At 53.7% G+C, this 114,564-nt stretch carries 102 protein-coding genes (2 of these 102 cut by a window edge); 52 read left to right on the top strand and 50 right to left on the bottom strand.

Annotated features, from left to right (window positions below; all coding sequences use genetic code 11):
• Window positions 1-232, top strand: partial view of a hypothetical protein gene (locus FOE74_RS07280; protein WP_149097928.1) — the 3' portion only. It extends 812 nt beyond the left edge of the window; only the last 232 of its 1,044 coding nucleotides appear in the window; its start codon lies beyond the left edge, outside the window; the stop codon is at window positions 230-232.
• Between the two features lie 95 nt (window positions 233-327).
• Here the strand turns inward: FOE74_RS07280 and FOE74_RS07275 are convergent, their stop codons facing one another.
• The 5 genes from FOE74_RS07275 to lon form a co-directional block, all read right to left on the bottom strand.
• Window positions 328-1,119, bottom strand: coding sequence for a S1/P1 nuclease (locus tag FOE74_RS07275; protein WP_149097927.1), 792 nt, complete (start codon window positions 1,117-1,119; stop codon window positions 328-330).
• Between the two features lie 113 nt (window positions 1,120-1,232).
• On the bottom strand, window positions 1,233-1,961 hold the full coding sequence (locus FOE74_RS07270; RefSeq protein WP_149097926.1) for an SDR family NAD(P)-dependent oxidoreductase: 729 nt from the start codon (window positions 1,959-1,961) through the stop codon (window positions 1,233-1,235).
• Between the two features lie 755 nt (window positions 1,962-2,716).
• The gene (gene hslU / locus FOE74_RS07265) at window positions 2,717-4,126 is read right to left on the bottom strand and encodes an ATP-dependent protease ATPase subunit HslU (protein WP_149097925.1); all 1,410 of its coding nucleotides are present in this window, start codon (window positions 4,124-4,126) and stop codon (window positions 2,717-2,719) included.
• A gap of 354 nt (window positions 4,127-4,480) precedes the next feature.
• Entirely contained in the window at window positions 4,481-5,527 is a 1,047-nt protein-coding gene (gene porQ, locus FOE74_RS07260; RefSeq protein ID WP_149097924.1) for a type IX secretion system protein PorQ, read from the bottom strand.
• Between the two features lie 24 nt (window positions 5,528-5,551).
• Window positions 5,552-8,050: an endopeptidase La gene (lon, locus tag FOE74_RS07255; RefSeq protein WP_149097923.1), complete on the bottom strand. Its 2,499-nt coding sequence runs from the start codon at window positions 8,048-8,050 to the stop codon at window positions 5,552-5,554.
• Between the two features lie 241 nt (window positions 8,051-8,291).
• On the opposite strand from lon, the gene FOE74_RS07250 reads away from it, so the two are divergent.
• On the top strand, window positions 8,292-10,238 hold the full coding sequence (locus tag FOE74_RS07250; RefSeq protein ID WP_225840718.1) for an OmpA family protein: 1,947 nt from the start codon (window positions 8,292-8,294) through the stop codon (window positions 10,236-10,238).
• 627 nt (window positions 10,239-10,865) lie between these two features.
• On the opposite strand, the gene FOE74_RS07245 is transcribed toward FOE74_RS07250, so the two are convergent.
• The 6 genes from FOE74_RS07245 to FOE74_RS07220 form a co-directional block, all read right to left on the bottom strand.
• Window positions 10,866-11,696: a hypothetical protein gene (locus FOE74_RS07245; RefSeq protein ID WP_225840717.1), complete on the bottom strand. Its 831-nt coding sequence runs from the start codon at window positions 11,694-11,696 to the stop codon at window positions 10,866-10,868.
• A 299-nt stretch (window positions 11,697-11,995) separates the two neighbouring features.
• Window positions 11,996-12,511: a DUF6702 family protein gene (locus FOE74_RS07240; protein ID WP_149097921.1), complete on the bottom strand. Its 516-nt coding sequence runs from the start codon at window positions 12,509-12,511 to the stop codon at window positions 11,996-11,998.
• A 98-nt stretch (window positions 12,512-12,609) separates the two neighbouring features.
• Entirely contained in the window at window positions 12,610-13,923 is a 1,314-nt protein-coding gene (gene rseP / locus FOE74_RS07235; protein WP_149097920.1) for an RIP metalloprotease RseP, read from the bottom strand.
• A gap of 89 nt (window positions 13,924-14,012) precedes the next feature.
• Complete coding sequence (locus tag FOE74_RS07230) at window positions 14,013-15,167, bottom strand: 1-deoxy-D-xylulose-5-phosphate reductoisomerase (protein WP_149097919.1); 1,155 nt, start codon at window positions 15,165-15,167, stop codon at window positions 14,013-14,015.
• Window positions 15,168-15,352: 185 nt separating this feature from the next.
• On the bottom strand, window positions 15,353-16,636 hold the full coding sequence (locus FOE74_RS07225) for a hemolysin family protein (RefSeq protein WP_149097918.1): 1,284 nt from the start codon (window positions 16,634-16,636) through the stop codon (window positions 15,353-15,355).
• A 24-nt stretch (window positions 16,637-16,660) separates the two neighbouring features.
• The gene (locus FOE74_RS07220; protein WP_149097917.1) at window positions 16,661-18,160 is read right to left on the bottom strand and encodes a GH3 auxin-responsive promoter family protein; all 1,500 of its coding nucleotides are present in this window, start codon (window positions 18,158-18,160) and stop codon (window positions 16,661-16,663) included.
• A 408-nt stretch (window positions 18,161-18,568) separates the two neighbouring features.
• Here FOE74_RS07220 and FOE74_RS07215 point away from each other — a divergent pair, with 408 nt between their 5' ends.
• Window positions 18,569-19,003, top strand: a complete 435-nt coding sequence (locus tag FOE74_RS07215; RefSeq protein WP_149097916.1) for an OsmC family peroxiredoxin — start codon at window positions 18,569-18,571, stop codon at window positions 19,001-19,003.
• 62 nt (window positions 19,004-19,065) lie between these two features.
• On the top strand, window positions 19,066-19,563 hold the full coding sequence (locus FOE74_RS07210) for a hypothetical protein (RefSeq protein WP_149097915.1): 498 nt from the start codon (window positions 19,066-19,068) through the stop codon (window positions 19,561-19,563).
• 102 nt (window positions 19,564-19,665) lie between these two features.
• Here FOE74_RS07210 and FOE74_RS07205 read toward each other — a convergent pair whose 3' ends face one another.
• The 5 genes from FOE74_RS07205 to FOE74_RS07185 all read right to left on the bottom strand — a co-directional run bounded on the left by FOE74_RS07205 (window position 19,666) and on the right by FOE74_RS07185 (window position 24,696).
• Window positions 19,666-20,304 (bottom strand): peroxiredoxin, encoded by a 639-nt coding sequence (locus FOE74_RS07205; RefSeq protein WP_149097914.1) that lies wholly within the window; start codon window positions 20,302-20,304, stop codon window positions 19,666-19,668.
• Between the two features lie 611 nt (window positions 20,305-20,915).
• A complete protein-coding gene (locus tag FOE74_RS07200) occupies window positions 20,916-21,365 on the bottom strand; it encodes an RrF2 family transcriptional regulator (RefSeq protein WP_149097913.1) in 450 nt (149 codons plus the stop codon).
• A gap of 23 nt (window positions 21,366-21,388) precedes the next feature.
• On the bottom strand, window positions 21,389-22,813 hold the full coding sequence (dnaA, locus tag FOE74_RS07195) for a chromosomal replication initiator protein DnaA (protein WP_149097912.1): 1,425 nt from the start codon (window positions 22,811-22,813) through the stop codon (window positions 21,389-21,391).
• A gap of 96 nt (window positions 22,814-22,909) precedes the next feature.
• Window positions 22,910-23,845: a bifunctional metallophosphatase/5'-nucleotidase gene (locus FOE74_RS07190; RefSeq protein WP_149097911.1), complete on the bottom strand. Its 936-nt coding sequence runs from the start codon at window positions 23,843-23,845 to the stop codon at window positions 22,910-22,912.
• 83 nt (window positions 23,846-23,928) lie between these two features.
• Window positions 23,929-24,696 (bottom strand): 5'-nucleotidase C-terminal domain-containing protein, encoded by a 768-nt coding sequence (locus FOE74_RS07185; protein ID WP_225840716.1) that lies wholly within the window; start codon window positions 24,694-24,696, stop codon window positions 23,929-23,931.
• Window positions 24,697-25,303: 607 nt separating this feature from the next.
• On the opposite strand from FOE74_RS07185, the gene FOE74_RS07180 reads away from it, so the two are divergent.
• The 3 genes from FOE74_RS07180 (at window position 25,304) to FOE74_RS07170 (ending at window position 27,265) form a co-directional block, all read left to right on the top strand.
• Window positions 25,304-25,567: a hypothetical protein gene (locus FOE74_RS07180; protein ID WP_149097910.1), complete on the top strand. Its 264-nt coding sequence runs from the start codon at window positions 25,304-25,306 to the stop codon at window positions 25,565-25,567.
• A 222-nt stretch (window positions 25,568-25,789) separates the two neighbouring features.
• Window positions 25,790-26,743: a citrulline utilization hydrolase CtlX gene (ctlX, locus tag FOE74_RS07175; RefSeq protein WP_149097909.1), complete on the top strand. Its 954-nt coding sequence runs from the start codon at window positions 25,790-25,792 to the stop codon at window positions 26,741-26,743.
• A 132-nt stretch (window positions 26,744-26,875) separates the two neighbouring features.
• The gene (locus FOE74_RS07170) at window positions 26,876-27,265 is read left to right on the top strand and encodes a YkvA family protein (protein WP_149097908.1); all 390 of its coding nucleotides are present in this window, start codon (window positions 26,876-26,878) and stop codon (window positions 27,263-27,265) included.
• On the opposite strand, the gene FOE74_RS07165 is transcribed toward FOE74_RS07170, so the two are convergent.
• On the bottom strand, window positions 27,262-28,011 hold the full coding sequence (locus tag FOE74_RS07165; RefSeq protein WP_149097907.1) for a DUF72 domain-containing protein: 750 nt from the start codon (window positions 28,009-28,011) through the stop codon (window positions 27,262-27,264). The genes FOE74_RS07170 and FOE74_RS07165 overlap by 4 nt on opposite strands.
• Before the next feature lie 739 nt (window positions 28,012-28,750).
• Between FOE74_RS07165 and FOE74_RS07160 the strand changes: the two genes are divergently transcribed.
• From FOE74_RS07160 to meaB, 7 genes are all read left to right on the top strand, one after another.
• Complete coding sequence (locus FOE74_RS07160; protein ID WP_149097906.1) at window positions 28,751-30,586, top strand: methylmalonyl-CoA mutase family protein; 1,836 nt, start codon at window positions 28,751-28,753, stop codon at window positions 30,584-30,586.
• A 179-nt stretch (window positions 30,587-30,765) separates the two neighbouring features.
• Window positions 30,766-31,164, top strand: a complete 399-nt coding sequence (locus FOE74_RS07155) for a YybH family protein (RefSeq protein WP_149097905.1) — start codon at window positions 30,766-30,768, stop codon at window positions 31,162-31,164.
• Between the two features lie 344 nt (window positions 31,165-31,508).
• Window positions 31,509-33,641: a methylmalonyl-CoA mutase gene (gene scpA / locus FOE74_RS07150; RefSeq protein ID WP_149097904.1), complete on the top strand. Its 2,133-nt coding sequence runs from the start codon at window positions 31,509-31,511 to the stop codon at window positions 33,639-33,641.
• Window positions 33,642-33,829: 188 nt separating this feature from the next.
• Window positions 33,830-34,507, top strand: coding sequence for a hypothetical protein (locus FOE74_RS07145; protein ID WP_149097903.1), 678 nt, complete (start codon window positions 33,830-33,832; stop codon window positions 34,505-34,507).
• A gap of 220 nt (window positions 34,508-34,727) precedes the next feature.
• Window positions 34,728-37,295 (top strand): zinc-dependent metalloprotease, encoded by a 2,568-nt coding sequence (locus FOE74_RS07140; protein ID WP_149097902.1) that lies wholly within the window; start codon window positions 34,728-34,730, stop codon window positions 37,293-37,295.
• A gap of 330 nt (window positions 37,296-37,625) precedes the next feature.
• Complete coding sequence (locus FOE74_RS07135; protein WP_225840715.1) at window positions 37,626-38,807, top strand: YncE family protein; 1,182 nt, start codon at window positions 37,626-37,628, stop codon at window positions 38,805-38,807.
• A 500-nt stretch (window positions 38,808-39,307) separates the two neighbouring features.
• Window positions 39,308-40,291: a methylmalonyl Co-A mutase-associated GTPase MeaB gene (meaB, locus tag FOE74_RS07130; RefSeq protein WP_149097900.1), complete on the top strand. Its 984-nt coding sequence runs from the start codon at window positions 39,308-39,310 to the stop codon at window positions 40,289-40,291.
• A gap of 234 nt (window positions 40,292-40,525) precedes the next feature.
• Here the strand turns inward: meaB and xerD are convergent, their stop codons facing one another.
• Window positions 40,526-41,425 (bottom strand): site-specific tyrosine recombinase XerD, encoded by a 900-nt coding sequence (gene xerD / locus FOE74_RS07125; protein WP_149097899.1) that lies wholly within the window; start codon window positions 41,423-41,425, stop codon window positions 40,526-40,528.
• A 149-nt stretch (window positions 41,426-41,574) separates the two neighbouring features.
• Here xerD and FOE74_RS07120 point away from each other — a divergent pair, with 149 nt between their 5' ends.
• The 6 genes from FOE74_RS07120 to FOE74_RS07095 all read left to right on the top strand — a co-directional run bounded on the left by FOE74_RS07120 (window position 41,575) and on the right by FOE74_RS07095 (window position 46,708).
• Window positions 41,575-42,033, top strand: coding sequence for a type II 3-dehydroquinate dehydratase (locus FOE74_RS07120; RefSeq protein WP_149097898.1), 459 nt, complete (start codon window positions 41,575-41,577; stop codon window positions 42,031-42,033).
• 166 nt (window positions 42,034-42,199) lie between these two features.
• Window positions 42,200-43,261: an aminotransferase class V-fold PLP-dependent enzyme gene (locus FOE74_RS07115; RefSeq protein ID WP_149097897.1), complete on the top strand. Its 1,062-nt coding sequence runs from the start codon at window positions 42,200-42,202 to the stop codon at window positions 43,259-43,261.
• A gap of 43 nt (window positions 43,262-43,304) precedes the next feature.
• A complete protein-coding gene (locus tag FOE74_RS07110; protein WP_149097896.1) occupies window positions 43,305-43,877 on the top strand; it encodes a MarC family protein in 573 nt (190 codons plus the stop codon).
• 266 nt (window positions 43,878-44,143) lie between these two features.
• Window positions 44,144-44,968, top strand: coding sequence for a carboxypeptidase-like regulatory domain-containing protein (locus FOE74_RS07105; RefSeq protein ID WP_188686475.1), 825 nt, complete (start codon window positions 44,144-44,146; stop codon window positions 44,966-44,968).
• A gap of 344 nt (window positions 44,969-45,312) precedes the next feature.
• Window positions 45,313-45,774, top strand: a complete 462-nt coding sequence (gene rnhA, locus FOE74_RS07100) for a ribonuclease HI (RefSeq protein WP_149097894.1) — start codon at window positions 45,313-45,315, stop codon at window positions 45,772-45,774.
• Between the two features lie 220 nt (window positions 45,775-45,994).
• Window positions 45,995-46,708, top strand: a complete 714-nt coding sequence (locus FOE74_RS07095) for a tRNA1(Val) (adenine(37)-N6)-methyltransferase (RefSeq protein ID WP_225840714.1) — start codon at window positions 45,995-45,997, stop codon at window positions 46,706-46,708.
• A gap of 91 nt (window positions 46,709-46,799) precedes the next feature.
• Here the strand turns inward: FOE74_RS07095 and FOE74_RS07090 are convergent, their stop codons facing one another.
• Window positions 46,800-48,173: a saccharopine dehydrogenase family protein gene (locus tag FOE74_RS07090; RefSeq protein ID WP_149097893.1), complete on the bottom strand. Its 1,374-nt coding sequence runs from the start codon at window positions 48,171-48,173 to the stop codon at window positions 46,800-46,802.
• A gap of 131 nt (window positions 48,174-48,304) precedes the next feature.
• On the opposite strand from FOE74_RS07090, the gene cdd reads away from it, so the two are divergent.
• Together cdd and FOE74_RS07080 are read left to right on the top strand one after the other, a co-directional pair.
• On the top strand, window positions 48,305-48,790 hold the full coding sequence (gene cdd, locus FOE74_RS07085) for a cytidine deaminase (protein WP_149097892.1): 486 nt from the start codon (window positions 48,305-48,307) through the stop codon (window positions 48,788-48,790).
• Between the two features lies 1 nt (window position 48,791).
• A complete protein-coding gene (locus FOE74_RS07080; RefSeq protein ID WP_149097891.1) occupies window positions 48,792-49,448 on the top strand; it encodes an alpha/beta hydrolase in 657 nt (218 codons plus the stop codon).
• Between the two features lie 252 nt (window positions 49,449-49,700).
• On the opposite strand, the gene FOE74_RS07075 is transcribed toward FOE74_RS07080, so the two are convergent.
• From FOE74_RS07075 to FOE74_RS07055, 5 genes are all read right to left on the bottom strand, one after another.
• Window positions 49,701-50,093: a VOC family protein gene (locus tag FOE74_RS07075; RefSeq protein WP_149097890.1), complete on the bottom strand. Its 393-nt coding sequence runs from the start codon at window positions 50,091-50,093 to the stop codon at window positions 49,701-49,703.
• 136 nt (window positions 50,094-50,229) lie between these two features.
• The gene (locus FOE74_RS07070; protein WP_149097889.1) at window positions 50,230-50,985 is read right to left on the bottom strand and encodes an SDR family NAD(P)-dependent oxidoreductase; all 756 of its coding nucleotides are present in this window, start codon (window positions 50,983-50,985) and stop codon (window positions 50,230-50,232) included.
• 7 nt (window positions 50,986-50,992) lie between these two features.
• The gene (porT, locus tag FOE74_RS07065; RefSeq protein WP_149097888.1) at window positions 50,993-51,751 is read right to left on the bottom strand and encodes a type IX secretion/gliding motility protein PorT/SprT; all 759 of its coding nucleotides are present in this window, start codon (window positions 51,749-51,751) and stop codon (window positions 50,993-50,995) included.
• Entirely contained in the window at window positions 51,700-52,422 is a 723-nt protein-coding gene (gene ubiE / locus FOE74_RS07060; protein WP_149097887.1) for a bifunctional demethylmenaquinone methyltransferase/2-methoxy-6-polyprenyl-1,4-benzoquinol methylase UbiE, read from the bottom strand. The genes porT and ubiE overlap by 52 nt, the downstream gene beginning before the upstream one ends.
• Window positions 52,423-52,572: 150 nt before the next feature.
• On the bottom strand, window positions 52,573-54,516 hold the full coding sequence (locus FOE74_RS07055; RefSeq protein WP_149097886.1) for an OmpA family protein: 1,944 nt from the start codon (window positions 54,514-54,516) through the stop codon (window positions 52,573-52,575).
• Between the two features lie 385 nt (window positions 54,517-54,901).
• Here FOE74_RS07055 and yihA point away from each other — a divergent pair, with 385 nt between their 5' ends.
• The 3 genes from yihA to FOE74_RS07040 are packed head-to-tail and all read left to right on the top strand — an operon-like array spanning window position 54,902 to window position 56,435.
• On the top strand, window positions 54,902-55,510 hold the full coding sequence (gene yihA / locus FOE74_RS07050; protein WP_149097885.1) for a ribosome biogenesis GTP-binding protein YihA/YsxC: 609 nt from the start codon (window positions 54,902-54,904) through the stop codon (window positions 55,508-55,510).
• A gap of 37 nt (window positions 55,511-55,547) precedes the next feature.
• Window positions 55,548-55,949, top strand: coding sequence for an energy transducer TonB (locus FOE74_RS07045; protein ID WP_149097884.1), 402 nt, complete (start codon window positions 55,548-55,550; stop codon window positions 55,947-55,949).
• A 27-nt stretch (window positions 55,950-55,976) separates the two neighbouring features.
• Complete coding sequence (locus FOE74_RS07040; RefSeq protein WP_149097883.1) at window positions 55,977-56,435, top strand: DUF5606 family protein; 459 nt, start codon at window positions 55,977-55,979, stop codon at window positions 56,433-56,435.
• A 93-nt stretch (window positions 56,436-56,528) separates the two neighbouring features.
• Here the strand turns inward: FOE74_RS07040 and fbp are convergent, their stop codons facing one another.
• Window positions 56,529-57,560: a class 1 fructose-bisphosphatase gene (gene fbp / locus FOE74_RS07035; protein WP_149097882.1), complete on the bottom strand. Its 1,032-nt coding sequence runs from the start codon at window positions 57,558-57,560 to the stop codon at window positions 56,529-56,531.
• A 122-nt stretch (window positions 57,561-57,682) separates the two neighbouring features.
• Between fbp and FOE74_RS07030 the strand changes: the two genes are divergently transcribed.
• The 5 genes from FOE74_RS07030 to FOE74_RS07010 all read left to right on the top strand — a co-directional run bounded on the left by FOE74_RS07030 (window position 57,683) and on the right by FOE74_RS07010 (window position 63,138).
• A complete protein-coding gene (locus FOE74_RS07030; RefSeq protein ID WP_149097881.1) occupies window positions 57,683-58,963 on the top strand; it encodes an aspartate kinase in 1,281 nt (426 codons plus the stop codon).
• Between the two features lie 337 nt (window positions 58,964-59,300).
• Window positions 59,301-59,930 carry a peroxiredoxin gene (locus FOE74_RS07025; protein WP_149097880.1) on the top strand — a complete coding sequence of 210 codons (630 nt, stop codon included), beginning with the start codon at window positions 59,301-59,303 and terminating at the stop codon, window positions 59,928-59,930.
• Between the two features lie 289 nt (window positions 59,931-60,219).
• On the top strand, window positions 60,220-61,476 hold the full coding sequence (locus tag FOE74_RS07020; RefSeq protein WP_149097879.1) for a 3-deoxy-D-manno-octulosonic acid transferase: 1,257 nt from the start codon (window positions 60,220-60,222) through the stop codon (window positions 61,474-61,476).
• Complete coding sequence (rsgA, locus tag FOE74_RS07015; protein ID WP_149097878.1) at window positions 61,473-62,396, top strand: ribosome small subunit-dependent GTPase A; 924 nt, start codon at window positions 61,473-61,475, stop codon at window positions 62,394-62,396. The genes FOE74_RS07020 and rsgA overlap by 4 nt, the downstream gene beginning before the upstream one ends.
• A 283-nt stretch (window positions 62,397-62,679) precedes the next feature.
• Window positions 62,680-63,138 (top strand): peptidylprolyl isomerase, encoded by a 459-nt coding sequence (locus FOE74_RS07010; RefSeq protein ID WP_149097877.1) that lies wholly within the window; start codon window positions 62,680-62,682, stop codon window positions 63,136-63,138.
• Between the two features lie 168 nt (window positions 63,139-63,306).
• Here the strand turns inward: FOE74_RS07010 and FOE74_RS07005 are convergent, their stop codons facing one another.
• Both FOE74_RS07005 and FOE74_RS07000 read right to left on the bottom strand, forming a co-directional pair.
• The gene (locus tag FOE74_RS07005) at window positions 63,307-64,041 is read right to left on the bottom strand and encodes a hypothetical protein (RefSeq protein ID WP_149097876.1); all 735 of its coding nucleotides are present in this window, start codon (window positions 64,039-64,041) and stop codon (window positions 63,307-63,309) included.
• 131 nt (window positions 64,042-64,172) lie between these two features.
• On the bottom strand, window positions 64,173-65,708 hold the full coding sequence (locus FOE74_RS07000; protein ID WP_149097875.1) for a sigma 54-interacting transcriptional regulator: 1,536 nt from the start codon (window positions 65,706-65,708) through the stop codon (window positions 64,173-64,175).
• Between the two features lie 159 nt (window positions 65,709-65,867).
• On the opposite strand from FOE74_RS07000, the gene FOE74_RS06995 reads away from it, so the two are divergent.
• Window positions 65,868-66,056: a hypothetical protein gene (locus FOE74_RS06995; RefSeq protein ID WP_149097874.1), complete on the top strand. Its 189-nt coding sequence runs from the start codon at window positions 65,868-65,870 to the stop codon at window positions 66,054-66,056.
• 458 nt (window positions 66,057-66,514) lie between these two features.
• Here the strand turns inward: FOE74_RS06995 and FOE74_RS06990 are convergent, their stop codons facing one another.
• On the bottom strand, window positions 66,515-67,615 hold the full coding sequence (locus FOE74_RS06990) for a vWA domain-containing protein (protein ID WP_149097873.1): 1,101 nt from the start codon (window positions 67,613-67,615) through the stop codon (window positions 66,515-66,517).
• A 257-nt stretch (window positions 67,616-67,872) separates the two neighbouring features.
• On the opposite strand from FOE74_RS06990, the gene FOE74_RS06985 reads away from it, so the two are divergent.
• Window positions 67,873-68,160, top strand: coding sequence for a DUF427 domain-containing protein (locus FOE74_RS06985; RefSeq protein ID WP_149097872.1), 288 nt, complete (start codon window positions 67,873-67,875; stop codon window positions 68,158-68,160).
• Window positions 68,161-68,476: 316 nt separating this feature from the next.
• Here FOE74_RS06985 and FOE74_RS06980 read toward each other — a convergent pair whose 3' ends face one another.
• On the bottom strand, window positions 68,477-69,460 hold the full coding sequence (locus FOE74_RS06980; RefSeq protein WP_188686471.1) for an acyl-ACP desaturase: 984 nt from the start codon (window positions 69,458-69,460) through the stop codon (window positions 68,477-68,479).
• A 204-nt stretch (window positions 69,461-69,664) separates the two neighbouring features.
• Between FOE74_RS06980 and FOE74_RS06975 the strand changes: the two genes are divergently transcribed.
• Both FOE74_RS06975 and FOE74_RS06970 read left to right on the top strand, forming a co-directional pair.
• Complete coding sequence (locus tag FOE74_RS06975; RefSeq protein WP_188686468.1) at window positions 69,665-70,435, top strand: class I SAM-dependent methyltransferase; 771 nt, start codon at window positions 69,665-69,667, stop codon at window positions 70,433-70,435.
• A gap of 124 nt (window positions 70,436-70,559) precedes the next feature.
• Window positions 70,560-71,855, top strand: coding sequence for a N,N-dimethylformamidase beta subunit family domain-containing protein (locus FOE74_RS06970; protein ID WP_192576595.1), 1,296 nt, complete (start codon window positions 70,560-70,562; stop codon window positions 71,853-71,855).
• Here the strand turns inward: FOE74_RS06970 and FOE74_RS06965 are convergent.
• The 5 genes from FOE74_RS06965 to FOE74_RS06945 all read right to left on the bottom strand — a co-directional run bounded on the left by FOE74_RS06965 (window position 71,809) and on the right by FOE74_RS06945 (window position 76,883).
• Window positions 71,809-72,777, bottom strand: coding sequence for a glycosyltransferase family 2 protein (locus FOE74_RS06965; RefSeq protein ID WP_149097869.1), 969 nt, complete (start codon window positions 72,775-72,777; stop codon window positions 71,809-71,811). The genes FOE74_RS06970 and FOE74_RS06965 overlap by 47 nt on opposite strands.
• Window positions 72,774-74,051 (bottom strand): O-antigen translocase, encoded by a 1,278-nt coding sequence (locus FOE74_RS06960; protein WP_149097868.1) that lies wholly within the window; start codon window positions 74,049-74,051, stop codon window positions 72,774-72,776. Before FOE74_RS06960 ends, FOE74_RS06965 begins: the two co-directional genes overlap by 4 nt.
• 129 nt (window positions 74,052-74,180) lie before the next feature.
• Complete coding sequence (locus FOE74_RS06955; protein WP_225840713.1) at window positions 74,181-75,305, bottom strand: DegT/DnrJ/EryC1/StrS family aminotransferase; 1,125 nt, start codon at window positions 75,303-75,305, stop codon at window positions 74,181-74,183.
• 197 nt (window positions 75,306-75,502) lie between these two features.
• Window positions 75,503-76,477: a peptidoglycan bridge formation glycyltransferase FemA/FemB family protein gene (locus FOE74_RS06950; RefSeq protein ID WP_149097867.1), complete on the bottom strand. Its 975-nt coding sequence runs from the start codon at window positions 76,475-76,477 to the stop codon at window positions 75,503-75,505.
• Window positions 76,478-76,481: 4 nt separating this feature from the next.
• Window positions 76,482-76,883 carry a sugar 3,4-ketoisomerase gene (locus FOE74_RS06945; protein ID WP_149097866.1) on the bottom strand — a complete coding sequence of 134 codons (402 nt, stop codon included), beginning with the start codon at window positions 76,881-76,883 and terminating at the stop codon, window positions 76,482-76,484.
• 160 nt (window positions 76,884-77,043) lie between these two features.
• Between FOE74_RS06945 and FOE74_RS06940 the strand changes: the two genes are divergently transcribed.
• Both FOE74_RS06940 and corA read left to right on the top strand, forming a co-directional pair.
• Entirely contained in the window at window positions 77,044-77,640 is a 597-nt protein-coding gene (locus FOE74_RS06940) for an IMPACT family protein (RefSeq protein ID WP_149097865.1), read from the top strand.
• 129 nt (window positions 77,641-77,769) lie between these two features.
• Window positions 77,770-78,888, top strand: a complete 1,119-nt coding sequence (gene corA, locus FOE74_RS06935; RefSeq protein ID WP_149097864.1) for a magnesium/cobalt transporter CorA — start codon at window positions 77,770-77,772, stop codon at window positions 78,886-78,888.
• A 222-nt stretch (window positions 78,889-79,110) separates the two neighbouring features.
• On the opposite strand, the gene FOE74_RS06930 is transcribed toward corA, so the two are convergent.
• The 6 genes from FOE74_RS06930 to FOE74_RS06905 all read right to left on the bottom strand — a co-directional run bounded on the left by FOE74_RS06930 (window position 79,111) and on the right by FOE74_RS06905 (window position 88,411).
• Window positions 79,111-80,559 (bottom strand): TolC family protein, encoded by a 1,449-nt coding sequence (locus FOE74_RS06930; protein WP_149097863.1) that lies wholly within the window; start codon window positions 80,557-80,559, stop codon window positions 79,111-79,113.
• Window positions 80,556-81,932: an HlyD family secretion protein gene (locus tag FOE74_RS06925; RefSeq protein ID WP_149097862.1), complete on the bottom strand. Its 1,377-nt coding sequence runs from the start codon at window positions 81,930-81,932 to the stop codon at window positions 80,556-80,558. The genes FOE74_RS06930 and FOE74_RS06925 overlap by 4 nt, the downstream gene beginning before the upstream one ends.
• Before the next feature lie 3 nt (window positions 81,933-81,935).
• Window positions 81,936-83,660, bottom strand: a complete 1,725-nt coding sequence (locus tag FOE74_RS06920) for a peptidase domain-containing ABC transporter (protein ID WP_149097861.1) — start codon at window positions 83,658-83,660, stop codon at window positions 81,936-81,938.
• Between the two features lie 5 nt (window positions 83,661-83,665).
• Complete coding sequence (locus FOE74_RS06915) at window positions 83,666-84,370, bottom strand: TetR/AcrR family transcriptional regulator (protein ID WP_149097860.1); 705 nt, start codon at window positions 84,368-84,370, stop codon at window positions 83,666-83,668.
• A gap of 502 nt (window positions 84,371-84,872) precedes the next feature.
• Window positions 84,873-85,466: a YceI family protein gene (locus FOE74_RS06910; RefSeq protein WP_149097859.1), complete on the bottom strand. Its 594-nt coding sequence runs from the start codon at window positions 85,464-85,466 to the stop codon at window positions 84,873-84,875.
• Between the two features lie 239 nt (window positions 85,467-85,705).
• Window positions 85,706-88,411 (bottom strand): hypothetical protein, encoded by a 2,706-nt coding sequence (locus FOE74_RS06905; RefSeq protein WP_149097858.1) that lies wholly within the window; start codon window positions 88,409-88,411, stop codon window positions 85,706-85,708.
• Window positions 88,412-88,644: 233 nt separating this feature from the next.
• On the opposite strand from FOE74_RS06905, the gene dtd reads away from it, so the two are divergent.
• The 4 genes from dtd to FOE74_RS06885 all read left to right on the top strand — a co-directional run bounded on the left by dtd (window position 88,645) and on the right by FOE74_RS06885 (window position 90,279).
• Window positions 88,645-89,097 (top strand): D-aminoacyl-tRNA deacylase, encoded by a 453-nt coding sequence (dtd, locus tag FOE74_RS06900; RefSeq protein WP_149097857.1) that lies wholly within the window; start codon window positions 88,645-88,647, stop codon window positions 89,095-89,097.
• A gap of 94 nt (window positions 89,098-89,191) precedes the next feature.
• On the top strand, window positions 89,192-89,419 hold the full coding sequence (locus FOE74_RS06895; protein ID WP_149097856.1) for a UPF0175 family protein: 228 nt from the start codon (window positions 89,192-89,194) through the stop codon (window positions 89,417-89,419).
• Window positions 89,412-89,867: a DUF3368 domain-containing protein gene (locus FOE74_RS06890; RefSeq protein WP_149097855.1), complete on the top strand. Its 456-nt coding sequence runs from the start codon at window positions 89,412-89,414 to the stop codon at window positions 89,865-89,867. Before FOE74_RS06895 ends, FOE74_RS06890 begins: the two co-directional genes overlap by 8 nt.
• Before the next feature lie 85 nt (window positions 89,868-89,952).
• Entirely contained in the window at window positions 89,953-90,279 is a 327-nt protein-coding gene (locus tag FOE74_RS06885; RefSeq protein ID WP_149097854.1) for a nucleotide pyrophosphohydrolase, read from the top strand.
• A 134-nt stretch (window positions 90,280-90,413) separates the two neighbouring features.
• Here FOE74_RS06885 and FOE74_RS06880 read toward each other — a convergent pair whose 3' ends face one another.
• Window positions 90,414-91,121, bottom strand: coding sequence for a 2-phosphosulfolactate phosphatase (locus FOE74_RS06880; protein WP_149097853.1), 708 nt, complete (start codon window positions 91,119-91,121; stop codon window positions 90,414-90,416).
• 260 nt (window positions 91,122-91,381) lie between these two features.
• A complete protein-coding gene (gene gcvT / locus FOE74_RS06875) occupies window positions 91,382-92,476 on the bottom strand; it encodes a glycine cleavage system aminomethyltransferase GcvT (RefSeq protein ID WP_149097852.1) in 1,095 nt (364 codons plus the stop codon).
• A gap of 361 nt (window positions 92,477-92,837) precedes the next feature.
• On the opposite strand from gcvT, the gene FOE74_RS06870 reads away from it, so the two are divergent.
• The 3 genes from FOE74_RS06870 (at window position 92,838) to FOE74_RS06860 (ending at window position 95,545) form a co-directional block, all read left to right on the top strand.
• Complete coding sequence (locus FOE74_RS06870) at window positions 92,838-93,452, top strand: TetR family transcriptional regulator (protein WP_149097851.1); 615 nt, start codon at window positions 92,838-92,840, stop codon at window positions 93,450-93,452.
• Between the two features lie 111 nt (window positions 93,453-93,563).
• Window positions 93,564-95,057 carry a sensor histidine kinase gene (locus tag FOE74_RS06865; RefSeq protein ID WP_149097850.1) on the top strand — a complete coding sequence of 498 codons (1,494 nt, stop codon included), beginning with the start codon at window positions 93,564-93,566 and terminating at the stop codon, window positions 95,055-95,057.
• Between the two features lie 44 nt (window positions 95,058-95,101).
• A complete protein-coding gene (locus tag FOE74_RS06860) occupies window positions 95,102-95,545 on the top strand; it encodes a response regulator (protein ID WP_149097849.1) in 444 nt (147 codons plus the stop codon).
• 119 nt (window positions 95,546-95,664) lie between these two features.
• Here the strand turns inward: FOE74_RS06860 and FOE74_RS06855 are convergent, their stop codons facing one another.
• Both FOE74_RS06855 and FOE74_RS06850 read right to left on the bottom strand, forming a co-directional pair.
• Entirely contained in the window at window positions 95,665-96,264 is a 600-nt protein-coding gene (locus tag FOE74_RS06855; protein ID WP_149097848.1) for a ribonuclease HII, read from the bottom strand.
• 123 nt (window positions 96,265-96,387) lie between these two features.
• Window positions 96,388-97,314 (bottom strand): DUF3667 domain-containing protein, encoded by a 927-nt coding sequence (locus tag FOE74_RS06850; RefSeq protein WP_149097847.1) that lies wholly within the window; start codon window positions 97,312-97,314, stop codon window positions 96,388-96,390.
• A gap of 294 nt (window positions 97,315-97,608) precedes the next feature.
• Here FOE74_RS06850 and FOE74_RS06845 point away from each other — a divergent pair, with 294 nt between their 5' ends.
• From FOE74_RS06845 to FOE74_RS06830, 4 genes are all read left to right on the top strand, one after another.
• Entirely contained in the window at window positions 97,609-97,917 is a 309-nt protein-coding gene (locus tag FOE74_RS06845; protein ID WP_149097846.1) for a DUF485 domain-containing protein, read from the top strand.
• Window positions 97,918-97,956: 39 nt separating this feature from the next.
• Entirely contained in the window at window positions 97,957-99,528 is a 1,572-nt protein-coding gene (locus FOE74_RS06840; protein ID WP_149097845.1) for a sodium:solute symporter family transporter, read from the top strand.
• An 824-nt stretch (window positions 99,529-100,352) separates the two neighbouring features.
• A complete protein-coding gene (acs, locus tag FOE74_RS06835) occupies window positions 100,353-102,251 on the top strand; it encodes an acetate--CoA ligase (RefSeq protein WP_149097844.1) in 1,899 nt (632 codons plus the stop codon).
• Window positions 102,252-102,345: 94 nt separating this feature from the next.
• Window positions 102,346-102,663, top strand: a complete 318-nt coding sequence (locus tag FOE74_RS06830) for a GNAT family N-acetyltransferase (RefSeq protein WP_308422685.1) — start codon at window positions 102,346-102,348, stop codon at window positions 102,661-102,663.
• Between the two features lie 159 nt (window positions 102,664-102,822).
• Here the strand turns inward: FOE74_RS06830 and FOE74_RS06825 are convergent, their stop codons facing one another.
• Window positions 102,823-103,122 carry a LysM peptidoglycan-binding domain-containing protein gene (locus FOE74_RS06825; protein WP_149097842.1) on the bottom strand — a complete coding sequence of 100 codons (300 nt, stop codon included), beginning with the start codon at window positions 103,120-103,122 and terminating at the stop codon, window positions 102,823-102,825.
• Between the two features lie 187 nt (window positions 103,123-103,309).
• Here FOE74_RS06825 and FOE74_RS06820 point away from each other — a divergent pair, with 187 nt between their 5' ends.
• The 4 genes from FOE74_RS06820 to FOE74_RS06805 all read left to right on the top strand — a co-directional run bounded on the left by FOE74_RS06820 (window position 103,310) and on the right by FOE74_RS06805 (window position 106,244).
• Complete coding sequence (locus tag FOE74_RS06820) at window positions 103,310-103,735, top strand: lipocalin-like domain-containing protein (RefSeq protein ID WP_149097841.1); 426 nt, start codon at window positions 103,310-103,312, stop codon at window positions 103,733-103,735.
• 166 nt (window positions 103,736-103,901) lie between these two features.
• Window positions 103,902-104,684, top strand: coding sequence for a class I SAM-dependent methyltransferase (locus tag FOE74_RS06815; protein ID WP_149097840.1), 783 nt, complete (start codon window positions 103,902-103,904; stop codon window positions 104,682-104,684).
• Between the two features lie 9 nt (window positions 104,685-104,693).
• Window positions 104,694-105,575, top strand: coding sequence for a UbiA family prenyltransferase (locus FOE74_RS06810; RefSeq protein ID WP_149097839.1), 882 nt, complete (start codon window positions 104,694-104,696; stop codon window positions 105,573-105,575).
• A gap of 60 nt (window positions 105,576-105,635) precedes the next feature.
• On the top strand, window positions 105,636-106,244 hold the full coding sequence (locus FOE74_RS06805) for a hypothetical protein (RefSeq protein WP_149097838.1): 609 nt from the start codon (window positions 105,636-105,638) through the stop codon (window positions 106,242-106,244).
• A gap of 279 nt (window positions 106,245-106,523) precedes the next feature.
• Here the strand turns inward: FOE74_RS06805 and rho are convergent, their stop codons facing one another.
• On the bottom strand, window positions 106,524-108,482 hold the full coding sequence (gene rho, locus FOE74_RS06800) for a transcription termination factor Rho (RefSeq protein ID WP_149097837.1): 1,959 nt from the start codon (window positions 108,480-108,482) through the stop codon (window positions 106,524-106,526).
• Between the two features lie 278 nt (window positions 108,483-108,760).
• Between rho and serS the strand changes: the two genes are divergently transcribed.
• A complete protein-coding gene (gene serS / locus FOE74_RS06795) occupies window positions 108,761-110,038 on the top strand; it encodes a serine--tRNA ligase (protein ID WP_149097836.1) in 1,278 nt (425 codons plus the stop codon).
• 716 nt (window positions 110,039-110,754) lie between these two features.
• On the opposite strand, the gene FOE74_RS21175 is transcribed toward serS, so the two are convergent.
• The 4 genes from FOE74_RS21175 to FOE74_RS06775 all read right to left on the bottom strand — a co-directional run.
• Complete coding sequence (locus tag FOE74_RS21175) at window positions 110,755-111,003, bottom strand: glutaredoxin family protein (protein ID WP_188686465.1); 249 nt, start codon at window positions 111,001-111,003, stop codon at window positions 110,755-110,757.
• Window positions 111,004-111,080: 77 nt separating this feature from the next.
• Window positions 111,081-112,100, bottom strand: a complete 1,020-nt coding sequence (locus FOE74_RS06785; protein WP_149097834.1) for a glycosyltransferase family 9 protein — start codon at window positions 112,098-112,100, stop codon at window positions 111,081-111,083.
• 318 nt (window positions 112,101-112,418) lie between these two features.
• Window positions 112,419-113,804: a M28 family peptidase gene (locus tag FOE74_RS06780; protein WP_149097833.1), complete on the bottom strand. Its 1,386-nt coding sequence runs from the start codon at window positions 113,802-113,804 to the stop codon at window positions 112,419-112,421.
• Window positions 113,805-114,323: 519 nt separating this feature from the next.
• Window positions 114,324-114,564, bottom strand: the final stretch of a protein-coding gene (locus tag FOE74_RS06775) for a DUF1028 domain-containing protein (RefSeq protein ID WP_149097832.1). 755 nt of this gene lie beyond the right edge of the window; 241 of the gene's 996 nt are visible here — the last part of the coding sequence; the start codon falls outside the window, past its right edge; its stop codon occupies window positions 114,324-114,326.

Genomic DNA, 114,564 nt, shown 5'->3' with positions numbered 1-114,564 from the left:
CATTGTGAAACTGGTGTCTGAGCACTACAAGCAGCGCCTGAAGCCTGAGAAACTCACCCTGGAAGACTACGAGAGCCAGGTGAAATACCAGTACCTGGAAGCCCTCTGGGAAATGGATCGCCTGCAGAAACAGTATGATGGCGAGACCGGCCACGGAACCAATACCTCGGCGCAGAGCCGCTGGGACAAGAAGATTGATGATGAACTGCGGGCCCTCAAAGTGAAACTCTGACGGGCCTTCTTCCTGCCCCACCACAAAAAACGGCGGACACTGTCTGGAAGTGTCCGCCGTTTTTGTGGCGTTTCTAAAAAAGAGCCTGAAAACCCTTATCCGAAGATCTCGTCCAGCACCCCGGCCAGGCGTACGCCGCCTTTCAGGAGCTGCTCGTTGAGGGTGTCAACGTAGTCAAAGTTGTACCGGTAGCTCAGCTTTTCCTCAGGCTTGCTGATACCTTTGTAGAGCTGCTGCGCAATTTGGTAGGATTCAAAGAACCATACCGGCGCCAGTTGGCTCTGCCATGTTTTCACCTGGCTTTTCGTGGTAAAGTTGATGGCCGTGGCATACTCGGTGTAGCTCAGTTGCTGGTATTCAATCAGCTGCGAATCCCAGACCCGGTGCAGGTTAGAAGGCTGGTTGAACCATTCCACCCTGATGCGGTTGCCACCCAAGTCCTCGGGCCGGCCCACGTGCATGGGTTGGTGCACATCCCCAATGAAGTGAATGAGCAGGCGCAGGTTCATCACCTGCTGGGCGTGCGGCAGGTCTTTCTTCTTCAGTTGCGCCACTAGGTAATTGATACGGGTGAAGGCATTGGTGGAGGTGTCCTGCTTCAGGTGGGCCTCTACGGCGCTCTGCGACAAGCCCTCTTTCAGGTTGATGTAGTGCCAGTTGCCCAGATAATCATACGCCGGGTCAGATTTGATGAAATCGGCCCAGTTACTGGCCATGGCCAGAGACTCGTTGCCCAGTATTTTCTTGATGTTTTTGCGGGTTTTGGAAGAAATGTGGCGGTCGGCTACTTCGCCCACAATGCGGTGCCCAATCATGCCCCAGCCCATGGACTGGAACGGCAGATACAGGAACAGGCTGAATAAGATGATTCTTTTGAAAAAGCGCATGGCTGTTGGTAGAATAGGTGGATGACGGAAGTGCAAAAGTAGGGCAAAAATCCGGGCTGCCCCACCCTTGCTCCCGTTTCCGGCGCTTTTCCCAGAAACTGCCTTTAAACCTTTTAGAAGTCCCGCACCGAACACACCACACCCCGGGCAATCTGGGGCTCGTTGATAAGCCGCAGGATTTTCTGGGCCGCCTCTTCGGGCGAAGCCAAGGCTCCCTGCGCTTTATAATCCCGGAACTGCTGCACGCTGCTGAACTGGTCAACATCGGCTTCCCTGATCTGTTCCTGCATGTCGGTGTCAATGATGCCGGGTGCCACTGAGAAGACCTTTATGCCTGTGTTCAGCTGATCCTGCTCCAGTTGCGCAGTTTGGGAAAGCATGTCCAGGGCGGCTTTGGAGGCGCAGTAGGCGGCCCAGCCATCTTTGGCTTTCTGCCCCGCCCCGGAACTGATGTTGACTATCATTTTCCCGCAGTTCTGGCGGTGCTGGTAGCTTTGCAGGAACAGGTTCATGAACATGGCCGGCACAATCACGTTCACGTCAAAGACGAACTCAAAATGCTCGTTCTTGCTCTGCCCCATGTAGCCAATCTCCCCGATCACCCCAGCGTTGTTCACCAGCACCAGGTTCTGGGCATCTTCAAAGGGCGCGAACACTTTGTGCAGGTTGTGCTCTACGCCGGCAATGTCTGAAAAGTCCAGTGGTTGGTGCCGGTAGCGGGCATGGGTGATGGTACTGTTGCGGGACACGCCCACCACGCAGTTCTGCTCGTCTTCTAACAATGCCTCCGCGAGGGCTTTTCCTAACCCCCGGCTGGCCCCGGTGATGATGTAGTAGTTCATTTTTTCTTAATTACGAATTAGGAATTGAGAATTAGGAATTGGAATGCTTGGAAACCATACCCCTTTCAGCATACGCAAAAGTAAGACTGGAGAGTTTGGTTTTGGCCTTTGGCAGAGACACTCGCAGGTCCTCCGGACACTCCGAGGTCTTTTGAGCAACGGTATTCGCGTTTAACCCACTTCTTTTAGCGCTTTTTAAGGGAATGCCCTGATAGAAGGCTAGACCATTCCTTTATCTTTTTCTGGCTTACCCCTCTCTCCCAGGATTCACTTGAAACCTAGAGCCACTTAAAGGTGCAAAGCATTGGAACCTGTCTGCCCAAGATCAAAAGCCTCTCTCAAAAGACCTCGGAGTGTCCGGAGGACCTGCGAGTGTCTTCGCCACCAGCCTTTTCCGCCTTGTTTTAAAATAAAAGTCTTTAAATAGACAGAGCCGCTGCCAAAAGGTAGCGGCTCTGTTGTTGTTGTTGTTGTTGTTGTTTATCATCCTGGAAGGATCTTGTGGGCGAACTAGAAAGGCCTTTCATTAACGCTACTACCGTTCGCTACCAAGATCCTTTCAGGATGACAAAGAGTGAGGGTTTAAAGGACAAGAGAAAAAGTACTGGAGAAAAGAATAACCAGAATGAAAAGGGATAACAAAAAAGAAATGGAAACGGTCAATGCTTTAGCTGGCGTACCAAAACAGACGGTCAGAAAAAACTAATTCCTAATTCCTAATTCCTAATTCCTAATTCCTAATTCCTAATTCCTAATTACAAAATGTATTGACTCAGGTCACGGTTTTTGACCATGTCACGGAGGCGTTCTTCTACCAGTTCTGGGGTGACCATGAGGTGGGCGTTGACCGGAATGGTGTCTGGCACGTCAAACAGGATGTCGTTGAGCAGGCGGCTCATGACCGTCTGCAGGCGGCGAGCCCCAATGTTCTCCACCTCGGCGTTTACCTCAAAGGAAATCTCGGCTAGCTTGTGGAGCGATTCATCGGTGAAGCTGAGTTCCACGCCTTCGGCCCGCAGCAACTCTTCATACTGCTTGGTGAGGGCGTTTTTAGGGTATTTCAGGATCTGGTAGAAATCATCTTTGCTCAGGCTCTGCAGCTCCACTCTGATGGGGAAACGGCCCTGTAATTCGGGGATCAGGTCTGATGGTTTGGCCACGTGAAACGCCCCGGCGGCGATGAACAGGATATGGTCGGTTTTGATGACGCCGTACTTGGTGTTCACGGTGCTGCCTTCCACAATGGGAAGCAGGTCGCGCTGCACCCCTTCGCGACTCACGTCTGGGCCACTGCCGCCTTTGCCACTGGCGCTGGCCACTTTGTCAATCTCGTCAATGAAGATGATGCCGGCGTTTTCAGCTTTCTGGATGGCCTCTTCCTTCACCTCGTCCATGTCAATGAGCTTGGCCGCCTCTTCTTCCAGGAGGATCTTGCGTGCCTCGGCAATGGTCACCTTGCGCTTCTTGGTTTTCTTGGGCATCATGTTCCCAATCATCTCCTGGATGCCTGCCATTTGCATTTCATCCATGCCTGGCCCCATGACGCCTACCCCGGAAGCTGGGTGCTGCGAGATCTTGATGTCGATCTTGCGGTCTTCCAGTTCGCCGTTCCTGATCTTCTCCCGGAAACGCTCGCGGGTGCGCTCGTTCAGTTCCTGGTCAGAATCGGGCATGTCTGAGGAAGTGGAAGCAGAACCCCCAAAGCCCAACATTCCATCACGACTGGCGGGTTGGTTGATGGGCGGGATGAGCGCGTCCAGGATCACTTCTTCCACCATCAAGGCAGCTTGCTGTTTCACGTCTTCCTTTTTGCGGGTTTTCACCATGTTCACGGCCTGTTCTACCAGGTCGCGCACCATGCTTTCCACATCGCGGCCCACGTAGCCCACCTCGGTGAACTTGGAGGCCTCCACCTTCACGAAGGGCGCGTCTGCAATGCTGGCCAAACGGCGGGCAATCTCGGTTTTACCTACGCCGGTGGCCCCGATCATGAGAATGTTGTTAGGAATGATCTCCTTCTGCATCTCAGGGTCTGCGTGCATGCGGCGCCAGCGGTTGCGCAAGGCAATGGCTACGTTCTTCTTGGCGTCTTGCTGCCCAATGATATATTTATCTAACTCGGCTACAATCTGGCGGGGGGTCAAATACTTGGTTGGATCTAACATTTTCTAATGACTGATTGAGTGAATGAGTGCTTGATTGAACCAAGGCTTCGCATTCTTTAAACTTAATTATCTTTCTAGTACAACGGCCTAAACCGTTTTCTTTATCTACACATTCTGGACGGACGCTCTTTTGCCTTAACGTCACAGGTTGAAAGTGGTTGGTAGCCAGACTGACTACAGACTTACAGAGCCTTGGCAATCTAAAGGGGTTTCTCGGCTACGGCGTTACAGTGTAACGCCGCTACGGGGTTAAATGTACCTGTTAGCTGCTGTTTAGGGCCTATTTCTATAAAACAGTCCCCAAACAGACCTCCCCACATCTTCAAATTTCCGAATCTCCCCATCTCCACATCATCAATCCAGCTTCTTTTTCAGGAAACGGTTCAAATCTGTGTTGAGGGTGAGGTAGTTGCTGGCCCCGGCTACGTGAAACTTGGCATAGGTGTACTCAAACCGGAACGCATGCACCTTGATGGAAGTACCCAGGGAGAAACCGGCCAAACCACCCGCGTTCTCCAGAGCCAGTTCTTTGCGCCGGAGGTGGTTATAACCGGCCCGCAACTGAAACCCGGGGCTCAGAAGGAATTCCCCGCCTACCACAAAATGGCGCGCCAATTTATCGCCGAAGGTTTTCTCTTCCTTTACCTCCACGTTGTTCTCGTCTAGGGTACCCGGCTGGTCAGGGTCTAGGTACACAATGTCAAAGCGCTGCAACTGGTGCGCCGTGAGCGACAACCGGAACGGCGCGTGCTCTGGTTTGTAGCTGGCTCCCAGCTGAATGTCCAGGGGCATGTCTTCGCGCTCCCCGTTGCCGTAGGGTTTGAGCATGACGCCCAGGTTCTTGATGGCCAGCCCCACCACCAGATCCCGCTCAGGGTGTTTGAAGGTGCCTCCCAGGTCTATCACCGTGGCAAGGGCTTGGTCACCGGCCAGGCTGGAGACGGCTATCTTGGCCGTGGCACCCAGGGTGAAGTGCTCCACGGTAGCCGCGTGCGACAGGGCAACGGCGTACTCCCGCACCTTAAAGCTGCCTTCCTCTACCCCGGCATCATTGGTTTGAGTGAAGGAACCGTAATCCAGGTACTGCACACCCAGGGCGTTGCGGCCCCATCGGTTGCTGTCAAAGGTGTAGTACAGGTTGTTCTGGCTCACATCTGCCAGGTAGTTGAGGTACGTGAGCCCCAGGTGCTGGTGGGTTTTGCCGTGCAGCAAGGCCGGGTTAGCCGAGGCCGCATTCACGTCTTCCAAACCTGAGGAGACGTTCACGCCGCCCAGCGCCGCCACCCGGGCATGGGTAGGCACATTCAGGAACCTAAAAGCGAAACGCCCTCCCAGTTGGGCAGTAGCCAGGTGCACAATGGCCACCAGCATAAAACCCAAGAGGAGAAGGCGTTTCTGCATTGTTTTCCTGTAAGTAGCCTATAATCAGCTTTCGGCCTGGGCGGGGGTAGCTTCTTCGCGCACCCGCAGTTCCAGGGGTTTCTTCACCTTCTCCGGCAATAGCGCAAACTCCAGCACCTCGTCCACGCGGTCCACGTAGTGGATGTTCAGCCCTTCAATGTAGTGCGCGGATATCTCGTTCACGTCTTTCCGGTTTTTCTGGCACAGGATCACGTCTTTGATGCCCGCGCGCTTGGCCGCCAGAATTTTCTCTTTGATGCCGCCTACCGGAAGCACTTTTCCACGCAGCGTGATCTCTCCGGTCATGGCCAAATGAGACCGCACCTTGCGTTGGGTGAATACCGAGGCAATGGAGGTGAAGATGGCAATACCGGCGCTGGGCCCGTCTTTGGGCACCGCCCCTTCGGGGAAGTGGATGTGCAGGTCATACTGGTCAAACAACCGGTAATCAATGCCCAGCTCATCGGCGCGGGCGCGCAGGTAGGAAACCGCCGTCATGGCAGATTCCTTCATCACGTCACCCAATTGGCCAGAAAGCGTCAGTTTGCCTTTGCCGCGGCTCAGCAGCGACTCAATGAACAGGATATCACCGCCCACGCTAGTCCAGGCCAGGCCCGTCACCACGCCGGCGGTCTCGTTGTCTTGGTAGAGTTCCTTGTCGAAGATCTCGGGGCCCAGAATGCGCACCACGTCCTTGGCTTCCAGTTTGGCGGGCCACTCTTCTTCCATGGCCTTGGATTTGGCAATGTTACGGACTACCGCGCCCAGCTTACGCTCCAGGTTCCTCACCCCAGACTCGCGGGTATAGTCTTCGATCACCTTCTGAATGGCACCCGTAGAGAAAGCGACATCCTTGGGTTGCAAGCCATGGTCGTCTTTCAGTTTGGTGATCAGGTGGCGCTTCGCGATCTCGGTTTTCTCTTCAATAGTATAGCCGGTCACCTCAATAATCTCCATGCGGTCGCGCAAGGCGGGATGAATGGTATCAAGGGCGTTGGCGGTGGCAATGAACAGGACTTTTGACAAGTCATACTCCACCTCCAGATAATTATCGGCGAAGGTGTGGTTCTGCTCAGGGTCCAGCACCTCTAAGAGCGCGCTGGATGGGTCACCCCGGAAATCAGAAGTCAACTTATCCACCTCATCCAGGATCATGACGGGGTTAGATGAGCCTACTTTCTTGATCTGGCTGATGATCCGGCCCGGCATGGCCCCCACATAAGTTTTGCGGTGGCCTCTGATTTCCGCCTCGTCGCGCACGCCGCCCAGGGCAATACGCACGTATTTGCGGCCCAAGGCTTTGGCTACAGAGCGACCCAATGAGGTTTTCCCCACGCCTGGAGGCCCGTAGAGACACAAGATAGGCGCTTTCATGTCGTTCTTCAGCTTGAGCACGGCCAGATACTCCAGAATGCGCTCCTTTACTTTCTCCAGCCCATAATGGTCGGCGTCCAGGATTTTCTTGGTGCGCTTCAGGTTGAAGTTGTCTTTTGTGTAGTCCTTCCAGGGAAGGTCTAGGAGAAACTCGCAGTAATTAACGGAGATAGGATATTCGGCGGCCTGCGGATTGAGGCGGCTAAGCTTGTCCAGTTCCTTGCTGAAGTGCTTGGCCACGGTTTCAGGCCACTTTTTCTTCAGGGCCGTAGCGCGCATCTTCTCTACTTCCTGCTCAGGGCCGTCCATGCCCAGCTCGTCTTGCAACACCTTGATCTGCTGGCGCAGGAAATAGTCGCGCTGCTGCTCATCAATATCCGTATGCACCTTGCTGTGGATTTCCTGCTTGATTTCCAGCATCTGGATCTCCCGCATCATGAGTTGCAGCAAGGTGGTGCCGCGCTCCACGCCATCGTTGATTTCCAGCAGTTTCTGCTTCTGGGCTACCTCGGCGTTGATGTTGGAAGACAGAAAGTGGGTCAGAAACGACGGACTGTCAATGTTGTCCAGCGCCACCTGGGCTTCCTGCGGAATCTCGGGGTTCAGTTTCAGGATCTTGGCGGCCGCCTCTTGCAGGGATTCTACCAGGGCCTTCACCTCTTTGCTGTTCTTCTTGGGGAACGTCTCTGGGCAATAGGAAACCTTGGCCACCATGAAGGGCTCTTCCTGGGTCACCTCCTCTATTTTGAAGCGGCTCTGGCCCTGGATGATGATGGTGGTATTGCCGTCTGGCAGCACCAGCATTTTCAGGATTTTGGCCATGGTGCCTACCTCATACAGATCTTCCAGCGAAGGATCCTCAGCCGACATGTTCTTTTGGGCTACCACCCCCACGGTTTTGTCGCCGCGGTAGGCTTTGCGCACCAGGCGCACAGATTTCTTCCGGCTTACCGTGATCGGGATCACCACCCCCGGAAACAGCACGGTGTTTCTGATGGGTAGAAGCGGTAAGGAATCGGGGTTATTCTTTTCAGCGCCCTCTGAGTCGTCTAGTTCTGAGGTGATAATGGAGATCAACTCGCCATTGCCATCGTCAGACAAATCGGACAACATGAGGTGCTGTAGTAAGTTCTCTTGGGTATAATTCATACGTCGTGTCTCTGAAGATGCCATTTTGACAGCTATCTTCCCGTCGGTTCTGTTGTTTGTCTTCAAGTTATATACTTGTCAAGTCCTGTGCCAATATATGGGTGAAAATCTATAGGCCAGGGCTAATTTTCACCCCAGAAAGAACTACATTTGGTACTGTATTCTGAAAAAATGCTTTTCAGGGGCCCTTTCTGTTATGTTGCGTACTGGATCTCTTCTATTTTTCCTGCTCTCTCTAGCTTTGAGTTTTTCCGCGGCAGGGCAAACCACTTCTCCCCTGCGGCTCAAACAACGCCTGGTCACCGATTCGCTGCGGAAAAAAGCCCCAGACGCGGAGGTGTTCCTGCACTTCCCCAACCTGAACCAGATTCCGTATTACTATCACAAGACCAAGTATGAGAACATCCTGAAACTAGAGCGGAAAAAGGCCTGGGACAAGGTGCTTCCCCTGCTGGCGGAGTACGTGGGCAACTTCGGGATTGACAATTTCCATAAAGATACAAAACTTCTCTGGCGTTTGGGGCAACTCTATGAACGCATGGGGCAACGGGAGAAAGCGGTGGCTTATTACCGCCTGGTGCTCAAACACCACCGCACCGACATCAAGCAGGTGCAGCAGTACTATGACTCGCTGGAAGCCAAAAACAAAGACCTCTACGTGCCCCTCAAGTACTACAATGAGCTGGTGGAGTACCGCAAATCTGTGAGCACGTTCAAACCGCCCCGTGGGGTGTACACCAACATGGGCGATGCCATCAACTCCAAGGCCGAAGACTACGGTCCGGCCGTGCATTCAGACGAGGAACTCTTCATTTACACTTCGCGCCGCAAAGGCGTGAAAGCCACCGGCACTGATGAGGACCTGTACTTCTCCCGAAACGAGAACGGCTTCTGGCAAGAGGGACAATCCTTTGATAAACCCATCAACAGCATTTACAACGAGGGCTCGGCCTGCCTCAGCCGCGACGGCAAAACCCTGTACTTTGCCCGCTGCGAAAGCCCCGACGGCCTGGGCAACTGCGACCTGTACTCCGCCACCCGCCTGGCCGATGGTTCCTGGGGCCAGATCAAAAACCTGGGTGCCAACGTGAACAGCCGGTCCTGGGATTCGCAACCTACCCTCTCGCCGCAGGAAGACACCCTGTACTTTGCCTCTGACCGCCTGGGCGGCTTCGGCATGAGCGATATCTATTTCACGCACAAGCAGAAAAACGGCCAGTGGGCCCCGGCGCAGAACCTAGGCCCTGTGATTAACACCCGTGAGAGCGAGGTTAGCCCGTATTTCCATCCCTTGTACCAGGTGCTGTACTTCAGTTCACGGGGGCAATTGTTGAACTTCGGGGATTTTGACATCTACAAGGCCTACCGTGTCAACGGCCGCTGGCAGGAACCGCGCAACATTGGCCCCTTGGTGAACGGCAAAGGCAGCGAGTACTACTTCACCATCAACGCCAATTCCACCAACCTGTACTACGCCCGCTCAGAGCCTACCGACCTCAAGAACCTGGATCTGTACTCGTTCCCGCTGCCCATGGAGGCGCACCCCCTGGCCGTGACCAAACTCACCGGCGTTTTAACCGACTCTGTGACAAACAAGCCCCTAAACGGCATCATCTCCATCATTGACCTGGACAATGGCATTGAGGTGGCTTCTAAGTACCTGCGCGAAGACGGTTCCTTTGACTTTGACCTCATTGACAACAGCCGCTACATGATGCTCATTCAGGGGCCTGATTTCTTCTCCATTGAGAACGAGATCAACCTGAAGGAAGACACGGTACTCAAAATCATGACCAGCCTCATAGACTACAGCATTCCGCTCATCTTCAAGAACCTGGAGTTTGACGAGGGCAAGGCCGAGATCAAAGAAGCCATGAAACCCACCTTAGACCGCATTGTGCTGTTTCTGGTAGACCACCCGCAACTGCGCCTCAGCATTGAAGGCCACACCGACAGCAGCGGCGACCCCAATGCCAACATAGAGCTTTCGCAGTGGCGAGCCCTTTCTATTCAGAAGTACCTGGAAGACAAAGGCAAATTGTCTCCTGGCCGCATTGATGCCGTGGGCAAAGGCAGCTCCGCCCCCATCAAACCAGAAGTCACCCTGGAAGACCGGGCCGTGAACCGCCGCGTGGAATTTAAACTCATCAGGCCCAAAGAAAACGCTACCGGCGGCGGGGATTGGTAAGCTTTCCTTGCCCTTTTGTAAAAACAGCCTGAAAACGCCAGCTTGCTTAAAAATGTAGTTTCCGTGCTGTAGGGGCAATTACTTGTGCAATCGTGAGACAAGGCAGTGCCTGGTCTCTACTACGCCAACCAACCATTTGAAAGAAGGCCAACACCTCCTACGCAACAACAGCCTTCGCCATCCTTCCCCACGCATCGCCTGTTCCAGCCTTTCGTCTGAGCGCCTAGCACTCGACCGCCCCTGAGCGCAGCGAGGCGGGTGGAGTAGAGGGCACAGCGCGAAGGCGGAAGGCGGGGCCTCGCGGCCGTGAGCGCTTACCATAAACTATGCAAAGAGCCGTGCATGGAACAACGCATCAAGCAGACAAGCTAAGGGAATAACATACGGCATTCCCTGATCTGTCAATGAGCGAAGAAGCGGCTGAAGTGGCGGTAAATTATATGGGAAAGCCTTAGCATCTGGAAACATGAGACAAGGCAGTGCCTTGTCTCTACAGATACAGAAGACCATAAAATGACAGATCGTTTAAAGGCTCTTTTGGGAAAAGAGCCTTTAAACGATTCCTATGATCTTATCCTTAACCGAGCCTCAGCATCACCTTCCTGAAAAAGGAAGCTGGGTTCGCTTTTAGAACTTGATGCTATTGTCTTTTTTGTTCCACTTAGGCAATGGCGGCAACGCCGGGGTTCTGTCTTCGGGGCGGGGAGCGTCTTTCTTCAATTTTTTGCCGCCTACGTTCACAATGAAACCTAAACTGAAAACAGAGTTGCCGGCTGTCATAAAATCACGGTTCTTGAGCCCGAAGTTGCTGCCGCTGGTGTATTGGAGCTGAATAGAGGGCGTGAGCGACATACGGGTGTAGAAGATGGGCTCAAAGAAGACGTTATCCTCGGTGGGTTGCTTGATGTCGTTCCGGAAGAAATCATCCATGGTGACGTAGCTCAACCGCAGGGCGGTGCCGTAGTTGAGGGTATGCTCGTTGCCAAACAGCTTCAACAGGCGTTTCTTCTTTGAGGAGTAGTTCACCTGCATGAAGTATTTGTTGAAAGTGGTTTCCTGGCGGTCATAGGTGGTGAGCCCCTCAGAAGATTTGTCTTTGTAGGTCCGGTCACTGCTGCCACGCCCCAGGCCAGCATACACTTCCAGAATGCGGTTCTGGTTAGGCCCGAAGGTGGTGAAGTAGCCGCCCCCTGCCTCCAGCAGATTGTGCCGGAAGTCTTTCTTGTCGGTGTTTTGGTTCATCATGGCCCCGCTTACCAATACCCCAATGTGGTCAGTGACGGCGTACGCCGAGTTGAAGGTGGCGTTCCCCTTCAAGGTGATGTGGCCACTGGTGCTTAACTCTCCCTTAGAGGTGAGCATGGGGGTATTGGGCACGTTGGGCATGTACACAGAGGAACAGCTGCTCACCCCAATCCCTAACATGATGCCAACTGCCCAGAGTACGCTTTTTCTCATAAAACAAACTTAAAAACTCAACTTAATCTGCCGCTGGATCTTTCTGCAAGGCGACTTTCCAGCAGGCAACCCTACTCTATCTTCAAGGCCTTTGCGCAAAACTGCGCGGTAATCGCCTGGGCTTGCCCTTGTTTTGGCCTTAAGCGGAAGCGTCCCTGCCAAGGCAGCCCGGCGCCTCCACCAGAAACAAAGGTACTTTCCCGGTTCTGATTGAGAAAGCAGTAGGCCTATTTTAACTTTTAAATTACCAGCTCAGGCCGCCGCCCCTAGCCCTGGGCCTTTTATTAACACCTTCTAAATTAAAAGGAAAGCACCTGCTGCGTTTCGCCGGTACGGCATAAGACCGAGCGTTTCTTGCCCGCCACCTCCAGGTTTAGGATATTGGTCTGGTCATTGAACACCTCGGTGAGAAGGGCGTTCTGCACCCAGACCTGACCAGCAGGGGCCTTGCCAGCCGGTATTTCAAGGTACAGCCAAATGGCATCGGCTTCTTCCTGGGCGCCAATGAACTTCTGCGGAGCCCTGGTTCCCTTCACCACGGATATAGCCAGATGGGCTTGCAGGTACTCGGCCATCAGTTTGTTCACGCGCTCAGACCGGTCTAGCCGCACGGTGGTTTTGTGGCGGCGGCTCAGGGCTTCCTCCAGGTCATCAGCGAACACCCTAACAGATAGTTCATAGGTCTGGTTTTTAGGGTTGTACCGGGCATCTGTGATGCTGGTATGGAAGTCATGCGCCCAGCTAACTGCCGGTAGCCCTACCCACAGCGCAGCCAGCAAGCACCACCCAAAAAAACCAACTGCTTGTTTCTTCATTGTTTTTTCACTTCTCCCCCAATAAACAGAGAAAGACGCAATTATCTTGCGTCTTCCCTGGCAATTTTTTATCAACAAAGTGTGGGCTGCGGTGCTTCCTAGTTGAACAACAGCTTGAAGAAGTCATTGAAGATAGCAAAGCCCATGAGGCCTAGCAACAGCACCATGCCTACCTTCTGGGCATTCTCTAAGAACTTGTCAGAGGGCTTGCGGCCCGAGATGATCTCATAGGTAAGGAACATCACGTGTCCGCCGTCCAGCGCCGGAATCGGCAGGAAGTTCATGAACGCCAGTACCATGGAAAGCATGGCGGTGATGGCCCAGAAATTCACCCAGGAGAAGTTACCACCAAAGATCTGCGCAATGCCAATAGGGCCGCTCAAGGCTTTGGATGGGGAAACCTCAGCCCGGAAGATCTTCGCGAAGCCTTTGATGTTGGTGGTGATCACGGAGAACGCTTTCTCAGCACCTACCGGGATTGCCGCCAGCAAACCGTATTCTCGCGTGGCCCGGGGCAGTAACAATTTAGGGTAGAAACCAAGGGTACCGTCTTCATCCACGGTGGCTTTCAAAGTCACAGGCTCACCGGCGCGGTCCACCTGCAGAGCGACGGTCTTGCCTTTGTGGGCTTGCAGGGTTTGCTGGAAATCATGGAAGAACTGCACCGGCTTGTCGCCTACCTGGGTAATGCGGTCACCGGGTTGCAGGCCGGCCGCAGAGGCCGGGCTCTTGGCTTTCACGGCTTCTACCGCAAACGGTTCACGGGCCATGATAAAGCCTACTTTGTTGCCATCGGCTAGTTTGTCAATGAGGTTAGAAGGCACGGGCACGTTCAATTGCTGGCCATTGCGCTCCACAGTGTAAGAACCGTTCTGGCCCAGCAACACGTCTGGGCTGTACACGTCCTGGAATTCCACCAGGGGTTTCCCGTTCACGGCCACGATCTTGTCGCCGTCGCGCAGGCCCATCTGCTCGCCTATCTCATTGGTCTCAATGCCGTATTGCACGTCTTTGGCCAATAAATAGCTCTCGCCGTACATATAAGTCAAAGCCGCGAAGATGAGGATACCGGTGATCACGTTGAAGATGATACCGCCCATCATGACAATCAGGCGCTGCCAGGCGGGCTTGGCCCGGAACTCCCAGGGCTCCGGTTCCTTGTTGAGGGAAGCCGTGTCCAGTGACTCATCTATCATGCCCGAGATCTTCACGAAACCACCTAAAGGGATCATGCCAATCATGTATTCGGTCTCTCCTACCTGCTTGCTCACCAGTTTGGGCGGGAACCCGATGGCGTATTTCTCTACGCGCATCCCAAACCATTTGGCCGTGAGCATGTGGCCTAATTCATGTATTCCTACTAAGATGGTCAGGCCCAGGATTAACTGGCCGGCCATTACTAATGCTTCCATTGAACGTGTTTATAGGGTCTTGCCCAGGGCGCGTACAAGAGGTACCTGGGGTTTGTACTTTTCAGATTGGTGTTGTTGGGTAAAAGGGATTACGCCTGCAGTAAGCTTAACGCTACCTGGCGCGCCTCCTGATCGGTTTGCACAAAGTCATCCAAAGAAGGCGCGGCAATATACGCAACTTTAGCGAGACAGTCAGAAATGAGGTCAGACATCTCCAAAAAGCCTATTTCCTCCCGCAGAAAGGCGGCCACCGCCACTTCATTGGCCGCGTTGAGCACGCAAGGGGCGTTCCCGCCCTGCTCCATGGCCGCGTACGCCAGCCCCAGATTCCGGAAGGTCTCCAGGTCAGGCTGCTCAAAGGTGAGTTGCGGGTAGTTCAGGAAGTTGAAGCGCGGAAAATCGGTTTTGAGTCTATGCGGATAATTCAAGGCGTACTGGATAGGCAACTTCATGTCTGGCAGGCCCATCTGGGCCTTCAGCGAACCGTCTTCGAACTGAACGAGCGAATGCACGATAGATTGTGGGTGCACCACTACTTCAATCTGGTCATTGCGCAGCCCGAACAGCCATTTGGCCTCCATCACCTCCAGCCCCTTGTTCATAAGCGAGGCCGAGTCAATGGTGATTTTGGCGCCCATTTCCCAATTAGGGTGCTTTAACGCCTGGGCCCGGGTCACGGTTTGCAGAAAGCCGCGGTCTTTCCCCCGGAACGGGCCACCCGAGGCGGTGAGCACGATCTTCTCAATGGGGTTGTGGAACTCGCCGGCCAGGCACTGGAAAATAGCGCTGTGCTCAGAGTCAACGGGATAGATGTTCACGCCTTTCTCCCGGGCTAGTTGGGTGATGAGTTGGCCAGCTACCACTAACGTTTCTTTGTTGGCTAGCGCGATGGCTTTACCGGCTTCAATGGCTTTGATGGTAGGTTGCAGGCCGGCATACCCTACCATGGCCGTGAGCACAATGTCCACGGTATCCATCTGCACCACCCCGTTCACGGCATTCATACCGGCGTACACCTTGATAGGGTGGGCGGCCAAGGCGTCACGCACGGGCTCATAGAGGTCTTCTCTGGTGATCACCACCGCGTTGGGCTGAAAGGCAATGGCCTGGGCAATGAGCAGGTCAGCGTTGGCATGGGCCGTGAGCACCTCTACCTCAAAGGCCTGCGGCTGGCTTTGGATCACTTCCAGCGCCTGCGTGCCAATAGAGCCCGTGGAGCCGAGAATGGCTACTCGTTTCTTCATGTAGTATAATCATTGCCTTTTTACAGGCTGTTTCTGCGAAATTAAGGGAAAAACAGGAGTTTGCCCGCAAATGATAATCGGGGTCTTTTGCCAGGCCAAGGGTGCAAGCCCAAATGACAGCTTCTCAGGTGCAGCTATGTCCCATTTTCGGGTGATTTCCCCAAAAACAGGCCTGAAACAACCTTCTACTTCAGGAGCACTTCTTTCAGGAGGAGTTTGTCAATCTTGCTGCCGTCCAGGTCCACCACCTCTACCTCCACGCCGTTGTACAGGAAGGTTTCACCGGTGGCGGGAATCCGGTTCAGGTGGTGCAGCACGAAGCCAGCCAGGGTCTCATACTCCGAGGGGTCTTTTTTGATGAACTCGCGTTTCAGTTTCCGGTTCAGTTCCCGGATGGGAATGGACCCGCTGACCAGGTAAGAATGGTCGGCGCGGGGCACAAAGAGGGTTTCCTGCTCTTCGTCCAGGTCAGGGATGTCACCTACAATGGCTTCCAGCAGGTCATGCAGGGTCACAATCCCTTCCACCGACCCAAACTCATCTACCACTATGCCCATGTAGACTTTGTGCTTTTTGAACAGGTTCAGCACCGTGTTGGCATACATGGTCTCGGGCACGAACAATGGCTCCTTGAGAATGGAGGTCAGGGGCATCCGCTCGTTCAGCAGGTTCTCATAGAAGTCTTTCGCGTTCAGAATACCCAGCACCTGGTCGGGTGCGCGGTCATACACCGGGAACTTGGAGTGGGCGCTGCGTTGGATTTTGGCGTTGATCTCCTCCGGGGTGTCTTGCAGGCTCACCCACTCTACCTCCATGCGGTGGGTTTTGAGGTGCTTGGCCTTCTGCGCGGCATAATGGAAGATATTCTGGTGCAGGTCCGTCTCTTCTTTGGCCAGAACGCCCTGACGGCCAGCGGTTTTGATGATCTGCCGCAGTTCCTCCTCAGACATCTTCTCTTCTTCGGGCTCTTTGATTCGCAGCAGCTTGATGACCACGTTGGTAGAGGCGGAGAGCAGCTTGACCAGCGGAAGGGTCAGTTTGGTGAAGATTTTGATAATGGGAGCTACAAACAGCGCAATGGCCTCACTGTTGCCCATGGCCAGCGTCTTAGGAATCAATTCCCCAATCACAATGGAGAAATAGGTGATTAGGCCAATAACAATCACAATGGACAAGGTTTGGGCATAAGGGGCCAGAAACGCCACCTGCTCCAGCACCACGCGCATGTCATCTGAGAGGGCGGCCCCGCCATAGGCACCCAACACCACCCCAATCAAGGTGATGCCCACCTGCACCGCCGACAGGAAATCCTCCGGCTCCTCCAGCAGGTCTAGCACTACCTGGGCGTTTTTATTCCCTTCCTGGGCTTTGCGCTTCATCCTGTCTTTCCTCACCGAGATGATGGAGATCTCTGACAGGGCGAAAAAGCCGTTCAACAAGGTAAGAATCACTAAAATCAATATTTCCATGGGTGGTTTGAAAAGGGAAAAGGCTTAAACCTGCAGGGCTTCCAGCAAGCCATTGGCCAGGGTACGATCATTGCTTAGCCGGGGCACTTTGTTCTGCCCCCCCAGCTTGCCCTGCCGTTTCATGTACTGCTGAAAGGCATTGGGCGGCAAGGGAGTCACCTTCAACGTGGCCAGGATGTTACCTGAGATAAGGTCATCATAATAGGTATTGCGTTTGCGCAGGTGCCAGTTTAGGGATTTGGCGAACCGTTCCAGGTCATGCGGCGGCGAGTCAAAGGCAATAAGCCATTCATGGTACGAAGGGCCGTTGCCCTGGTCTACGTAAGGCGCCACGGTGAACTCGGTCACGGCCACCTCCGGGAACTCGGCCATGGCATCTTGCAGGGCGCCTTCCACCTCCTCTCCTATCACGTGTTCCCCGAAGGCCGAGATAAAATGCTTCAGGCGGCCGCTCACCACTAGTTTATGCGGGAACAAGGACGTGAACTTGACGGTGTCGCCTATGGAATATCCCCACAACCCGGCGTTGCTGCTGATGATGAGGGCGTAATTGACGCCGGTCTTCACCTCGGCCAGCGTAAGGCGGCGCGGGTTGGGCTGGTAGAACTCCTCCACGGCAATGAATTCGTAGAAAATACCGCTGTCGGCGAGCAAGAGCAGGCTGGGGTCTTCCTGCCGGTTCTGGAACGCGAAAAAGCCCTCTGAGGCCGGAAACGTCTCTATGGAATCCACCTGGCGGCCAATGCTGTCCAGCAGCTTGGTTTTATAGGGGGCAAAGTTCACACCGCCGTACACAAACAGGTTAAAGTCTGGGAACACGTCTTTGATCTGCTTGCCCGTGCGCGACATGATCTTGTCAAAATACATCTGCACCCAGGGCGGAATGCCTGAGATGAGCGTCATGCGCTGGTCAATGGTCTCGTTCACAATGGCATCCAGCTTGGTTTCCCAGTCCTCAATGCAATTGGTTTGGTAACTGGGCAACTGGTTGGTGCGCAGGTAGCCCGGCACATGGTGGTTTACAATGCCCGACAGCCGACCGGTATGGATACCGGCCACTTCCTCCAAAACCGGACTACCGCTCAGGAAAATCAGTTTACCGTCTAGAAACTGAGACCGGCCCGTTTCCTGGATATAATTCAGGAGGGCGTTTTTGGCCCCGTTTATGTGATTGGGAATAGAAGCCTGGGTAATGGGAATGTACTTGGTGCCTGAGGTGGTGCCGGAGGTTTTAGCGAAATACAAGGGCAGGCCCGGCCAGAGCACATCGCGCTCCCCGGCCTTCAGGCGGTCAAAGTACGGGCGCAGCGCCTCGTAGTCGCGCACGGGTACGGCTTGCGCCAAATCCTGCGGGGTCTGCACGTCCTTGAAGTAATGGTCTTTCCCGAAAGCGGTGGAAGCCGCGGCACGGACGATAGACGCAAAAACCTGTTGCTGGGCCTGGGCGGGGTCTTCCATCCAACGTTGTTGGCGGGCCACTACCCAGGCGGCCATAGGTTTACTCAAGAGCGCTTTTATTCCCATGTAGTCAATATGCTTGTATCTGAATAAACGGAAGAATCTGCTTTTAATTCTAAAAAATTGCGGGGCTTCCTCTCTTTGAGAAGCTGTAAAGATAATAATCTTGCTGAAGTTCCTATTGGGCAGGACCAGATTAGGGGTTTGGGTGGCTTTTCAGGAAAAGGCCACCCAAACGGAAAAACCGCCTATAGGCATTTTAAAAGAGGTAACCATTTGAGTGCGCCGGCCTTCCCACTACGGGGCCCGTTGGATAACCGATAACAGATTAACCTGCCAAGTGCCTTCCCTTTGTAACCGCCTTAGAAGAACGGATTTGGGCTTTAGACAAGTCCTAAAACCATCTTCCGCCAAAACTTAATCTCCTAAAAAATAGTACCTTCTACTACACAAACCCATCAACCATCCAAAACTATGGCAAATAACACAGGTACAGGCATCTGGCAAGGTGGCCTGAAAGACGGAAAAGGAACTGTTTCCACCCAAAGCGGCACGCTAGACGCCCGCTACTCCTTTGGTACCCGCTTTGAGGAAGACGTGACCGGCACTAACCCTGAAGAACTGGTAGGCGCCGCCCACGCAGGCTGCTTCTCCATGTTCCTGAGCAGCCTGCTGGAGGGAGCCGGCAAAAAGGCGATCTCGGTGAGAACCCAGGCCAAGGTGCACCTGGGGCAAGACAACGGACCGTTCATCAAGAAGATTGATTTGACCACCGAGGTGGAGGCCCCGGGTCTGTCTGACGAGGAACTGCAGCAGCTGGCCCAGAAGGCCAAAGAGGGCTGCCCTATCTCCCGGGCCTTGGCCTCTGTACCGGAGATGACGCTCAAGGCGACGCTGAAAGGCGCCTAAGCTGGGGAAAGGCTTTAAACCAGTATTAAAATTTCACTATCTTTGCCGAATACTTTTATTGCATGAGATCATTGGCTAGGGTTGGGTTGCGGCCGTCACGTGACCACAAAATTTCCTTCGGGGTGCAGTTGGCTTTGGTGCTGCTGTGGATGACCTATGGGTTGTTTCTTATTTTCACGGAGCCTACCAACTCCGCTAACGACCGTCATTTCATCCATTACGTGTTCCTGATTCTGGCTTTTGGGTACCTGTTGTTCATCCTGGCCCAGAACACGGGCTTGTTCGGGACGCAGTCTTACCTGGAGATCACGCCGGCCTACGTGGTGGAAAAGCGGGGGCACTTCAAAAAGAAGACCGCCATTTACCTGCAAGATGTCACCGGCATTACCATCAACAACGGGTTGGCTAAATTCAGCATGCGCAACGGCAGCAAATGCCAGGTAAACCTGAAGTTGATCAGCAACCGCAAAAGCCAACGCCTGGTGAAGGAGAAAATACAGGAAATAGCCGATAAACACGCCATTCCGGTCACCGACCTGACAGCGACTCCAAAAAGATAAACGGTTTAAAAGCCATCAAACCAAAAAGGGCCCTTCTTTGCAGAAGGGCCCTTTTTGGTTTGATGGCTCGGGCAGATTTCCCGAACCAGGCAAAGATAATGCTTAGTTTAAGTTCGGCTGCGGCGTCATCTTCAGGTACGGCTTGATCACCCGGTGCCCTTTGGGGAATTTGGCTTCCAGTTCCTCGGCCTTCACAGAAGGCAGGATCACGCACTCCTGACCATTTTCCCAGTTGGCGGGCGTGGCCACGCTGTGATGGGCCGTCAACTGTAAAGAATCTATCACCCGCAGGATCTCCGCGAAATTACGCCCCGTAGACGCCGGATAGGTGAAGATCAGCTTTACTTTCTTGTCTGGGCCTATGATGAACACAGACCGCACCGTAAAGGTATCACTGGCATTAGGGTGGATCATGTCATACAGGTCAGACACTTGGCGGTCTGGGTCAGCAATGATGGGAAAATTCACCGTGGTGTTCTGCGTCTCATTGATGTCCTGGATCCAGCCGTGGTGGGAATCAATAGGGTCAACACTCAAGGCTGCCACTTTCACGTTGCGGCGGTCAAACTCATCTTTGATGCGGGCTACCGCCCCTAGCTCTGTGGTGCAGACCGGGGTATAGTCACTAGGGTGCGAAAATAGGACTGCCCAGCCTTCGCCAATCCACTCATGGAAATTGATGGTGCCTTCAGAGGTCTCTGCCGTGAAATCAGGGGCGATGTCGCCTAATCGTAATGCCATAATGTTTATTGCTTAAAATTGGAAAAGTAGGTGCCAAAGGACGTATGCTGCTCCACCATGAGAGGCATCTCTATAGCTGTTCAACTCTATAACTGCGAAAGAATCTCTATAGATGAAGTAGACAAATAAAGAAACCAATTGCGGTAAATCCAACCCCTCAGGAATATAATTAGCAAGTTGATAATAGAAAGTAGGTTTCGTCGCTAAGTTCCGCAGTTTCCCTGCTGTAGCCGCCAACGTGGTTTCCTTTTATGGCCTTCTTCTGGAAAACAAGGTTAAAATGGCTTGGTGGGCTGAAAAGGCAGATCTGCAGGTCTGATGAGTCCGTTAAGTCAGGCATTTACAAATGGTAGAGACCAGGCATTGCCTTGTCTCTTTTTTCTGCAGGGTCTCGTTTCATTCTGATGCCCCGGAACAAGCCTGCATTAGTGAAACCAAGCCCCAGCAGCACCTGGAACGGCAGAACCAATCCGCAATGCGTGAGAGACAAGGCAGTGCCTGGTCTCTACAGGGGAAAATTACAGATGGCAAACCACCCAGGATAGCCTATAAAAGAAAAGGCTGTTTTAACCTTAGTTTGGTTAAAACAGCCCTAAAATGAAAATAGGAACTTAGATCTGGTTGGCTTCCTCCTCTACCACCAGGGCGGTTACTTTGGAGAAATCAGCCAGAAAGGTGGTGTCCAGAATGTCACAGGTGGCATCGCGCACGCGCTTCATGAGCAGGCGTATCTCGCAGGTGGCCTCGTCTACGCACTCTTCGCACTTGCGGTAATAGAGGTGGCTCACGCAGTGCACTGGGGCCAGCGGGCCGTCTACCATCCTGATCACGTTGCCCACGGAGATCTGGGCCGGGTCTTTCACCAGGGTGTAGCCGCCGTTCTTGCCGCGGGTGCTTTGCACGATCTGCTGCACCTTGAGGTCTACCAGAATGGCTTCCAGGAATTTACGAGGGATTCGCTCTGCGGCGGCAATCTCAGAGATAAGCACCAGGCCGCGATCTTGCTGCTTCGCTAAATACAAAAGCGCTTTGAGGGCGTACTTGGCTTTTTTTGAAATCATAGGGTGTAAGAGAAAACGCGTTGTTAAACCGCCTTCACCTTGAACTTCTTCTGCAGCTCCTGAATAGAAGCCTTGAATTTCTTGTCGGTATCAATCAAGTCAGAGACCGTCTGTACCGAGTGGATCACGGTAGAATGGTCGCGGCCCCCAAAATGGTACCCGATTGATTTGAGAGAATGGCTGGTGTATTCTTTGGCGAAGTACATGGCCACCTGGCGGGCGGTCACAATCTCTTTCTTGCGGGTTTTGGCTTTGAGGGAGTCCAGGCTTACCTGGAAGTACTCCGCCACCGTTTTCTGGATAAAGTCAAGGTTCACCTCCGTCTCCACATCTTCAATGATGTGTTTCAGGGCGGCTTTGGCCAGTTCCAGGTCAATCTCTTTGCGGTTCAAGGAGGACTGCGCTATTAACGAAATCAACACCCCTTCCAGTTCCCGCACGTTGGTATCTACGCTGTAGGCTAGGTATTCAATCACGTTGTCAGGGATGTGGATCCCGTCGCTCTGCATCTTCTTCTGGATGATGGCCATACGGGTCTCAAAATCCGGGCTCTGCAAATCGGCAGTGAGGCCCCACTTGAAGCGGGACAGCAGGCGCTCCTCCAGGCCTTTCAGGTCACGGGGCGGACAGTCTGAGGTCATCACAATCTGCTTGCCGCTCTGGTGCAGGTGGTTGAAGATGTGGAAGAACATCTCCTGGGTTTTGTCTTTTCCGCTCAGGAACTGCACGTCATCAATGATGAGAATGTCTACCAGCAGGTAGAAATTGGCGAAATCCTGCACGCTGTTGGTCTTCACAGATTCAATGAACTGGTTCACGAATTTCTCAGAAGACACGTACAGCACGAACTTGTCTGGGTTATTGCCTTTGATGTGGTTACCGATGGCCTGCACCAGGTGGGTCTTGCCCAACCCTACGCCGCCATACACCATTAACGGGTTAAAGGAGGTAGTGCCTGGCTTGTTGGCCACCGCGTACCCCGCAGAACGGGCCAGGCGGTTGCAGTCGCCCTCTATGTAGTTCTCAAACGTGTAGCTCTGGTTCAGCTGCGAGTTGAAGAAGTGCCGGTCAATGGCTTTGGACTCAAACGGGTTCTTGAGGAAGCTGCGCTCAGGGCTGTAGGAGTTGGCCACGGCGGTAGGCACCTTCTTGGTAGGGATATTCACCGTTTGGGGCTTGCTGTGGTCATTGCCCTGGTCCACGATGATGGAGTATTCCAGGCGGCCTTCTGAGCCCAGTTCCTGGAACACCACTTTCTTGAGCAGGCCCACGTAATGCTCCTCCAGCCACTCATAGAAGAACTGGCTGGGTACCTGAATGGTCAGCACGTTGTTCGCCAATGACAAAGGCACGATTGGCTCGAACCACGTCTTGTAGCTCTGCTCTCCTATGTTGTCCTTGATAACCTGTAAACAGTTATGCCAGACGGTAGTACAGTCCTTTATCATTAACATCGCTTCTTCCAATCCGCCGTTATATTGAGTGTCAAATTCTTGAGGGGGTTACAAAAATGGAAAAAAACTCTTGAACAAAAAACTTGAACCTTATGAAATTCTGACACCCCCATTCAATGGCAGAACTGAGGCGGTGGTGGCGGTTTTTGTTTTCGATTTCCGGTCAAAGGAAAAGTCAATCCGGCCCAAATTGATGCCTGACCAGCCTACCTGGTTCACCAGGGTCTCATGGCCGCTGGCGTGGGTGATCTTTTCCGGCTCGTCCAGGAACGTATGCGTGTGGCCCCCAATGATCAGGTCCATGCCGCTCACTTGCGTTGCCAGTTTGCGGTCATCAATCCTCTCAGATTCGTACTTATACCCTAAGTGCGACAGGCAAATCACCAGATCGGCTTTCTCCTCTTCGCGCAGGGCTTTCACCATTTTCTGGGCGGTGGCCACGGGATCCAGATACTTTACCCCGGCGTAGTGGGTGTCGGCCACCAATCCCGCCAGCTGGATGCCCAACCCAAAGACCCCTACCCTCACACCTTCCTTCACAAATACCTTATAGGGCTTGAAGCGGTCTTTCAAGATAGAGCCTGAGAAGTCATAATTGGCAATCAGGAACGGGAAACTGGCGTGGGGCAATTGCTTCTGCAAGCCTTCCAGGCCGTTATCAAAGTCATGGTTGCCCAGCGTGGCGGCATCATACCCCATCTGGCTCATGAGTTTATACTCCAGCTCGCCGCCAAAGAAGTTGAAATAGGGCGTACCCTGCCAAATGTCTCCGGCGTCTAGCAACAGTACGTTAGGCTCCTGCGCCCTGATCTGCTTGACCAGCGTGGCCCGGCGGGCCATTCCGCCCAGGCCTCCGTTCTTGCGCCCGTCGTTGGGGAAGGGATCAATGCGGGAGTGCATGTCATTGGTGTGCAGAATGGTGAGTTTGATGGGGGTAGAAGCGCCAAAGGCCAGACTGGGCAGCCCCACCACCGCCAAACCTGCCGTTCCTGCTAAGGTACTCTTTATAAATTCCCTGCGTTTCATTTCTTTTCAAATTTGAAGATTTGAAGATGTGGAAATTGGGAGATAGTGAATTTTCAAATTTCCACATCTCCTAATCTCCAAATCTAAAGCACTTTCACCCGGCCGTCTTTCTCAGAGACCACGGGCAGGCCCTTGGCGGTGCGCTGTTTGATTTCGTTCATGATGGCATCACGGGCCAAAAGGCCAGTTTTCTCCGTTTTGAGGGCGTTTTTCAGGAAACCCATGTTATCGCCGCCGTTGGCCAGGTAATCTGAGATAGCCAGGGTATAGGTTTTGGCCAGGTCAAGGGGCTGGCCCCCGATGGTGATGTTCTCCACCTGCCCGTTGCGAAGCGTATAGGAGGCATTGGCCAGGGAGAGGATCTTGGTGCGGCCGGCAAAGGCGAACATTTCTTTCACGGTAGCCCCAGACAGGGTCAAGACCATCATCTCGTTTTCAAAGGGCATCATCTCAAACACGTCTCCTACGGTGATAGGTCCTTTGTCTAAGGGGTTGCGCAGCCCGCCGTTGGTCATGCCGCCCAGGTCAATGGGCTTGCCGTACACGGCCATGGTTTGGGTGCGGCTCAGGTCGGCCACGAAATTCCCCAGCGGCGACTCCCACTCTCCCTTCTCAAGGGCCGCCGGGGCCTGCCCTATCACCTCGTTCATGGTTTTGTCAACGCGGGTACGGTAGGGGGTGATCACTTCTTCCAGGGCGGGGTCGGGGGCCACCTGGGTGTTGACCGGGATATCCGTTTGGGAGGCCAGACGCGCGGTAGGCACCAATGCTTTTTGGCAACCCGCCAACATCAAAGCCACGCCTACGCCTAAGCCAAGAGCGCGGGTACGGAAGAAAGAAAATAAAGGCATGGGTAAATACTGATTTTACCAAAGATACGGGGGTTGATCTTAAAAAGCCAATCTGCCCTACAAGGCCAGCAAGCCATTTTAAGGCTCTTTTAAGACAAATGACAGCAAAGCAACAGCCCCTCCCTGCTTTATAACCTCTTGACTTTTAATACGTTTTTAAGTAAACTTGATTCCATTCAGGTTAAACCAGTACCCACCTATAGATCACGCGCGCAGACCCTAATGTCCCAAACCAACAGGAACCCATTTCTCATAGGCAACTCCTTCTCCCTGAGGCTTACCCGGCCGCTGAACGAGAAGCTGACCGCACCGACGCCCCTCGGCTGCAGAGAAAAAATGGACCTGTCCATGGAGCGTTTTCTGGACTGTTCCTTCACCTTTCCCAGAACGCGGTTGCCGCACTCTCCGCCGTAGGCTAGACCCGCGGCCCAGGTTCCCAAAGACACCAGATCGGCCTTTTCTTCGTTTCAACTTATACCATGTGGTACTTGTTTTCTTGCCCTGCCGCTCCCCTGGCCGGGCAAAAGACAGGGCTTCAAGGCTTTGCCCTATCCTTTAAAAGCAGGTTTCTGTTTTTAGATTTCAACCATCCTTAACCATCACCACCATGAGCACTTCTTATTTACAGTACAGTAAATTCATTCTTTTAAAAGTTAGTTTTGACGTAGTGCTTTTTGAAAAAGAGTTCCGGAAATGCCTCCGGTTATTGCCCATTCAAGAGATCAGGGAGCTGAAGCGGTGGTGCCGCGCTACGTTCCCTAAGAAATTCAGAGGCGTGATGAGCCGCTGCTTCCGGTACTTCTGGCGCAACCGCCCTGCTGCCACCCAGCGTAAAAAAGAGGCACTGGCCCCGCTGCAAGGAACCAAATAGAACCTTCTTGTTTAAAACCTTTTTAACCCTGTCCCCTTTCCTGTTCTGTGCGCAGACCAGGAAAGGGGATTATGTTTTCAGGGCCTTTTCAGGAAAACGGCCCTGAAAAGACGCCTACCGGTAAATGCAGGTATTCCCGCCCAAACCTGCTTTCCGGGGGCGGGGCTGTTTCCTGTTCTTTTAATTGCCGTATCTTGCAGCTACGAACCAAATGGCCTATCCATGCAAACTGAACATAAACTTCCTTCCTTTACCAATGTGCCTTTGGCTACCCAAGTCTTGCTGGTACGTCCGGCCAGTTTTGGGTCAAACCCCCAAACGGCCGCCACCAATGCCTTTCAGCAGGAAGTGCCGGCCGGCACCGAGGCCCAGGTGCAGCAAAGGGCGCTGGATGAATTCAACCAGTTCCTCCTGAAGCTTTGGGCTGCCCGCATAGACGCGGTGGTGCTGGATGACGTAACCGATCCTGCCACCCCAGACGCGGTTTTCCCCAACAACTGGATTTCCTTCCACCAGGGCGGCAAGGTGGTTTTATACCCCATGCTCTCCCCTACCCGCCGCCTGGAGCGCCGGCCTGAATTATTGGCCCAGTTGCAGGAAGAGCACGGCCTGCCTTTTACCGAGGTCATAGACCTTACTCCTTTTGAGGACGAAGGCAAGTTCCTGGAAGGCACCGGCAGCCTGGTCCTGGACCGCCAGCACAAAATCGCCTATGCCTGCCTCTCAGAACGCACCCACCGGGAGCCCCTGGAGGTTTTCTGCGAGAAGATGGGCTACCGCCCGATTATGTTCCATGCCGTTGATGCCAATGGATTGCCCATCTACCACACCAATGTGCTGCTCACCGTAGGCGCCGACTTCGCCTTGGTGTGCCTGGAGGCGATTCCCGATGAGGAAGAGCAAGGGTTCCTATTGGAAGCGCTGGCCGACACGGGCAAGGAAATCCTGGACTTAAGTCTGGCCCAGGTGAAAAAGATGGCTGGCAACATGCTCCAGATCCGGAACAAGGTGGGCGAGCCGGTGCTGGTCATGTCTGAGAAAGCCTACAAAGCCTTGCGCAAAGACCAGTTTGAGGAGCTGAACAGCCGCACCAAGATGGTACGCTCTGACCTGCGAACCATTGAAGCCCACGGCGGCGGAAGCGCCCGCTGCATGCTAGCCGAGATTTTTATTTAATTGTTGATTGTTCATTGTTGAATGTGTTTTGAACAATCAGCAATGAACAATCAACCATCTTATTTACAGTTCATTTCCTGAAAACGGGCCTAAAACGATTCTCCTTCCCCAGTGTAATGACGCTAAAAAGTCGTGTGGCAGAAACTGAAACAATGGGCAAAGCAACTTAAGGCAGACCTCCAGGCCTTGGCTTTGGCGGTGACCGATGCCCGGGTACCTTGGTACGCCAAAGTAATGGCCGGTATCACGGTGGCCTACGCCCTCAGCCCCATTGACCTTATCCCGGACTTCATCCCTGTTTTAGGCTATCTGGACGATCTTTTGCTGTTACCCATCGGTATTTACTTTTCCCTTAAGCTTATCCCGCCGGTACTGCTCCAGGAGTTCAGGGAACAGGTGGCGCTGAGGGGCAAGCAGAAATTACCCAGAAGCAAAACTGCCGCCGCCATTATCGTCCTGCTGTGGCTTCTGTTTCTTTGGTGGGCCGGGCAGTTGGTCTGGCGCTGGTATCAAAGCCGTTAAAGGTTCAGGATGACCTCCCTCAGCTTTTTGGCGTCTGAAGTAGCGTTTCCACCAATGGTGTTGTTGAAAAAGCACCAAACGGTTTTCTCGTCTAGAAGCCAGTCCTGGGCCATGTACCCGAACCGCTCCAGCTCCTCTTCTGGGTAAGCACCGCGGTAGAGCTGCTCGTGGCCGTGCAACCGCATGTACACCGTGTTGGTAGTGGCGGCGGCCAAGGCAGGCCAGCGCTTCCCGGCACTGATCACCACCAGAGAGATCTCAAATTCCTCCAGCAGTTCCAGCACCTCCTCGGTATGCCAGGACGCGTGCCGTACTTCCAGCGCGAACACCGTCTCCGGATACAGCTTTCTCAGGAGCGTAAAAAAATGTTTGGCAATCAACTCATTGTAATGGAAGGAACCAGGCAACTGCACCAACACCGGGCCCAGGCGGTCGCCCATGAGCAGGAAGCGGTCCATCCATTTTTTAAGCGGCTCTTCTACGTTCTGCAACCGGCTTTCATGCGTGATAGAGCGGTGCAGTTTGGGCGCGAACTTGAAATGCGCCGGGGTGGTTTCCAGCCACTTCAAGATGGTCTTCTCCATGGTGAAATGGTAGAAACTGCTGTTCACCTCGGTACAGTTGAAATGCTGGGCATAAAAGGGCAACATCTCCGCTGATTTGATGTCCTCGGGGTAAAAGATGCCGCGCCACGCGTAGCTGTAGCCGGAGGTTCCTATGTATAATTTGTCTTGTTCAAAGTCCATGTGGAGTAGAGACGCAGAATCTGGGTTTGGGTTTTGCCACGTGGAGCGTTCGCTTGGGGAAAAGACGCCTTTTACAGGCTACTTTCTTGAAGATCAGAAGACTTTGGTGGGTGTGAGGCAGGGCGGGGTTCCGTTATCTTCTACTTGCGCTGCCCGATTATGGGGAATGCCTTTTGCCGTTGCTGGCGTGGCGGCTGGTTGATGCGGTGCCCTTATGCTTTGCCTTTCCATAGCTACTCTCCGAGCGCTCACGGCCGCGGGGCCCCGTCTTCCCCTCTCGCACTGCCCTTTCGGCCTGAACTGTCTGTTTCTCTTAGTATGTGCCTATCTAGGGCCAAAAGCGAGGCGCGCTCGGGAAAGACTGGAACAGGGGAAAGTAGCATTGACGGTGAGGAGAACCCTGTAGAGACAACGGCACCGCCTTGTCTCTTTACGCATGCCTTGTCTTCACAGGTCTTGCCGGTTGCGTGGTTGAAGCTAGAGTGAGGCATTTTAGGGCTGTTTCCAGGGAATCAAGCCTGAAATGGAATTCAGGGAAATACCTCCGCCCTAAGAATGCCTCTCCCAACTGGTTTCACGGCCACTCTTCTGGTTCTTTCCTATTCAACGGTTGGCATATGTTCTTTTAGCGCCTCTTTTTGCAGAACCGGGCCTAAAACAGACAGCGCAAATCCCACGGCAGCCGTAGAACAGTTGGAGCAAAAAGTTATCTTTACCCCATTATACGCCTGCTATTTTTATGACAGACAAATCCTCAGAGGAGGCACTTTTCCCGGAGTTTGGGCCGGTAACGGCTGCGCAATGGACCGCCAGAGTAACCCAAGACCTCAAAGGCACTGATCCCGCCGACCTGCAGTGGCAGAGCTACGAGGGGATTTCCGTGGCCCCGTTTTATACAAGGGAAGACCTTCCGCAGAACCCGGCATTGGATACCCGGCCAGGGCAATCCCCTTTCGTGCGCACGGCCAAAACGCAGAAAAACCAATGGCTTAACCTGCAGGCCATCCACTCCACCAGCAAAGGGCACAAGGCGGTAGACAAGGCGGTTTCTGTTCTCACCCGCGGCGTAGACGGGATTCATTTCATTCTGGAGAATGGGTATGAGTTTGACTGTGATTACCTAATTGAGCATATTGATCTCACCCAGGTGCCGGTATCATACACGGTTTCCTCTGAGGCGGCCAATTTTCTGCACCACCTGGTGACCGGTCTTTACCGCAAAGGCCTGAGCTTAGGGCAGCTGAACGGGTTCCTGAAGTGCGCGCCTATCCTGTCGTCAGAGAGCTACAAGCTGCTGGACATGGACCACGTGAAACACCTGTTGGAACAGTCTCTGGACGCGGATAATTTCTACGCCCTCACCATCAACGGCTCGCACTTCAGCAACAAGGGTGCCACGCTGGTGCAGGAAATCGCCATCACGCTGGCTATTGCCGTGTGCTATACCAACGGAATACGGCACGAGGTGCTGCCCGAGGAGCGTATCTTCCGGAACATGCAGTTCCACCTCACGGCAGGCACCAACTACTTCTTTGAGATTGCCAAACTACGGGCCGTGCGGCTGCTGTGGGCGAAGGTGGTGGAAGCCTACGGTGCCCCGCAGGAAGCGGCGGGTGCACTCCGCATCCACGTTTCCACGTCCCGCTGGCACCAGGCCACCCTGGATCCGCATACCAACCTGCTGCGCCATACTACCCAGATGATGAGCGCCATCATCGGCGGAGCCGACTCCGTGGAGGTAGAGCCTTTTGACAGCACCTTCAAGGAAGACAACGCCTTCAGTGAGCGCATTGCCCGTAATATCCCCATCATCCTTAGAGAGGAAGCGTACCTGGACCAGGCCATTGACCCGGCGGCTGGTTCCTATTACCTGGAGTACCTCACCCAGCAGATCGCGGAGAAAGCCTGGGCGCTGTTTCAGGAAATTGAAGGCAAGGGTGGGTTCATTCCGGCCTCCAACGCGGGCTTTATCCAGGACCTGATCAAGGAAACCACAAACCAGAAGTTCAAAGATATTGCCAGCGGCAAAGAGGTAATACTGGGCACAAACAAATTCCCCAACCCCAACGAGCAGCACGAATTTGACCCGGAGAAACTGATCCAGAGCAAAAAATTTGACAATACCCGCGCTGCCTACTCCTATGAAGTGATGCGCCTGGCCACCGAGCTGCATTTCCGGAAGAAGAAGCGCCGTCCGCATGCGTTGGTGGTGCACATGGGAAAGGCCTTGCAGGAACATATACACGCCTCCTTCGCCCGCGAGTTTTTCACCTGTTCGGGCTTCACTACCCAGGTGCTGAAATTCGACAATGTTTCTGCGGCGCTGACGGGTGTGAAAGAACTGGACGTGCAGGTGATAGTGATGGCAGCCCCAGACCAGCAGTTCCAGGAGTTTGCGGAGGCCTTCGCCAAAGGGATGCGGGCCCAGCAGAAACAGGGACCAGCCCTGATCCTCGCCGATGACCCCATGAGCTTGAAAGATGAGCTCCGCGGGCACGGCTTTGACGAGTTCCTGTTCCAGGGCTGTGACACCAAAGAAATCATCACCCGCATTCAGGAACGGTTAGGCGCGTAGCGCCGAGTCTTGAGTTCTGGGTCTTGGGTTCTGAGTCTTGGGTTCCGAGTCTTGAGTTCTTAGTTGTGCATGTTCATTAATTTCCTGCTTTGGGGTTGTTTCTGGAAAAACAGCCCCAAAGCAGGAGGTCACAGGCCGAAGAAGCTTCCGCATCCAATTCCTACACACAAATTACACCAATGGAAAACACGCTTTCCGTAGCCGCTTCAGAAACGCCCCTAGAGGCCGCCAAAATAGGTTTGCAGGGCCAGGTAGATGCCTGGAATGCCGGAAACACGGAACAGGCCATGGACTTTTACTGGAATTCACCAGAGATGCTCTGGATCAGTAAGACGGGCGTAGAAAAAGGCTGGCAACCGGTCTGGGAGATGTTTCAGCAAGATTTCCAGGACCGCAGCACCATGGGGCAGTACTCCTATGAACCGCTGCACCTGGAAGCCCTGGGCAAAGAAGCCGCCCTGTACGTGATCCAATGGAAGATTGAGCTGGACGGCAAAAGACTCATGGGCGGCGTTTCTTCGCAGATCTGGAAGAAAATGGATGGCAAATGGGTGATTGCCTCGGAGCACGCCTCTTAGGGAGTCCTGAGTTCTGAGTCCTGAGTCCTGAGTCTTGAGTCTTGAGGCTTAGAATACGCCTCCCTTTCCTGTCATCCTGAAAGGATCTTGTGGGCGAACTAGAAAGGCAAGGACTATGGAACATCCTATTTCCATTGGGTTAAGGCAAAGAGGACTGATAGGGAATTGAAAATAAAGTCAATGAACCCGAAAGTGGGCTTTTTACCCACGACTACCTGAAATACAGTTCGCCCACAAGATCCTTTCAGGAGGACAACACAGAAAGGGAGCGAGAACTTTACACATGTTAAACAGGCAGATATCCCGTTACAAAATACTTGATTCCTGCTACTTGAAACGAACCCATGAAACCAGATTTCACCAAGATACCTTTCACGTTTTCGGCCTCTGTTGGCCAAAACGCGCCCAAAACGGAGCCCAAGGCCTGGAAAACGGCGGAGCGGCTGCCCCTGCAGAACTTCTACACCAAAGAAGACACGGCCGCCTTTGAGCACTTGGACTTCGCGGCTGGTCTGCCACCCTTCCTGCGCGGGCCGTACAGCACCATGTACGTGAAGAACCCCTGGACCATCCGGCAGTATGCCGGCTTCAGTACCGCCGAGGAATCCAACGCGTTTTACCGCCGGAATCTGGAAGCCGGGCAAAAAGGACTTTCCGTGGCCTTTGACCTGGCTACGCACCGGGGCTATGACTCAGACCACCCACGCGTGGTGGGCGACGTGGGCAAGGCGGGCGTGGCCATTGACTCCATTCTGGATATGAAGGTTCTGTTCGATCAGATTCCGCTGGACCAGATGAGCGTCTCCATGACCATGAACGGCGCGGTACTGCCCATTCTGGCCTTCTACATTGTGGCCGCCGAGGAGCAGGGCGTGAAACCGGAGCAGTTGAGCGGCACCATCCAGAACGACATCCTGAAGGAGTTCATGGTGCGCAACACCTACATTTATCCGCCGGAGCCCAGCATGAAGATCATCGCCGATATCTTCGCCTACACCTCGCGGCATATGCCCAAATTCAACTCCATCTCCATCAGTGGCTACCACATGCAGGAAGCCGGGGCCACGGCCGATCTGGAGTTGGCCTATACCCTGGCGGATGGCCTGGAATACGTGCGTACCGGCTTGGCCGCGGGCATGGACATTGACACCTTCGCGCCGCGCTTATCGTTTTTCTGGGCGATTGGCATGAACCACTTCATGGAGATTGCCAAGATGCGCGCCGCCCGTATGCTATGGGCCAAGCTCATCAAGCAGTTCAACCCCAAAAGCGACAAATCCCTGGCCCTGCGTACCCATTGCCAAACCTCTGGCTGGAGCCTCACCGAGCAAGACCCGTTCAACAACGTAGCCCGCACCACCGTGGAAGCTTTAGCCGCGGCTTTAGGTGGAACCCAGAGTCTGCATACCAACGCCTTGGACGAGGCTATTGCCTTGCCCACGGATTTTTCGGCGCGCATTGCCCGCAACACCCAGATTTACCTGCAGCAGGAAACGCACATCACTAAAACCGTAGACCCGTGGGGCGGCTCTTACTACGTGGAGGCCCTCACCCACCAACTCTCGCACCGCGCCTGGGACCTGATCCAGGAAGTGGAGCGCTTGGGCGGTATGGCCAAAGCCATTGAAACCGGGCTGCCCAAGATGCGCATTGAGGAAGCCGCCGCCCGCAAACAGGCCCGCATTGATGCCGGCAAAGACGTGATCGTGGGTGTGAACAAATTCCGGCCGGAGTCTGAGGAAAAACTGGAGATTCTGGACATTGACAACACCGCCGTGCGCGAATCGCAACTGGCGCGGCTGGCCCAGCTCCGCGAGAACCGCGATGAGGCCGCCGTGTTCGCCGCCATGGATGCACTCACCAATGCTGCCGAAACCGGCGAGGGCAACCTGTTGGAACTGGCCGTGCAAGCGGCCCGCGTGCGCTGCAGCTTGGGCGAAATTTCTTATGCGTTAGAAAAAGTTTACGGCCGCCATCGGGCCACCATCAGATCCATATCCGGCGTGTACAGTTCAGAGATATCAGACGACGAGAACTTCGGCAAGGCCCAGGCTTTAGCTGATCAGTTTGCCGCCCAGGAAGGCCGCAGACCCAGAATCATGGTCGCTAAAATGGGCCAGGACGGCCACGACCGCGGCTCCAAAGTCATCGCCACCTCTTTCGCCGACCTCGGGTTTGACGTAGACCTGGGCCCGCTCTTCCAAACCCCGGAAGAAGTAGCCCTGCAAGCCGCCGAGAACGACGTGCATGTGGTAGGCGTGAGCAGCCTGGCCGCCGGCCATAAAACCCTCATTCCTTCCTTGATTGCCGAACTTAAAAAATTAGGCCGCGACGACATCATGGTTATTGCCGGCGGCGTAATTCCTGCCCAGGATTACCAGTTCCTGTATGATGCCGGGGTTGCAGGCGTGTTTGGGCCAGGAACGGTCATTAGTGTTGCCGCGCAGGAGATTTTAGAGAAGTTGCTGAAGGGGTAAGGTTTAGAACCAACCATCAACATCATTATCAGGGCGCCTCATTTAGAAATAGGGCGTCCTGACTGTTTTTGGTTTATCTATTTTCACTATTTTCAAAGAGCAAACCTTAGGAGCCACCTTTTTTTAATGGTGTGAATTCCCTAAGCAGTATCTCTGAAGTAAGCTTTAATCCTAAAATTTACCTTTTTATGGAAGCCTTCACCCCAGATGTTATTGTCAGTCCCTCTAAACAAATGAGAGACATGGTATTTAGCGAGGAAGCTACGGCAGAAAGCCTCGTGAAGGTAACGGGCCTCCCGCCTGCCACCACTGACATTCGCTTTCAACTCACCGATGTCTATATCAAAAAGAAAAGAGAAATTGGCAAGGCTGAGGTTTATGTGCTGACGGTAATCGCAGATGACTCCTCCACGGAGCCGTTGCAGTTGGAGACAAGGGTTTTTGAACATGTCAAAAACAAAACCCATTTAAGCCTGGGTCCCAAAGGCGTGACTTGCTATCGGAACACCCCGGGTAAAATCCCCCATTTCCTGGACTATCGTATCATGGTCATGGAATTTGACGGAGGTGCCAGAGACATGGGAGCTGTTTTGGCAGAAGTACAGGGCAACCAGCAATTCCAAAGCTTCAAAAATTCTATTTCAGGGATAACTACCTTAGGCGCTCCGCAAATTGCCTTGATCACAGCAGCAACAGATTTTGCCCTTGCTTTGACTGCCAAGATATTAAAAGGCAACAAAGATGATCAGTTGTTTCTGGTGCAAGGCTCTTTTGATAATACATTTGATTCTTTGGGCGTAACCGAAGGACTCATCACGCAAGGCAATAAGTTCGCTGACATTACTTATCAGGTTCAAGCAGTGTAAGGCTTTTTCTCCCGTCATAATGGTACTTCACCTGCAGGTTCTATAATCAGGATCATCTTGTTCATGGCCTCTTTTCTCTAAACCAGCCCTAAAACCTCTCTCTCTGAATTTTTCTCACCTTTCTATTTCCCTACCTTTAAACCTTCCTGCTGTTAGTTTGTCTAACGCACATTCAAAGCACACCTTCCTAAACCCTTATTACAAACAAGCGAACACCTTTATGAAGAAATTCTTACTGACGCTGGGGCTGGTTTCCTCTTTTGCCGGGGTGACCATGGCCCAGACTCGTCCCACGCAGCCCGCTGATTCTACCCGCCGGGTAGCGGGAGCGGCCGGTATGGCAGGCACGGCCAACCAAAAAGCCAAACCAAAACCCTACGACCAGGTCATCACAGACAAAGCCCAATCCAAATCAGGCTTTTTCAAGACCCACAAAGTAGAAGACAAGTACTTCTTTGAACTAGCCGACTCCGTTTTAGGCCGCGAGATCCTGGTGGTGAACCGTATCTCCAAAGCCGGGGCCGAGGTTCGTTCTGCCTCTGGGTATGCCGGAGACCAGATCGGCAGCGCGGTGATCATGTTTGAGAAGGGGCCAGATGACCGTATTTTCATGCGGAAGATCTCCTATGCCACCTACAGCCCAGACAGCACCAAGTCTATGTACCAGGCCGTGCAGCGCTCCAACGTGCAGGCCATTGTGGCGGCGTTCAACGTGGCCGCCTTCAGCCCGGGCAACAAAGGCAGCGTGATTGATGTCACTGACTACATCAAAGGCGAAAATGAGATTTTCTCGTTCAGTTCAGCGGCGGGTAAAACCCGTTTCCGGTTAGGCAACTTCATCCCAGACCGCAGCTACATCCAGAACGTGCGCAGCTTCCCGCAGAACGTGGAAGTGACCACCGTGAAGACCTACGTGCTTACCCCGCCCACCACTGGTTTCGGGGCGTCACCGGCCGGAGCCGCGGGCAACTCTACCTTGAACGGTTCTTCTACCATTGAAGTGAACACCTCTATGGTGGTGCTGCCTAAGAAACCCATGCAGCCGCGTTATTTTGATCCGCGCGTAGGGTACTTCACTGTGGGCTATACTGACTTTGATGCCAACCCCCAGGGGGTGAAGGAAATCCAGATGGTGAAACGCTGGAGACTGGAGCCCAAAGAGAAAGACATGGCAAAGTACAAGCGCGGCGAACTGGTAGAGCCCAAAGAGCCCATCGTGTTCTACATTGACCCGGCTACGCCGAAGAAATGGGTGCCTTACCTGATTACTGGCGTAAACGACTGGCAGAAAGCGTTTGAGAAAGCCGGTTTCAAGAACGCCATCGTCGGCAAGGAAGCCCCTTCTGCCAAAGAGAATCCTAACTGGAGCCTGGATGATGCCCGTCACAGCGCCATCGTGTACAAGCCTTCTGAGATCTCCAACGCCAGTGGCCCCAGCATCTCAGATCCGCGCAGCGGCGAGATTATGGAAAGCCACATCAACTGGTACCACAACGTGATGAAACTGGTGCGCGACTGGTACATGATCCAGGCCTCGGCCACGGATCCACGCGCCCGCAAAATGGAGTTCCCAGATGAATTGATGGGTGATTTGATCCGCTTTGTGTCGTCGCATGAGGTAGGCCACACGCTGGGTCTGCGCCACAACTACGGTTCCAGCTCTACAGTGCCGGTGGAAAACCTGCGTAACAAGAAATGGGTGGAGCAGAACGGCCACACCCCGTCTATCATGGACTACGCCCGCTTCAACTACGTGGCCCAGCCAGAAGACAACATTTCCTCTAAAGGCATCTACCCTAGAATTGGGGACTATGACCTGTGGGCCATTGAGTGGGGCTACCGTCTGTTGCCTAACGCCAAGAACGCCGCTGCAGAGATGCCTATCCTGAACAAGATGACCATGGAGAAGTTGAAAAACCGTCGCAACTGGTTCGGGACCGAGATCAACCCCGACGATCCGAACTCCCAGAACGAGGACTTAGGCGACAACGCCATGAAAGCCAGCGAGTACGGCATCAAGAACCTGCAGCGCATCTTGGTCAAACTGCCAGAATGGACCCGTGAAGAGAACGAAGGCTATGACAACCTGCAGAACATGTACGGTCAGCTGACCGGCCAGTTCAACCGCTACATGGGCCACGTGGCCAAGAACATTGGCGGTATCTACGAGAACCCGAAGACCGTGGAGATGGAAGGCGTGGTGTACGAACGTACCCCGGCCGCTACCCAGAAAGAGGCCATGGCGTTCCTGGACAAGCAATTGTTCACTACTCCTACCTGGTTACTGGCGCCTAACGTGTTAAACAACATCGGCACCAACCCCATGATCGTGGTTTCCAGAAGCCAGCAGACCGTTTTGAACCGTCTTATCAGCAACAACACCCTTACCAAGCTGATTGCCGGCGAAGCCATGGATGGCGCCAAGGCCTACAAGGTTACCGACTTTTTCCAGGACATGAACAACTCCATCTTCCGGGAAGTGAAAAACAAGCAGGCCATTGACGTGTACCGCCGCAACCTGCAGAAGATCTACGTAGAGCAACTCATTGACCTGGTGAAGCCAGCCCCGGCACCAACCGGTGCCACCGCTCAAATGCCTGGCAGAGGCAACACCGCCCCTACCATGAACATTGCCCAGAGTGATGTGATCTCGGTAGCTAAAGCCGAACTGCGTAACATCAACAACCTGATCAAGGCCTCAGCGGCATCGCAGTCAGATTCACTGAGCAACTACCACTTGCTGGATCTCTCTGACCGCATCAACGAAGCCCTGAACCCTAGAGGATAATCTTCCAAGATTTTCATAGCCTAAAAAAGCGGTGCCCCACCAGGCGCCGCTTTTTTGCGTTACAGCCTATAGGATTTCCAAAAAAGGGCTGTTTCCAGGAAAACACACCTAAAACAAAGGAACAATATTTTAACCTCCTCCACGGTTTATAAAGAGCAGACCCCAGGTAAAAGCTCAGCCAACAGTATCTGTTCAGGAGAGCCTCACTTGGTAAAAATCTCACGTTGAAGGCTTTGCTTTCTCCGTAAACGCAGCTTGCTTCCTTGAGCGGGGCAAAACAAGCGACAACAGGTTTTTGGCGCAATCTTTGAAATGTTCTCTACAAATTGAATGGCTTACGTGACAATGAAGAACACGCTTAAATTTTTGCTTCTGCTTCCGCTGGGGCTTCTTTCCCTTATGGCATTGGCCCAGAAAGAAGCTACCACCTGGTACTTTGGGCACAACGCGGGTTTGTCCTTTGCAGACCCGGCCAACCCGCAGCCCCTCAAAGATGGGAATATGTTCAGTGAGGAAGGCTGCGCTGTTCTCTCAGACGCCTTGGGCAACCTGCTGTTTTACACCAACGGCATGCAGGTCTGGAACCGCAACAAGCAGATCATGGCCGGCGGCGATTCCCTCAAAGGCCATGAATCCTCTACCCAATCGGCAGTGATCTTACCAAAGCCGGGTTCGCAGCACCTGTATTACCTTTTCACCACCGATTTCCAGGGCCAGAGCCACGGCCTGCAGTACCACCTCATTGACTTAAGCCGCAACGGGGGCCTGGGCGAAGTAGTCTCCAAAAACAACCTCATTTTTGCACCCGTCACCGAGAAACTGACGGCCATCAAACACCGCAACGGCCGCGATTACTGGGTTATCACCCACCGGTGGAACAGCTCGGCGTTCTACGCCTACCTCATCAGTGCCGACGGCATCACCTTCAAACCCGTGGAAAGCCACCTGGGCAGCATCCACGCCGGTGACAACGGCGGCACCATCGGTTACATGAAAGCCTCGCCTACCGGCGATAAGCTGGCCGTAGCCACCTGGGCCACCGTGAACAAGATTGAGGTATTCGGGTTCAACAACGAGAACGGAAAACTGTCACTGGCGGTAGATCTAGGTAAGTTTGATGAAGCCTATGGGGTAGAATTTTCGCCGGATGGCACCAAACTGTACGGCGGTAAAAACGGCATTGCCGGAGGCGAAGCCCGTATCTTCCAGTTTGATCTGTCAGCGGGTACCAATGACGCCATCATCCACTCGGGCAAGCAGGTAGCCAAAAGCATCAGCCGCAAGATTGGCGCCCTCCAGCTAGGCCCCGACGGCCGCATCTATGTGGCCCGCAACAACAGCAACTGGCTAGGCGTGATCCGGAACCCCAACGCCCTGGGCCCTGCCTGCGACTACAAAGATAGCGGCATCAACCTGGGTACCCAGAAAAGCGCCCTCGGCCTGCCCAACTTCCCCGGTTTCTATTTTCAGAACCTGTCTCCTTCCACCACCTCGGCCCTTCCGCCAAAGTAGTAAGTTTGCTTTTTTACGCCTGAAACAAGAATATCACAGAGCATGCTCTTCAGGCAATAACCCGCATTCTGTCCTTTGGAAGCAGGGCCGATAATTTCTGAAAATATAGCTGGTTCAAGTTTCTAACTTGGACCTAAAATGAGCTGAAGTTGCAAGAATGGTAAGGAACTTCACCCCAGTTTAAACCTTCAAAGTAGAACTTAACGGCCCTACCCCTTTGGAGGGGAAGGGTATGACTACTTTAGCAGTTCAAGCCGTTGCAAGAGTTTTTGTAGAGGCAATCTCTTATGGTTGCCCTTGCGCTTAGCCGCGGGGATACGGTTGTTCAAGCAGCCTCGTCATCCCCCTACCCCCTTCAAAGGGGGACGGAATGCGTGCTCTGTAATTTGGGTTTGCACCTTACCTTTTCCTCAAAAAGAGCCTACTTTCCAGAAACCTCGGCAGAAGCCGGGACTAATTCCTGATTTTCGCGTACTTTTCTGAAAACAGCCCCAAAACGAGTGCCGAAACGATTGACCCCTGACGAGTACGCGGCCGGAGTGTTATCTGGGAACCGGGTACTCCTGAGCCGCGCCATCACTTTAGTGGAAAGTACCCTTCCTTCTGACCAAGTCCTGGCCCATGCGGTCATGGAACAGGTATTGCCGCACGTGGGTAAATCAGTGCGGGTGGGCATCACGGGCGTGCCAGGCGTGGGCAAGAGCACGTTTATTGAGGCATTTGGGAATTACCTGCTGGAACAGCACGGCAAGAAACTGGCGGTGCTGGCCATTGACCCTACCAGCCAGCGCACCGGCGGCTCCATCTTAGGCGACAAGACCCGCATGGAAACCTTGTCTATCCATCAAAACGCCTATATCCGTCCCTCACCGGCGGGCAAAACCCTGGGCGGCGTAGCCCGCAGCACCCGGGAAAGCATCTTACTCTGCGAGGCCGCGGGCTTTGATGTGATTTTCGTGGAAACCGTAGGTGTGGGCCAGTCGGAGACGGCGGTGCACGAGATGGTGGATTTCTTCCTGCTCCTGATGCTGGCCGGGGCCGGCGATGAACTTCAGGGCATCAAAAAAGGCATCATGGAAATGGCCGATGCCATTGCCATCACCAAAGCCGACGGCCCCAACCTAACCCCAGCCACCAGTGCCCAAGCCGAGTACCAAAGCGCCTTACACCTTTTCCCATTGGGTGCGTCAAAATGGAGCCCTAAAGTGACGGTCTGTTCCGCGTATGAGAAATCCGGGCTTGGCGACATCTGGGACTCTGTGACCGAATACGTGCAGTTAACGCAGCAGAACGGCTACTTCCACCAGCGCCGCCAAGAGCAGAACCTGCATTGGCTGCGGCACAGCATCCGGCAACAGTTAGAGGAACGATTCTACCAGCACCCGGCCGTGCAAGCCCAGTGGGAAACAGTAGCCGGACAGGTCACACAGGGACAGAAATCACCTTTCGCCGCGGCGGCGGAGTTGTTTGGCTTGCTTTCCTGATTGAGGGCTTTTATTCTTTGTTTTTGCATTTGCTTCTCAAAAATGAGCGCAAGTCTTCTCCTCCGGCAAAACAACAAAGACAGGTATTTCTAGATTTGGTAGATCAGCAGATAGGTTAGAGACAAGGCAGTGCCTGGTCTCTACGGTTGCAGATGTAGGGCCTATCCCTGGTGGTTGCCCTTATATTGGGTTAATTTATTCTACTAAAAAGGCAACTACAAGGGTGCCCCACTTTTAACTTCTGGGGTGAAATTCCTGGATGACCTGTTTCAGGTAGTCACGGTCCAGGTGGGTATAGATCTCGGTGGTGGTGATGGATTCATGGCCCAACATTTCCTGCACCGCCCGTAGGTCTGCCCCGCCCTCAATAAGGTGCGTGGCGAAGGAGTGCCGGAAGGTGTGCGGGCTGATGTTTTTCTGAAGCCCGATTTTGGCGGCCAAATCTTTGATGATGTTGAAGACCATGACCCGGCTCAGGCTGGCGCCCCGGCGGTTCAGGAACACGAAATCCTCATGGCCTTTCTTGATGGTCTGGTGCGCCCGCACACCATCCAGGTAAATCCTGATGTACTTGAGGGCGTCGCGGCCAATGGGTACCAGGCGCTCTTTGTTGCCTTTGCCCGTAATGCGCAGAAAGCCCAAGTCTTCATACAGGTTGGTGATTTTCAACTCAATCAGCTCCGTCACACGCAATCCGCTGCTGTAGAGGGTTTCCAGCATGGCCTTGTTGCGGGTACCCTCTGGGGTGCTCACGTCAATGGCGTCAAAAAGGGCCACGATCTCGTCATAGGTGAGGGTGTCTGGGAGCTTGCGCTGCAGTTTGGGGCTTTCCAGGGTCTCTGTGGGGTCAGAGTCCAGCAGGTCTTCCATGATCAGGAACTTGTAGAAAGCCCGTATGCCGGAAATGGTGCGCGCCTGCGAATGGGCAGTCATGCCCAGGGAATGGATCCATTCCAGAAAGCCCTGCAACTGGGCGGCCTCAATGGCCAGGGGCCCGGTTTTCTGGTGGGTGATTTCCAGGTACTGCACCAGTTTGCGTACATCCCGTAGATAAGCCTCTACAGAGTGGCTGGACAAGGATTTCTCCAACTGGAGGTATCCTTGAAATTGGGTGAGGCTGATGGACCAGTTCATGGGGGAGGGAGGTGATTATTCCAACGCTGTTTTTCTCCTCTGTTTTTGCAAACCGAAGAAAAGCACATAGTTACCCAAAGGTAGTTATTCCGTACATTTGGCCATGAGCCTGCGGGCATTTTTTTAAGCCTGCCCAAACCCCTACCGCTATGAAAATCCTTATCCTGAACGGGCCTAACCTGAACCTGCTGGGCCGCCGTGAAAAGTCCATCTACGGGTCGCGTTCCTTTGAAGATTACCTGGAGAAAGACTTGATTCCGGCTTTCCCAGACCTGGAACTGGAATATTTCCAATCCAATGTGGAAGGTGTCTTGATTGACAAACTGCATGAGGTGGGCTTTCATTACCAGGGTATTCTGTTCAACGCGGGCGCTTACACCCATTCCAGCCTGGCCCTGGCAGACGCCATTGCCGCCATTGAGACCCCGGTCATAGAGATCCACATCTCCAACGTATTCGCCCGTGAAGCCACCCGGCACGTGACTTATATTGGCGGCCGGTGCGTGGGCAGCATCAGCGGTTTTGGGCTGGAAAGTTACCGGCTTGGCCTGCAACACTTTGAGCGGCAGAAGCCCAATAAGGTTGGTTTTACTTACACCAAAGCGTAACCACCGCTCGTTTTGCACGTGTAGCCATGGCAACAGGGCCCCAGTACAGGCTTCTTTCTGGCATTATTTTCAGAAAACAAGCAGGAAAGGGCTTTCCTGGCACCCCACTTACCTACTACCTTTGCCCCTTATTTCACGCTACGTTCCACTCAACTCCCCTTCTGCCATGCTTAACTTCTATCCGGGTCCCTCCCAAGTCTACCCCGAGGTTCGGGATTACCTGACCATGGCCTATGATGAAGGGATGCTGAGTATTCCGCACCGCGGCGAGCGCTTTGTGCAGATGATGCGGGACCTGGTAGGCCTGCTGCGCACCAAACTGAACATTCCGCAGGACTACTACATCTTCTTCACCTCCTCGGCCACCGAGTGCTGGGAGATCCTGGCCCAGAGCCTGACCCCAAACAAAAGCCTGCACCTCTACAACGGGGCCTTCGGGGAGAAGTGGTACCAGTACGCCAAGCGCCTGCGGCCCGACAGCTACGGGCAGGCCTTTGGCCTGGAAGACGTGCTGGACGCCCCCAACCTGCCGGTGGAAGACGACACAGACCTGATCTGCGTAACCCAGACTGAGACCTCTAACGGGACCCAGGTGAGCATGAACACCCTCCTGAAACTGCAGAACCAGTTCAAGGACCCCTTGCTGGCCGTTGATGCCACCTCCAGCATGGCCGGAGGCAACCTCAAGTTCATCAGGGCAGACATCTGGTTTGCCTCGGTGCAGAAATGCTTCGGGTTGCCCTCTGGCATGGGGGTGCTGGTGTGCTCGCCGCGTACCATTCAGCGGGCCAAGGGCCTCAACGACCGCAAGCACTACAACAGCCTGGTGTTCCTGCACGAGAAGATGCTCAACTACCAGACCACCTTCACGCCCAACGTACTCAACCTGTACCTGCTCAAGAAAGTACTGGAGCAACGGCCCCTCATCAAAAACATTGACCAGCACCTCACGCAGCGGGCCCAGGACCTGTACACGTTCTTTGAAGAATTAAGGGAAATGCAGCTGCTGGTAGAGAACCCCGAGGTACGCGCCCTTACGGTGCTGGCCATCAAAGGACCAGACCGCTGGGTAGCCGAGGCGAAACGCCTGGCCGCCACGCAGGGCATCACGCTGGGGAACGGCTACGGCCCCTGGGCCAAATGCACCTTCCGCATCGCCAACTTCCCGGCCGTGCCAGATGCGGAATATGAGGTGCTGCGGGGTTTCATTTCCGCCCATTATCACTAATTTCGCGCCTGAAACAGCACCCTAATGGTGTTGTCACTGCCCCATGATCCAATTCAGCTTCAAAGAGATCGTTTCCGTTAGCCTGATTCTGTTCGCCATCATTGATATTCTGGGGTCAATTCCCATTATCATACAGCTGCGCCAGCGCGAAGGGGTCATCCAATCTGAAAAGGCCACGCTGGTGGCTGGCGTGCTCATGATTGTGTTCCTGTTTGTGGGAGACGGCATTCTGAAGCTCTTCGGGATTGATTTCGCTTCCTTTGCCATTGCGGGGGCCCTCATCATCTTTCTCATGGGCATGGAGATGGTATTGGGCATTCACCTGTTCCATTCCAACCCCGAGGTGAAAACCGGCTCCATTGTGCCGCTGGCCTTCCCCCTGATTGTGGGGGCCGGCACCATGACCACTCTGCTTTCTTTGCGGGCGGCCTATGCCCTGCCCAATGTGCTGGTGGGCATTCTGCTCAACCTGGTGTTTGTCTACATCGTGCTCAAAAGCTCTAACTGGCTGGAACGCAAACTGGGTCAGAACGGCACCGAGGTGCTGCGCAAGGTGTTTGGCGTGATCCTGCTGGCCATTGCCATCAAGCTTTTCAAGACGCACGTTAGCCTTTAGCCGGTTGTAGGTCCAATTTTCATAAAATAAGCCTTAAACCAGCAGCCTTTCTTTTCCCTGCCTTTATTTAAAACGCTCTACTAGAACCTTTTCAAAAAAGGGCGCCAGATACTTCTTCGCCATAAAGGAACCAATCACCGGAAACCTGAAAAAATCTGGCGGCTGTTTTGGCTGTTCTTCGATCTGGACAAAAAAGGCACTTCTTTTCCAAAGGCAGGCAACGGCCGGTGAAATTTCTGCATCTTGGAAGAAAAGAAATGCCGCCCATGAAACTGCCCTTCCTGTTCCTGCTCCTTTCCTTCTCCTTCCTGGCCCAGGCGCAACGCTTTCAGGGCAAAATATTAGACCATAAAAACGCCCCGGTGCCCTTTGTGAACATTGGGGTGATAGGCCAGGGCGTAGGCACCGTCTCGTCAGAACAAGGCACCTTTATCCTTTCCTTACCAGATTCCCTGGATGCCCGTACCCTTCAGGTCTCCGCCATCGGGTACCGGCCCGTCACCTGGAAGGTGGGCGAGTTCAAGCAGAAGTTCGGCAGCCGCGAGGCAGTGATCCACCTCAAGGAAGAAGCCGTGGCCTTGCGGGAAGTGGTAGTTCGGCCCCAGAAATTCAAAACGAAGGTGGTGGGCAATGAAACGGATTCCAAGAGCATTATGGGTGGGTTCAAGAGCAACGGTTTGGGCAGCGAGATAGGCACGGTGCTGTCTATCAACCGCCCGTCGTTCCTGGAGAAGGTCACTTTCAATTTGGCCAACAATGCGTATGATACTCTTTTCCTGCGCATCAATATCTACAGAATGGGCAAGAATGGTCCTGAAGAGAACCTTTTAAGCGCGCCTATTTACCTCACCGCCCTTAAAAAAGACGTCGTAAACGGCATCTCCCTGGATATGCAGGAGCACCAGATTTACCTTGAGGCAGACGTGCTGCTTTCCCTGGAACTGGTCAAAGACCTGGGCCACGGCGGCCTCTTGTTTAGCGGTGGTTTCATGAACAGCGATTCTTATTTCAGGAAAGCCAGCCAGGACGTGTGGCAGAAAGTACCCATCATAGGCTTGGGCTTCAACGCCACCATCAGCTTCGCGAAATAAAGCCCAAAGCCCTTTCCCCTGCCCCTCTTCTGGGCCCTTTGGTAAATCACAGCTGACTTGAAGGGCATCAACCCACCGCAACCTTTAAGGCATTTGCCTCTGTTTTGCCGCTGACTTTCCCAAAATGCAGCCAAAACAAGAGAGCCCGGCCATCGCCGAAGCTTCCTCCCTGTTCTTGCCCTACCTACTTTGCCGCCTACTCTTTTTTAGGGATGTTTCCCTGAAAACAGGCTAAAAACGGTTCCTCCACTTTGCCAGGGTACCTCCTCCAGAAATAATATGGGGCCTTCCCGCTACTCCTAGGCAAGTTTGGGTATTTTTGCGCCAGACTAACCACACGCGTTTTGATAGAGATATTTACCGATGGCGCCTCCCGGGGCAATCCTGGTCCTGGGGGTTACGGCGTTATCCTGCGGTACGGCCCCCACGTGAAAGAATTAAGCGAAGGATTCCGGAAGACCACCAACAACCGCATGGAGCTTCTGGCCGTGATCGTGGCCCTGGAGTCCATCACCAAACCCGGCATTCCGGTCACCGTCTATTCAGACTCCAAATATGTGATTGACTCGGTGGAGAAGAAATGGGTGTTTGGCTGGGAGAAGAAAGGCTTTGTAGGCAAGGCCAACCCAGACCTGTGGCAACGGTTCCTGAAGGTATACCGCAAGCACCAGGTGCGCTTTGTGTGGGTCCGCGGCCACGCCGGCCACGCCGAGAACGAGCGCTGTGACCAACTAGCCGTCGCCGCCGCCCTCCAACCCAACCTCCCCCCCGACAAAGGCTTTGAAGCTAACCCAACGGCAGGGTAGCAACTTTGAAGATTTGGAGATGAGGAGATGTGGAGATGAGAGAATTTGAAGATGTGGAGATTTGGAGATGGGAAGAAAGAGCGCAACTGCAGTTTCTACATAACAAAAGCCGAATCCAATTTACGCACTTAATAATCGTATCATTAAACTCCATCATTTTAAAATTTTCACATCTTCAAATCTTCACATCTTCAAATCTTCCCATCTCCAAATTTAAAAAGTGGCCAACGACTATTTCCAGTTTAAGCAGTTTTTGATCAGGCAAGACCGGTGCGCCATGAAGGTGTGTACCGACTCCTGCGTGCTGGGGGCTTTCGCTGATGTACAGGGGGCCCGGAGGATTCTGGACATTGGGGCGGGCACGGGCTTGTTGAGTTTGATGGTGGCGCAGCGGGCGTCGCAGGCCCAGGTGGAAGCGGTGGAGATTGACGCGAATGCCGCGTCCCAGGCCCAGGAAAACATGGCCGCCAGCCCATGGGCAAACCGGGTCAAGTTGTTCCCCATGGGGTTGCAGGAGTTTGCCCTTACCCAGCCTCAGGCTTTTGACGTCATCATCAGCAACCCGCCTTTTTTTCAGGCTTCCCTGAAATCAGCTGACGGGGCAAAAAACCAGGCCAAGCATACCGGGTCGCTCTCCTTTGCCGAGGTGGTTTCCTTTGCCCAGCGTTATCTTGCTCCCGAGGGAAAACTGCATATCCTCTTGCCGCCGCACGAGGCCGGGGTCTTTGAGCGGGAAGCCCAGGCGGCTGGTTTCCACACCCGCCAGATTCTCTGGTTAGAGGCTACCCCGCAAGGCAAACTGCTGCGCGCCATCCATACCTACACCCGCCAGCCTTCCGCCACTACCAGCAGCACTTTAGCCGTGCGGGAAAAAGATGGGGAGTATACTTTGACTTTCCAGGAACTGCTCCGGGAGTATTACCTTATTTTCTGATTCCCGGCTTTTTTTCAGGAAACGGAGGTAAATCCCATGAGACAATGGTCTACCTAATGGGGAGCAAACGGCCTAAACCTGTCTTCCTATTTTACGCCTGATTCCTTGAAATCACCCCAAAATCGCTGGTCTGCTCTTCCCGCTCCGTGAACCGGATGCCGTACTGTTCCAGTTCCGCCAGGATGGGAAGATAAAGATCGGGTTGCAGCGGCACTACGACGCCCTTTGCTTGCAGCTTCCCTTGCAGCAGGAGCTTGGTCGCGATGCCCAGGGGCAGGCCCACCGTTTTGGCCATGGCCGTCTGCACCTCGTCCTCGCCCAGCACCACCAGAGAAGAAGTGCATTTTCTTTTGTCGCCCTCCTGTTCGTACTCCAACTCGTGCAGCATCACAATCATATCTTTATCACCGGGCTCCAGCTTCCATTTCTGCACCAGCAGTTTCTCCAGGGCCTGGGCCGGAGTAGCATTCTCCAGATCAATAGGTACCTCGTCAAAAAGACCCGTCCATTCCACAAGCTGCAGTTCTTCGACCTCAGGGGCAATTCTTAGGTAGGCAGCTACCTGTTCTTTGAGCGGCAGATGGCTTTCCGGGCTCGGGGGCAAGAAACTTCTCACCAGATCGCCGTAGGTCAGGTGCGAAGAGTCTGCCAGAGAATAAGAATCGTCAGTGAGGCCCAGGTGCACCAGCACTTGCCAGGCCTGGCAGTAACCAGGCCGGCGCAGGGTGCCGCGCAGCATGGTTTGAATGCCTTCCAGGCCGTAGGGCTCCAGGTAGCCCAGGGAGTCGCGGTTGGCATAGCCGTCAAAGTACCCGAACCCCTCTACCAGAAAGGTCTCCGTGCGCCTGAACAGCACGGGGTAAGGGATGTATTTGTAGCTGCCGTCTTGCTTGTAGCGGGCCGTACCTTGCCCGGCCAAAATCACATTGCGCGGGTTCCAGGTAAATTTATAGTGCCAGGGGTTGTTGTCAGACTCAGGGGCCATGAGGCCGCCGGTAAAGGATTTGAAGGAGGTAATGGTGCCGCCCTGCCCTTGTATCTGGTGAATGAGCCGCATGGCCGAGAGGTGGTCAATGCCGGGGTCCAGCCCGCATTCCATGAGAAAGGTGAGGCCTTTGGCTTCGGCCTGGGCGTGCATGGCTTTGATCTGGGGCGGCACGTACGAAGCGGTGACCAAGTGCTTTTCCAAATCCAGGCAGGTCTGCGCTACCAGCGGGTGAAACAGGGCGGGCAGCATGGAGATCACCACCTCGGCCCGACCGATCTCTTCCCTGCGCTGCGCCTCGTCCTGCACATCAAACACAAAGGCTCTTAGCTGGGGATTTTGCTGGACCTGCCGGGCCAGGTGGTCTACCCGCACATCGCCCACGGCCACTTGCCAGTTAAAAGTACTTGCGTTTACTAGAAGGTAATCAAGGAGAACGGAGGCGGAGCGACCGGCGCCCAGGAGCAGGATCTTGTTCATGGCAAGGAAAACAGGAGTTGTTTGGCGCCTTAAAATGGGCATTTTATCTTGTATGGGCAACCGGTTCTTGCAATTTCGGGGCTACTTGTTAACTTTGGCTCCCGTACGACCGTGTGCGGAGAACGCACCCTATGACAGAACAAGTACAACTCAGCATTACCTATGAGGTAGTGTCTTCCATTGAAGAATTAACCCCTCAGGAACGGCAGGTCTTCGTTCTTGCCCAACAAGCCACCAACAACGCGTACGCCCCCTATTCCAATTTCATGGTAGGCGCCGCTTTGCTTCTTTCTGATGGCAGTACCCACCAAGGCACCAACCAGGAAAACGCAGCCTACCCCTCGGGTCTCTGTGCAGAGCGCACCTTGCTGTTTGGCGTAGGTTCTAACCACCCAGACAAACAGATAGAGATGATGGCCGTCACCGTGCGCCGCCGGCATGAGGAACATTTCCTGAAAGCCTGCCCCTGCGGGGCCTGCCGCCAAGTGATAGCGGAATACCAGAGCCGGCAACAGGCACCTATCAAGCTGCTCATGCAGGCCGAGGACGGAAAAGTGATGCGCATGAAATCTATTGAGGATCTGCTGCCCTTCATGTTCACCAAAGACCAGCTCTAGCTTGGCGGCACTTCACCGAACCATTACCGTACCCCGCACGGCCCACCTCCATCAGGCGGGCGCCTTGTCGGCGGAAACCCGGCACCTGTGGGTGGTACTGCACGGCTATGGCCAGTTAGCACGGTACTTTATCCGGCACTTCGAGCCCCTGGCAGACGCGCAAACTGCCTTCATTGCCCCGGAGGGTCTCTCCCGCTTTTATCTGGAAGGGTTCTCAGGCCGCGTTGGCGCCACCTGGATGACCAAAGAGGAACGGCTGCATGAGATCACAGATTACGTTACTTACTTAAATCAGGTGCGGGAAATGGCCCTGCAGGAAGCGCCCCAGGCAGTCTTGCACGTACTCGGCTTTTCGCAGGGTGCGGCCACGGCGTGCCGATGGTTGGCGCAGGCAGAAGACCTGGTCAAAGACCTGGTACTGTGGGCGGGCGTGTTCCCCGAGGATATGGAAATGGCCTCAGCCAGTCCTACCCTTACCCAAGCCCGGCTTACCTACGTGTATGGCACCCAAGACCCGTTTGTAGCCGAAGACCGGGTGCAAGTCCAATTGGCCCGGGTACGGGAATTGGGGCTGCAGCCTGAAGTGCGCACCTTTGCCGGAAAACACGAACTTGACCAGGCAGTTTTGCAAGAGTTGAAGCAACGGCAGGGAGACTAGATCACCACCCATTGTTTAAACCCCGTTTTCTGGAAAAGGCGGTAAAAACCTCCCCCCTCTGTTTTCCTGAAAGGATCTCAGTAGCAAGCGGTAGTTCCGGTTGAGAAGTTGCTTTTACCCTTCGCCCACAAGATCCTTCCAGGAAGATAAAATTGGGAGTAAGCAGGAAGTGAAGCAGGGAGAATGCAGGTGGAAAAGGCAAGACTGGGGTATTCCCAGCTTTTGATAAAAAGGGTGGGAAAACCAATCCGTTTACTTCTCCCAGATTCCTGGCACTACAATCTCCAGCAAGTGCTGGTCCGGGTCCCGGAAGTAGCAAGATTTGCGGTCGTGGGGCCACCTCTGCTCGTGCTCAATGGGAATATTGGCTTGCTGTAGCTTTTCTTTCCAGCCCTGGTACTGCGCGGCTTCACATTCGAAGGCCAGATGCAGTTGCCCTTCCCCAAAATGCGGTGGCAGGTCTTTGCTGCTGCTCGTTTTCTGGGCATTGAAACACAATAACACAGAACTTCCCACCCTGAAAAACACGTGCCTACCGGCTACCTCGCCAATCACTGGCAAGCCTAGCACCTGCGCATAGAAAGTAGTGGTGCGCTCAAGGTCCTGAACGTACAGACAAGTTTCCTTTATCTTGGTAAATTCCATAGCTAGTCTTTTCTCCTGCAACGAACCGCGCAAAAGAAAGATTTGCCCTTTTGAGCCTACTTCTGCCAAAACTGCCCAGGAACGGCAAGGCCCACCCGTTTAAGAACGAGCGGGCCTTACTGTAAAATAGATCCGGTTACTGCTTGTTGATGATGGTAGCGCTGGCCTGGGCCGCGGGGAGAATAAGCACTTCTGCCAGGTTCACATGCTTGGGCCGGGTCACCATGAAAGAGATCAGGTCAGCGATGTCTTCGGCCTGCAAGGCTTCAAACCCTTGGTACACGGTAGCGGCCCGTTGGGTATCGCCTTTGAAACGCACTTCAGAGAACTCGGTTTCTACCGCCCCGGGGTTTACCTCAGACACCTTCAGGCCTTCGTGAATCAGGTCAATGCGCATGGCCTTTGACAGGGCGTCTACCGCGAATTTGCTCGCGCAGTACACATTGCCGTTGGCGTACACTTCCTTGCCCGCAATAGAGCCAATGTTGATGATGTGCCCAGACTTCCGCTCAATCATAATGGGTAGCACGGCCTTGGTCACGTACAGCAAACCTTTCACGTTGATGTCCAGCATGGCTTCCCAATCGTCCAGGTCACCGCTCTGAATGTTAGACAGGCCATGGGCATTCCCGGCGTTGTTGACCAGCACATCCACTGACCGCCATTCTGGGGGCAAACCGGCAATAGCGGTCTGCACCGCTTCCTTGTCTCGCACGTCAAACTCCAGCGGGTACACGTTCTCCTGGCCAAGTTGCTGGCTGAGCTCCTGCAACCGCTGGGTGCGCCGGCCGGTGGCAATAATCTTAAAGCCCTGTTGGGCCAGGGAGACAGCGGTGGCTCTGCCAATGCCAGAGGTGGCACCGGTTACCAGGGCAATCTTCTGCGTTGTCATAGGGGAATTATTCAAAATTGAGATAAAGCGTGACCGTGTTGGTGTTCAGCTGCTGGATGCTGTTGTTGAAGATGCTGTTGGCTGGCTTGTGCAGGTTCCCGATGCCCCGCGAATACCTGATCTCCGGCGCGAACTTGAAGAAAGGATAGAACATGTCTAAGCCTACCCCATACTCAATGGCAAAATCCATGGTTTTCAATTGCAGGTATTCATTGCCCTTCTTCTGCCCTCCTACTACCAAAGAAGGTTTCACGCCGGCTACAAAGTACATCTGGGTGTTCTTGCGGCGTTTTGACTCATACTTCACCAACAGCGGGAGTTCCCCTGAGAACGTGTTCACCTCCTGCAGATGGTCGCCGGCGGCAATGTTATTCTCTGGCTCAGCCGCTACTCCTTTGTACTCTATGGCGCGGCTGTGGTAGCCCACGCCCGGCTGGGCCCGCAACACCAGGTTTGGCGAAAGGCGGTAGGTGGTGATAAAGTTCACGTTGAACCCGATCCCAGTCTTGTCATTCACAGATAGTGAGTCATTCTGTTTGATCTCGGCTACATACCGGTCTGAGTGCTCTAACTGGTACCAGGAGGTGTTCACGCCCAGAGAGAATCCCCAGCGCAGGCGTTTGTACTCATAGCCCGGAAGGTTCTCGCTTTTGAGTTTTCCCTGGGCCTGCGCTGGCCGGTTGCCCACCAGCAACACCAGAAGAAAAAAGCCTATTATTTTGTACCGCTGTAAATGGAGCTGATGCCGAAGGTAAGTGAGTGCCATTCTGTGTTTTTAAACCCGATTCTCTTGAAAATAGCCAAAAAATCATTTCCGTCTGGGAACGCCTGCACAGACTCTGGCAGGTACGTATAGGCGGCATTGTCTTTTGAGATCATTTTCCCGAAAACCGGCAATATATGTTTGAAGTAAAAATTATAACCCTGTTTCATGGGGAAGCGCTGGGGCTTGGAGAACTCCAGAATCACCGCCATGCCGCCCGGCTTCAACACCCGGTACATCTCCGCGAGGCCCTTCTCCAGGTTCTCAAAGTTACGTACCCCAAAAGCAACGGTGATGGCATCAAAATGATTGTCTGGGAACTGGATATTCTCTGAATCACCTAACTGCAGCTGCACCAGATGGCTCAATCCCCTTTTGTTGATTTTCTCGCGGCCTACCTGCAGCATGCCCTCTGAGATGTCAATGCCTATGATCTGCTTGGGCTTGAGCTGCAGTGTTTCCAGGGCAAAATCTCCGGTACCAGTGGCAATGTCCAGCACCAGTTGGGGCTTTACGCGCTTTAGCAGTTTCACCGCTCTTTTGCGCCAGTAGATGTCTACTCCCGCGCTAAGGAAATGGTTTAGAAAATCATAGCGCTTGGCAATGCTGTTGAACATTTGCGCCACCTGCTTTTTCTTCCCTTCCTCCTGGTCTTTATAAGGTACTACTGACATGTACTAGGTATGGTTATAGAGGGCAAAGCTACTATGCTTTAACTAGAATTCCCGCATTATGTTGTACCGGCACCCCTCATAAATCAAAGAGCCCCGACCGTTTGGCCGGGGCTCTTTGAAGATAGATTTCTGGAAAACAGCCCAGAAATACTATTGCTGCTCTACGCTCTTGATCACGTTGAACTCAGTGCGGCGGTTCAACTGCATGTTCTCAGGAGTATCATTTGGTGCGGCCGGACGGCGCTCACCGTAAGAAACCGTGATCATGCGGTTGCTTGGGATGCCCTGCTGCAACAGGTAGTTGTACGCAGCCATGGCACGGTTCTCGCCCAGCGTTACGTTGTAGGCATCTGAGGCGCGTGAGTCAGTGTGGCCATCAATGGAAAGACGCAGGCTTGGGTTGGCTTTCATCACCCGCACAATGTTGTCCAGCTCAGAGATAGACTCCGGACGCAGGTTGTACTTGTCCGTGTCATAGTAGATGCGTTTGAAGGCGAAAGCGCCCACACCCACGCCAGAGGTATCTTCAAAGGCAATGTAAAAGTCCTTCTCAAACACGGTGGTGTCGTTCAATGACATAGGCACTTCATACTGCTCGGTGGCCAGGGTCTTTCCGTCTTTAGACAGGGTAACCTGGTAAGGGCGCGCAGAAAGCACAGACACCTGGTAGTTGCCAGAATCCGGCTTGGTTACGTCACGGTACTCCAGAGGCGTGTTGTTGGCGGTTTTACCAGAGAACACTAATTCCACCCCAGGGATGATGGTAGAGTCACGCAGGCTGTACACGTGGCCTCTCACTGAGGCGTTCCGGATGTAGTTGATGGTGTAGATGTCTTTTTCACCGTATCCGCCCATGCGGTAAGAAGAAAGGTACGCGTAAGAACCATCTGGGCTCAAGCGGTAGTAGGTATCATCATCTGGCGTGTTCACAGGGTAGCCCATGTTCTCAGGTCTGCTCCAGCGGCGGGCCACGGTGTCAAACTTCATGGTGAAGATGTCATAGCCGCCCATGGTGTTGTGGCCACGTGAGCTGAAGTACATGGTCAAACCATCTGGGGTGAAGTACGGGCTATCCTCGTCAAACGGGGTGTTCACGCCACTTCCGAAGTTCTTAGGGGCACCCCACTCGCCGTTAGGCTGGCGCTTAGAGTAGTAGATATCCAGGTCACCGTTCTGCGAGAATTGGCTTGTAGAGAAATAAAGGGTGCTGCCATCTCTTGTGATGAAGGCATCGCTTTCAAATCCTTTGGAGTTGATGTTGCGGTTCAGTTTCTGCGGCTGGCCCCAGTCACCACCGTCACGGGTGGTCATGAAAATGTCACCCCCTTCGTCTTGGCGGTACATCAGCAATTTGCTGTCATTGTCAAACAACTGGATAGAGGCATCATGACCGGTACCGTTCAAACGGGCGCTCAATGATTTAGGGGTTTCCCAAGAATCAACACCTAAACGGCGGGTCTCAAAGATGTCTTCAAAATACTCACCATCTTCGGCTTCTTTGCCCCCGGTAACACCGGCGCTGCGCGAAGTAAACAACAGGTAGTTGTCATCTGAAGAGATCACCGGGCTGTGCTCAGAGTAAGGGGTGTTCACGGTAGGACCCAGGTTCTTCACGAAGATGTCTTTGGGGTTGGCTACCTCTTTCTTGGCGTTACGGGCATGCTGTAACAACAGGGCCGCCTGCTCTTTGCCGTCATCATCCCGCTTGCCCAAGGTAGCCTGATAGGCTTGGGCGTTCTTGATAGCGTTGTCAAACTCATAGTTCACCAGGTCTACCCGGCCTAACCAATAAAGTACATCATCACCTACTTTGGGCTTGATGCGGTAGGCTTTGTAGACATACTCGCTGGCTTTCTCTTTGTCAAAGGCAATATAGCTGATACCTGCCCGGTACATGGCCTTGGCATTGTCTGGATCACGCTCTAATGCCCGCTCATAGAAAGGAAGCGCCGCCCGGAAATTAGCCTGGTTAAAGAATTTATCTCCGCTCCGGATAAGCTTGCGCGTGCTTTGCGCCATGGCCGAAGAAGCCATGAGAAAGAGGGTGAGAAGCAAGAATGATGTTCTAAACAATCGCTTGTCTAAGTGATCCATAGTGTAAAGGTTAAGGTATAGTAGCTACTTAATATAGACGGGTAAGCATTGATGATAGACAGATAAGTACCTTCAAAAAAAGGTTTCCTCATCTAACAGAGAGCAGTCAAAGAACTTCACAATAATATTTAAAAATCTTTAGATACATCTTTCCTAACAAAAATTTATTGCAACTGTATTATTGGTAAAGTGCTGCAATATAGAAAAACTATCTTATCTGGTCATCATATCCGCTTTGGGTGCCTGCGCTACGATACTCAGAATTGTGTTAAATGGTTACTTAAACCAACAGATTATCACGCAGAATTTGCGTATTCCGAGATATGGACAGGGTTCGCCGTTTATTTGGTACCTTTGCAATTATTAATAAACGTATGCAGTAATTATGGTCATCAAAGAAGCAAAGTTCGTTACCAGCAATACCCGCGCTGATTTGTGCCCGCAGACCCAACTGCCGGAATATGCGTTTATTGGCAGGTCAAACGTGGGCAAATCCTCGCTCATCAACATGCTCACCAACCACCTCAAACTGGCCAAAACCTCCTCTTTCCCGGGCAAGACCCAGCTCATCAACCACTTCCTCATCAATGGCGAGTGGTACCTGGTAGACTTACCGGGGTATGGCTGGGCCAAGGTGAGCAAAGACTCGCGGGAGCAGTGGCGCAAAATGGTGCAGTTCTACCTGAAAAACCGCACCAATCTCGCCTGTGTCTTTGTTCTGGTTGATTCCCGGCTACCCCCGCAGAAAACAGACCTGGAGTTTATAGAGCTGCTGGGAACCATGGGGGTGCCTTTTGTGCTTATCTTCACGAAGACCGACAAACAATCTGGCACGAAAACTGATGCTAACATTGCAGTCTTCATGAAAACCCTCCAGGAAACCTGGGAAGAGTTGCCTATGTACATGAAAAGCTCCTCTACCTCTAAAGAAGGCCGGGAAGAGATCCTTAATTTCATAGCCAGCGTGAACCAGCGGTACCAGGAGGAGCAGTAAGCATTGTTCATCCTTTACCAGCCAAACTTTATCTAAGATGGAATTAAAACATTTTGCGGCCGCGGCCTTTTTCACCTTCTTTGCCGCAGGTACCGTTACCGCCCAGACCACTAAACCAGGCCAGACCGCCAAGCCTGCCGCTACCACGCAAACGGGCAAACTGCCGGTGGCCGAGCATTACCCTGGTGGCCAGGAGGCGATGGTGGCGGAAATGCAGCGCAACATCCAGTACCCGGCCATGGCCAAGCGGAACCGCGTGATGGGCACCTGCATCATCCACTTCACTCTCAAAGAGGACGGCTCCATCAAAAACGCCAAGATTCTGAAAGAAGTAGGCGGTGGTACCGGTCAGGAGGCCTTACGGGTAGTGCAGCTGCTTAAATTCAACGCCCCGGGGTACAGCCAGGAATACAGCGTGCCCGTGAATTTCAAACTCTAATCATTCATTATAACCTAATTTACCTTTATGCCATTTGACCTGAGAGAGATCGCTTCTATTTCCGGTATGCCGGGGCTCTACAAGATCGTAGCCCCTACCCGCAATGGAATCATTGTAGAAAGCCTGACGGAGAAACCAGCCCGTAGCGTGGCACAGGCCAGAAACCGGGTGTCTATTCTACAGGAGATCTCTATGTACACCAATGATGAAGAGCACACCGTGCCGTTGGCCGAGATCTTTGACAGAATCAGAAAGCAGTACGGCTCTGACCTGCCGGTAACATCCAAGTCCAGCACCCAGGAACTTTCTGCGTTTCTGGAATCGGTTCTCCCGGACTATGATCAGGAGCGGGTGTATGCCTCAGACATGAAGAAGCTGGCCCAATGGTATGTGATCGTGAACCAGTTCGTGCCTTACTCTGAAGAGGCCGCTTCTGATGCCGCTGGCTCTGAAGCTCCCCAGGAAACTGCCTCTGCCGCAGAATAATCACGTTTTGCTGAAAACAGCCTCTAAACAAAGCGGCCCCTGCCAGATAGCAGGGGCCGCTTTGTTTAGAGGCTGTTTTGGTGAAATAAGGGCTTAAACGGCCAAAGAAGATCTAACCGGCCGGTCTCGGGCCACCAGCAGGTTCTCCACCTCGTTCACCATGTCTTTTGACCCAATGTACAGGGTGCAGCGCTGGTGCAGTTCTGAAGGCTGGATCTCCAGGATCCGTTGCCGGCCGTCAGAGGCTTTTCCGCCGGCCTGCTCTACCAGGAACGCCAGGGCATTGCACTCATATAGTAACCGCAGCTTTCCGCCGGGTGATTTCAATGTATTGGGGTACAGGTAGATGCCACCTTTCAACAGGTTGCGGTGGAAGTCGGCTACCAGAGAACCAATGTAGCGGGCGGCGTAGTTGCGCACGCGGCAAAGCTCTACGTAATGCTTGATGCTCTCCGGGAAATGGTTGAACCCGCCCTCGTTCACCGAGTAGATGCTGCCGTTCTGGGGCGTGGTGATGTTAGGGTGCGACAGGAAGAACTCACCCAAAGAAGTCTCATAGGTGAAGCCGTTAACCCCGTTGCCAGTGGTATACACCAACATGGTGCTGGAGCCATAGATCACATATCCGGCGGCTACCTGCTCAGTGCCTTTCTGGAAGAAATCATCCATGGTGGCCTCGGTGCCTAGTTCAGAAACCCGGCGGTAGATAGAGAAGATGGTGCCAATAGACACGTTCACGTCAATGTTAGAGGAACCGTCCAGTGGGTCAATGGCCACAATGTATTTCCCGTTGTTATTGCCGGTGTGGATCACGTCTTCCTCTTCCTCAGAGATGATGGCGCAAACCTCTCCTCCGTTGCGCAGGGCGCGTATGAAGCGGATATTGGCCACCACGTCCAGTTTCTGCTGGTCTTCCCCTTGCACGTTCTGTTTTCCGTATGCTCCTCCTATATCCGTCAGGCCCGCATGGTTTATGGCCCGGTTTACTATTTTTGCAGCCAAAGCGATATCCCGCAGCAATTGAGATAATTCACCAGTGGCGTAGGGGAAATCTTCTTGTTTCCGCATGATAAACCGGTCTAGGGTTGTGCCGACTGGAAGAGCTAAATTTTCTTTTAGTGTCATAGGAGTACGATGGATAAAGGTATAGGGGTAAGAAGATACTTCCTCTCTTAATTACAATAATACTAATTATTTACCAATTAGTAACATTACAATTAACGATTCTTCATAAAAGTAGGTACTAAATGTTAGTTTACAAATTTGGGGGCGCCTCAGTGAAAGACGCGGCAGCGTTCAGAAACATCTTCCGCATCTTGTCTTCCCTTCCGGCCCAGGAGAAACCAGTGGTAGTAGTATCGGCCATGGGCAAGACCACCAATGCGCTGGAGCAGGTCTTTAAGCTTGCCTTCCAAGAGTCAGACTATACAGAGGCTTGGCAGCAGATGCGCCAGTACCACCAAACCGTGGTGCAGGAGCTTTTCCCTGAATTCGGGCACCCGGTGCACCAGGCCCTGGAGGAACAGTTCCGCTTTCTGGAAAACACCCTGAAAACGATCCGGCCACAGGTGCAGTACGATGAACAGTACGATCAGTTGATCAGCGGCGGAGAAATTTTGTCCAGCCTCATCCTGCACCACTTCCTCAGCAGCCAGGGCTACCAGAACCAGTGGCTGGACTGCCGCCCCTACCTGCGCACTGATGCTACCTGGCGCGAAGGACGCGTGGACTGGGAATACACCCAGCAGCAGATGGCCACTCACTTGCCGCCCCTGCTGGAAAACGGCGCTCTCATCACCCAGGGGTTCATTGGAGGCACGTCCACCGGCCGCACCACCACCCTGGGCCGCGAAGGATCAGACTTCAGTGCCGCCATTTTCGCCTATTGCCTCAAGGCCGAGTCGCTCACCATCTGGAAAGACGTGCCCGGCCTGCTCAACGCCGACCCCAAACTGTTCCGGGATACTATCAGATACGAGGAAATCGCGTACCAGGAGGCCATTGAGATGGCGTATTACGGCGCTTCGGTCATTCACCCCAAAACGGTGCAACCGCTGGCCCAACAGTGCATTCCGCTGCACGTGAAATCATTCCTGCACCCAGACCAGCCGGGCACCGTGATCTGGAACTGCCAGCACGACCGTATTGCCCCTTCCTTTATCCTGAAGCAGAATCAGTGCCTGCTTTCCTTCCACACCAAGGATTTCGGCTTTATCACGGAGCAGCACCTGAGCACCATTTTCCAGGCCCTTAGCCACCACCGGCTTAAGATCAACCTCATGCAGAACTCGGCCATCTCCTTTTCTACCTGTGTTGACGCTGATGAGGCCCGGGTGGAAGCCGTGAAAGAGGCGCTGGCCCAGGAGTTCCTGATCCTTTACAACCAGCCGCTGCACCTGTACACCATCAAGAACTATGACCAGCCCAGTCTGGAGAAACTGACCCATGGCCGCGAGATCCTGCTGGAACAACGCAGCCGGCAGACTTTTCAGTTTGTCTGCCGCCCCACCCAGGAATTCCCCCACTAAGGAAATTCTCTTTAAGAGTCTCAGAAAATAATCCCATCCAACACTTTAATCTCTAAAAACCATCTGTTTATAGCATTATTCTTAAAAAACAGGAGATAAACGCAGCAAGTACACAACTGGAAACAGGCAGGAAATTTTGTCTTTCTGGCGAGCCGGTATTTCCTGGGTGCGCTATCCTAAAGGATACCACCCCATAACACGGTTTTCAAGGGCATTTCCTTTCTTTTTTGCAGGGTAGCCGGCTGAACCGTACCTTTGCACCCGTAAAGGCGCTTCTGGTTTTTCTTAGATTTAAAGCGTTTTACCAAATAGTAACCTTTAACCTTACCCGTAAATCATGGCAGTATTAGTAGGTAAAAAAGCACCATCTTTCAAAGCTACTGCAGTAGTAGATTTAGAATTCGAAGAGGATTTTTCTTTAGATCAATACATTGGGAAACAACACGTGTTGTTCTATTTCTACCCCATGGACTTCACCTTTGTGTGCCCTACCGAAATCATCGCGTTCCAGGACAGATTAGAGGAGTTTACCCGCAAAGGCGTAGCCGTGGTAGGTTGCTCTACAGACACGCACCAGTCGCACTGGGCCTGGTTGAACACCCCACGCGAAAGAGGCGGTATTGAAGGCGTGACCTACCCACTGGTAGCAGATGCCACCAAGACCATCTCCTCTAACTATGACGTGCTGGCTGGCCACTATGACTACAACGAAGAAGGCGAAATGATCTTTGTTGGAGAGCCGGTAGCCTACCGTGGTCTGTTCCTCATTGACAAGCAAGGCATTGTGCGCCACCAAGTGGTGAATGACATGCCTCTGGGCCGCAGCATTGACGAAGCCCTGAGAATGGTAGACGCGTTGCAGTACTTTGAAGAAAAAGGCGAAGTTTGCCCAGCTAACTGGGAAGAAGGCCAGGAAGCCATGCAGGCAACCCATGAAGGCGTTTCTTCTTACCTGGCAAGCCGCTAAGAATAGAAATTGCTTCACCAAAAAAGTCCCTGGGTCATCAGGGGCTTTTTTTTTGGCCCTGCCCTCTCTGCGGCTCTTCCTGAACACCTGGTCCATAAGGAAAGAAACCTATCGCTGTAATCCCAGAACCCCAGTGCTGCCCAAGGCCAGGCGCGGGTCCCAGATCTGCCAGACGGGTTACACCAGGCAAAATACCCTTGCAAGATGCGCCTTGGAGCAAAATACGGAGTATCTTTACCGTACCAGCGTTGCCGCGGTAACGGGATATTGAAACAAAAACCGGAAAGCGATGTCAAAGATTCTATATGAGGTGGGGGTACGGGCCTATGGGCTTGGGGTACGGTTGGCCGCTCCTTTCCACCCCAAGGCTGCCCTCTGGGTAAAGGGGCGCAAAGATGTTTTCCAGGAAATAGAGCAAAAGCTACAGAACCATACCGCCCCCATCGCCTGGTTCCATTGCGCCAGCCTGGGCGAATTTGAGCAAGGCCGACCACTCATTGAGGCCTTCCGGCAGAAATTCCCCCATTACCAGATCGTGCTAACCTTCTTCTCCCCCTCCGGGTATGAGATCCGGAAGAACTACGCCGGCGCCGATTATATATTCTACCTTCCACTGGATACCGCTGAGAATGCCCGCCGGTTCCTGCACCTGGTGAAACCGCAGCTGGCCGTGTTTGTGAAATACGAGTTCTGGCACCATTACACCAAAGCACTGCGCAAGCGGCACATCCCGTTGTTCTCCATTTCTGCTACGTTCCGCCCTAACCAGATTTACTTCCAGCGGAACGGGGAATTCTACCGGCGTATTCTGGAGCGCTTCACCCACATTTACACCCAGAACCAGGAGTCGGTGCAACTGCTGGCTGGCATTGGCTTCACCAAAATGAGCCTAGCTGGTGATACGCGGGTAGACCGGGTGTTGCAGAACGCTCAAAGCGCCGCCCCTAACCCCATTGCCCAAGCCTTCAAAGGCGATTCCCCGGTCATGGTGATCGGAAGCAGCTGGCCCCAGGACATGGCCGTATTGCTGCCCTTCCTGCAGCAACAGTTGCCCACCCTCAAGTTCATTCTGGCCCCGCACGAGATCCATGACAAAGAACTCACCCAGCAGGAACAACAATTCCCCGGGCAGGCTATCCGGTACTCCCAGGCAGATGCTGCCACCGTGGCCAACTACCGACTCCTGCTCATTGACAACATTGGTATGCTCTCTGGCCTTTACCAGTACGCCACCTACGCCTACGTGGGCGGCGCGTTTGGGAAGGGCCTGCACAACACCCTGGAACCAGCCGCCTTTGGGCCACCCATTTTCTTCGGTCCGAAGTATGAGAAGTTCCAGGAGGCCATTGATCTGGTAACCGCCGGGTCGGCCTTCAGCGTCCGTTCGTCCCAGGACCTCAGCCAGAAGTTTGCGAAACTGCTGGAAGAACCTGCCTCGCTGGAGAAAATAAGAGCCAAAACCCAAGCCTACCTCCAGAAACAGGCCGGCGCTACTGACCGTATCTTAACATCTTTGGAATATTGGTTACCTTCGCGGCAAGCATGACAGGGACAGTAGTAAAATCAACAGGATCTTGGTATCTGGTACGCGGCCACGCAGAAGGGCAGCTGTACAAATGCCGCCTTCGCGGGAAATTCAAGAACAAAGGCCTCAAGGTAAGCAACCCCATCGCCGTGGGCGATGAAGTGACCCTGGAGCCCGAGGGTGGTGAGCACCAGGCGGTGATCACCGTGATAAAACCGCGGCGCAACTACATCATCCGGAAGTCTACCCACAAGGCGCACCATGCCCACATTGTGGCCTCTAACCTGGACCAAGCCTTTCTGGTGGTCACGTTGGTCTCGCCGCGTACCTCCTTTGGGTTTATTGACCGGTTCCTGGTCACCGCAGAGGCCTACAGCATTCCGGCCACGCTCCTGTTCAACAAGCTGGATCTTTACGACCAGGACACCCAAGGGTACCTGGACCAGGTCATGCAGCTCTACCAACAGATTGGCTACCCCTGTTTTCCGTGTTCGGCGCATACCGGCGAAGGCATCTCGGAGATCCAGGGACTGCTCGCGGAGAAAGTGACCTTGTTCACCGGCCATTCCGGGGTGGGCAAAAGTACGTTGGTCAACAGCCTGGTACCTGATCTGGACATCAAGACCTCGGAGATCTCGGCATTCTCAGACAAAGGCGTGCACACCACCACCTTCGCCGAGATGTTTGAAGTAGGAAACAACACCTACCTCATTGACACACCCGGCATCAAAGAATTGGGCGTGGTGGAAATGAAGAAGGAAGAGATTGGCCACTATTTCCCGGAAATGCGCGCGCGCCTGAACAAATGCCGCTTTGACAACTGCATCCACGTGAACGAGCCGGGTTGCGCCATTCAGGACGCCGTGAAGAAAGGCAAGATCGCCCTACCCCGCTACGAGAGCTACCTCAGCCTGCTGCAGAACGATGATTCACATAGGTAAGCCTTTAGTTCTGAGTCTTGAGTTCTGAGTCTTGAGTTCTGAGTCCTGAGTTCTGAGTTCTGAGTTTGGAATCTTAGATCTTGCGTCTTGAGTCTTGAGTCTCTATAGCGTTTAGGGGCTATTTTGAAAAAACGGCCGGCAAACAGCGGTTCTATTTCTTGGGAGGGAATCACCTGGGCGGTAGCGGTAAAATTCGTACCTTTGCCCGGAAACAGACAGACCTGAAAGGCTTGATCCGTTTTAAAGAACACACCAGCACATTCACTAATTAGCACATTAACCGATGAAAACCGCAGAAATCCATACCGCCAAAGGAGTCATGAAAGTAGAATTCTACGAGAAAGATGCTCCTAAAACCGTTGAGAACTTCACCAAACTGGCCAAAGACGGCTTCTATGACGGCCTTACGTTTCACCGCGTATTGCCTGATTTCGTGATCCAGGGCGGTTGCCCTAACTCCCGCGAAGGCGCCAAAGGCATGCCCGGCACCGGCGGACCCGGTTACAAGATTGACTGTGAATTATCTGGCGAGAACCAGTACCATGACCGTGGCGTGTTGTCTATGGCCCACGCAGGCCGCAACACCGGCGGATCACAGTTCTTCGTTTGCCACAGCCGTAACAACACTGCGCACCTGGACCGCAACCACACCTGCTTCGGGAAAGTGGTAGAAGGCCTGGAGGTGATTGATGAAATCAAAGCCGGTGACCGCATCCAGAAAATCGTGGTAAACGAGGCGTAAACAACTTGGGAAAGTTGGGCTGAAGTACACCTCAGGCTAGCCTTTCACCCAGTGCAGATGAAATAGCCGGAAGACGTACGTTTTCCGGCTATTTTTATGAAAGCAAGGTTAAATTAAAACTGGTTCTTTGGCTTATTTTCCCAAAACAGGCAAAAAACAAAACTTGGCTTAGAGCAACAACAGAAGGGCCGCATACACGGCGGTACCTACCAAGAAAGCTGAGAACCTACTTTCCCGCTCTTCGGGCAGTTCCTCTTTCAAAACGTTGAGAATTACCCCACCCGCTAAGAAAGCCAGGAGCAGCGCGGTGGCCGCAGCTGAGACCTCCACTAATAATCCTATGCCCCAGCCCAGGGCCAAGGCAGCCACCAAAAGCCATCGGCCCAGTTTCTGGTAGCGCTCTTTGTGGTGTTCGCGCAGCCCGAAGTCATTGACCAGAAAGTGCAGGGCCATGGCCACCCAGTAAAACAGAATCTCCTGGGCCGATTCCTCTTCGCGCTTGTGCAGCAGGTAGCCAATCAAGGCGTTGTAAAGCGCGAAGGAACCCATGTGCACCCAGAAAACTGAGACAGGGGTTTCATCACCAGCTCCTTTGCCGCCTCTTCTGGTATTGATGGCCAGGCGCTCAATGCCGTAGAACAGCACCAATCCCACCAGGGCCATCACATACATGTGGTGCTCCAGGAAAAACAATCCCTGCCCCCGCGCGGCCTTCTCCACGTGCGCCTGGCCTTCCTGCAATTCTGGGAACAAGTGCAGGAAAACGTAAGCCACACTCACCCCGCCCGCTCCAGACAACCAGATGCTGCGCGGCATGCCCTCCAGAAACTTCAAGCGGTACCCCAGCAGGTGCACCACCATGAACCCTAGCAACGGAAGCAGTGTGATGAAAAAGTTGGGCATAGAACGGATTCTAGTGAGAGCAACGGGTAAAGGTTGTACTTGAGACACCCCTAAAAAGTTAAAGCGCCCGCGGCAGATCAGCCACGGGCGCTTTAGAAGGAAGATTTTCGCCTAATTTTAAGAAAACAAGCCTAAAAACGGTCGTTGTCGTCCTCGTCGTCTTCGGTGAGGGTGAAGCCGCCGCCGGAGAACATGCTGCTGAGCAGGTCTTTGAACTGTAGACCGGCGGTAAGACGGTTGCGGGAGATAAGGCTGTACTCGGCCAGGCCGTGCAGGCAGAACTCCATCCAGAAAAGGTGCTCGGCTTCGCTCTGCGGCGTTGCCTGGAATTTGTTCACCACCTCAGAAAGGCCCGGCACCTGGTTCAGTTCCCGCTTGTACTCGGCGTCTGAGGCGTCATTGAGCAGGTCCAGGGTGTGGCCGTCTGAGAACCAGGCGGTCACTTTCTTGTAGGGGTCCTTCTCTTTCTGCTTCTTGAACTTGTCTGGGTCCGGGAAGTAGTGCAGGAACTGCGTTCTGATGGCTTTGCCCATCAACCGATAAGCCACGCCGCCGGCGCCTTCCTGCTCCCCTTCGTACACCAGTTCCACCTTGCCCGTCACGGCCGGAACCGCGGCCAGGAAATCCGCGACACGCACATGGGTCTGGGTCTCGCCGTTGAGCAGCACGCGCCTTTCCGCGGCACTTACCACACTCTCATAAGCAGAAATAGTCAACCGTGCCGACACGCCGCTTTTCGCGTCTACGTATTCGCTCTCGCGGGCCTCAAAGGCAATTTGCTCTACCAGGTCATGGATAAGTTCATGGCCTTTCACGCGGTCTTTCTGCACCGGCGCAATGCGGGCCTCCTGCTTGGTGATGCGCTTGCCTACCTCTATGTTCTTAGGGTAATGCGTGATGATCTGGGAGTCAATCCGGTCTTTGAGCGGGGTCACAATGGAACCGCGGTTGGTGTAGTCCTCGGGGTTGGCCGTGAACACGAACTGGATGTCCAGCGGCAGCCTGATCTTGAAGCCCCTTATCTGGATATCGCCTTCCTGCAGAATGTTGAACAATGACACCTGGATGCGAGCCTGCAGATCGGGCAGTTCGTTGATCACGAAGATACCGCGGTGCGCCCTTGGGATCAGCCCGAAGTGGATCACGCGCTCATCTGAGTACGGCAATTTCAAGGTAGCGGCTTTGATAGGGTCGGCATCGCCGATGAGGTCGGCTACGGAGACGTCTGGGGTAGCCAGTTTCTCGGTGTAGCGCTCGTCGCGGTGCAGCCAACTGACGGGGGTGTCGTCGCCGTGGTGGGCAATCTGATCCAAGGCATAACGCGAAAGCGGCTGCAGGGGGTCATCGTTCAGCTCAGAGCCGGCTACCACGGGTACATACTCGTCCAGGAGCTGCACCAGGAGGCGCGCTATGCGGGTCTTGGCCTGTCCGCGCAAGCCCAGCAGGTTGATGTGGTGGCGGCTCAGGATGGCACGCTGAAGGTCTGGGATCACGGTTTCCTCGTACCCGAAGATACCGGGGAACACCTCTTCGCCGCTGCTCAGTTTCTGGATGAGGTTGGCGCGCAGTTCTTCCTTCACGCTTCGCGGCTCATAGCCGGCGGCCTTCAACTGGCCCAAGGTCTTGATCTTGTGCAGTTGCTCTGCAGGTATATCAGTATAAAGCATTTTCTGTTTGCTGATGGTTAATGGTTGGTCTTATTCCCATTTTCGGCCTTATTTTTTTAAAATAGAGCCGAAAACAGAATTTATGATTGCTTCTTTTAACAGCTACGTTCAATTGGCTGAACGAAAAAAATGGGTATCTTTCGTTTCAAACCTTCCTTTATGAAAACACATAATCTTCTCTATATCATTGCCACTTCCATGGTGATACTGGGTGCTGCACTGAGAATCACCCACACTATTGAGAAGCCTACCTTTGACATCATTTTCTGGTCTAGTATCGCATTGTCCCTGCTAGCCGCCTGGTTGAAGAAGAAGTATCAACGGAACCTGGAGAATACAACCTTATAAACACTTTTGCCTTTATTTTCAAAAAGCAGGCTTAAAACTGTTGCTCTCTATTTCCTTTCCGTTTTACTGCCTTCGCCTACCCGTATAAGGCCAGTTGGAGCCAGCATTTTTAAATTCGCCAGTTGCAAACTGGCCTCCTAGTTCCCACAAGTTACCGCTTCGCTCAAACTTGCGGGAGCACAAGCGGTACTTGCGGGATTACAAGGTTTATTTCTTAGCTCGTACTCCCTATGAGAACGTCTTCCTTACTATATCTCCTTGCCTCTGCCCTGGCAGTGGCTGTCGCCGCCTTAAGAATCTCCCATGTTATGGAAAAGTCTGGCTCCTATATCCTTATCGCAGTAGCCATGGCACTAGGCATTTGGGGCAATGAGCTACGGCGCCGCGAGATCAAAAAAGGCCAGCAATAACATATTAACCGCCTCTTTTCTCAAAAAAGGCCGCTAAACGCCCATCGGCTACATCCGCTTTTTCTTGTTGCGGCCGTAGTCGCGGAACACCAGGTCACCCAGGCCCTGAAGGCCGCTGTAATACGCCTGCCCATTGTTCACCTGCGTGAACTCTTCCACGAACTGCTGCAGGTACGGGTCTGTGGCGATCATGAACGTGGTGATGGGTATGCCCAGCCGCCGGCACTGCGCCGCCAGGTTCAGCGTCTTGTTCACCACTTTCCGGTCCAGCCCGAAACTGTTTTTGTAGTACTTCAGGCCTTCTTTCAGGCAGGTGGGTTTGCCGTCGGTGATCATGAAGATCTGCTTGTTGCTGGTCTTGCGGCGGCGCAGCAGGTCCATGGCCAGTTCCAGCCCGGCCACGGTGTTAGTGTGGTACGGCCCCACCATGAGGTAGGGCAAGTCTTTCACCGTGATCTGCCAGGCATCGTTCCCAAACACAATGATGTCCAGGTTGTCTTTGGGGTACTTGATCTTCACCAGCTCGGCCAGGGCCATGGCTACTTTCTTGGCGGGCGTGATGCGGTCTTCGCCGTACAGGATCATGGAGTGCGAGATGTCAATCATGAGCACGGTGCTGGTCTGCGACTTGTGCTCGCGCTCGGTCACTTCCAAGTCCTGCTCCGTCAGAAAGAAATCATCGCCTATGCCGTGCTCAATCTGGGCGTTGCGGATGGACTCGGTCAACTCAATCTGCTCGGCGGCATCGCCGAAGCGGAATTCGCGCTGGTCGGCGGAAGGTTCATCGCCGATGCCGGTCTTGGGGGTGTTGTGGTTGCCCTTGCCGCCTTTCTTCAGTTTCCCGAAAATCTCTTCCAGCGCACTTTTCCTAATCTTCTGCTCGCCTTTTGCCTGTAGCTTGAACTGCCCGTCTGGGCCTTTGTCATCTATGTACCCGTTCTTCTTGAGGTCCTCGAAGAAATCCCCCAGGCCATAGGAGTCGTCGGTGAGGTTGAACTTTTTGTCCAGCTCGCTCATCCAGGACATGGCTTCGGCCACGTCTCCGGCGGTGAGGGTGATCAACTGGAGGAATATCTGGAGCAAGGCCTCAAAGCCTTTGTCCTGGGGTTCCTCCGGCACGAAATCTGTGAATCTATACCCGGCTGCCATACCTCTTCTATTTAATGAACCACAAGATACAAGAGCTAAGACACAAGACTTACCTGATGACTACTATGCTTTTCTATACCACGCTCCGCTGGGCATGGATAACTGGGGCGAAATCCTGCGTCTTCCTTCTTGGATCCTGTGTCTGTATCTAACAACCTGTAAACGCAAATGTTCTCATGATAGGTAACCTTCTCTTGAAAAACCAGTAAACACTAGCGATTAGTACTATTAATTTATGATAAAAATACCATTCTAAAATGCGGGCAATTTGGAAAAACACGATTCTAGCGGAAAGCGACACTACCATTGAGATAGAAGGCAACCACTATTTCCCACCCTCCTCGCTCCGTTGGGAATTCTTCAAACCCAGTAATCGGCATTCGGTCTGCTCCTGGAAGGGAGAGGCTTCTTATTATTCATTGCAGGTAGGCCATTTTGAAAACCCAGATGCCGCCTGGACCTATCCGCAGCCCCAGGAAAAAGCAAAGAGCATTGAAGGCTACATGGCGTTCTGGAAAGGTGTGCAAGTGGTCGGCAAAAATTAACACTAGGTACTCCTCCTAACCCATATAAAAACCAGAAATCCTCACCTACCCGTGAGGATTTTTCGCGTGAAGAGGAGAAGCTGTTCTCTAACCTATAAAAAGGGTTCCTGAGTGTCAATGCAGAAAAGTAAAAGGCAGTTGCCAAATAGATGAGCAGTATCTGCTACGCATGCTGTGCGTTCTTCCCCTGCGGCTCAAATTATCACGTTTACTCCTTATTTATTAGTTTTTAAGCTACTAAAGCCAAAACGCCCCACAATCTCTTGTGGGGCGTTTTGGCTTTATTTAGAAGAAAAGTAGCGGAAAACCGCTTTCCTTAGGAGTCAATCCATTTGAACTTGTACTGCAGTTCTGGTACCCGTATACGGTCTGCCACGCGGCGCAGGCGGTTGGGCAGGGCCATCAAGTAATCCCGGGCCTGCTCACCGGCTTCGTTCAAGCCGGTCATGCTGGAGATTTTCCACTCTCTGATGAGGGTTTCCATGATCTCCACGTAATCTGAAGAGGTGTACACGCCAATGCGCTGGGCGGCATCTGTGAAGTGCCCGAAGGTCTGGCCCTGGTCAATCCCCAGTTCGCGCAAGTAATGCGCCGGCATCACAATCTTCTTGCGCATCATGTCTTCAAAGGCGATCATCATCTCAGACGGGTCTACCTCAAAGATTTTCTTCACGAAGGTTTTATAGGCTTTGGCATGGCGTCCTTCATCAGCGGCAATGAAGTTACAGATCCGCGACAAGGTCGTTTCGCCTGCTTTCTTAGCCAATGCCCCTACCCGGCGGTGCGACACGTTGGTGGCCGTCTCCTGGAACGAGGTGTACACGAAGCTGCGGTACGGATCATCATCGGTTTTGATGTCCATGCCATCGGCGATGAGGTATTGGGTAGAAGCCTCCATCTGGCGCATGTCAATACGGCCGGTCAGGTAGAGGTAGCGGTTCAGCAGGTCGCCGTGGCGGTTCTCCTCAGAGGTCCAGCCGCGGTTCCACTTCATCCAGGAACTGTCTGGGTTGGTGTTCACCTGCTTGATGCTCATGATCCAGCTCTCATAGGTAGGCAAAGCCTCCTCTGTGATAGTATCACCGATCAAGACCGCCAACAGGTCATAGGAAAGTTCACGGGCCCGCTCTTTCAGTTCCCGGATTTCGTCAAAAAACGAATCCATGCGGGCATCTGGCAAGAAGTCGGCTGGTTGCCAGCTATCTTCCACTGATTTCAGGAATTCGGGCAGGGCCGTATCCAGGAATTTCTCCACATATATCATCACCTCTGAACGGGTGGCTAGGGCATTATTAATCATAAACTCTTTAGATATGGAAGAACAAATATATTACATTTTAAGCAGAATGCCCGGCGGCTACTGAACTCTTGGGTAAATCAGTCTTCCCCACACAACCTCACTGAACCAATTCATACGTAAAAGTATCTTGGAAGGTGTCAGTATTAAATGCTGGCGGGAAAACAACTTGAATTATTTATCTTTGAAAAACACCTTTTCACGCTTATGCCGCTGCCCCTGCTAAAGAAAGTGCTTCCGGCCCAGACCCGGCTTTCTTTACGGAAGTTTTTCTGGCTTTCCAGGAGCTGGTTGTACCTGGGCACCAACGTCTACTGCCCGCTCTGTGAGAGGTCTTTCCGGACTTTTCTCCCCTTCGGGAAGGAGCGCCGTTCCCAGGCCCTGTGTCCGCGGTGCCATACCCTGGAACGCCACCGGCTGCTGTGGCTTTACCTACAGGAACAGGTGCACCTACAGGAACGGTCGTTAGCGGTGTTGCACATGGCCCCTGAACCTATCGTACAGCAACGGCTGCATGCACTCCCTAACCTGCTTTACCGCAGCGCCGATCTCACCTCGCCCGTAGCCATGGACCGCGTAGACCTACAGGCCCTGCCCTATGCCACCGCTTCCTTTGACTTGATCCTGTGCTCCCATGTGCTGGCCCATGTGCCTGATGAGACCAAAGCCTTGCAGGAACTGCGCCGGGTACTCAAACCCCAGGGCCAACTGTTGCTCCAGGCCCGCCTGCACCCCCAGGAAAAGACCCTGGAAACGCCGGAGGCCGTTACCCCGCTCCAACGGCAGCAGGTGTACGGGCAGTCCGACCGGTTCCGGAAGTATGGCCAGGACTTCGGGGAACGGGTAGCGGCCCAGGGGTTCACGGTACAGGCGGTGGCCTACGCCAATTCCCGGCCGGCGGAAGAGCAAACCCGCCTGGGCTTGGGTCTCCAGGAACTTATCTTCGTCGCCACGCACCCGGCCCATGAGGTTGCTTAAAAGCATCAGCCGCGTTTCCCCGGCTTTTTCTGGTTTTCTGCGGAAAACGGCGGGGCCTCTCCGAGGTTTCCTTTGGCGCTTCAGGTCCAAAAAGGCCCTTCCCCCGCATGCGGTAACCCCAGACATGGTGCCCCAACCCCTGGAAGGCTACACCGATAAAGCCTTTTACCTGCCCGGCGAAACCGTTTCTTTCCACCTCAAGGCCTGGCAGCCCCAGAACCACCTGCGCTTGCAGCGGAACATCGCCGACGGGGAATGGGAAGAGATAGCCGATCACCGGTTTGAAGCCCTACCCCAACCTGATGTCTTAGACGAGGCGCAACAAGGCTGCCACTGGAGCATTGGCTGGCAATTCACCTTGCCTCCTACGGCAGCCCAAGGATATTACCGTGCCCAGCTTACTCACCCTTCACTGGAGAAGCCGTCGGAGATCCACTTCCTGGTAGGCCCCGCTAGTCCCATAGCGAAAGTAGCCGTTCTAGCCCCTGTTACCACCTGGGTAGCTTACAACGCCTACGGCGGGCAGTCGCTGTACCGGAACGCTATCAGTGGCGACCCAGTAGCCTTTGTCTCCGCTTTGCGGCCTAATACCGCCCTCACCTACGCCCCTACCCAGCCGGTGCAGCACAACCTGCGCCTAGAAGCACACCTCTTCCATTGGTTTTCAAAAGAGTACGAAGCAGACCTCTACCCAGATTATTACCTGGAGGCACACCCAAAAGTGTTTCAAAACTGCCAGGTGCTGGTGCTGGCCTACCACGCTGAGTATTTCTCGGGGAAGATGTATGCGGCATTGAGGGATCTGGTGCTCTGGAAGCACAAGTCGTTGGTGGCTTTGGGCGGGAACCAGGTGTATTGGCAGGTACGGTGGCACCAGAATTTCACCCAGGTGGAATGCCCCAAAAACGGGGCCTTTTTTCATAACGAGGGCCAAAGAGGAGGGCTCTGGCGCCATACCGCCCACTCAGAGGCGCAATTGCTAGGGGCTCAGTTCTCAGAAGCTGGCATGGGTACGTTTGCTCCTTATCGGGTCCTGGCCCCGGAGCATTGGCTATTTGCCGGAACCAAGAGGAAGGAAGGAGAGTTATTTGGGGAGCAGGGATTGGATGGTCTCCCTATCTGTGGTGATGAAACGGATAAAACCACCTGGAGTACCCCTGCCACTACCGTGATCCTAGCCAAAGGGCTCAACAAAGCAGAAACATCCGGTTCAAATCTTTACACCAAGCAAGACCCAGCCTGGAACGGTGCTGGCGGGGGCGAAATCACCTACACACCGCTCTCTGAAAGCCATGCAGTCCTGAACTCAGGCTCTATCCAGAGTGGTTCGGGTTTAGGTACTGATGCCGTTTTCACAGTACTTATGCAAAATTTCATGCGCCGGTATGCCCATACCGCCAGCGGTGGTACCACCGCCTGAGAAACTGCAGGGGTACCCTGTGTTTGGTCAGCACCTCTAGAAGCCTGTAAGAACCTGTCAGGCCGTCTTCATCCCGCAACAACTGCAGTAACTGGGCCGCCTCAGGGTAATTGGCGGTCAGGTAGGCATGCCGGGCTTCGTATTGTATCCTGGTTTGCAGGGCTTCTTGTTCCCGGCCGTTTTTGACCAGCCGTTGGGCTTTTCGGATCACCTGGATGGTGGAAGCCAACTGTCGGTCTCCCTTCTGGTATACTTTCCGGGAAAGCGAGTGCGGGTGGACTCTTCGTTGGCACAAGGCCTGGTCCAGGAAATGGTACTGCCACTGGCGTGAAGAGCGAACCCAGAAATCGAAATCCTCATAAGCCAGCGTTGGGTCGTAGCCCCCCAGTTCTTCTAACACCTGCCGGCGTATCATCATGGTAGGCGGACAGATGAAGTAGCGTTCCAGCACGGCCGCAAAAATATCTCCCTCAACCGGAGTCGGGCTTATCTGCCCGGCGGCAGAACGGGTGTAGAAAAAGCCCAATGGAGCAGAGGTTTCGTCAATGAGTTCGGCCTCTGTATACACCACGCCGTACGTGGCGGGAAGGTGCTGAAAAGCGTCTACCTGGCGGGCCACCCGGTCAGGGTGCAGGACATCATCGGTGGCAAAGTCAATGATGAACTCGCCCGTACTCAGGCGGAACGCTTCATTGAAGGCCGCGCAGTTCCCAGTGTTTTGGGCATGTTTTATGAATTTCAGCCTCGGAAACCGCTGTACATACTCCTCTATTATTTGCACGCTGTTATCGGTACTAAGGTCATCTACCACCAGCACCTCCAGGTTTTGGTAAGTTTGTGCCAACACCGAGTCTAACGCTTGCCGCAGGAAGGCCGCATGGTTGTAGCTTAGGCAGATGATGGAGACGAGTGGTTTGGTCATGGTTTAGAGAAATAAGACCGGAAAAGGTACAGGTGAAACACCAGATATACCCCATACCGAAGGGTGTGCGCCATGGGTAGCCCTTCTACCCCTAAAAGTGGCATGAGCCAGGCCACCAGCGCCACATAAAGTAGCCCAGACCCTAATTGGGTAAGGATGTACAGTTTTACCCGCGCCTGCACCGTGATGATATAAGAAAGCACCCAAGCCGTCATTTTGAAGAAGTCACCCAGTACCTGAAAGTCCATCAGATCCCGGGCGGGCAAGAATTCCTGGTGGAAAAGTAACCGGATAAAGAAATCGCGCTGCCACCAGAAAAACAGCAACCCTACCCCTAATGCAGGCACCAAGAGAAAAAAAACGCTTTTTACGTAATCCCGCAAGGACTGCGGCTGAGGCAGCAAGGAGGCTATCTTAGGGTAGTACACCATGCCCAGGATCGAGACATAGACTAAGGTATAGGAATCTGAGATTTTCACCACCGACTGCCATAAACCGGTTTCCACCAAGGAAAACTGCTGGATGGCCATCTCCCGCACCAGAAAGTCGATTAACTTGGCGCCCACCAGGGTAGAGAGCGCCATTAGCAGGAATTTACCCAGGTCCTTGGAAACTTTCGGGGTCCAGGCATATTGCCATTTTGGTAAAAGCCCCTTATACGCCACCACGCCCAGACCCACCACCCCGCTTATGCTCTGGCCGGTCAAAAACAAAACCAAGGCCTGCGGTAGCTCAACCCTGCCCACGGCCCACCAGGTAATGCCTATACCCATGATACTGGTCAATATGCTTAAGTACACGTATGGCCGTAACGCCTGCTGCGCCAACAACACCGCCAGCCAGAACAACTGCAAGAGAAGCAGCACGAACAGGCCCAGTAAAATCCCTAGGGTTGATATACTGGTCTGCGGAAGCAGGTCATTGGCAAACCTTTCTAGGAAAAAAGCAGGGAAAAGGGCAATAGCCCCAAGCGCGGCCAGAAAGGTGGCGGCGTTCAATAACAGGCCAATCCAGAAATAAGCCCGATACTGCTGGCTCTGGGGTTCATGCTGGGCCAGGTGCCGGATGAGCCCCACGTTGATGCCGCTGTTGGGAAGCGTGGTCAATAGCGCGATAAGGTTCTGAAAGTGCGCCAAGAGCGTGATTCCCTGCGGTCCATAATACACCGCAAACAACTTGTTCACCACCAGGGCACTGCCCGCCCGCGCCACCGTGGAAAGCCCAGACCAGACAGAATTACCCAAAAATTGCCGCAAGTGCTGCTTTCGCGCCATGTTGCAAACTACAAAGAAAATAGGACAATACGGGTTGAGCACCCAGATGGCTGCTTCTCCCGCCGGGGGATTTAAGCCTTCTTTCCTAAGAATGGCCGTTAAACAAAAGTTGGGTGGAGCAGGTCTGTCCTAACTGAAGAACGCTGTTATTTCCTCCACCACGTACGCCTGCTCCGGTTCGGTCATGCCCGGGAAAAGCGGCAGGCTTAGGCTGGTGGTGGCTAGTTCCTCAGTAAGAGGAAAATCACCGGGGCGGTATCCCAGGTGCTGGTACGCCGGCTGCAAGTGCGGCGGTACCGGATAATGCACCAGGGTCTGAATACCTTTCTCTTGGAGGAACTGCTGCAAGGCATCGCGCTGGCTCGTTCGGACCACGTACAGGTGGTAAATATGATCCGTGGCAGCCGGGGAGGTAGAAGGCAAACAGAGATCTCCCACGTCTGCCAAGGCTTGCTGATAGATGCTGGCCAGGCGTTTGCGTTCCGCATTAAAGTCCGGCAAGTGGACGAGCTTCACGGTCAATACAGCTGCCTGCAATGAGTCTAGCCTTGAGTTGATGCCAGCCTGCGCGTACTCGTAGCGCCTGGACTGGCCATAGTTATGGTATTGCCGCACCCAGTGGGCTATGGCGGCATCTTGCGTCACCACTGCTCCGCCGTCGCCCACGGCGCCCAGGTTCTTGGTAGGGTAAAAACTGGTGGCGTTCACTTTCCCGAAGGTGCCTACGGGCTGACCGGCATACAGAGTTCCCTGCGCCTGTGCGAAATCCTCTACCAACTCAAAATCATGGCTTTGGCATAAGTCCAGCAAATCATTCAGCTCGCAGCTTTGGCCGTACAAATGGATGGGCAATATGACTTTTGTCTTAGGTGTGATGACCGGCAACACAGAGGTGGCCGTGAGGTTATAGGTCTGTGGGTCAGGTTCGGCGAAGACGGGTTTGGCCCCTACCTGTTGCACGGCGTTGATGGTGGCAATGTAGCCGTTGGCGGGCACCACCACCTCATGGCCGGGCCCAATGCCTAAGGCGCGCAGGCACAGCACCAGCGCATCATACCCGTTGCCCACGCCAATCACTTCTCCCCCGCCCAGATACCGCCCGAATTCTTCTTCAAACTGCGCCACCGCCGGACCCAAAACCAAATGGTTTTTCCGAAGTTCTGTTAGGAGGGCCTCCTCTACCCGTTGCTGAAGGCCCGCCGGGAATTCGCGGAAGGTAAAAAAGGGAACCTGCATTTTAGGATCTGACAGCATGGGCAAGAGATTCAGGACAAAGGAAAGTGCAAGGTAGCGGTTGGAAAAGCGAGCCGCAAAGCTAACGCACAGAATTGGGAAAGGATACGGTGCGGGAGCAGAGGGCATTCCCTTTCCTTGTTTAGGCGCCCTTTACTAAAAACACCAGCTAAATTGAGTTCATGAAAAAACTAAAGACGTGTATTTTCCCGTGAAGATTATTCTCCCTCCCGCCAAAGAAAGGTAGGTTTCCAGGATTCTACCCCTCCCAGCCGGCTTTTGAAGGTGAAGAGGCCTTGGTAGTCTTCTTCGGTCTCGTCTGGTGGCGCAGACACGCCTAAATCCAAGACCGGAATGTGGTGCTCCTGGCAATAGGCGTACAACCCGGCATTCAACAGCACAGATGGGCTATAAGCGTTGAACCGTCGCGGACTAGCCGGATACAGGTGGTTCATGATCTTTGACGAGATAAGTACCGCTACGCCCACCGCCGCTAGTTCCTGTTTTTGGCGCACGGTGAAAAGCAGGTAGTGCTCGGGGAACTTCTCAAAATACCGGGTAAGCTGCGGTAAGGACAAGGACAAGGGTTTCTGCTTTTCCTGACGGCACTCTTTCAAAAAGGCGTAAGCCTCGGGCAGAGAAGCCCCGGATTCCTGCTGGAAGAAAAAACCCGCTTTTTCGCTTTTGGCTAGCCTTCTTTTAAGGGAGGGGTGGGCCTGAACCGCAAATGCAGTATTGGTCACCGGCACATGGTGGTTCCGCTGGTCATATAAGAGGCGGTAGCCCAAATTGGGCAGGGCGGCGCGCAGGAATTGGTTTGAACCCAAGGCGTAAGCATCAGGGCATTGCAGCCATCTGATCTCAGTAATCCCGGTTTCTTGAAGGTTTTGGTGAAAGTACTGTAAAAACGCCAGGGCTGTTTGGGCAGGCACGTCCGGTGCTACCTGCAGTCCGCCAAACGGCGCCCGCCAAGGGGAATACGCCGTCTTCTCCTCTGTAAAGAAATGCGCCAAAGCGTCTATGTGCCCGGTATGGGTATTTAGCAACACAAACAGCCGCCAGCAAGGCCCCACCTGCAAGGCCACATGCCGGGGCTGGAGGTACAGGAACACCTCAAAGGAAAAAGGAGGCAGGGCCGCCATCTCCTCCGCGGTGGCTAGGCATTTTCCTTCATACTTATCCCCTAATTGCATGCGGCTACTGGATCAGGCGTTTGAACTGAGCGTATTCTCTGATATAGTCTGCCTCGTCAAAAACGGTGGAGGTCATGCAGCAGAGGATCGCGTTGGGGGAGGGATACACAGAAATCCAACAGAAAGGCGGAATGTACAGTCCCTGCGTGGCGGAAGTCAACTCAAAGGTTTGGGTTCCCTGCGCCGTCTCTGTTTCCACCTGTACGCTACCCTGCACCACCACCAGCAGTTCCTGCGTGGTCCGGTGGGCGTGCCCGCCCCGCTCGGTTCCCTGCGCAGAGGCATACACCCAGAAAACGCGCTGCGCGGCAAACGGGAGACCGTTAGCATCCTGGGTGGAGATCAACGTGTCACCGGCATCCGGCAGGTGCAAAAAGGAAAGCAGGTACGGTTCTGTTGGCAACATGATGCGCGAAGGTACGCAAAGACGGGCAATTCTGATTCTTGACCAAGGGCACTCAAGTAATCAAGACAGGGGAGACACTACACCATTTCCCACCAGATTTCTAATAACGAGCCGAAAAGCCAACCTAGGGAATCTGTTTCGTTTCGTACTTTTGCTTTCCATGAGGGAGGACACCTACCGCACCATCGCCGGGCCCACAGAAGGGCTCTACAAAGAGAAAGGCAGCAAATTCATCGCTAAGGCGTACCCGGTGCGCTCTGAAGAGGAGGTGAAGGAGATTCTGCAGGCCCTCCGGAAAGAGTATTTTGACGCCCGCCACCATTGTTACGCCTACTTATTAGGCGCAGACAAAGCCACGTACCGCGCCAACGACGACGGGGAACCGAACCACTCCGCGGGTGATCCAATCTTAGGCCAGATCAGGTCAGCTGAGTTGAGCAACGTGCTGGTGGTGGTGATCCGGTACTTCGGGGGGACCAAGCTGGGCGTGGGAGGCCTGATCTATGCCTATAAAACCGCTACTGCGGAAGCTCTGGCGCTGGCGGAGGTGGAAGAGCGTCATGAGACCACGTTCATTACCGTGCAGTTTGGCTATGAGCAGATGAACGAGGTCATGAAAGTAGTGAAGGATTTTGACCTGCCCGTGCGCCAGCAAGACTTCAACGTAGATTGCCGCCTCACCGTAGAAGTGCGTACCGGTTTGGCTCCGCAGATTGAGGCCCTTTTTCAGAAAAACGGGCAACTTTTGGCGTCTTAATACGGCAGTCAACGGCGCCTTTTTCCTGGGTTTAAGGAAAAACAGCCGCTAAACAGACATTCCATATTTTCAAACCTTTGCTCCCAGCGAGCCTTACGGGCCCATTCTTCCACTAGCACCTTACCACCCATGCGCATCCTTCCAACGGTGAAACAACCTACCAAGAAAATCCTGGATCGGAAAGTGGGCCAGAAACCAGGGCATCTGTCGGTTTCTGCAGATGCCCTGCCGCCCCGCCTCTTTCTGGTTTCTTTTGATGATGAATACTACGAAACAAGGGAATTTGCCACCTATGATGAACTCCTGCAGGCGTTTATGGGTGCCCCCGAGGCCCGGCATTGGATAGACGTACGCGGTTACGGCAACGTGTCCTTGTTGGAGTGCATGATGAAGGATTTCCATATCCATCCGCTGCAGATGGAAGATGTGGTCAATGACTACCAACGTCCCAAAGTGGAGGAAGAGCACAACCGCCTGTTCATTGTCTCGCGCATGATCGCCTTCACCCCGCAGCATGAGTTGGACGATGACCAACTATCCCTCTTCACCGGTCCCAACTACGTACTCACCTTCCAGAGCGATTATGAAGACTGCCTTGACCCGCTGCGCGAGCGGATCAAATCCGGCAAGGGCGCCATCCGGAAGAAACCCTCCATGTACCTGGCCTACGCCATGCTGGATGTGGTCCTGGACCATTATTTCCCGGCCATGGCGCAGTTGGGCGAATACGCCGAAGAGTTAGAAGATTGTCTCTTTGAGAGCCCCAGCAAGCAGTTGCTGAGCAAGATCCTGGACCTGAAACGGGAGGTAGTGAAGATACGCCGCATAATCTGGCCCGAACGGGACAAGATCAACGAGATCCTGCGCATGGAGGAAAACTCCGTGCCGCATGAGCTGAAGATCTACTTCAAAGACATGTACGACCACGCTATTCAGCTCATTGACCTGATAGACAACTACAAAGAAACCACCAGCAGCCTCACCGACCTGTACCTTTCTAACGTGAGCAACCGCATGAACGAGGTGATGAAGGTATTGACCATCATCTCCACCATCTTCATTCCGTTGAGTTTCATTGTGGGGCTTTACGGCATGAACTTCTCCCGCGAGAACCCCAAAGGCGGCATCAATCCCCTCAACATGCCGGAGCTGTACCAACCATACGGCTACGTGACCCTGCTGGGCTTCATGGCGCTGGTAGTGTCTGGCATGGTCTACTACTTCTACCGCAAAGGCTGGCTTTCCTAACGCCCTGAAACCAAACAGGAGCCTACTTTCATGCACTCCAATCAACAGGTGATCCCTTTTTCCGTTTGGTGGCCCAGGGAACAGGAGGAAACCAAGAGAGTACAGGTTCCGCAAGATGGCAGAGACTTTTATAGCCTGTTTTCAGAAAAACAGGCATAATTCAGCCTGCCTTGAGATCTCGCTACAAAACCTATCTGATTAAGCCGACTTCTGGGGCCGCGGTTAACGCGGGATTTCCCCCGCTGATTCTGCCCGCAGCTCTCCGGCGGCCCACTGGAGGTAATATTTTGCTTTGCCGTACTTGGCCTTTAGTTCAAAGAGTTTCAGCTGTTGGGTAAGCAGGTTCATTTCCCGGGTGTTTAGCAGAAACAGGGAGCTTTCGCCGTTCTCAAACCGCTGCTGCTCCCCGTTGCGCAGAAGATTGCTGTTTTGAATGATTTGCTCCTGAAGCGTGATCTGGCCTTCCAGCTGCTGGCGCTCGTTGAACGCCGCCTGCACCAGGTTCACGTTTTCCCGGGTGGTCTGCTGCAGGTCCAGCCGGGTGGCGTTCAGCTTCAACCGGGTCACCTGCAGCTTGCCCCGCTCCTGGCGCAGGAACACCGGCAGGCTGAAACTAGCCCCCACCTTGTAGTTATTGGCCGCGTAGCCCCCTTCCAACCACCGGTTGCCCCAGGCGTTCCCAGGGCCAAGGAGGTTGTATTCCAAATTGAGCTTGGGCCAAAGTTTGTTCTGCCCAAACCGCCGCTCCACGTCCAGTTGCCTGGCCTTGGCCTGTAGTTTAGCCACCTCCGGATGGCGCTCCTGGGCGTTGGTGCGCAGGGCGGCCAGGTCAGTCGGAGAAAGGGACTGCACCTCCGTTCCCAGCAGGGAAGGCCACACCCCGGCGGGAATCTCCAGCGGCGTGGTATCTTGAGTCCATAGAAAATTGGAGACCAGCAGCGCCGCGTTCTGGTTTTCCGTAAGGGCCTGCTGAATCATGGCCTGCCGGTTCTGCACTTCCATCACGGCTTCCACGGAGTCAATGGCGGCTAAATCGCCCTGCCGCACCCGCTCCCGCACGGCCTGCAGCCGGACCTGGGCCAGCTGTAAGCCCTGGTCCAGCAACTGCCACCGTTGGTGGGCGTAGGCCCAGTCCCAATAGGCTTTGGCTGCCTCAAAGAGCAACTTATTAATCGTTTTTACGCGGTCCGCCTCGGCCATCTCTTGGGCCTGTTTCGCCTGCAACAGGGTGGCTCGCCGTTCGTCTAGCAGCAAGCCCTGGGCCAGGGGCACGGAAATACCCACGTAATGGAGTCCCTGCGAGGGCGTGGTGTTTTCCGGGTTCACATAGGCCCCGCGGTTGCGCTCATAGCCCGCTTTTAGCTCCCCTACCCAAAGGGGTACTTTCAGCACATTGTCCCAGAGGGAATAGTAGTTTTTCCCCTCATATTCCTTGCTGTAGTACTTGGAGCCCAACACCGGGTCAAAAGCGCCCCGGGCCATGCGGATCTCCTGCCGGGCCTGCTCTGGGAGCAGTTGCGCCTGCCGCACCACTGGATGGTGCGCGGCCACCTTGCCCAGCAGGTCCTGGATGGTCAAAACCGCGGTACTGTCGGCCGCGGCAGACACGTGGGCCAGGAGGAGCAGAAAACTACCCGCTACCCATCCCGTCAACCGATTCCTGTACCTCATTTGTCGCCTCCTTCTGTACCCGTTTTGGCTTCTTTCCCTTCCTTGGCAGCCTTTTCGCCGGCCCCCAGATAGTCTGGCGGGAAAGCGTTCATCTGCCGCCACAGTTCATACCAGATGGGCACGTCGTTGAGCATGGCCCAGCCATAGGCCCCAGACCCCATCCGGATGGCCTGGGGCCACGGCGTATCCTGCGGGTCTGGCACCACCAGAATGCGGTATTTGCCCTGGCTGTCCAGGTTGTCAATCACGGCCACTTTTCCCCCAAAGGTCCCAAACCCTACGTTCGGCCAGCCGGAGAAAACCAGGGCGGGCCAGCCTTCAAATTGCAGCCGCACGTTGCGGCCTACGTCCAGCAGCGGAATGTCCATGGGGTCCACGTACAGTTGCACGGCCAAGGCCGGATTGGAGGGCATGATGCTGCACAAGACCTCGCCTTCCTTCATGGTTTCGCCAATTCCGGCTTTGAGGGTGCGCACCACCACCCCGTCCTGTGGGGCGGTAATCTGGTAGAAAGAATTCCGGATCTGGGTGTTGGCGTACTCATTGCGCACCTTGGAGATTTCGCCGCGGGTATCATTCAGGTAGGCCAGAGTGGCGTTCAGGTCAGAGCGGGCTTTGGAGATTTTGTCCTGATACTCGGCGTTAAGGGAAGAAAGCTCCAGACGGGCATTCTGCTGCTCATTGCGGCTGATGCTGAGCTTGTTCTGCATGCTCTGCCGTTTGGCCTGCATCTCCTGGAATTTCAGGCGGCGGCTCTCCAGTTCGGTCAGGGATTTCAGGCCCTGCTGGAAAAGCTTTTCCTGGCGGGCATACTGGGCTTCGGCAACGGCGTATTCCGCCGTGATGGCCACCAGATCAGCGCTGTCACTCTGTATCTTCAGGCGGGCCTGGCTTATCTTGTTTCGGGCTTTCTGCAGCGAGAACTGCAGCCCCTCCTGCAAGGCGGCAATCTGGGCATTCAGCGCATCGGCTTTCTCCTGGTTGGCTTGCAGGCTTCCTTCCTTGGCTTCAAGTTGTTCGCCTATACGGGCCAGCAGTTGGGGGTCAAAGTATTTCTCCTTCACCTCTGACAAGGTCACCAGGGTATCGCCTTTCTTGACGGTTTGCCCTTCCTGCACGCGCCACTGCTCAATGCGCCCGGCAATGGTGCTCTGCACCGTTTGCGGGCGGTCCTGCGGCTGCAGGGTGGTCACAGAACCGGCCGAGCGGATGTTCTGGGTCCAGGGAAACCAGGAAGCCACGAACAGCAGCCCAAACAAACCGATGCACCAGTAGGCCATCACCTTGGCCAGGCGGGGCTTGCTTAAGAGCCGGAAGGAATCAAACTGTTCCCAGGCCTGGGGAACAGCCTGGGGTTGCGGTTGCTTTGCCATTTTTTATACCAGAAAGTGTAATTCTTCTACCGTTACTTCTTTTCCTGCCACTTCCCGCTGCACCTGGCCATTTTCCAGCAACACCACCCGGTGGCAAAGCCGCAGAATGGCCGGATCCTGGGAAAGAACCACCACCGTCCAAGGCATTTCCGCCGCCAGCAGACGGCGGCCAATGCGCTCCCGCAAGGCCTTGTTCACCGCCGGTAGAAAATTATCCAGCAGCAACAGTTTAGGTCGGCGGGCAATGCTGCGGGCCAGGGCCAGGCGCTGGGAGATACCCGCCGGAATGTTGGGGGAATGGCTGCGGAGCAGGGTGTAGAGCCCCTCCGGCTGCGCGTGCACGTAATCAGACAGCTCCACGGCCTCCAAAGCCCACAACACGCCTTCCAGGTTCACCTCAGGCTGCCCCATGGTGATGTTCTCCAGAATGGAACCCTCAAACAGGAAGCTGGGCAGCAGGTAAAAGCCTATCTGCTCTTGCAGGGCCTCGGGGTTATAGTCCCGCAAAGACAAGCCGTTGACGACAACGGTGCCTTCATACTCAGGCAGAATGCCCGCCAGCACCTGCAGCAAAGTAGACCGGCCGGCTTCCTCGGCACCCGCCAGCCCCACCTTCTCCCCAGCCCCCACGCTCAGGTTCACCCCTTGCAAGGCAGGTTTCGCGGAACCTGCGTACCTAAAGGCCAAGTCCCGCACCTGCAGGGTCACCCCTTGGGCGAAGGTGGGCGCCACCTGGGCCTGATCCCGGTTTTCTTCCATGGGCAGATCCGTCACGCCTCCAAGTTTCTCCAGGCTGGTGAGCACATCATACACCACATCCAGCTTGACCAGCAGCTTCTCTACGGCGTTGATGATAAGGATGATGATGATCTCTGAGGCTACAAACTGGCCCAGGTTGATCTCCCGGTTTACCAGCAGCAGGCTACCCAGCAGCAGCAGCCCGGCCGTGATCACGGTCTTGAACCCCACAAAACCGATGTACTGCGAGATCAGGACCTTGAAGTGGGCGTCTCTGGCTTTTAGGTATCCGCTGGTGTAGGCATCTGTCTTGGTCAGGGAAAGCTTCTCATGCGAGGCCGATTTGAAAACCGGAATACTGCGCGCCATCTCTTCGAGCCAATGCACCAGGCGGTATTTATATTTTGACTCCTCCAGGCTGGTCCGCATGCCCTTGGGGCTGGTAAGCCGCAACATGAGCACCAGCAGCGCCATCAGCACTAGCCCAAAGAAGATGAAGTAGGAATGGTAGAACGAGAGCAGGATCAGCCCGAAAACGATCTGGATGGCCGCCGCCGAGAAATCAGTGAGGATCTTCGCCAGCCCTTTCTGCAGGGAAACCACGTCAAAGAATCGGTTCATCATCTCGGGCAGGTTATGGGCCGCCAGCTGATTCCCCTTTATTTTGGTGAGATGGGTGGTAAACTGGAAAGCCTTGGTAGCGAAGATGCGCTGCTGGATATGCTCCACCAACGAAAGCTGCATCACCTGCAGGCCGCCCACGATCACCACACCCAGCACAATGAAGAAAATCAGGACGGAGACGGAGGTCACCAGTTGCCCGCCGGAGACAAAGCCAATAAGGCTCTGGATGCCCAAGGGCAGGGACAGGCTCACCAGCCCAGAGAAAATAGCATACAGGTAGATGTAGGTAATCACCTTCCGCTCAGAGCCAAGCAACTCCAGCAGGCGCTGGAAGGGAGTGGGGGCAGTTGTTTTATCAGTAGCCATACAATTCAACGGGTAGTTTCAAGGGTTTCCGGCACATGGCCAACCAATGTGAATGCCAGGTGGTTCAGGAAATCAGCGAGGCTGTTGTGCCCGTGGCCGGCTACTTTCACCTCGGTGAGGGAAGGCAGGTGCTGGGCAAAGAACATTTGTTTGCGGGCGGTCTCAAAGAGGGTGCTCACCAGGGCATGCGGAAAAGGATAACGAGGGTTTACCTCCAACACCACCAAAGCCATCTTGTGGCACAGGTTTTTATAGTCCTGGAACAGCCCGTCCTGGTTATTGCTGTCCACCTCTTTGGTAAGGTAAGCCTTGGAAGCTTCCATGATCACAATGCGCCCCAACGCATTTACGTCTATGTCAGTACCCAAGGGCTTGGCCATTTCATGCTCCGCCAAAATGGCGATGAAGGTCTTCAGCTTTTGGGTGGCATCTGAGACGTTGTGGGTTTGGTAGCTGATGCGGTAATCCAGCCAGTTCCAGTACCATGACACCAGGTACAGCAGCAACTTATGCTTGTTTTCAAAATACCGGTAAATGGAGGCCTCCGTGGAGGAGATCTGCTGGGCCAGCTTTTTAAAGGTGAAGTGCTCAAAACCCAGGTCATCTATCAACCGGATGCTTTCCTTGAAGATGGTCCGCCCTAACTCGGTCTGCTCTGGATCGCGCAGGAATAGCTTTTCGTTTAACTGGATCTTTATGGTCGTGCTCATGGGCTTTGATAAACTCCCGGTGGAGGATAAATACTATTACCATCAAAGTTAATAGTAATACTATTGCACACAATACAGATACTGTTACTAAAGTTCAGAAAAAGGAGGTTTTTTGAAAAAATAGCCTCAAAACCCAACTGGTTATTATCAGGGTCTAAAAGGCAAGGGAAATCTCACTGCCACCACGGGATGCGCCGCCACCTTCATTGCTAAGCGTCTCCTCTACCCTACTAGTGACAAAAACTGAAAAAAACCTCTCTAAGGATCATAAGGGAGGTAACACCGCAATGGAGCCATAAGGGAGAAACAGGAACCTAGGTGGCAAAGACCAGGAACCAGAAATAGTACGATTCTCAAAAAACAGGCTGAAAACCAGAGGCACCCATTAGCCCAGCGCGTTAAACCCTGGCAGGATTTTAGAACCCAGAAACCCTTAAAACAAAATGTCCTGCAAACAGCTTTCAGGCCGTCTGCAGGACAAATCACTATGAAAAAGGAAAGCTTATTTCTGAGCTACTAAATTGATATTCAGATCGAATTCGTTGTTGATGGCTTTGTCACCCAGGTTGTCAAAGAAGCTACCGGAACCGTATTTGATGTCATATTTGGTTCTGTCTACTTTCACCAAAGCTTTGGCTTTGATCTGGTTGCCCGCATGCGTGATGGTAGCAGGGAAAGAAATCGGTTTCTTGATGCCTTTGATGGTCAGGTCACCATTCACCAGGTACTGGCCCTTGGTTTTGGTAGGCGTTACTTTGGTCAATACCAAGGTAGAAGTAGGGTATTTGGCAGTTCCGAAGAAATCATCTGACTTCAGGTGACCTACCAGATCTCCGTTTGCTTTAGGATCGGTGATGTCAGTAACTGTGATGGAGCTCATGTCAATAGTGAAGGTTCCACCCAAGATGTTCTTGCCATCGCTGGTCAGTTTGCCATCGGCTATGTTGATGGCCCCCGCGTGCTCACCAGTTACTTTGGTGCCTCTCCAGTTTACTTTAGACTGGTCTTTTACCACTTTGTAGTCAACGCCTTTTCCGGCGAAGGCGAATGTAACCAGCGCTACCAGCGCGGCTAATACGGTGTTTCTTACTTTCATTTTCTTTGTGAGGTAATGTTTAACTGATGCAAATGTATAAACAATTAATGTATATACATATATCCACCAGAAAAATTTATCTCTTTTTTTTTGGTGCGGGCTCCCCTATACCTAAAAAGCTGGCTCCAAGCAGGCTAAACCTTGTTTTCGCCCTCCTTTTGTTAGATCTTCCTTTCAGTTCCAGAGAGTTCCTTATCCCATAAGCAAGGCCTGCCGCTGGGGTTGGACAGGCAGAGAGATCAATCGCGCCCCTGCACCAGGGTCTTCTTCAGGGTTTGGTGATGGGTGGAGAAAATAGAGAACTGGTTCTGCACCTCATTATAGCGCACCTCCACCGGGAAACTGGTTTGGATGGGGTCCTCCCCCAGCGGCTTGGCATGCACATCAAACAGGTAGGCCTTGCGGGGCCCAGCCTCCCAGATCACGTACAGCTTGCGGTCTCCCCCGAAATGGAAATACTGCACTTCCTTAGCCGAGGAAGTGACAAACCTTCGGTCTAGCAGAAGCTTCCCGTCTTGCCCAAACAAGGCTACCCGGCCTGGGTCTGTGCGGGCAATGATATAAGATTTGCCGCCCGCCTCTGGCACCAGCTGAAAAGTACTGCGCCGATCTGGGCGCAGCAGTTGCTCCCGCTTGGTGATCTCGCCGGTCAGGTCAAAGGTGATTACCTCCCCGTTTTGGGTAACGGTGGTAAAAACGGAGCGCCGGAACGAGATGCCCAACTTAGGGAAAAGCCCCGACCGGAGGTTGGCATTCAGGTTGATGGGGAAACCGGGATAGGGCTCGCCCTGGGTCCCGAAGGCGTGGATGAACCCGTTCTCCAGCACCATGAGCAACACATTGCGGCCGTTCACCTTCACGTGCTGGGGCGGGGCGGCCAGACGGCCATCCAAGCGCATGGGCGACCAACCGGACTGCATGTTCCCCTGCGTGTCCAGGATAAAGACGTTGCCTAGGTTATCATCCGCTACCAGGCGGTAGTCGCCGGTTTTGTCATAGTCAAACACGGTCAGGCGTTGCAGCCGCAGCGAATCACCCAGCGTGAAGGGGAAGTTCTCTTCCTCGTTCCCGTTTTTATCCAGGCAGTGGATCTTGTTGGACGTGGCAAAGAAATATTTGAGGCGCTTGTCTGCGCCATGGCGAAGCTGTTGCACCGGTCCCACCACGCGGGCAGCAAGGGTATCGGTCCAGTTGCGGCGCCCCTGCTCTGCCCCAATGCCGTAGAGCACCAGCGCGGAGTCCTGTACCACCACCTCATCACTGTTGTCCACGGGGAAGCGGGTCAGGAACGGGGGCGAAATAAGCCGGCTCTTGAAGTCAAACCGTTCCTCGCGCCGGATGCCTTGCCGCGCAATCACCGTCTTCACCGACGATTCCTCCTGGTGCCGCAGCACGATGCTGGTGTAATACTGGTCCTTGGCCGCGCTGAACTGCACACTCAAAAAGTTGAATTTCTTCACAATGCTGCTGTTCCTGACCAGGCTACCCTGCTTCTGGGGGCTCATGGACCGCAACAGCAGGTTCCAGGCGTGGCTGGTATTGATGAACAGGCCCACGTTGTCTTCCTGCTGCGACTCATGGAGCAGCGGTTCCAGTGCCGCCGACTTGCCCCAGACCTTGCCTTCCTCTACTTCAGTGAGCAAGGCGCGCATGGTGGCCACGTCATCGGTGAACAGGACATAATTGCCCAAGGTGGTGTAGTAGGTTTGCTCAAAGCCTTTGAAGAGCTCCCCAAACAGTTGTTGCGGCAGTTCACGGGCGGTCAGCAACCGGATGATGTTCTGGCCGTGCTTTTCCTGGGTGCCTGCGGTCTGGCCGGGTTGCAGGCGGTTCAGCATCTGCTGGGTCAATTTAGGATTAGCCGTCTGCGCGAACAGGATTTTCTCAGGGCTGGTCTTGGTGTCATAGGCCTCCAGGTAGCACAAACCCAGCTCACCGGCAAAGGAACCGGAGAGCGAATCAAGGTAGGAGTTCTGGGTGGTGCCGGGCTCTTTGCGCAGGGTGTTCATCTTGTCCAAGCCCATGTGCAGCACCACCGCCGCCCGCAACGGAATCACCTCCCGCAGGTGGAACGGCCGGGCGGGTTGCCCCTTGAGGCGGCTGTACAAAGACCCCTCCATCGTTTCTGGGTAAGAGAAGCCATTCAGGAAAAGCCGGTTGTTGTCCAGCTTGAGTTCCAGCAGGCTGCTGCGGCAAAGGCTGCTGAGCAGGTTGACATCGTCTTGCAGGTCCTTTTTCAGGAAAACACCCAGTAAATCGGGGAGTTGCTGGTAGTTGATGAATACGTTGGCGTACACATCAGGCTGGCTCAGGTAGTTCGTGTTCTTGTACTCCTTGGCCGGCGACTCCAGCTGCCCGCGGTTGATCTTCCTGATCACCTCTTCCACCAGCACCGGGCTTTGGCTTATCACCAGGTTGTTGTGGTAACTGAAATAGGAAAGGTTGTCGTTGGAGGTCTGGTGGGTGATGTCCGTGACCTGGAAGCCCTGGTAGTCGCGGATTTCCTGGCGGTACTCGCCGGTCTTGCCCAGGTTCTCCACCAGCGTACGGATGTAGCGGTGTTGGGCCACGGTGTTCACGGGCACGTAATAAATCAAATCATATTCTGAGCGGCCCAGCACGTGCAGCGAGAGAAGCACGTTTTTCTTGGCCAGGAAGCTGCGCAAAGGGGAACGGCCGGTGGAAAGGCTATCCAGCAGCGCTATCTGGTCATCTAACCGCAGCACATAAGGTATCTGTGACACCGTAGACCAAAGATCCGTTTGCCGCAGGTGATCCAGGAACCGGGGGGCGTTGTTCGTTTCCACTACAAAAACGGCATCGTCTGGAACCAACGTCCAGAGGCTCACCTTCTCGCGGGCCTCCGTCCATTTAGAAAACCCATAGAAGCCCAGCGCCATGAGCACTAAAACACCGCACAGCCAGTAAATCGTCTTTTTCGGCATCCTTGAAGGGTTAGGAAGCACAAAAATAACGGAAAAACCACCGCTTCAGCGTTCTGGGTCTAGAATTTGAAGAATGTGCCATAAACGGCTCCGGGTGCCGCTTTTCTTTTTATCTTGCCCTCTTTCTGAGTGAGTGGAGGAGTGATTGAAGGAAGGAGGGAATGGGTTTTGAACCTCTTTTCCTGAAAACCCTCCTCCATCAGCGATAGCTCTTTCTTCCTAATTTTTGATGTATGCGCGTAGTGATCCAGCGGGTGTCTCAGGCATCTGTGACCATTGAAGGAACCGTTACCGGACAAATAGAGCAAGGCCTGCTGGTGCTGGCCGGTTTCACCGCCACTGATACCCCCGAAGACCTTTCCTGGACCGCCAAAAAGCTGGTGCAGCTCCGGATTTTCTCTGATGCCGAGGACAAGATGAACCTGAGTGTGCAGGACGTGGCCGGCGGCATTCTGCTCATCAGTCAGTTCACGCTCTACGCCCTCACCAAGAAAGGCAACCGCCCCTCCTACATCAACGCCGCCCCGCCCGCCGTGGCCATTCCGCTGTACGAGCAGTTTCACCAGGTTTTGGAAAAAGAACTGGGGAAACCCGTGCCCACCGGTACCTTCGGCGCCGACATGAAGATGGCCTTGGTGAACGATGGCCCGGTCACCATCACCATTGACTCGCAAAACCGTGAGTAGCGTGGTGATTAGTAGTTGTTGGGCCTACGCCAAAGCAACAAAAGACGCTAACAACCGGTTATGCTTAAAGGTGAGTTTATAACAATAATCAACTATGCGGACAGTAAGCTTAACATTGCCAGAGAGTTTGGATATAAACGAACTCGAACTGAAAATCCTTTTAGCCGGGGAATTGTATGAAAGAGAAAAACTCTCCCTGGGGCAAGCCGCTGAATTAACCGGACTTTCCAAAAGAGCTTTCATAGAGGTAATGGGTAGGTATGGGTTTTCTCTATTCAGTAAATCAGACGAAGACCTTTTATCAGACATAGCCAATGCCTGATCTGGTCATTTGTGATACAAGTTGCTTAATCCTTTTCTCAAAGATAAAGAGACTGGCGTTACTTAGGGATTGCTACTCCAGCATCTATGTTACCCCTGAGATTGCAGAAGAATTTGGGGAAGCCTTACCTGATTGGACACAAATAAAAGAACCAGATAACAAGGCACTTCAACAAACGCTAGCGCAGGTGTTAGGAAAAGGGGAATCAAGCGCCATCGCTCTGGCTTTCGATTTGCCCCACCCATTGCTAGCACTTGATGACTTGAAAGCAAGGAAAGTCGCCAAATCGCTTGACCTGAAAATAACTGGCAGCTTGGGAATTTTAGTTAAGGCCAAGCAGCAGGGACACATAGGAAAGCTTTCACCAGTTCTAAATCAAGTGCAGCAGACCAACTTTAGAATATCAGAAAATATAATCAGGAAAATCCTGTCCATGGTAGGTGAGTAAGTCACGTCTACATCTAACCAGATTTAAATCACTTAAATATTTTTCATTACCCCATTAGCACATTTCCAAATTAGCCCATTAAAACATGACCCTAGAAGAAGCCCAACAGACCGTAGACACCTGGATCAAAGACGTGGGCGTGCGGTATTTCTCTGAGCTGACCAACCTGGCCATTCTCACCGAGGAAGTGGGCGAAGTAGCCCGCATCATTGCCCGCCGGTACGGCGACCAGTCGTTCAAGAAAAGCGACGAGGACGTGGACCTGGGGGCTGAGATGGCCGATGTGTTGTTTGTGCTCATCGCGCTGGCGAACCAGACGGGCGTCAACCTCACCGAGGCCTTTGCCAAAGGGATGGAGAAACGCACCTCCCGCGACAAAGACCGCCACCAGAACAACCCCAAACTGAGGTAAGCCCGAAAACCAAGAGAAATGGCCTGCTTCTTCTGACCTAATGAGTAAGCCACCTAAAAATAACAATCCCGTTTGGGAGGCGTTTCTGTGAAAACACCTCCCAAACGGGATTGCCTTTTGCTACCAGGGCTTGACTACTCTGCCGGTACCAGGAAATCGCCTTTGAGCACGGGCACCACGGTGTAGGTGTCTTCCTGCAGGCAGAATTCAATGTCTTTCTGGATGTGCAACCGTTCCAGGCGCTGCACGTGCGAAGACTGGGACAGGAAACCCAGCATATCGGCTTTGGCGGTTTGGTACAAATGGTAGGCCGCCAGCGTGGCGTCATGGTTCAGGGTGAAATCCCCTGCCAGCCGTTCAGCCAGGCACCCGGCAAACAGGGTATCTTCCAGGTTAAATACTCCTTTCCAACCCGCGCAGACCACCACCACGTCTTTTCCGGCCCGGCGCACATAATCTGCTACGGCGCCCACGTTCAGGAACGCGCCCACCAGCACCTCATCTGCCCCGCTTGACAAGCGGATAGCCTGGGTGCCATTGGTGGTGGTGATGGCCAGCAGGCGGCCGGTGCGGTCTTCTTCCAGGTAATGAAACGGCGAGTTGCCCAGGTCAAATCCCTCGGCTTTGACTCCGTCGCGCTCGGCGGCCACCAGATAGCCTTGGTCACGGTACGCGCGGCAGGCTTCCAGTTCACTGACGGGCGCAATATGGGTAATGCCATGGGACAAAGCGGTCACCATGCTGGAAGTAGCGCGCAGCACATCTACCGCCACGGCAATCTTTCCGGTTAAATCATACAAAGGCAACAGCGCCGGGCTGAAGCAAACGTCTATTGAAGGCATAAAAAGAGTTCTGAGTCTTGAGTTCTGAGTCCTGAGTTAAGGTAGGAGTCAAGAGTCTTGGGGTAGGTGAATGTCTTGGAGGTATGAAAAAAACAGGGAGTTAGTCTTATGAGTTGGTCTAAAAAGTAAGCGTTTGCCGGCTGTTTTTGGAAAACAGCCGGCAAACGCCAGACTAGGTTCTGAAATCTGTTGGCCTTGCGTATTCTAACTCAAGACTCAGAACTCAAGACTCAGGACTCTTTGCATTGACTCAGAACTTTTTAAACGGTTGGTTTGTAAAACGGCGGTTTCACCACCTGGGCTTTGAGTTGCTTGTTCCGTACTTTGATGAAGATATCAGTGCCGGGGGCTGTGTACTCGTTCTGCAGATAGCCCAAGCCAACGCCTTTGCCCAATGAAGGAGACATGGTGCCGGAGGTGACCTCGCCAATGGTGGCGCCCTCTGCGTTCACAATCTCATAGTGGCTGCGCGGAATGCCTTGCTCCATCATCTCAAACCCAATCAGCTTGCGGCTCACGCCTTGCTCTTTCTGGGCTTTCAGGTTCTGGGCATTGGTGAAGTCTTTGTTGAACTTGGTGATCCAGCCCAGACCCGCCTCAAACGGAGAGGTGGTATCCGTGATGTCATTGCCGTAGAGGCAGTAGCCCATCTCCAGACGAAGCGTATCGCGGGCACCCAGTCCAATAGGTTTGATGCCGAATTCGGCGCCGCCTTCCATGATCTTCTGGAACACTTCTTTGGCGCTTTCATTGGGCACGTAGATTTCAAATCCGCCTGCGCCGGTGTAGCCGGTGGCCGAGATGATCACGTCTGGCTGGCCCGCGAAGGTGCCTTTGTCAAAGGTGTAGTACACCATGTCTTTCAAGTCAACCGGTGTCAGGCTTTGCAGGGCATCAGCGGCTTTAGGGCCTTGCACGGCAAACAGAGACAGGTCATCAGAGATGTTCTTGAGCTCCGCGCCTTCGGTGTTGAACTGGCTGATCCAGTTCCAGTCTTTTTCAATGTTAGAGGCATTCACCACCAGCATGTACTCCTCAGGGGCCAGGCAATACACCAACAGGTCATCTACAATACCGCCCTCGTTATTGGGCAGGCACGAATACTGGATCTTACCGGGAGTTAACTTAGAAGCGTCATTGGTGGTCACGCGCTGGATCAGGTCCAGGGCTTTGGGGCCGGAAACCAGAAACTCGCCCATATGCGACACGTCAAATATGCCCACGGCTTTTCTAACGGTGTGGTGCTCCTCCAAATCTGAACTGTAGCGCACGGGCATGTTATAGCCGGCAAAAGGCACCATCTTCGCGCCTAAGGCCTCATGCACGTCATTCAGGGCTATTTTCTTTAATTCCATATAAAAACAGTTATTTTGGAAATCAGGTGTAAGAAAGGCAAAAGTAGGAAATTCAAGTGGCTTTCTAAACCTATTCGCCTGCGCCCTGGCTTTGCCCCGCCCTGTTTTTAAGGTGTACCTGGTACCTGCCAGTGGCGAGCCTGTTGTAGTTGCCCGGTACTACTTGGGCCAATACGGAAACTTTCTTCTAACACTTCAATTTTACCTTGGCTCGGTTAAAAACTCAGCTAAAGATTCTGCCGTATTCAGCAGTTTGCACTTCCCTTGCCTCTTTTCCTATGAAGGCGTTGGTCTTTTAGTTTCAGGCCGGGCTAAAAAGGCGGGCAAGGACTGGGGCGATTTTACCATTACGCAGCCTGATATGAATTTTAAGGAGACCATTCTGGATGAGGCTTTGGTAATCTTTGAGCGACGCGGCATTCAGGAAGTGTCTCTTGAGGAGTTGCTGGAGACCCTGGAAATCTCGCGGGGAACCTTACAGGGCCTGGCGGCTACCAAAAAGGAACTGGTTCAGCTCTGCATCCACCATTCTCTTTTGGTGCGCCAGGCAGAGGTGGACTTAGTCATGCAGGAGGCGGAACACCCGCTACAGGCTTTTTTACAGTTGCTGCAATTGAGCGTGGAAGAGGTCCACTCGTTCAGCCCTGAGTTTGTGCAGGACCTGCGGCAGTACTATCCCCGGTCCTGGGCCCGCCTGGAGGTATTCATGCGCACCCTCTCCCAAGAGTACCTGGAGCCGCTGCTGGCCAAAAGCATAGAACTGGGTTATCTGCAAAGAGACCTTCCGCCGGAAATGGTGGTACGCCTCTTCATCAACCAACTGTACGGGCTGCTGAACCCCCACCTCTTTCCCGCCTTGGGGTACGGGTACCAGGAATTGTTCAAGATAGTGGTCATTTATTATTTACGCGGCTGCGCCACCCCTTTGGGCCAGGCGCACCTGGAAGAATTTACGCACCAGTCTTTATCAGGGTAAATACCGAGAAACCCTTATTTTTGCCCAGCCGCCTTGCCATGACATTGGCCAGATTAGCGGTTTCTGTCTTTACCCAGAGCGGCAGCCTTTGCCCTCTTTAGCGCGCACCACATGAATCTCTCTACCAAGCTCTTTGCCGGCTTTGTTCTGATTTCCTTTCTGTTCACCTCAGTGGCCATTGTCAACTACCGTCTTTCTGAAGACGTGATCGCCAACTCCAACTTCGTCACTGACTCGCAGAACATCACCCGTACCTCGGCCTCGCTGCAACGCAGCCTCATTGACATGGAAACGGGGATGCGGGGCTTTCTCTTAACCGGCAATGAAACGTTCCTGGAGCCTTATTTCTCCGCAGATGAGCTTTTACCCAGCCAGTTCAACCTGCTCAAGGAGTACATGCGGGAAAAGCCTGAGCAGTTCCGCCGCATCAAACAGATTGAAGCGTTGCACTACAAATGGCGCAACGAGTTCGCCGAGCTCCTCATCTCAGAAAAACGGAAAGAGGTGGCAGACGGCATAGAAAGCAGAGGCATCACGGCCCTGGAACATGGTTTTCTGGTCTTGAACGAGGAAGGCAAACGCATCACTGACCAGATGCGGGTGTATTTCAAGGCCTTCAACAGCATTGAGTATGAGGTTCGGGAAAAACGGAAAGGGCGCCTGGAGAAAAGTATCGCAGACACCCGCCGTATCTCTACCACCTTAACTATTTTCTCGGTGCTGCTGGGTTTGGGCTGGGCCTACTACATCACGCGCCTCATCTCGCGCCGCATCATGAAAATGGTGAGCCTCGCAGACCAGATCTCCTACGGGGAGTATAAAATCCAGATTGAAGATGACGCCAACGACGAACTCACCCGCCTCTCAGAATCCCTTAATCGCATGTCTTCCACCATTGACAAGACCTTCACGGAGCTGGACAGCAAGAACAAGGAACTGGACCAATTCGCCTACGTGGTATCACATGACCTGAAGGCCCCGCTGCGCGGCATTGAGAACGCCTCGCGCTGGGTAGAGGAAGACATGGGCAAAGAACTGCCCTCGCACATTCAGGAATACCTCATGATGATGCGCGTACGGGTGCACCGCATGGAGAACCTCATCAACGGTATTCTGGCCCTGGCCCGCATTGGGCGTTCCCACCTGAAAGAGGAAATGGTAGACGTGCAGGCCCTGCTCCATGAGGTCATTGACATGATCAACCCTCCTGCTGGCTTTGAAATCCACCTCCCTGAGCGGTTGCCCCACGTAGAGGCAGCCAAAGTGGAACTGCAACAGGTTTTTTCTAACCTGCTCAGCAACGCCATCAAGTACCACCATGCCACCACGGGCAACGTGGTGATTTCCTATGCAGAGCACGAAGACATGCATGAGTTCTCCGTGGCAGATGACGGCCCCGGTATTGAGGAAGAGTACCATGACCGCATTTTCGTGCTGTTCCAGACTTTACAGGAGCGTGATGCCGTGGAAAGCACCGGGGTGGGCCTGGCCATTGTGAAAAAGATCATTTCCCGCAACGGAGGCACCATCAAGGTTACCTCTACGGTAGGCAAAGGCTCCGCTTTCACCTTCACCTGGCCCAAGGTTAAGTTGGCTGAAGCCTGATTTCCTTTTATCTTTGAATTTGATCAGTACCTAAACAAGTAATTATGAGTGATTCGCAAGCCAGTATTTTGTTAGTGGAAGACGATTACCTTGACGCCATGAGTGTGGAACGGGAGTTGAGGAAAATCAAGGTAATGGTGCCCCTTCACAAAGCCAAAAACGGACGCGAGGCCCTGGCCATGCTTCGGGGAGAGCCAGGTGTGACCAAACTGGATCCATTGCCCAACATCATCCTGCTAGATATCAACATGCCCAAGATGAACGGGATCGAGTTCCTGACGGAACTGCGCCATGACCCGTTCCTTTCCCATATGAATGTGTTCATCATGACCACGTCCAGTGAGGACTCTGACCGCCATGCGGCCCAGAACCTGCGGGTAAGCGGTTATATTGTAAAACCCCTCACCTTTGACACTTTCAACGACGGCGCCTCCAGTCTGGACAGCTTCAGCCTCTTTTTAGACCTCCTGAAACTGAAACCTCAATAAAGCACCCGCCCCCATTTAAAAAAGCCGCGAGGCGTTTTGGCACCGTTGTTATCAAAACAACCCCAAAACGCCTCGCGGCTTTTTCATTCCTTTCCCGCCCATGGCCTGGTCACCAGGTACTAGAGTTCCAAGGCTGCCAGGTCTGGTAATAGCCGGAACGTAAGCCGGTGGTGGGGAGAGACGCCGTACTCCCTGATAGCGGTTCTATGGGCCTTGGTGGGGTAACCGGCGTTCTGCTCCCACTTATACGCCGGAAAATGGCTGGCCAGGTCATGCATCAGTTGGTCTCGGTGGGTCTTGGCCAGCACAGAAGCTGCTGCTATGTTATAGAACCGGCTGTCACCTTTGACCATGCAAGCATGTGGCACCTCTTTGTAAGGGGTAAACCGGTTGCCATCTACCAACAGGTATTCCGGCGAGATAGCCAGACCGTCTGTAGCGCGGTGCATGGCCAGAAAAGAGGCGTTGAGGATGTTGATTTCGTCTATTTCCTGCGGACTTACCTCGGCCACGGCCCAAAAGAGCGCTTCGCGGCAGATTTCTTCGCGCAGCTGCTCCCGTTGCTTGGCAGTCAGTAACTTTGAATCCGTGAGCAAAGGGTGAAAATAGTCTTGGGGCAGCACTACGGCACCGGCCACCACCGGCCCGGCCAGGCACCCACGGCCGGCTTCGTCCAGGCCTACCTCCAGTAATTTTCCGCTATGGTTCGCAATGAGCATGGATTCACTCTTTTTATTAATTCTCACTACTAAACAGGCAAAGAAGGCAAAAAATTCTTTTTCCTTCCTGAACAAATTGCCCCTACCTGCCACAACTCAGGCAAAGGACTTTCATGCTCTAGATCAGGCGAGCGTGTAATTCACGAACAGCGCCAGAGCCAACGAGAACACCAGTACCATCAAATAAGTGGCATGTACCAACAGGGTTTTCATGAAAGCCGTAAGTACCTTTTCATGGAACACCCGTCGCAGGGCCACGAACAGATATACAAACATTACGGCAAAAGCTAACTTAACCAGCAGTTCCACTTGCAGCCAGTTCCCTAAAAGCGCGACCAAGGAAAGAAGGATAAAGACAAAGCAATGTACATGGATGGAAAAGATCAGGTGTTCTATGTAAAACTTCTTCTGTCTTAGGTGAAACCCTTTCAGGATAAGGGCGAACAGTGGCATCAGGAAGAACATAAGCATGGAGATGGTTTTCAAGATCTTCTGGTCTACCTCGGCATCACTTTTCTGCAACCACTTGGCCTCCTGCCGCTCCATGAACTGGTGAAACTTACCTTTCTTTTCTGGCTGCCCTTGGGTAAGGCCACCGGCTCTATCATTTTTAGCTTCCAGATCATAGACAATAAGGCCGAAGAACATGGTGCGCACCCTGTTTCCATGGGCGTCCAGGGTTTGGCCAGAGAAAACCCCCGGCTCACCGGGAGCGCTGCTTTCTGAGCCCCCCACCGCGAAAGACAAGATGAGGAAGAAAAAGAAACTGATGAAAACATACAACCGAAAAGGGGGAACATAAGAAGCGCGCCGGTTCCCTATGAATTCCTCAGTGAGTTTGCCGGGTTTCAACAGCAGGTACTTTACCGTTGTGAAAAACTTGGTGTCAAAATGCAGGGTATTCTCCAGCAGCTCCAGAAACAGGTGTCCCGCCGGTAAACGGAAATCATGGTTTTCCTGTCCGCACCTGGCGCAGTAGTTATCAACTTCTTTAAAGGTGTACTGGCAGTTAGGACAATGGGTGAATTTTCTTTGGGCAACGTGCGACATACCTCTTGGTTCTGACGGAGAGACGAGAAGGCAAGGTACTCCTTTTCTTTAAAGACTTGTTCTCCTCTTCATTGGATTTGTTGCCTAGTTCCTCCCAATTCTGTTTTATCAAATCGTTTAGCGTTGGCAGGCCTTTCAAGACCCTGCTAAACCTTTTTATCCGGCTACCTTCTTTCTCCTGCACACAAATTTTTGGCACAAAAGGAGGCATCAAGGATTATATTCTTATATTCAGCAGCCAAAAAATCTAATATTCGCTCTTTCAACATCAACTGAACTAACCAACAGAACACCATGAACCAACCTTTGCAAACGCCCCATGAGATTCTGGAAAGCCCTGATTTCAAAAGACTGGTCAAAAAACGCTGGTCGGTTTCGCTGGTGCTCACCTGCACCATGTTGATCGTCTATTTTGGGTTTCTGCTGCTGGTGGCCTTCAACAAACAAGTGCTGGCTACCAGGATAGGGGAATACACCACGCTGGCCATTCCCATTGGCTTGGGCATCATCCTGTTTGCCTGGGTTTTGACAGGCATCTATGTTTTCTGGGCGAACAACCACTATGATACCGCCGTGGAAAATCTCAAAAACAAAATCTCCTAGTCCTTCCTCCTTCTCTCACCAACCTACAACAAACGCTTCATGTACTTGTCTCTCCTGCTTCAGGCCACTCCCACCACCTCCTCGTTGGGTACGGCCAACCCGGTTTCCATTGGCATGTTCTTCCTGTTTGTGGCCGTCACCCTGTACATTACCTACTGGGCGGCTAAGAAAACCAAAACCGGCTCTGAATTCTATGCCGCGGGCCGCAGTATCTCGGGCTTCCAGAACGGCCTGGCCCTGGCCGGTGATTACATGAGCGCCGCCTCTTTCCTAGGCATTGCGGGCATGGTGGCCACCAAGGGGTATGACGGGCTCATCTACTCCATCGGGTTTCTGGTGGGCTGGCCGCTCATCATGTTCCTGATTGCCGAACCCCTGCGGAACCTGGGCAAGTACACCTTCGCGGATGTGGTGGCGTTCCGGCTGCGGCAACGCCCCATCCGGATCGTTTCCTCGGTGGGTTCCCTGATGACGATCGCCTTTTACCTCATTGCCCAGATGGTGGGCGCCGGGGGCTTGATTAAAACCCTTTTCGGGCTGGAATACGAGATTGCCGTGGTGGTAGTGGGCATTGTGATGACGCTGTACGTCTTGTTTGGGGGCATGATTGCTACTACCTGGGTCCAGATCATCAAGGCGGTGTTGCTGTTGAGCGGAGCCACGGTACTGGTGCTGCTGTCGCTGGCCAAATTCGGCTTTAGCCCGGCTGCCCTTCTGGAGAACGTCAGCACCACCTACGGACAGGAAATGCTGTCGCCGGGCGGGTATATCACCAACCCGTTTGACGCCCTTTCTTTAGGCTTGGCGCTCATGCTGGGCACGGCCGGCTTGCCGCACATCCTCATGCGTTTCTACACCGTGCCTGATGCCAAGGCTGCCCGCAAGTCGGTATTCGTGGCCACGGGCTTTATTGGGTATTTTTACCTGCTCACCTTTTTGATCGGGTTCTCGGCCATGGCACTGGTGGGCAAGCCTTCCATTGAGGCCATTGACAAAGGCGGAAACATGGCCGCTCTCTTACTGGCCGAACAAACCGGCGGTACAGCCTTCCTGGGCTTTATTGCCGCGGTGGCCTTCGCCACGATCCTGGCCGTGGTGGCCGGCCTGACTTTGTCTGGGGCTTCCAGCATATCGCATGACCTGTACGTGCACGTGTTCAAGAAGGGGGTGTCTGACGAGAAAGGCGAGATGAAGGTAGCCCGGCGCGCCACCGTGGCCCTGGGCATTCTTTCAATTTTGCTGGGCTTGGTGTTCAAGGGCCAGAATGTGGCCTTTATGGTGGGACTGGCCTTCTCCATTGCTGCCAGCGCCAACTTCCCGGCGCTGCTCATGTCTATCATCTGGAAACGCTTCACTACCAAGGGTGCCGTCTGGAGCATCGCCACGGGCGCTATTCTGTCTTTGGTTCTGATTGTGTTGAGCCCTACTATCATGGTAGACATCATGGGCTACGAGGAGGCTATTTTCCCCCTCAAGAACCCGGCGCTGGTCTCCATGTCCGGGGCCTTCCTGATGGGGATCGTGGTTTCCCTGCTGCAGCCTGAACCCGCCGCCGCCGCCAAGTTTGAGTCGGAGAAACTGCGCACCTACCTGGGGGTGGGCGCCGAGTAAGGTTTGATCTTATCAAAACGTGTTTGGAGGCTATTTTTCAGGAAGTAGCCTCCAAACGCGTTTTAAAGGGAATAGGCACAGACACTCGTAGGAGCTGCGCACACTACGAGGTCCTTTGAGTAGGCGGTTTGCCGGCAGGAGACCGAGCCAAGGGAAGGGGTAATTAGAAAGTGTAAACATTCCCCTTCGCCCCCTTCAAAGGGGGAATATCTGGAATGCGTGGGAGACAAGGCCTGCGGGGGACCGAAAGATGGCAATGCGTGAGAGACAAGGCCTGCGGGGGAGCGAAAGATGGCAATGCGTGAGAGACAAGGCGGTGCCATTGTCTCTACGATGTTCTGTTATTAACTTCTCTCGCATTGCCCATTCCAGTCTTTCCCGAGCGCGCCTCGCTTTTGGCCCTAGATAGACGATAACTAAGAGCAATAGACCCTTCAGGCCGAAAGGGCAGTGCGAGAGGGGAAGACGGGGCCTCGCGGCCGTGAGCGCACAGAGGGCAGCCATGCAACAACAAAGCATAAGGGCCTCGCATCAGACAACCACTACGCCAGCAACGGCATAAAGCATGTGCTCATTCAGTCAGCAACGGCAAAAAGCATGCTCCACAACACCAAGCGGTACTCAAAAGCCATCATAAATTTTGGCAACGGCATCAAAGGCCGCCCGGCCCCATAACCCACACCGTTATACTTTTCCTAGCCGAAGCGGTCTTATTTAAGGGGTGTTTTCGCCAAAACCCGGTAAAAACGGAATAGATAGCTTTAAATCTTGGCTCCTTCCGCAGAACTTCTATATTTAGGCCTCCAAACCCACCTAACAAACACATGGATTACCGCATAAAATCTTTTGAAGAGTACCAGGAAACCTACCAGAGAAGTGTAGAACAGCCAGAGGAATTCTGGGCTGGCATCGCCGAGAATTTCACGTGGCGCAAAAAGTGGGACCAGGTACTTGACTGGAATTTTGAGGAACCAAAGGTGAAATGGTTTGTCAACGGCAAACTGAACATCACCGAGAACTGCCTGGACCGGCACCTGGCCACCCGCGGCAATAAACTGGCGTTGATCTGGGAGCCCAATGACCCCAAAGAGCGCTTTATCCGGTTCACGTACCGTGAATTGCATGAGAAAGTGTGCCAGATGGCCAATATCCTCAAGCGCAACGGCGTGAAGAAAGGCGACCGTGTGTGCATTTACATGCCCATGATCCCGGAACTGGCGTTCAGTGTGCTGGCCTGCGCCCGCATTGGGGCCGTCCATTCCGTGATCTTCGCGGGTTTCTCCCATACCGCCATGGCCGACCGCATCAATGACGCTGAGGCCAAAGTAGTGCTTACCTCAGACGGCCTGAACCGTGGCCCTAAACAGATACCGGTGAAACGCGTGGTAGACGAAGCCCTGGAGACCTGCCCCACCGTGGAAAAAGTGGTGGTGGTAGACCGTGTGGGCTGGGCCGTGAACATGGTAGAAGGCCGTGACGTCTGGTACCATGAAGAACTTCAGCACGTAGACAAAAACTGCCCCGCAGAGGAAATGGATTCCGAAGACCTGCTCTTCATACTTTACACCTCCGGCTCCACGGGCAAACCCAAAGGCGTGGTGCACACCTGCGGTGGCTATATGGTCAACACAGACTACACCTTCCGGAACGTGTTCCAGTACGAAGAAAGCGACATCTACTGGTGCACCGCTGATATTGGCTGGGTAACCGGGCACTCGTACCTGCTATATGGGCCGCTGCTTTCCGGGGCCACCACGCTCCTATTTGAAGGCGTGCCTTCGTTCCCAGATGCGGGCCGCTTCTGGCAGGTGATAGACAAGTTCGGGGTCAACATCTTCTACACCGCTCCTACGGCCATCAGGTCGTTGATGGCATCAGGCCTGGACCATGTACTGTCTTATAGTCTGGATTCCTTGAAGGTGCTGGGCTCAGTGGGCGAACCAATTAACGAAGAGGCCTGGCATTGGTACCACATCCACGTGGGCAAAGAGCGTTGCCCGGTGGTGGATACGTGGTGGCAAACTGAGACGGGCGGCATCATGCTCAGTTCACTGGCCAACGTGACGCCTACCAAACCTGGACATGCGGCCTTCCCGCTGCCGGGTGTGCAGCCCATTCTGATAGACCAGGCCGGCGAAGAGATCACCGAGAACGAGCAGGAAGGCTACCTGTGCATGAAGTTCCCTTGGCCCGGCATGATCAGGACAACCTACGGCGACCACGAACGGTGCCGCCAAAGCTATTTCAGTGCCTATAAGAACCTGTACTTTACCGGTGACGGCGCCAAGCGCGATGCCAACGGCCTGTGGCGCATTATTGGGCGGGTAGATGACGTGATCAACGTATCGGGCCACCGCTTCGGCACCGCCGAAATTGAGAACGCCATCAACCAAAACAAGCACATAGTGGAAAGTGCCGTGGTAGGGTACCCGCACGACGTGAAAGGCCAGGGCATCTACGCCTTTGTGGTCTGCGGTGATGAGGCCCCCCAAAGCCCTGAGCACCTGCGGGCCGAGGTGATTGAAACGGTGGTAGACCAGATAGGCAAAATAGCCAAGCCAGACAAGATCCAGATTGTGAGTGGCCTGCCCAAGACCCGGTCAGGGAAAATCATGCGCCGCATTCTGCGGAAAGTGGCCGAGGGGGAAACCTCCAACCTGGGGGATACCAGCACCTTGCTAGACCCACCCATTGTAGATGAGATTATCAAAGGGGCCTTGTAGGCCCCTTTTTTTGGCTTATTTCTTCCCAACCAAAAAGAAGGCGGGGTGGCAAACGGTACGCGGCGTCAACCTTTTAAGCCCGGACAAGTAAGCAATAGAACTGGTTTCTCTAGAAGAGGCCCTTGCACCGTACTTAACCGTTGACACCATGAACTTAGATTTTCAACATGACCAGGAAGCCCAGCAGTTTACCGCTCTGCTGGAGAACGAAGATATAGGGGAGCTGGCCTATGCCTTGCCAGATGAGGACACCATTGATTTCCAGCACACCTTCATTGAAGAAGAACACCGCGGCAAGGGGTACGCTGACCAACTCATCAAACATGGCCTGGATTACGCCGCTTCTAAAGGGCTAGAGGTGCGGGCCACCTGCCAGGCAGTAGCCAGTTACCTGGAGCGAAACCCGAAGTAGAACCCTGCCTTCTTTGCTCCGTGACCCAACTCCCCTAAACTGGAAAAGCAGCCAACTGCCGTTCCCGTTTAGGGGAGTTTTTCATAAAAAGAGGCCAAAAAGAAAGAGCCAGGGACAACCCGGCTCTTTCCTCAACAAACAAACTAAACAAGCACTTGCTTAGGCCTTGGGTATTTTCAAGACCCAACCCACGTCAATCAGATCTGGGTCTTTGATCTTGTCTAAGTTGGCCTGGTGGATCTTGTGCCACTGTTGGGCATCCCCGTAAAAGTTCTTGGCGATCTTTGAAAGTGAATCACCGCTTTTCACGGTATAGGTGTCATAGGCGGGCTGCTGGGGAGCAGCGGCGGGTTGCGCTGCGGCAGGCTGTGCCGGGGCCGCAGGCTTGGCAGCGGGTTGAGCCGCCGGTTTCTGAACCGGTTTCTCCTCCCCTTTCTTTAAAAAGTCAAATAGTCCCATAGTTGTATTTTTTGGTTACCTGTATTTCCCCAATCATTGCAAGTGAACTGGTATACAAGCTAATTCTTACGCACCCCTTGAGTATAAGTTTGTTAATTTTTAATAGAACTGTCCGTAAAAACCCACGTATGAAAACGGAATCCGCCTACAGTGGATACGTAGGAACCTGAACCAAACCATTACGACTATGAAAATGCAAATTGTATCTCCGGCCACCCGTCTGCTCACGCTCGTTTGCCTGGTGTGGCTAAGCGCTTTCTCCTTCAGCTGCAACAAGAAGGCAGAAACCGGGGGAGATTCCCAGATGATTTCCGGGACCACCAGCAAGATCTGGAAAGCCAGCAAAGAAACTACCGCCGCCGGCGAAAAAGACAAGCTCACTTCAGAGGAGAAACAGGAGCAGATCCAGTTTTTCGCCAACGGAAACTTCACCCAGACCTCAGAAAGCCAGTCGGCCAACGGTACCTGGACATACAGCGCCCCTAACAAGACCCTGAGCCTTACCTATGCCAACAACAACGTGAGCGAGAACTTCACCGTGTCTGAATTAGACGAGGATGACCTGAAGTTACAGGCCCCAGACGGCTCTACCCTTACCCTGAAGGCCGAATAAGCCCTACTTCTCAGAAAAGCGATAACCCACTCAAACAGCTTTGAGTGGGTTATTTTTTGCCTTGGTTCCGCCTTGCCTGCCATAATCCTAAAGCTGGCTTGGCTTTTCGTTTGCGCCTTGTTTTCCAAAAGCGTAGTATTAACCCACGTACCCTTTTCCTGCTTCTATGAGATTCCGTCTGCACCTGTTTGAACTGGAAGACCAGGCTTGGTTCCCGCACGTGGTGCGGCAGGGCATGATGGACGTGCTGCGGTTCATGATCACGGCGCTGGGCATCTACAAACCCGTGGTACCGCTCCTGCTCAAAGGGCTGGCCCATACCCGCCAGACGCAACTGGTAGACCTTTGCTCAGGCGCCGGGGGCGGCATTCAGCAGGTATGGCAGGAACTGGAGCAACAGGCGGGCCAGCGCTTCACCATCACCCTCACCGATAAATTCCCCAACGTGGAGGCCTACCGGTTTCTGGCAGAACAGACCAAGGGCGCGCTCCGGTTTGAGGAAACGCCCGTAGATGCCACGGCCGTACCCGATTCGCTCACCGGTTTCCGGACCGTTTTCTCCGCGTTTCATCATTTCAGACCCCAAACGGCCACTGCTATCTTAGCTGATGCCGTGCGGCAGAACCAGGGCATTGCCGTGTTTGAGGGCGCCGGCAAGCGGTGGTATGAGCTATTGCTGGTATGGCTGGTGTTCCCTTGGGCTATTTTGCTGCTCACGCCTTTTATCAGGCCCTTCACCTGGAGCCGCCTCTTCTATACGTACCTAGTACCGCTTATTCCGTTGGGCACCATCTGGGACGGCACCGTTTCCCTGTTCAGGTTGTACACCCCGGAGCACCTGGAGAAACTCACTGCTGCGGTGCAGGCCCCGCACTACACCTGGCACATTGGCCGGGCCCGGCACTGGAGCGGCACCGGCGTCATCTATTTAGTAGGCTACCCTTCGTAAATCACTTCTATGAACACCTCCTGGCGTGATGCCTGGCGTCTGCTCCGCATCCCTTTCTCGCTGTTCCTGATGCCCATTTTCTGGTTTGCCCTCAGCGCGGCTCCGGAAGTCTCTCCCTGGAAAGCCTTGGCGGTGTTCCTGATTTTGCATGTGCTGGTGTACCCGGCCAGCAACGGCTACAACTCTTACTATGACCGGGACGAGGGCAGTATTGGCGGCCTCAAACATCCGCCCAAGGTCACCCAGACGCTCTATTGGCTCGTGCTGGCCTTCGATTTTCTGGCGGTGGCCTTCTCTTTGCTGCTTTCCTGGCTTTTCGCGGGAATGGTGCTGGCGTATCTGCTGGTGTCAAAAGCCTATAGTTACCAGGGCATCAGGCTGAAAAAATACCCCATTCTGAGCACCGTGGTGGTGGTGGTTTTCCAGGGGGCTTTCACGTTTGTGATGGTGCAAGTGGGCATCGGCACCGCCGAAGACATCCTCACCAGCCGGAACAACCTGTTGTTGGCGCTGGTGAGTTCCCTCTTCCTTTGCGGTTCTTACCCGCTCACGCAGGTCTACCAGCACCAGGAAGATGCCCGGCGCGGCGATCAGACCCTGAGTCTGAAACTGGGCCTGTGGGGCACCTTTCTCTTTGCCGCCTGCAGTTTACTTCTGGCAACCGCGGTGCTGCTGTACACCTATTGGCTGCGCCAGGAGCTGTTACACGGCTTTATCTTCTTGCTGGGCACCGGACCGGTACTGCTGGTTTTCAGTCAATGGCTACTAAAGGTGCGGCAGAATCCTTCGGCGGCTAACTTTGAGAATACCATGCGCATGAACAAGGTGTCTTCCCTGTGCATGAGCTTCTCCTTTGGCTTGATGTTGCTGTGGCAGCTCTGGAAAACCTAAGATACGCGAACTATGACTGGCCTAGCACGTACATCGTTTTTAGGCCAATTCTCTGAAAACATGTTGAAAATCTTTTGGGTAGCGGTACTGGCCTTCCTGTTCAGTTGCCAATCTTCTCCTTCTGAAGAAACTACTACTTCCTCGTCCGCCAAGACCTCCGCCTCCCAAAAAAACGGGAAAACCAAACCCATGGTGAAGCTGCCCGTGCAGCACATAGTCCAGCGCACGCACCCCTTCTCCTCTGACCAGGCACCTGATTATTTCCGGCTGGCCCTGCACGGCCATTCCATAGCCAAGGGCGAGGTAGAATTCACCATCACCACCCAAGACGGGCAGGAAATCTACGAAGAGAACTTTCCGGCCGCTGATCTGGAGGCTAGTATGGTCAACGAGGTACCCAGCCCCACCACCCCTACTGTCTCTGAGCGGGAGGCCTACATTCTTAAACGCATGGACGAGTTTGTGCAGCCCACTGACTTTGTAGCCCCCGCCATTGCACCCAATGCCCCCGTGCAGGCCTCGTTCGTGAACGAAACCACTTGGAAACGCATCCAAGCCAATCCCAAAGCCATTGGGTTCAAGTACCTGCTGGGCAAAGAGGACGGGCGGCTGCTCGTATATGACCCAGAGAAGAAAAAAGCGGTGCGCTACGGTAGCTTTGGCGGGTAACTTGGTTGCTAGTTGTTGGTTGTTGATTGTTAGTTGTTAGTTGTTGATTGCTGGTGGCCAGGATAACAACAATTTCCACTGGCGCTAGTCTCTAAGCCCCTGCCAGAAGATACAATCAAAGCGATTTGCGCCCTCTTCCTTAAAAACAGCCATAAAACAAGAAATATCTTAAAAACGGGAATGCCCCGCAGAGAAATCTGCGGGGCATTCCCGTTTCTGCAACACAGAATGAATCTTGTGTCTTATGTCTTACGTCTTGTGTCTTGCGTCTCTACAAAACTAGCTGTTCATGGAGATCAGGAATTCGTCATTGTCTTTGGTGCCTTTCATGCGGTCTTTCAGGAATTCCATGGCCTCTACTGAGTTCATGTCAGACATGAATTTACGCAGGATCCAGACACGGCTGAGTTCGTCGCGGTCCATGAGCAGGTCCTCGCGGCGGGTACCAGACGCAGGAACATCAATAGCAGGGTACACGCGCTTGTTCGCGAGTTTACGATCCAGCTGAAGTTCCATGTTACCGGTTCCTTTGAATTCCTCGAAGATCACCTCATCCATTTTAGAGCCAGTGTCAATCAAGGCCGTGGCAATGATGGTCAACGAGCCGCCATTCTCCACGTTACGGGCCGCCCCGAAGAAACGCTTAGGCTTGTGCAACGCGTTGGCATCTACCCCACCCGATAGGATTTTACCGGAAGAAGGAACCACCGTGTTATAAGCCCGGGCCAGACGAGTGATAGAATCCAGTAGAATTACCACATCATGTCCGCACTCTACCATACGCTTGGCTTTGTCCAGCACAATGCTGGAGATTTTCACGTGGCGCTCGGCTTGCTCGTCAAAGGTAGAGGCAATCACCTCGGCTTTCACGCTGCGGGCCATGTCGGTTACCTCCTCGGGGCGCTCATCAATCAACAGGATCATGAGGTACACTTCGGGGTGGTTCTCGGTGATGGCGTTCGCGATCTCTTTCAAGAGAACCGTTTTACCGGTTTTCGGCTGGGCCACGATCAAACCACGCTGTCCTTTCCCTATGGGGGCGAACAGGTCCATGATGCGGGTGGAGTATTGGCTGGAGCGGGTGGTCAGTTTCAGGCGCTCTTCCGGGAAAAGAGGCGTTAAATGCTGGAACGGAATCCGGTCCCTGATTTCCTCGGTGGTGCGTCCGTTCACAGAGTCCACCTTCAGCAACGCGAAATATTTCTCGCCTTCTTTGGGGGCCCGCACGGTTCCTTTCACGGTATCGCCGGTTTTCAGGCCAAACAATTTGATCTGCGACGGAGACACATAGATATCATCTGGGCTGGCCAGGTAATGGTAGTGGGCCGAACGCAAAAAGCCGTAACCATCTTGCATCAGTTCCAGCACGCCCTCATTAGCGATTACCCCATCAAACTCACGCATGTTGTTGGCGTTGTTGTTCTGCTGCTGGGCCCGGTTCTGGTTCTGGTTTGTATTCTGCGGAGGGTTCTGCTCGCGGCGGTTCTGCCAGTTGGGTCCATTCTCGCGGGGTTCGCGGTTCTGGTTCTGGTTTTCTCTTGGCTCGCGGGGCTGGTTTTCGCGGGGTTGGTTTTCTCTTGGTTGGTTTTCCCTTGGCTCGCGCTGCTCACGGGGCTCTCTGGCCACGTTCTCTCTTGGCTGGAATTCTCTCTGCTCGCGGGGTTCCCTTTGCTCTCTGGCTTCTCTGGGCGCCGTATTTTCGCGGGGTTCACGCGGCTGGAACTCGCGGGGCTGCGGACGGTTCTCACGCGGCTCACGGGGTTCTACGCGGGCTTGCTCTCTTTCCCTTACATCTTCCCGCAAGGCGCGGGGAGCACGCTGCCGGTCTTCGCGTGCAGCGGCCGGGGCACGTTCTGCTCTGGCGGGGCGTTCAGGCGCTGTTCTGGCCGCACGGGCCGGGGCTGGAGCGGGGGCCGGAGCATCCGGTACGGGAGCTGGCTCAAACACCAGAGACTCTTGTACAGGGGCTACGGGCGCATTCACTGCCTCGGCTACGGGGGCCTCCAGGGCCGGTGCTTCTTCCACTGCTACGGGAGCAGAGTCCTGCTCGTCTGCCTTCCGTGACGCTTTTTTATATTTCTTGGGGAGATTTTCAAGGGGGGTAACGGCCTGCTGATCCAGGATTTTGTAAATCAGGTCCTGCTTGCTGAGCTTCTTAAAGTTGGTGACGCCGAGGTTTTCAGCAATCTCTTTGAGTTCTGAAAGAAGAGAATCTTTCAACTCGTCAATGTTGTACATAAATAGAATGAATTAGCTATTCGGTTTAAATGCATAGCAGTTGCAGAGCGCAACGGGCAGACGGATAAAAACAGGAAAAATTGGTGTGTAAGACGTAATGAAGAACCCGGATGGCGGTCGTTCAGAAAATGTACTGCAATGTTAGACAGCCTCGTTCTAATTACCAAGCAATACGAGTGATTTTATATATAAAGTTACACAAATTCTTATAAAAAAGTATCTGTTGCCGCAGCCTATTTAAAATATTCTATTTTTGCGGACAGATAAACAGACGCACCATGTTACAGATACCCGTTTTACGCGAGCAAACCGATCTTGTTTTAGCCGGCTTACAGAAAAGGAACTTTCCTAACGCGGCCCAGGAAGTACAATCTCTGCTGGATCTGGACCAGCAGCGGCGGTCCCTGCAAACGGAGCGCGATGAACTTTTAGGCCGCGCCAACGCCCTGGCCAAGGAAATTGGCGGCCTAATGAAAAACGGCCAGAAAGAGCAGGCAGAGGCTTTAAAAAGTGAAACTGCTGAACTGAAGCTGAAAACCAAGGCGCTGGACGAGGAAGTACAGAACCTGGAGCAGGCCCTGCAGCAGGCCCTCTATAAATTACCCAATATCCCGCACAGCAGCGTGCCCGCCGGCCGTTCCGCTGAGGACAATGAAGTGGTGTTGGAGCATGGTACTATCCCGGCTTTGCCGGAAGATGCCCAACCGCACTGGGAGCTCATCAAGCAATATGATATTATTGACTTTGAACTGGGCAATAAGATCACCGGGGCGGGATTTCCAGTGTACAAAGGCCAGGGTGCCCGTCTGCAGCGCGCGCTTATCAACTTCTTTCTGGAAGAAGCCCTCCAAGCCGGGTATGCAGAGGTGCAGCCGCCCATTATGGTGAACGAGGCCTCTGGGTACGGCACCGGCCAACTCCCCGACAAAGAGGGCCAGATGTACCACGCCACCGCGGACAACCTGTACCTGATCCCCACCGCCGAGGTGCCCATCACCAACTTGTACCGTGACGAGATCATCGCGGAAGGAAAACTCCCCATCAAACACGTGGGCTACACCCCTTGCTTCCGGCGCGAGGCAGGTTCCTGGGGTGCCGACGTGCGGGGCCTGAACCGCCTGCACCAGTTTGACAAAGTGGAGATTGTACAGATTCAGGCACCGGAAAAATCCTATGAAGCCTTAGAGGAAATGAGCCTCTACATCCAAGGATTGCTGCAGAAACTGGAACTCCCCTACCGCGTGCTTCGGCTCTGCGGCGGCGATATGGGCTTCACCTCTGCCCTCACCTATGACATGGAAGTGTACTCTGCCGCGCAAGGCCGTTGGCTGGAGGTAAGTTCTTGCAGCAACTTTGAAACGTACCAAGCCAACAGGTTGAAATTGCGACAGCGCACCGAAGGCGGTAAGCCTCAGTTGCTTCATACCTTGAACGGCAGCGCCCTAGCTTTGCCGCGTATTGTGGCGGCCTTGCTTGAGAACAACCAGACTCCGGAAGGTATCAAAATACCGAATGCGCTGCATGCGTATACTGGGTTTGAGATGATCACTAGATAAGGGATATCTCTTCCATTTCCTTGCTATTGACTTAAAGCGTTTGAGGCCTGTTTTAGATAAACAGGCCTCAAACGCTTTTCTTATTTTTGTTTTATGGAGTGTTTTTGGAAAGGATGTTTTCTCTGAAAACCTGTGGTGCACGCCTTTTGCCATGGCTGGCGTGGCGGCGGCTGTTGGCGAGGCCCTTATGCTTTGTTGTTACATAGCTGCCCTCCGAGCGCTCACGGCCGCGAGGCCCCGTCTTCCCCTCTCGCACTGCCCTTTCGGCCTGGACTGTTCTTTTCTTTTAGCTGCTGCCTTTCTATGGCCAAAAGCGAGGCGCGCTCGGGAAAGACTGGAACAGGGGAAAGTAGCATAAACGGTAAGGAGAACCCTGTAGAGACAACGGCACCGCCTTGTCTCTTTACGCATGGCCTCCTTTTTGCTTTCACACATTCCTCCCGCCACGCATTACCGCCAGCTCAAAAGACCTCGTAGTGTCCGGAGGTCCTACGAGTGTCTAGGCCAATATCGGTTGAAGACTGTTTTTTATAAACTTCCTCTGCAACGGGTGGTCTTTTCTTTAGCTGATAACCCTCTGATAAGGCGAAGTGGAGGTTGACACCAGTGGGACCACACGTATGAAAGCCCACCAATCCTTCTTTCGATCAGACAACCACACGTACTATTTCCAGCGGGTTTTCACCTAAGTTGCCCAAAACTATAGCCCATGCCTTTTAATTGGCTTCGGCCAAGGCTGCGTCCAGTTCTTCCGGTGAAGGGTTTTTCAAGGGTTTCTGCTCTCCTACCACCACCATGGGGAACCGCACTCTGCCGCGGTTCATGTCCTGGATGGCTTGCATGGCTTCATCGCTTTTCTCAACGTTGATGTAGTCGTAAGAAACGTTGTGCGTCTTGAAGTAGTCCTGAATGGCAATGGTCTTTTTGCACCAGTCAGCACCGTACAGAAGGGGTTTGGCAGCCATAGCTTGAAGAATTGGTATGCCCTTTTCTACGTCTTTCCCTGAAAACAGGCTAAAAACAAACGGTCTCTGGCGCCTAGCTACTTTTGAGGTGCCACCACCGGCAACTGGAAATCGAATTGGATTTCGCGCATGCACCGGAAGTGCCTTTGCGGGCATTTGGAATAGCCAATCTTGGAGCAGGGCCGGCAGTACAGATTTTTTACTTCCATCACCTCGTAATCAGCGGTGTAAGGGTACATCCCAAATTCGGGCACCGTGTTGCCCCAGATACTGTAGATCTTCTTCTGGAAGGCCGCGGCAATGTGCATGAGTCCGGTATCATGGCTGAAGACGGCCTGCGCCTGCCGCACCAGAGAGGCAGAGCCGTTCAGGTTGTATTGGCCGCAGGCGTTATAGATACGGGTCTGGTTATCCGGGTAAGGGGAAGTTTTTGAAAAATAAGGCTCAGAGGTGAAGTAGGTCTCTATCAGGTGGGCCACCGGCGCATCTTCTTTGCCGCCTAGCAGCACAATGGGGCCGTTTATTTTCTGGCACAATTCAATCAAACGGTCAACGGGCAACCGCTTGGTATAATGCTGCGCCCCGATGGCTATGGCGTAGTATCCTTTTTGATGCGGTTCAGGAAGCGTGTTTACGTTTACCTCGTCTTTCTCCGGAATGAAATAATCCAAACCCTGACCATCGTTCTTCACTCCCAGGGATTCCGCAGTAGCCAGGTACCGGTCCACAATGTGTACATCAGGCATACGGTTGATCTTGAACTTCACCAAGAGCCATTTGCGGTAGTTGAGCTTGTTGAAGCTTCGGTGCGGACGGCCTAGTTGGACTTTGATAAGGCGGGTACGCAGGTTGTGGTGCAGGTCCAGCACCAGGTCATAGTTCTCGGCCTTGAGCTGCGTGACCAGCTCTTTGAGGGAATCCTCCAAGCAAAAGACCTTGTCCACGTAGGGGTTGCTGGCGATGATATTCCGGAAAGCGGCCTTCGTGCAGAAATGAACCTCGGCCCCGGGCACCTGTTCTTTCACGCACCGGATAACCGGGGTGGTAAGCACAATATCGCCAATGGAGGAGAACCGGATAATGAGGATTTTTTTCACGCGCCTTCCGTTTGTTGCCGCGCAAAGGTACGGGTTGCCTGGGAAATTTCCTGCGCGTAGGCAGTGCTTGTCTAAGCTGGTTCTGTTTTACCGCCGTTTCCTGAAAAAGGCTAGGGAAAGGGTCATCCGGAGAAGGAGCATTTGTTCCCTCTTTGATTGTCATCTTGAAAGGATCTTGTGGGCGAACGGTAATAGCGCTGTGGTAAATGCTATTCTAGTACGCCCACAAGATCTTTCCAAGATGACAGGTAAGAGGCTGAGGAAGAAAAAAAGCCTGTGACGTTCATCACAGGCTATTCCTTAAAAGGGCTAATTCTATCACAACCCATATTTGTCAATCAGGTACACGAGCGCGGCCATAGAGGCGCCGCCTAATTCCAACTCGCGGCGGTTTACTTTGTCAAAGGTGTCGTTGGCGGTGTGGTGGATGTCAAAATAGCGCTGAGAGTCTGGCCTGAAACCAATCAAAGCCACACGGTCATCCTTGAGCGGGCCAATGTCGGCGCCACCGCCGTTGCGGTCAATGTCGTGCAGGCCGTAGGGAGCCAGCAGGTCTTTCCAGGAAAGGGCTTTCTGGAAAGTGGCCTCGGTGGTGGTGGCAATCCCGAACCCGCGGGGCGTGAACCCACCGGCATCAGACTCAATGGCGGCAATGTGTTTCTCGCCCTGTTTCTTGGCCACCTCCGCGTACTTGGTGCCGCCGCGCAGGCCGTTTTCCTCGTTCATGAACATTACCGCCCTGATGGTGCGTTTGGGTTTGTAGCCCATCGAGCGCATCAGGCGCAGCACCTCCATGGACTGCACACAGCCGGTGCCGTCGTCATGGGCGCCCTCGCCAATGTCCCAACTGTCCAGGTGGCCGCCTACTACAATGATCTCGTCGGGTTTCTCAGAGCCTTTGATTTCACCGATCACGTTATAGCTGAGCACGTCTGGGAGCCACTGTGGGTTCATGCGCAGGTGGAACTGCAGTTTATCGTCTTCTTTCAGCAATTTACTTAAAACATCGGCACCTTTGGTACTGATGGCTACGGCCGGAATCCTGGGAGCGCCATCCGCGTAGCGTAGGCCGCCGGTGTGCGGGAAATCATCGGTATTGGAGGCCATGGACCGCACCACCACCGCGACGGCGCCCAGTTTACCGGCCTCTGAAGGACCGCTGGAGCGCTGGTCTACCGCCCCGCGGTAGGCATGGCCGGTAATGATATGGGTTTGGTCAAAGGGCCGGTTGAAGAAGACAATCTTGCCTTGTACTTTTTTCTTGCCCAGCTTTTTGAGTTCGTCAATGCTTTGCACCTCCACCACCTCGGCGGTGAGGCCGTTAGCCGGCGTAGCCACCGAGCCTCCCAGGGCCAGCACATTCACCTCCCGGGTAGGCGTGATCTTGGAGTTCACAATGGCCGCGTATTCTTTGTCGCCGCGCACCCAATGCGGCACCATCACTTCTTGCAGGTACACGCGGTCCAAGCCCATTTTATCCATTTCCTGGCGGGCCCATTCCACGGCCGCAGCGGCCTGCGGGGAACCGCTCAACCGGGCGCCAATGCGGCTGGTGAGGTACCTCAATTGTTCATAGCTCTGCCCCTGGGTGAGGGCCAGGTCATAGATCTTGCGGATGTGTAGGGAATCTTGGTTCTGGGCACTGGCCGCCAGCGGGAGGCAGAGCAGACCCGCCAGGGTAAGTTTCTTTAGGGAGCGAAGCATGTTGGTTAGGTTGGGATTATCTAAGTCGCGATTTACGACACAGACGGCAGAAACCGAAATACTAGAAAATAGAATTATGGGAAAGGCAAAAGTATCTCTCCTCTTTTGTCATTCTATCTCCCGCCCAACTGTTATCATACCCACTTCGTTATTATCATCTGCTCTCTCCCTTGTTGTCAACCTGAAAGGATCTTGTGGGCAAACTAGATAGACAGTTGTGTTGGCGAGGTTACCGTTCGCTACCAAGATCCTTTCAGGATGACAAAAAGAAAGTAGGAGCACCTAAAAAGCTGAACGACAAAAAAACGGCGGCAGCAGAAAGAAGGAAGCAATTGAATCATAGCAGCCATTGCCTAAAGAAATCAATTGAGAAGAGTAGCCCATCATATAAGAAGCCACCAATTGTGAGAAAATAGATAGCAGTAGACAATAAGCGATAGAAACGAAGGGAGGACACAAAGAGACCTTAGAGTTATGTGAGAACACAACAAGCTCTTTGGTTTCACTTCAATTCCACATTTACTTCAACTCCAAAATCCTTTTCAAATCTGCAGCAGAAACGGTGAGCAAGCCCACCGGCGGAAGGCGCTCCGTTAAGGTACGCCAGTTTTTGTCTGCCTTGAATACGGGCTGTAGAATTTTGAGGGCTTCCTCCAGGTTGCCGTTATTGGCTAGGGTGATGCCGTGCCAGTACTGCATCTCCAGGTTGTCGGGTTGCAGTCTTTTGGCGGCGCTGTATTCCTTCATGGCCAGCGGCATG

The sequence above is a fragment of the Rufibacter glacialis genome (assembly GCF_008271745.1).
GTDB classification, from domain to species: domain Bacteria; phylum Bacteroidota; class Bacteroidia; order Cytophagales; family Hymenobacteraceae; genus Nibribacter; species Nibribacter glacialis.
This window is presented reverse-complemented; position numbering and strand designations above follow the sequence as displayed.

Excerpts from the sequence above, each read along its gene's own strand:
- FOE74_RS07075 (WP_149097890.1), bottom strand. The coding sequence starts at position 50,093 with ATGGAATTTACCAAGATAAAGGAAACTTGTCTGTACGTTCAGGACCTT.
- FOE74_RS06810 (WP_149097839.1), top strand. The coding sequence starts at position 104,694 with ATGAACACCTCCTGGCGTGATGCCTGGCGTCTGCTCCGCATCCCTTTC.
- FOE74_RS07225 (WP_149097918.1), bottom strand. The coding sequence starts at position 16,636 with ATGGAAATATTGATTTTAGTGATTCTTACCTTGTTGAACGGCTTTTTC.
- dnaA (WP_149097912.1), bottom strand. The coding sequence starts at position 22,813 with ATGATAAAGGACTGTACTACCGTCTGGCATAACTGTTTACAGGTTATC.
- FOE74_RS06850 (WP_149097847.1), bottom strand. The coding sequence starts at position 97,314 with ATGTCGCACGTTGCCCAAAGAAAATTCACCCATTGTCCTAACTGCCAG.
- FOE74_RS06985 (WP_149097872.1), top strand. The coding sequence starts at position 67,873 with ATGCGGGCAATTTGGAAAAACACGATTCTAGCGGAAAGCGACACTACC.
- FOE74_RS07270 (WP_149097926.1), bottom strand. The coding sequence starts at position 1,961 with ATGAACTACTACATCATCACCGGGGCCAGCCGGGGGTTAGGAAAAGCC.
- FOE74_RS06970 (WP_192576595.1), top strand. The coding sequence starts at position 70,560 with ATGGTGCCCCAACCCCTGGAAGGCTACACCGATAAAGCCTTTTACCTG.
- FOE74_RS07000 (WP_149097875.1), bottom strand. The coding sequence starts at position 65,708 with ATGCTTTATACTGATATACCTGCAGAGCAACTGCACAAGATCAAGACC.
- FOE74_RS07190 (WP_149097911.1), bottom strand. The coding sequence starts at position 23,845 with ATGAAACGCAGGGAATTTATAAAGAGTACCTTAGCAGGAACGGCAGGT.
- FOE74_RS07110 (WP_149097896.1), top strand. The coding sequence starts at position 43,305 with ATGATCCAATTCAGCTTCAAAGAGATCGTTTCCGTTAGCCTGATTCTG.
- FOE74_RS07215 (WP_149097916.1), top strand. The coding sequence starts at position 18,569 with ATGGCAAATAACACAGGTACAGGCATCTGGCAAGGTGGCCTGAAAGAC.
- FOE74_RS07010 (WP_149097877.1), top strand. The coding sequence starts at position 62,680 with ATGAAAACCGCAGAAATCCATACCGCCAAAGGAGTCATGAAAGTAGAA.
- FOE74_RS06950 (WP_149097867.1), bottom strand. The coding sequence starts at position 76,477 with ATGCAATTAGGGGATAAGTATGAAGGAAAATGCCTAGCCACCGCGGAG.
- FOE74_RS06905 (WP_149097858.1), bottom strand. The coding sequence starts at position 88,411 with ATGCCGAAAAAGACGATTTACTGGCTGTGCGGTGTTTTAGTGCTCATG.
- FOE74_RS07115 (WP_149097897.1), top strand. The coding sequence starts at position 42,200 with ATGCTTAACTTCTATCCGGGTCCCTCCCAAGTCTACCCCGAGGTTCGG.
- FOE74_RS07040 (WP_149097883.1), top strand. The coding sequence starts at position 55,977 with ATGCCATTTGACCTGAGAGAGATCGCTTCTATTTCCGGTATGCCGGGG.
- FOE74_RS06880 (WP_149097853.1), bottom strand. The coding sequence starts at position 91,121 with ATGCCTTCAATAGACGTTTGCTTCAGCCCGGCGCTGTTGCCTTTGTAT.
- FOE74_RS06930 (WP_149097863.1), bottom strand. The coding sequence starts at position 80,559 with ATGAGGTACAGGAATCGGTTGACGGGATGGGTAGCGGGTAGTTTTCTG.
- FOE74_RS07025 (WP_149097880.1), top strand. The coding sequence starts at position 59,301 with ATGGCAGTATTAGTAGGTAAAAAAGCACCATCTTTCAAAGCTACTGCA.
- FOE74_RS07145 (WP_149097903.1), top strand. The coding sequence starts at position 33,830 with ATGGAAGCCTTCACCCCAGATGTTATTGTCAGTCCCTCTAAACAAATG.
- FOE74_RS06870 (WP_149097851.1), top strand. The coding sequence starts at position 92,838 with ATGAATTTTAAGGAGACCATTCTGGATGAGGCTTTGGTAATCTTTGAG.
- FOE74_RS07070 (WP_149097889.1), bottom strand. The coding sequence starts at position 50,985 with ATGACAACGCAGAAGATTGCCCTGGTAACCGGTGCCACCTCTGGCATT.
- FOE74_RS07185 (WP_225840716.1), bottom strand. The coding sequence starts at position 24,696 with ATGCCTTTATTTTCTTTCTTCCGTACCCGCGCTCTTGGCTTAGGCGTA.
- FOE74_RS06890 (WP_149097855.1), top strand. The coding sequence starts at position 89,412 with ATGCCTGATCTGGTCATTTGTGATACAAGTTGCTTAATCCTTTTCTCA.
- FOE74_RS07160 (WP_149097906.1), top strand. The coding sequence starts at position 28,751 with ATGACAGACAAATCCTCAGAGGAGGCACTTTTCCCGGAGTTTGGGCCG.
- FOE74_RS06780 (WP_149097833.1), bottom strand. The coding sequence starts at position 113,804 with ATGCTTCGCTCCCTAAAGAAACTTACCCTGGCGGGTCTGCTCTGCCTC.
- FOE74_RS07200 (WP_149097913.1), bottom strand. The coding sequence starts at position 21,365 with ATGATTTCAAAAAAAGCCAAGTACGCCCTCAAAGCGCTTTTGTATTTA.
- FOE74_RS07045 (WP_149097884.1), top strand. The coding sequence starts at position 55,548 with ATGGAATTAAAACATTTTGCGGCCGCGGCCTTTTTCACCTTCTTTGCC.
- FOE74_RS07205 (WP_149097914.1), bottom strand. The coding sequence starts at position 20,304 with ATGGCATTACGATTAGGCGACATCGCCCCTGATTTCACGGCAGAGACC.
- cdd (WP_149097892.1), top strand. The coding sequence starts at position 48,305 with ATGACAGAACAAGTACAACTCAGCATTACCTATGAGGTAGTGTCTTCC.
- FOE74_RS07180 (WP_149097910.1), top strand. The coding sequence starts at position 25,304 with ATGAGCACTTCTTATTTACAGTACAGTAAATTCATTCTTTTAAAAGTT.
- FOE74_RS06895 (WP_149097856.1), top strand. The coding sequence starts at position 89,192 with ATGCGGACAGTAAGCTTAACATTGCCAGAGAGTTTGGATATAAACGAA.
- gcvT (WP_149097852.1), bottom strand. The coding sequence starts at position 92,476 with ATGGAATTAAAGAAAATAGCCCTGAATGACGTGCATGAGGCCTTAGGC.
- FOE74_RS07030 (WP_149097881.1), top strand. The coding sequence starts at position 57,683 with ATGTTAGTTTACAAATTTGGGGGCGCCTCAGTGAAAGACGCGGCAGCG.
- FOE74_RS06940 (WP_149097865.1), top strand. The coding sequence starts at position 77,044 with ATGAGGGAGGACACCTACCGCACCATCGCCGGGCCCACAGAAGGGCTC.
- fbp (WP_149097882.1), bottom strand. The coding sequence starts at position 57,560 with ATGACACTAAAAGAAAATTTAGCTCTTCCAGTCGGCACAACCCTAGAC.
- ubiE (WP_149097887.1), bottom strand. The coding sequence starts at position 52,422 with ATGTCAGTAGTACCTTATAAAGACCAGGAGGAAGGGAAGAAAAAGCAG.
- FOE74_RS06885 (WP_149097854.1), top strand. The coding sequence starts at position 89,953 with ATGACCCTAGAAGAAGCCCAACAGACCGTAGACACCTGGATCAAAGAC.
- FOE74_RS06815 (WP_149097840.1), top strand. The coding sequence starts at position 103,902 with ATGAGATTCCGTCTGCACCTGTTTGAACTGGAAGACCAGGCTTGGTTC.
- FOE74_RS06820 (WP_149097841.1), top strand. The coding sequence starts at position 103,310 with ATGAAAATGCAAATTGTATCTCCGGCCACCCGTCTGCTCACGCTCGTT.
- FOE74_RS07240 (WP_149097921.1), bottom strand. The coding sequence starts at position 12,511 with ATGAAGAAACAAGCAGTTGGTTTTTTTGGGTGGTGCTTGCTGGCTGCG.
- FOE74_RS07135 (WP_225840715.1), top strand. The coding sequence starts at position 37,626 with ATGGCTTACGTGACAATGAAGAACACGCTTAAATTTTTGCTTCTGCTT.
- FOE74_RS06855 (WP_149097848.1), bottom strand. The coding sequence starts at position 96,264 with ATGCTCATTGCGAACCATAGCGGAAAATTACTGGAGGTAGGCCTGGAC.
- lon (WP_149097923.1), bottom strand. The coding sequence starts at position 8,050 with ATGAATTATACCCAAGAGAACTTACTACAGCACCTCATGTTGTCCGAT.
- FOE74_RS07090 (WP_149097893.1), bottom strand. The coding sequence starts at position 48,173 with ATGAACAAGATCCTGCTCCTGGGCGCCGGTCGCTCCGCCTCCGTTCTC.
- FOE74_RS06915 (WP_149097860.1), bottom strand. The coding sequence starts at position 84,370 with ATGAGCACGACCATAAAGATCCAGTTAAACGAAAAGCTATTCCTGCGC.
- FOE74_RS07140 (WP_149097902.1), top strand. The coding sequence starts at position 34,728 with ATGAAGAAATTCTTACTGACGCTGGGGCTGGTTTCCTCTTTTGCCGGG.
- rseP (WP_149097920.1), bottom strand. The coding sequence starts at position 13,923 with ATGGAAGCATTAGTAATGGCCGGCCAGTTAATCCTGGGCCTGACCATC.
- rsgA (WP_149097878.1), top strand. The coding sequence starts at position 61,473 with ATGACAGGGACAGTAGTAAAATCAACAGGATCTTGGTATCTGGTACGC.
- FOE74_RS06845 (WP_149097846.1), top strand. The coding sequence starts at position 97,609 with ATGAACCAACCTTTGCAAACGCCCCATGAGATTCTGGAAAGCCCTGAT.
- dtd (WP_149097857.1), top strand. The coding sequence starts at position 88,645 with ATGCGCGTAGTGATCCAGCGGGTGTCTCAGGCATCTGTGACCATTGAA.
- hslU (WP_149097925.1), bottom strand. The coding sequence starts at position 4,126 with ATGTTAGATCCAACCAAGTATTTGACCCCCCGCCAGATTGTAGCCGAG.
- FOE74_RS07005 (WP_149097876.1), bottom strand. The coding sequence starts at position 64,041 with ATGCCCAACTTTTTCATCACACTGCTTCCGTTGCTAGGGTTCATGGTG.
- FOE74_RS06865 (WP_149097850.1), top strand. The coding sequence starts at position 93,564 with ATGAATCTCTCTACCAAGCTCTTTGCCGGCTTTGTTCTGATTTCCTTT.
- yihA (WP_149097885.1), top strand. The coding sequence starts at position 54,902 with ATGGTCATCAAAGAAGCAAAGTTCGTTACCAGCAATACCCGCGCTGAT.
- porT (WP_149097888.1), bottom strand. The coding sequence starts at position 51,751 with ATGGCACTCACTTACCTTCGGCATCAGCTCCATTTACAGCGGTACAAA.
- FOE74_RS06925 (WP_149097862.1), bottom strand. The coding sequence starts at position 81,932 with ATGGCAAAGCAACCGCAACCCCAGGCTGTTCCCCAGGCCTGGGAACAG.
- FOE74_RS06995 (WP_149097874.1), top strand. The coding sequence starts at position 65,868 with ATGAAAACACATAATCTTCTCTATATCATTGCCACTTCCATGGTGATA.
- FOE74_RS06990 (WP_149097873.1), bottom strand. The coding sequence starts at position 67,615 with ATGGCAGCCGGGTATAGATTCACAGATTTCGTGCCGGAGGAACCCCAG.
- FOE74_RS07155 (WP_149097905.1), top strand. The coding sequence starts at position 30,766 with ATGGAAAACACGCTTTCCGTAGCCGCTTCAGAAACGCCCCTAGAGGCC.
- FOE74_RS06840 (WP_149097845.1), top strand. The coding sequence starts at position 97,957 with ATGTACTTGTCTCTCCTGCTTCAGGCCACTCCCACCACCTCCTCGTTG.
- FOE74_RS07020 (WP_149097879.1), top strand. The coding sequence starts at position 60,220 with ATGTCAAAGATTCTATATGAGGTGGGGGTACGGGCCTATGGGCTTGGG.
- FOE74_RS06920 (WP_149097861.1), bottom strand. The coding sequence starts at position 83,660 with ATGGCTACTGATAAAACAACTGCCCCCACTCCCTTCCAGCGCCTGCTG.
- FOE74_RS06910 (WP_149097859.1), bottom strand. The coding sequence starts at position 85,466 with ATGAAAGTAAGAAACACCGTATTAGCCGCGCTGGTAGCGCTGGTTACA.
- FOE74_RS21175 (WP_188686465.1), bottom strand. The coding sequence starts at position 111,003 with ATGGCTGCCAAACCCCTTCTGTACGGTGCTGACTGGTGCAAAAAGACC.
- FOE74_RS06955 (WP_225840713.1), bottom strand. The coding sequence starts at position 75,305 with ATGCTGTCAGATCCTAAAATGCAGGTTCCCTTTTTTACCTTCCGCGAA.
- FOE74_RS07120 (WP_149097898.1), top strand. The coding sequence starts at position 41,575 with ATGAAAATCCTTATCCTGAACGGGCCTAACCTGAACCTGCTGGGCCGC.
- FOE74_RS07210 (WP_149097915.1), top strand. The coding sequence starts at position 19,066 with ATGAGATCATTGGCTAGGGTTGGGTTGCGGCCGTCACGTGACCACAAA.
- FOE74_RS06965 (WP_149097869.1), bottom strand. The coding sequence starts at position 72,777 with ATGACCAAACCACTCGTCTCCATCATCTGCCTAAGCTACAACCATGCG.
- FOE74_RS07230 (WP_149097919.1), bottom strand. The coding sequence starts at position 15,167 with ATGAAGAAACGAGTAGCCATTCTCGGCTCCACGGGCTCTATTGGCACG.
- FOE74_RS06960 (WP_149097868.1), bottom strand. The coding sequence starts at position 74,051 with ATGGCGCGAAAGCAGCACTTGCGGCAATTTTTGGGTAATTCTGTCTGG.
- rho (WP_149097837.1), bottom strand. The coding sequence starts at position 108,482 with ATGTACAACATTGACGAGTTGAAAGATTCTCTTCTTTCAGAACTCAAA.
- scpA (WP_149097904.1), top strand. The coding sequence starts at position 31,509 with ATGAAACCAGATTTCACCAAGATACCTTTCACGTTTTCGGCCTCTGTT.
- corA (WP_149097864.1), top strand. The coding sequence starts at position 77,770 with ATGCGCATCCTTCCAACGGTGAAACAACCTACCAAGAAAATCCTGGAT.
- FOE74_RS07275 (WP_149097927.1), bottom strand. The coding sequence starts at position 1,119 with ATGCGCTTTTTCAAAAGAATCATCTTATTCAGCCTGTTCCTGTATCTG.
- FOE74_RS06975 (WP_188686468.1), top strand. The coding sequence starts at position 69,665 with ATGCCGCTGCCCCTGCTAAAGAAAGTGCTTCCGGCCCAGACCCGGCTT.
- ctlX (WP_149097909.1), top strand. The coding sequence starts at position 25,790 with ATGCAAACTGAACATAAACTTCCTTCCTTTACCAATGTGCCTTTGGCT.
- serS (WP_149097836.1), top strand. The coding sequence starts at position 108,761 with ATGTTACAGATACCCGTTTTACGCGAGCAAACCGATCTTGTTTTAGCC.
- FOE74_RS06825 (WP_149097842.1), bottom strand. The coding sequence starts at position 103,122 with ATGGGACTATTTGACTTTTTAAAGAAAGGGGAGGAGAAACCGGTTCAG.
- FOE74_RS06980 (WP_188686471.1), bottom strand. The coding sequence starts at position 69,460 with ATGATTAATAATGCCCTAGCCACCCGTTCAGAGGTGATGATATATGTG.
- FOE74_RS07245 (WP_225840717.1), bottom strand. The coding sequence starts at position 11,696 with ATGAGAAAAAGCGTACTCTGGGCAGTTGGCATCATGTTAGGGATTGGG.
- FOE74_RS07220 (WP_149097917.1), bottom strand. The coding sequence starts at position 18,160 with ATGGGAATAAAAGCGCTCTTGAGTAAACCTATGGCCGCCTGGGTAGTG.
- FOE74_RS06860 (WP_149097849.1), top strand. The coding sequence starts at position 95,102 with ATGAGTGATTCGCAAGCCAGTATTTTGTTAGTGGAAGACGATTACCTT.
- porQ (WP_149097924.1), bottom strand. The coding sequence starts at position 5,527 with ATGCAGAAACGCCTTCTCCTCTTGGGTTTTATGCTGGTGGCCATTGTG.
- xerD (WP_149097899.1), bottom strand. The coding sequence starts at position 41,425 with ATGAACTGGTCCATCAGCCTCACCCAATTTCAAGGATACCTCCAGTTG.
- FOE74_RS07165 (WP_149097907.1), bottom strand. The coding sequence starts at position 28,011 with ATGGACTTTGAACAAGACAAATTATACATAGGAACCTCCGGCTACAGC.
- acs (WP_149097844.1), top strand. The coding sequence starts at position 100,353 with ATGGATTACCGCATAAAATCTTTTGAAGAGTACCAGGAAACCTACCAG.
- FOE74_RS06945 (WP_149097866.1), bottom strand. The coding sequence starts at position 76,883 with ATGTTGCCAACAGAACCGTACCTGCTTTCCTTTTTGCACCTGCCGGAT.
- FOE74_RS07105 (WP_188686475.1), top strand. The coding sequence starts at position 44,144 with ATGAAACTGCCCTTCCTGTTCCTGCTCCTTTCCTTCTCCTTCCTGGCC.
- FOE74_RS07055 (WP_149097886.1), bottom strand. The coding sequence starts at position 54,516 with ATGGATCACTTAGACAAGCGATTGTTTAGAACATCATTCTTGCTTCTC.
- FOE74_RS06805 (WP_149097838.1), top strand. The coding sequence starts at position 105,636 with ATGTTGAAAATCTTTTGGGTAGCGGTACTGGCCTTCCTGTTCAGTTGC.